Below are 115,343 nucleotides of genomic sequence, written 5' to 3'. Positions count from 1 at the left end.
TTCCGTCTGGCCTCTGGGGACAGAGCGGATGCCTGCCCGGATCACCTCGGCGATAAAGGAAGCCGTATATACGGTGAGACCAACGGTTCCGCAGACAAACCCGTTCAGCGTAACGCCGAGAGACGGCAGTCCATAGAAAAAAACGAAGACAACCAGCAGCAGCGGGATGTTGCGGATAAACTCCACATAAATCGATCCCAGCCATCGCAGCGGTTTTACAGAGGAAATCCGGAAGATTGCGATCACCGTGCCCAGTACAAAGCTTCCGATCAGGGCAATAACGCTGGAATAAATCGTATTGAGGAAGCCCTCCAAATAAATATCGAAGTTATCGGTAAGGATTGAGAAGTCCGGCATATGCATCCTCCTTGCCATGATGATCTGAATGAGAAGAAGGGCGGCATTAAAGCCGCCCTGTCCCAATCGGTTCGTTTGCTTTATTCTGCCGCTGGCGCTTCCCCGATCCATTGTTCATAGATTTTGTCGTATTCACCGTTAGATTTCAGGGTTTTCAGCCCTTCGTTGACCGCATCCACAAGGGCCGTCTCACCCTTCTTGATCGCAATGCCATACGGCTCATCCGTAAAGGGCTCCCCTACCACTTCATAATTGGCGTCCTGGGCAACCATGCCGTACAGGATCGCGTTATCGGTTGTCAGCGTATCGCCTTGTCCCGCCTTGAGCGCGCTGAAGGCATCCTGATAGTTTTCAAACTCCAGCACGGTAGCGTCAGGCGCCTTTTCCTTGATGTTGTCGACAGAAGTCGATCCCTTCACGGCCAGCACCTTCGTATCCTTGGTTACGTCATCCAGGCTCTTGATCGGACTTCCCTTCTTGACCAGAAGCGACTGTCCCGCTTTAAAATAGATGTCCGAGAAGTCGACTTCCTTCTTCCGTTCCTCCGTAATGGTCATCGTCGCGATGATCATATCGATTTCCCCATTGTTGAGCATCGGCATGCGGGTTTTGGAGGTTACTTCCTTGAGCTCAATCTTGGTTTCGTCCCCGAGGATGATTTTGACCAGCGCTTTGGCGATATCCACATCAAAGCCTTCCACCTCGTCGTTCATCGGATTCTTCAGGCCGAACAGCTTCGTATCAAATTTGACGCCCACCACCAGTTTGCCCCTGCTTTTGATTTCATCCAGCATGGCGGAGCCTGCTGCAGGAGCCTCGCTGCCGGCACCGCTCGTATTCGCATTCTCACCGCCGCTGGCCGCATTTTCGCCGCTGGCCGCATTGCCGCCATTATTGCTTCCTTTGTCATTGCCGCAGCCCGACAGAACCAATACGGAAACCAGCATCAGCATCAGGCCAGCCATCATCCATGGTTTTGCTTTCATTTATACCCTCTCCTTTTACTTGTTTTTGTTCTAGTGGCGCAGCACCCGGTTGAGAAACAAGCGGGCTCTCTCCTCGCGGGGCTGGGTGAAGAATTCCTCGGGCTCCGCCACTTCAATGATCTGACCCTTATCCATAAATACGATCCGGTCCGCCACCTCCCGGGCAAAGCCCATCTCATGGGTGACGATCACCATGGTCATCCCCTCGTCCGCCAATGCCTTAATAACATCCAAAACCTCGCCGACCATCTCGGGATCGAGAGCCGATGTCGGCTCGTCAAACAGCATAATACCAGGCTTCATCGCAAGCCCTCTGGCTATCGCCACGCGCTGCTGCTGTCCGCCTGACAGCTGGGAGGGATACTGCTGCGCCTTTTCCTGAATGCCTACTTTCTCCAGGTAATACATGGCCGTTTTCTCGGCCTCCTGTCTGGAGAGCCCAAGCACCTTCATCGGAGCTAATGTAATATTGTCGATCACTTTCTTATGGGGATATAAATTGAAATGCTGAAAAACCATGCCGATATTGCGCCGCAGCTTGTTGATGTCCGTTTTCTTGTCATGTACGGAGAAATCATTTACGGTCAACTCCCCGCTTTTAAGCGTTTCCAGACGATTGATGCATCGAAGCAGCGTGCTTTTGCCTGAACCGGATGGTCCAACCACGACCACCACTTCACCTTGTTCAATCTGAAGATTGATGTGATTCAGCACATGGAAATCGCCGTAGTACTTTTCAACCTCGCGAAATGAAATCACCGGACCCTCTCCTTTCCAACCTGGATGCTTGCCTGAAGAGCGGCCAAACCTTTTCCCTATCCCTAAACCGTTAGTTATGTGTGAGGGAATATGACGTACAGTTCATTTTGAACCCCAACCTACGCAAACCTATACAATCCGACGCGAATATTCGCAAAACACTTACCCCCAATCTTATGCACATCTTATCCACAGGCAGGGGAAATCTTAATTTCCGACGTCTTCTGATGCCGTGAAAAATTATAAAATCATGTCAAAAAAAGTCCGGACAACCGTCCGGACCCTGCGTCAAATTATGCTTTTTATGATCAGTTTGAATGATAATATTCAAGCGGCGAAAAGTGGTGTCAAGTAATTCTTGAAATTATTTAATATCACTAAGTGATACTGAGTGTTACAAAGAAGTGCGAAATTCGTAACCATTTAAAGGATGTTCAATAACCCACTCTGCGAAAATTTGAATTTTTCTGCAAGTTTCTACCGAATTAAGGGGATTTTGTATCGTCAGATAGACCTCTTAAGGTATTACTTAGTGTAACTTAATAATACTTCATGCCATTTTGTATTTCCAAGAACTTCTTTTTCTCGGAAATTGCGCATCTACGTCCACGCCTCTATATCCTCATCGTCGAACTCATCTTCGACAGTATCCGGGGAATCCGGCTGCTCCGGCGCTGCCGCCGCAGCGCTGTCTTCCGGACTCACAGAGCCTGCCGCCAATTCGCGGTTGGCACTCAATGCGCCATTGTTCAGAGTCTGCAGCTGCGCTGATCCGGAAGAATTCAAGGTGCTGCGTTCGGTTGGAATATAGGCCTGAAGATTACGGACACCGCTCTGGTTTATCTCGTTCTCGATTAAATAACGGAGAGAGTCCATCAAATTGGTCTGTGCGTTAATCCACTGCATGACCGCAGGATCCTCCGATTTTTTTGTTTTTAAGCTGATATTGTCGCCGGGCAGTTTCGTTTTTTTCACGGGATGATCCACCTTCTTCGTGTCCTTGGATTATTCTTTAAGCGGGGTGCCCCTCTTAAACCGGCTGCACCGCTTTGTTCTTGAGCGCTTCGTAAATTTTCCCGCGTACAAATGCGTCCAGTCCCAGCGCGTTCATCTGGACCGCATAGTCGGCAGGAATATACAGCAGCTTCATTTCCCGTTCCGTGCACAGCTCTTCCAGCAGCGGATGGAGCATCGAGCGCATCAGAATACTGCCGCCTCCATACACGCAGATCAGATCGATCTCATTCCGCGTCTTGGTCAGCTGCCGTTTGACATTCTGAACAATCTGCTTGACCTGGCTCTCCAGAGGCCTCTTGAGCGTCTTGATGGCGCGCGCATGGAATTTATGCTTCGGATTCTTCAGCACGTCGCTGAAAAACTGCCGGGGGCTGTCGGTCAGATGGATCAGCCGGTTGAACTCGTCAAGCGCCTCTTCAATCGCATAACCCGCTCCGTGATGGCTGCCGTAAACAAATTGACGGAGAAATTTATTGCCTTCGGTGATGGGATATTCCGTCGAGCCGTCGCCGATATCGACATGTAGGATCCGCTTGTCTTTGAAATAACTGCCGTTAAACTTCTTCTCGATATCGTAGGTCTCGATGAACGATTGGAAAATCTCGCCTTCCCGCCAGTTGCCCTCGGCATCCTTCTGCAGGGCGAAGATGACAGGCGTCGCCTCCGGAACGACCTTGGTGAAAGGGAATACGATTTTCACGCCGATCCGCTGCATCCCCAGATGCACCGTGACATTGTGGGAGCCGGTCGTGAAGCGCTTCTCGAATTTCAACGAAGTCTCGTCCGTATGCTGCGTGACCGGAAGCGCGGTTGCCATATCCGCCTCTACCTCAATATTCGCAGGTATCTTCTTCTCATCCTCATACGCCTTCTGCACCGCCAGAGCCGCAATTTGCGCGAGCGTGTTGATGATCGGCAGATCCATGTCGCTTTTGAGGTCGATCCCGATTTGCAGATTATCCAGAATCTCCCCGCTCTCCAGTGCGAATTTGCCGACATAGTACATGCCGGGGCGCGCAGCCGGCGAATCAATGGTGACAACCAGCTGCTCTTGCAGATTTTTGATGAAACTCTCCGGCGTTTGCTCCTCGCTCCATGGAAGCTCGTCCACCGTACAATTCACATTCGGCTGTTGAATCAATTTGCCGTCAATGATCAGATCATGCTCGCTGTTCCCGTTATCGTTACCCACAAAGAAATGGAATTTCATAAGAAACTACCTCCTATTTATAGAACATGGTAAAAAATACTGATAGTATTACTTTGCCATACAAGGTGATGTTCGCACAACCCGCTATGGTCCTAATCGCCAAGTTAAAATTCTCTCACGATGGGGTCGAATCTTGTATGAATGGCGCAAATGCTGGATAATGAAGGCCGTTTCTGGCATGCAGCCTGTCTATGGCCGTCCGTCCCTATACAAGAAAAAACGGCTTTTGCCGTTCTTTGGCGGCGCAGTTAGTTTCAGTTTCTCCACCCGGAAATGTATGAAAAGTATGGGGAAAGACAGACGCTCCTATCAGCGCAAAAAAAAGCAACCGGCGGTAACTGCCCGGTTGCTTTACTTGGAACTGTTCTTCCGTTATTCGGTTTCAGCAGGAGTTGATTGTGTACTCTCAGCCTTCGAGGTTTTGAGCTGCAGTGCTTTCATCTGGGCGATCAATTCCGGCGATAATTTTTTTGAAGAGATCGTCAGCGTTCCTTGAGCTGCCCCTGCAGTCAATGTTTCCACCGCTTTTCCATTCCCTTGCAGCAGCTTCTTGACAGTCGCCGGATCGATAGGAGTGCCCGTCATCTTGACTGCTCCTTCGGGAAATGACAGCGTCCCATTGGTTGTCCCTTTTGCAGCTACAAGATTCTTGACGTCAACGCCTTTAACGACTGTCAATTTACCCTTCTTGGCCGATGCCAGCAATTTCTGAACGGCTTCGGGGTCGAGCGGAACCGCTGTTAAGGTCGCTTCGCCGGAGCTTGCGGGGATGATCGTTTTTCCGTCAACAACGGTGAACGTTCCCTTCTCTGCCGATTTCAGCAGTTCCTTGAAAGCCTCCGGATCGAAATGAGTTGCTGCCGCTGTGACCGTACTTGTGCTTGCAGGGATTTCCTTCCCGGTGGACGGAGATGCGAATGCGGCCTGAGCCGTGACGACAGAGAGAGCCAATCCGACTCCCAGTACAGCAAGTTTCTTTTTCATTTGAACCAAACTCCTTTAAGATAGAATGTGTCTTACATCTATCAGTTTAGCCCGCTTATCTGGAGTCTGGATGGAGCCCGGATGTGCTTTGGATGCGTTTTGCAGGAAAATAAGGGAGAAAACGACGCCTTCATCCGTGTTTCTGACCTGAATATCGATCCCTAACTGTTGTAAGATCCGTTTGGTAATATAGAGGCCCAATCCGCTGCCGCCCGTATTCCGGCTCCGGGACTGCTCAAGCCTGTAGAAGGGCTCGAATATGCGGCCAATCTGCATTTCATCGATATGCGCTCCCGTATTGACAATCTCGATCACGCGGCAGCCGGTTTTCTCCGCCTCGCTTACTACGACCTTGTTTCCGGGATTCGTATAAATGATGGCGTTATGCACAATATTGCTCATTGCTTTTTCCAGCAATCCCCCGTCGGTACGTATCCGGCTGTCTTCATGTACCGACGAATGCAGCGCAACGCCGCGCTGCAGCCCCAGCTCCCTATATTTGGTCATCAGGCCGTCAACCATCCCGCGCAGGGATACATTCTCGTCGCTTTTTGAAAGCGCCCAGTCATCCGATCTCGCAACGCGCAAAATATCGGCGATCAGCGTCTCCATTTCCTCCGCCACCTGCAGCGTTTTATCGAGATAGGCATCCCGATCCGCATAAATGCCGATTTTGTAAAGCATACCCTCCAGCTGTCCCTTCATGATCGTAAGCGGCGATTTCAATTCATGGGAAACAGCGGAGAACAATTCCCTTCTGCGCGCCTCCACCCCCCGCTCGCGTATCATTTCCTGTTGAAGCTGTTCGTTGCTCGTCTTCAGCTCGCTGATCGATTCCTGCAAATTGGCGGCCATGGAATTCAGGCTGGCGGCAAGCCCCCCGATTTCATCGGAAGAATGAACGGGAATCCGCGTATCCAGCTGCAATTGGGCCATCCGGCTGGCGGAAACCGTAATTTTGCGAATGGGCCTTGTGATGATAACCGAATAAAAATAAGAAGTCCCGACAGCGGCGATGAGGATGAACAGCGCAACGTAAGGGGACAGCAGCACCAGCACTTTGGATGCCTCATCGATCGGCTGCGGCGTGAAATAGGCAGTCAAATACGCTTTTTCACCATTATACGTCAAGGTCCTGGCCGTTTGAGGCGCCTTGGCCGAAAGCGTCTTGATCGGGATCGCCCCGGCCGAAAGCGTCTGCGAATTCAGAAACTGGGATGTGACAGGCGTTAAGGTTGACGGTTTGGTTATTTGGGCTACAGCAGTCTGGATGTAGGGATAGAGCATCTGCTGGGATTCGCCCTTAATCATGATAAAGGCGTTTGTCTGCTCCTGCAGTTTCGTCAGCGCTTTAACAGCCTCATCGTTCGAGAGCGTGGCGCTCTTGTCGATGAAGCTGTCGATGCCGCTGTCGATTTGATTCTGCTTGTAAGTGGTGTACGTATGGGGCAGCAGGGTGTAAATAACCAGGTAGGTGCAGACGGAGAAAAGGAGGAGAACGGCCACGGTCAAGCCGAATACTTTGAACATGATCGTATTCCATAAGCGATGCTTCAGCCATTTAGCGCTCAATTTTATATCCCACTCCCTTCACCGTTTTGATATAGGGCATATTTGTTTTTTTGCGTATATTTTTCAAATGGGTATCGATAATCCGGGTATCCCCGTAATAGTCATAGCCCCATAGCTTGTCCAAAAGCTGCTCGCGGGTTACGATCTTACCGGCCTGCTCGACAAGCGCTTGTAAAATCTCAAACTCCTTCGTCGTCAGTCCCACGGAGACGCCGTCGACATAAGCGTTGTACGAGTCGGTATCCAGCCTGAGCTCTTCAAATTCCAACCAGCTGCCCGTTTGGGCGGGCTTTGACCGCCGCAGGATGGCTTCGACCCTTTTGATCAACAGCTTATAGGAGAACGGCTTCGTCATATAATCGTCGGTTCCGCTGTCGAAGCCTTCGATCTGCTGCTCCTCCTCGCTCAGCGCAGTCAGCAAAATAACCGGCACGTTGGACTGCTGGCGAAGGATCCGGACAACATCATAACCGGAGAGGCTTGGCATCATCACATCCGATATAATCAGATCATAAGAGTCTTTGTTCCACAGCTGCAGCCCTTCGATTCCATCAGCTGCCGACGTCACCCTATATCCTTGCGAGGACAGAAACTGCTCAAGCAGCTGCCGGATCGCCTCGTCGTCTTCCATTACCAATATGCGTTCACTCACCAATAATCACCCCGCCTCCATTATACGCCTCCAATCTGAAGTTGATTTGTAGATTGGCCGAAAATATACAGGAATTTACTGGGCATTTACAAGTATACAAAAGGGTAGTAGAACACGAAAAGGGATCTACTTGTTAATAGGGAAGCATTGTTTCATAATTATAGATACGGCTTTTTCCATGAAATGCACATACTGACTGTTTCAATGGGCAAGCTGATCCATATGTCCTTGTGTCCAGGAAGAAACCGCTCGACGAATCCGCAGTAAACCGTTAAAGGAGGATACGAACAAATGAGTGATCAAAAGATAAATATCCGGCTATCCGTACTGGATCTGGCCCCGGTCATTGCAGACAACACACCGGCAGATTCCTTCCGCAATACCCTTGATCTGGCCCGCCATGCCGAGGAATGGGGATACCACCGCTACTGGCTTGCCGAGCATCACAACATGCCGGGCATTGCAAGCTCCGCTACCTCTGTCATTATTGGTCATGTTGCCGGCGGAACAAAGACCATCCGCGTGGGCTCCGGCGGCATCATGCTGCCCAACCATGCCCCTCTGGTCATTGCCGAGCAGTTCGGGACGCTGGAGTCTCTGTATCCGGGCCGTATTGATCTGGGTCTTGGCAGAGCGCCGGGTTCCGACCAGGCGGCAGCCCGCGCGCTGCGGCGTGGTCTGGGCAGCGGCGGACAGGATTTCCCTGAGCTGTTAAGCGAGCTGCAGGCTTATTTGAAGCCTCCAGCCGGGGCCAATATGTCCGTACGGGCCGTTCCCGGTGAAGGTTTGGATATTCCGATCTGGCTTCTGGGCTCCAGCGGCTTCAGCGCGCAGCTGGCCGGCCAGCTTGGTTTGCCATTTGCGTTTGCCAGCCATTTTGCACCGGAATATCTGCTTCCGGCCATTGAGCTGTACCGCAGCAATTTCCGGCCATCGGAAGCGCTGGACAAGCCATACGTCATGATCGGCCTGAATGTCGTTGCCGCGGATACGGTCAAGGAAGCCGACAGGCTTGCGACCTCGCAGCAGCAGCAGTTTCTTAACCTCATCCGCGGGCGCACGGCCCGTTTAAGTCCCCCTGTGGACAGCATGGAGGATCTCTGGCATGAGCATGAGCGGGCTCTCGTGCAGAAGCAGCTGAGCTACGCCATTGTCGGGGATCAGGACACGATACGGAAACGGCTTCCCGCCTATCTGGAGGAAACCGGCGCTGATGAGTGTATCGTAGCCTCCCAAATCTATGATCATGAAGCACGGTTGAAATCCTATCAGCTGCTGGCCGGAGCCGTTAATCTCAAATAACAGCGCTGCGCTGCTGCCTCTGCGTTCGAGCGTCCAATCCGGCGTCTTCACACAAAAACCTGCCTGCAGCATCCAATCCCGGATTGGGTGCTGTAAGCAGGTTTTTTGTGAGGCTGCAGCCTGTTTAAGAGGACCAATCTTCCCGGAGAAGAACAAACAATCCGTCTCTTTCGATAACATCCCCTGTTTCCGCTGATGGATCGGGTAACCGCGCTCCTGCCGATGTGCGCCTTCGGCAGGAGTTTTTATATAGGGTCAGATGGAGTAGGATTCCTTCTTCCTGAGCTCCAGCTCGCTGCGCTCCAGGATCCGGTCCAGGATCAGCTTCTCAAAATGGGCGAAGCCGCTGTCCCGCTCCCGCGGCCGGTCAAGAGTGATAAGAACATCCAGCGCAATGCGTCCATTCTCAATCAGAATGACGCGGTCCGCCATGGCAACCGCTTCGCTGACATCATGGGTGACGAGAACGGCTGTAAACCGCTGCTCCGCCCACAGCTCCTCGATTAATTGCTGCATATCAATCCGCGTAAGAGCATCAAGCGCTCCCAATGGCTCATCCAGAAGCAGCAGCCGGGGCGACCCCACCAGGGCTCTGGCTAACGCCACACGCTGGCGCTGGCCGCCCGACAGCACGCCGGGCCACTCATTGGCGCGGTCCTTCAGCCCCACCTGCTCCAGCGCTTCCAGCGCCTTCTCCTTGTCGCCCGACTTGACGCCGACCCGCACATTGTCAACGGCACGCTTCCACGGCAGCAGGCGGGCATCCTGGAAAAGCATCCTGGTATCTTCGCGGATGCCCGCGATCTCCGTTCCGCCGAAGGAAAGCTCGCCCTGCGTCGCCTGCTCCAGACCCGCGATCAGCCGCAGCAACGTGCTCTTCCCGCAGCCGCTGCGTCCGACAATCGCGATGAACTGCCCGGCCGGGATGTCAAGATCGACTCCCCGCAGCACTTCCTTCTCGCCGAATGTCTTGGAGGCGCCGCGCACGAGGAGCCGGGATTCTGTTTCTTTACCGTTCGTCACAAGCTCCACTCCTTTCCTCAGCGCTTGGCATAGTTCGGATGCCACTTCAATAATTGCTGCTCGAGCAGCCTTGCCGCCGTGTCGGATAATTTCCCCAGGAGGGCGTAGATAATAATCGCCAATACGACAATATCAAGCCGCATGAATTCTCTGGCATTCATCGCCATATAACCGATCCCGGAGTTGGCGGAAATCGTCTCCGCAACAATGAGCGTGAGCCACATGAAGCCCAGCGCATAACGGACTCCCACCAGAATGGAGGAAATGGCGCCGGGCAGAATCACATGCCGGTACAGCGCGAAGCCCCGCAGCCCGTAGACCTTGGCCATCTCAATCAGCCCGGGGTCCACCGAGCGGATGCCATGCAGGGTATTCATATAGATCGGGAAGAATACGCCGAGCACGACCAGGAAGATCTTAGCCGTCTCGCCAATGCCGAACCAAAGAATAACAAGGGGAATGAGCGCCAGATGAGGCACGTTGCGGATCATCTGCATGCTGCTGTCCAGCAGCCGGTTCGCCGCCCAGGACAGCCCGTTGAGCATGCCCAGCACGAAACCGATTCCGCCCCCGATAATAAATCCGATAAAAGCCCGCTGGGTGCTGCTGCCGATATACTGCAGCAGATCACCGGACTTCGCGAGCGTCCAGCCTGCTTCCGCCACCTTCAGCGGAGTCGGCAGCGTCCGGACGGAGATCAGCCCGAATTCGCCAAGAAGCTGCCAAACGATGACAATCAATACAGGAACAATAGCAGGTGTAACGCGGCTGCGGAGTAATTTATTCAACATGATCCTGATACTCCTCCCTCCAGGTTACGACCCGCTGCCGGATTTGGCAGGGCGAACGTTATACGCCACAAGCTCGCCTTGGGCCGGAATCGCAGTCTGGTTGTCTTCGGCGTGCCCGCTGAGCGGCAGCAGCGGAAACAACAGCTCTGCCGTCCGGTAAGCCTCCTCCAGATGCGGATAACCGGACATAATGAAGGTTTCAATGCCGAGCTCCGCGTATTCCTTCATCCGCTTGGCAACAGTAGCCGGATCGCCGACCAGCGCGGTCCCCGCTCCTCCCCGTACAAGTCCGATGCCCGCCCATAGATTCGGCGAAATCACCAGGGAAGATCGGTCTCCCTTATGCAGCTGGGCCATTCTTTGCTGCCCGACCGAATCATAACGCGCCAGCACCTTCTGCGCCTCGGCTATGGTTGCATCATCCACATGGCGAATCAGCTGATCAGCTGCAGCCCATGCTTGCTCCTCAGTCTCCCGCACAATGACATGAAGCCTGATGCCGAATTTGATCTTTCTGCCCTTGGCTTCCGCCAGCTTGCGGACCTGAGCAATCTTGTCGGCTACTTCGGAAGGCGGCTCGCCCCAGGTCAAATAGCAATCGACATGATCGGTGGCGATTTGCTGCGCGGCAGGCGAGGAGCCCCCGAAATATACGGGAGGATACGGCTTCTGAAGCGCCGGGAATAACACTTCCCCCGTCTCCGCGCGCAAATGTTTGCCTTGATAGGTTACCTTATCCCCCTGCATCAGACCTCGCCATATTGTCATAAATTCATCCGTTAGACCGTAACGTTCATCATGGGAAAGGAAAATGCCGTCCCCGGCCAATTCAACGGGATCGCCTCCGGTGACCACGTTGACCAGCAGCCGGCCGCCCGACAGCCGGTCAAAGGTTGAGGCCATTCTTGCCGCGGCCGACGGCTGCATCAGGCCCGGACGGATCGCGACCAGAAATTTCAATCTGCGGGTCACCGGGAACAGCGACGATGCGGCGATCCAGGAATCCTCGCAGGCTTTGCCGGTAGGCAGCAGAACGCCATGGTAGCCAAGGCGGTCCACAGCCTGCGCGATTTGCCGGATATAATCGTAATCAACCGAACGCGCACCCTCCGAGGTTCCCAGGTAACGGCCGTCCCCGTGAAGGGGGATAAACCAGAATACTTCCATATCTTTCTCCTCCATCCGCTTTGCAGGGTATGTGCAGTGCTGTCTTACTTGATTACCGCTTCGCTTACATCAATGGCGCTCGGGATCAATTCCAGCTTGAGGAAAGCATCCGCGATAGCCTGCTGTTCCGCAATGTTCTCATCCGTCATCAGCTCCACCCCGAAGGTACGGTGCGATAAGGCCTGCTCCAGGGAAGGCACATCCACGCCCAGCGCCGGGGATAACAGCTTCGCAACCTCAGGGAGATTGTCGACAGCCCATTTGTCCGTCTCCGTTATTTGATCAAGTATCGTATCGACGGCTTCTTTATTGGATTCCGCGAAGGTGCGGGATGCCAGATAGAACTCATAATTTTTGACCAGGCCTTCGCCATCTGCGAGCACACGTGCTTTGGTCGCAAGCTGCGCCGCTGAATAGAAAGGCTCCCAGATCACCCAGGCGTCTACATTGCCGCTCTCGAATGCCGCCCTCGCATCGGCGGGAGGCAGGAATACCACTTCAACATCATCGTAGGAGAGGCCTTCCTTCTCCAGATATTTGACGAGCAGGTAATGCACATTCGAGCCTTTGTTGAGCGCGATTTTCTTGCCTTTCAGATCAGCGCCCGTCTTGATGGGGGAATTCTCCGGCACCAGTATGCTCTCCGCTTTCGGACTTGCCGGCGAATGAGCCAGATAGACGAGAGGCGTGCCCGCAGCCTGGGCAAACACAGGAGGCGCTTCCCCCGTATGGCCCACATCGATATTGCCGGTATTAATCGCTTCCAGCAGCTGGGGTCCGCCGGGGAATTCCGTCCATTCGACTTTGTAGCCGACAGCTCCCAGCTTCTCGTCCAGAGTGCCCCGCTCCTTCATGATATTGACCGATGCATATTTCTGATAGCCGATGCGGACGACCTTGTCGGCCCCCGCCTTCCCGCCCTCGGAGGTTTCGCTGCTGCCTGCGTTATTGTTGGAGCCGCAAGCGGTCAAGGCCAACAGGAATAAAGATAAGATGAGTGCCCCTATCCATTTCACACCTTGCCTTGTATGGCTGTTCTTCTTGTTCATTTGTCTCATGCCCCTTTATGATCCCGGATAATTTAAAACTAATAATTCCTAGTTAATTACTGAGCTTTATTAACATCGAAGTTATCACCTTGTGCGCCGGACTGTCAATAGCTTGAGGATACATGATGAACAATGAGGAGCAATGAGGAAAATGACCTCCCTCGGGAGCCATTTATCAATTGAAGTTTAAGCTACTATCGATTATTATTATATATAACTTATAATTCCTATAAATAAAGTCGGTTTTATTGGATTGTGAATGGGAAAGGGCGGTCCGGCATGCAAAGTGAACGCTTTAATCTGTTGAGCCTCCGGGAAGCCATGGATATCCTGGGCGTCAGCCGCGCGACAATCGACCGCTGGCGTAAAGACAAACAACTGCCTCATATTAAGATCGGCAAAGAAATATGGATCGATCCCGATAAATTGCAAGCCTGGGTCAAGCTTCATGCCATTGCCGGGAAGCAGCATGTCTCAGAGAGCGTATCTTCCCCTCAAGTCATTACAATTGGTTACCAAAGCGGCGCGGCGCTGCTGTGGAGCCCTTTGGTTATGAAGCAGCTGGGTCTCTTCGAAGAGGAGCTCCGCCGGATCCGCCCGTCGATGGCGTACCAGGTTAGCTGGGTCAACGCACCAAACGGGATGGAGCTTGTGGAAGAACTCATCGCAGGCCGGGTCAATATAGCATCGGTTGGCGACTATCCGATTATCGCCAGCCGTACACTCAGCCAAATCCTGCCCCGCTTCAGGCCCCAGGTGCTGGCCTTCGACGGCAAAACCAGAAGCGGAGGCGGAATTTCCCTTGTCGTTCCGACAGGAAGCAATATCCACCATCCGGATGATCTGTCATCACTGCCCATCGCTACGGTTGGCAGCTCCAGCGCCTCCTATCGGCTGAAGGAGTGGATGAATACGTTCGGACTGCAGGCTGAGCCTGTGATTCATCGCGGGATGGAGGAATGCGTAAGCGGCTTTCTTGGGGGTAAAGTGGGAGCCAGCGTGCTGTGGGAGCCTTATCTGAGCTGGGTCAAGTCGATCGGAGCAGGTACTCCCCTCGTCTCCGAGGGCATAGGCGGCGATTATTTGACCGGGCTCATGGCGGATGGGGGCTGGGTCGCCGGCAATGAGGATATCGTGATTGCTTATCTCAAGGCTCATTTAAGAGCGCATACGTTCATCCGGCGCGAACCGGTGCGCGCCGCTCAGCTCGTCCATGAAGCGAGCGGCTTTCCGCTGGCCGTCGTCGCTGGTGTACTGTCGCAAATCCGCTGGGATGCTTCCTTCTACAGCCGGGATCTGCAGACACTGGGGCGTCTGGACGAGGGACAGCCCGATTCGTTGTCTCTTCCTGCCAGTCATGCCGGCACCTTCGAGTTCCCCAAGCAGTATTTGCAGGAGGCTGTGCAGGCATTGAAGCTCCCCATTCTTCCGGACTCTCCGCTGCCGGGGGAATGGTCGAGCGATGACTTGTATTAAGTGCCACTGCTATTCGCGGAAAACGGGCACCAAGAAAAAAGGCTTCGCCGTCCTTGGGCGGCCCAGCCCGTTTCTTCCCTGGATCTGACAGAAATAGGCGTGAAACTTATACATTCTATAAGCCAAAAAAGAACCCTTATCATATAAGGGTTCTTCCTGAATCCAGGCTTGTCCATGCCGGGACGGTTATTGGGAACATTCATCGCATTATTTTGCTTCCAGCAGCTCTTTAATGTCGCCCTCAATTGCTTCAGGCTCCGTACGCGCTGAATACTGCCGGATCACATTGCCCTCGGCGTCGACCAGAAACTTCACAAAATTCCATTCGATATCCCCTGTGTGATAAGGAGCCGGAGCGTTATCCACCAAATATTTGTACAGCGGAATCGCATTCTCGCCCTTCACGTCAACCTTGGAGAAAACAGGGAATGTTACTTGATAATTCAATTCGCAGAAGCTTTGAATTTCCTCGTCCGTGCCCGGCTCCTGGCCATTGAACTGGTTGCTCGGGAAGCCCAATACGACGACGCCGTCATCCTTGAAGGTTTCATAAATATGCTGAAGGCCTTTATACTGCGGTGTAAGTCCGCAAGCGCTTGCCGTATTCACAATGAGCAGAACCTTTCCCTTATAATCCGATAGCGCTTTCTCTCCTGATGCTGCGGTTTTAACGGTATAGTCATAAACGGACATGATGGTTCCCTCCACAAAGCTTATTTTAAATTGTTCACAATATAATTGTGTATAATATACCTCTCCCTGCCCCTTTTGTCAACCTGTTGGCGTGTTCCCTCCTATATTCTTCCCTGTTCCAAAAAGAAAGGACCGGCTGGACCTTTATACATGACGATGCAGGCTTCTGCCAAACGGAATTAGCAGAACAGAATTATGAAGCTTCTTCATTCCATTATTCAGAAAAAGCCATTTCGAACCGGCCTGAATAGACGGCCTTCTCAAAATGGCTTCCCCTACATTTATTCCAAATCATAGGTTGACGAGGCGAATATCCCAGCTCTATTCTCTACCTGGGGCAGACAGTCCCAGGCGCGCATACTGCTCTTCAGGTGCTTCATTCTCCCGCATCAACTCCGTCAGGAGGCCGACCATTCTGGCCTCAACGGCAGCATCCGCAATTGGTTCCCGCTGCTGCGGGTCCGTCTGCACATCATAAAGCAGCGTTCCATAGGCGTGGAGATTGCCATAGGTCCGTGCAGGAATGCGCAAGGTCTTCACGCCCTTGGTGAAGGAGAACGGCTCCGCAAGCTCCAGATTCTGCAGCTCTGCCGGATGGAAGCGGCTGCGCATATGGGTCGGCATCAGCGTATAGTCGTAGAGCAGCCCGTTCTTCACGGAATCCCCGGCACGCATATAGACATAACGGCCGTCCGTCACATTGACATGCCCCCCGTGAATCCCGAACAATGCCGCTTCGCGGACCGGCTCGTCCGAAGCAATGGCCTGCCGCAGGGGCTTGCCCTGCATGTCGGGAGGAAGCGCTGCGCCGAAGAAATCCAGCAGCGTTGCAGGCAGATCAATCGTCTGTACCAGACTCTGCCTCCGCTCGCCCTGCACCCCGCTGCGCGGGTCCCAGATGAACAGCGGAGTGTGGGCCACTTCATTGTAGAAGGGCTGTACGCACTTCGCCCACTGATCATGCTCTCCGAGCAGGAAGCCATGGTCGGTATTGACGATCAGCAGCGTATCCTTCCACAAGTCCAGCTGATCCATCAAGTCCAGCACCTTGCCCAAATAATGATCGCACATGCTCAGCAGCGACGCATATTCATAACGCATATGCCGGACCTCCTCCGGCGATTCGGTTACAGGACCGTACGGCGGCCAATCGAAGGGACGGCCCTCATACTCATGCGGATAGAGCTTTTTGAATGCTTCCGGGCTGTAAAAGGGTTCATGCGGGTCGAAGGTCTCCAGCTGCAGGAACCACTGGTCTTCCTGATGGTTCCGCTGGATGAATGCAAGTCCCTTCTCGAACGTCCGGGCTTGAGGAAACTCCTCCGGCTCCTGGATATATGTGCGGTTGATCCGGTCATGCCGGACCATTTTGCGGGCATGTGGAGGGATCTTGTCCAGGTTCAGCCCTTCCGGAGCTTTCACTTCGCCTTTCCAGGGATCGCCCTCCTGCCCGCGGATCAGCTCGAAGGATTCATACCTTGTATGATACGTTCCGCCTCCGTCCTCCCAATAATGCTGGTGGTCGGTAACCAAGTGCGTATACACGCCCGCTTCCCCAAGCCTCTCAATAGCAGAGTCGTCGAATGGCTCCAGAGGCCCCCAGCTGCGGTGCAGGAAATTATACCGCCCGGTGTGCAGCTCCCTTCTCGCAGGCATGCAGGGCATGCTCCCGACGTAGCTGTTGTCGAACAAGGCCGTGCGCTCGGCCAACCGCTTGAAATTCGGCGTTTGAATCCATTCCGGGCCCCCGTATGGAGAGAGCATATGCCGGTTCAATGTATCGAACATGACCATAATGGCTTTCATTTCATTATCATCCTTTCACGCTTGATGCCACCATACTGCGGATAAATTGCTTCTGAAAGATGAAAAACATGACGATAATCGGCAGCGAAACGAGCAGTGATGCGGCCATCAGCAGATTATAATGCACCTGATGCTCACCGCGGAATACCTGCAATCCCAGCTGAATCGTCCGCATGGACTCGCTGTTGGTATAGATAAGCGGATGGAAGAAATCATTCCACACTGCCACAAACTTGAAAATCCCCAGCGATGCCAGCAGCGGCCCGCTCTGCGGCAGATAGATGGAGAAGAACAGACGCAGATAACCGGACCCGTCCATATAAGCCGCGTCGTCCAGCGCTCTTGGGAATTGCAGATAATATTGACGGGCCATGAAAATACCGAAGGCACCGGCAAGCTCGGGCACTATCAGCGCATAGTAGCTGTCCAGCCAGCCGTTGCCGCCGCTGCCGAGCCAATCGTTCCCGCCGAAGAACGGGATTGATTTCATAATCAGGAACTGGGGAATGACCGTCACCTGTGCAGGCACCATCATTCCGACCAGCAGCGTCAGGAAGATCAACTGGTTTCCCTTGAATGTTATCCGTGCGAAAGTGAAGCCCGCCAGCAGATTGAAGATCAGACTGCCGATTACGGTGACGGCCGTCACAATCGCCGTATTCTTGAAATAGGTCAGCCAGTCTCCCATATGCATGGCGCGGAAATAGTTGCCCGGATGCCAGACCGCAGGCAGCAGCTTCATGGCCCCAAGCGAGAACTCCTCATCTCCCTTCATGGAAGTGAAGAATGTAATCAGCAGCGGCATTATGGTCATGGCGCAGAAGATCACAAGCACCAGATAGGCCAGGCTTTGTTCGATTCGTGTATGTCTCATGATCCGCTCCTATTCCGCCGCCTGATTCCGGCTGCCGATCCCATATTGAATCAATGTGATCGCAAGCGTCGCCGCCAGCAGGAAAACGGCCATGGCCGATGCGTATCCCATACGGTATTCCTGGAAGCTGGCTCCGACGATTTGGGTCACGATGGTGGTGCTCGAATTGGCCGGTCCCCCGCCGGTCAAAATGTAAACGAGATCGAACACCTGGAAGGAACGAATCGTAGCCGTAATGAACAGAAACAGGGTCATCGGCTTCAATAAGGGCAGCGTGATGAACCAGAATTTCTTGATTCCGGAAGCGCCGTCCAGACCCGCCGCCTCATACAGCGTCTCGGGAATGCCTTGAATGCCGGCCAGAAAAACGATCATCGCATAACCCATTCCTGTCCATATGCCGATCACGATAACAGACCCGAGTGATGTATGCGGGTCCTGCAGCCAATTCTGGCCGCCGATACCGATAACATCCAGCAGCCGGTTCACCGGTCCCTGAAGGGGATCCAGCAGCCACAGCCAGGTCATGGCGACAGCGACGGAAGATATGACGCCAGGCAGATAAATAAGCGCCCGGAACACGGCAAGTCCCCGGAGCTTCATCGTCAGCAGACTGGCCAGCACCATACCGATCGCCATACCCGGAACGACTGTGCCCACCCAGTACCAGGCCGTATTGATCAGCGCACGGTGAAAGATCGAGTCATGCAGTAGACGGCTGTAATTCTTCAGCCCGACCCAATCCGGTGCCTGCAGCATCGTATAGTCGGTCAGGCTCAAATACAATACCCAAATGACCGGCACCAGGATGAAAACAGTAAAGATGAGCACATTCGGCAAAATCAGAAAATAAGGAACGATCCGGTTCCAGCCCTTTTGCATTCTTGGTTCCTCCTCAAACATCAAGGATCCCCCCGCAGACAGCGATTCGCGGGAGAATCCTTGGCTTAGAGCCGCTCTCTATTGGGCGCTGGCAAGCTCTTCTCTGGCTTTGGCCGCATTATCCTTCAGCGCCTCCGCCACCGGTCTCACTCCTGCATAGGACTCCTCAAGCGCAAGCCGCAAATATTTCACATTGATGGCCCAGCTGCCGGATGCCCCGTAACCACGCGCATCATTAAGCGCTTCGAAGGAGATTTCATTCTCGGGAGCCAGCTTCACAAAATCCGCCTTAACCGACTGAAGCGGAGGAATATAACCTGTCTTGGTGGTGAAATCAAGGATATTCGACTTGTCGAACCAGAATTTAATGAATTTCCAGGCTTCTTCGGGATGCTTGGACTTCTGGGAAGCGGTCAGAAAGGTCCCCAGCATCAGAGCGGTCTGTTTGCCGTCTTTGCCTGCCGGAGGGAGCACCCAACCGATTTTGTCAGCGCCGACCGATTGCTTGAGCGCTGCCGCGCCGGAAGTGGAGATGAATGCAAGCGCTGCCTGGCTGTTCTGGAAGGGCGTTCCGGTTACCTGCTGCTGATTTGCCTGAATAATGGCCCCCGACTTGTACAGATCGACCATTCTCTGCACCAGATCGATGGAAGTCTGCGAGTCGAATGTCGGATTGCCCTTCTCGTCATAGAAGTCCTCGCCCAGCAGCAGCAGGAGCGAGAGATACGATTGCTCCCCGTTGCTGGTCTGGATATCAATTCCGCCGCGCACCGTTTTGCCGTTCTCCACCTTTTTCAGCTTTTCGGCATACTCGAAGATTTCATCCAAAGTTTTGGGCGGATTGTTCGGATCTAGCCCAGCCTCGGTGAAGAAGTCCTTGCGGTATGCCAGCGGACGGATCTCCGGCATCAGCAGTCCGTATTGTCCGTTCTCATATTGGCCCGCCTTCAGAATATCCGGGAAGAAGTCCGCTTTTCCCTCCCAGTTATCCGCTTCTATATAGGGGCTCAAATCCAGATATTTGCCTTGATTCACGGTAGAAATCAATTGACCGAAGCCCAGTCCCTGCACGTCCGGCTGCAGGCCGCCTGCATAGGAGACGGTCAGCTTCTGAAAATAGTCGGCCCATGGAATGGACGTAAGCTCGACCGTAATATTGGGATTCTGGTCTTCAAACTTCTGAATAATGTCCTTAACAGCTGTCGTAAGGATATCCTCTGTCCCGGGATACCAGAATTTCAGCGTAACCTTCTCCTCTTGTGGCTCATTTCCCGAACCGGCGTTTGCCTGATTATTGGGTTCATTAGAGGAGCCGCTCGAGCACGCCGTCGCGAGCATGGTGAGCATAAGCAGTAGAGTGAGCGATAACAGTGAAGCTTTTTTCATCTTCGGTTTCCCCCTGATTCTATTGGTCTCATGTTATGCAGCACATCATTCGGTTATCCGGTCTGAAATACAGGTCTACTATTCCTATTAAATTACTTGTATTTGTGCCTGCCAATGTTTAAGATTATAGCACGGAGCCTCTCCGGCGTATTTATCCTAAATGGTCAATAATGTTTCAAAAATGCAGATTCCTGTATAGACATGGGTGGTATAAATGACCAATTTGATGGAATTCAGCAATCAGAGCTCATTGGATCAGTTGAATATCAATGTGAGGTGGATGAAGGAATGGACCGTAACCACGCCTCATACTTACTTGTTTATTTTCCCTTATACCGCGATATGGATCGTCCTCTCGGGAGCTGCGGTCATCGAGCTGGATCAGGTCCGGTATACGCTCAAGCAAGGGGATATCGTCAGTATTCCGCCACAGACCTATCAATCATGGATATCTCTTGAGGGTGAGGAGCCGTTCCATTATCTATCGCTTGCCTGTGAGGGCAAAGTGGGTTATTTTGATTTTATCAGGTTGTACCGCTTTCCCCGTGTGGTCTCAGATATCCGCCAGGAGGATTTCGACCGCTTGGTCACTCTTTGGCGGGAGCTCGCCGCGGATTACGCGGAATTTTTGAAGCCTTTTGACAAAAAGGACTTGAAAGCTACGGAACGCAGGTATGAAGATGGAAGAGGCAGCGACGGGGATTATCCCGTCTTCATGCTGGATACCAGCCAGACCATCCAGCATCTGCGGATCCGGGCCGGCGGAACGCTATGGACGCTCAAGCTGTTCGAGGCTCTGCAGGAGCATCTGCCCGATCGGCCCATCGCTTATGACAACCGCGTATTTGAAGTTTGCACCTATGTGGAGAAGCATCTGAAGGAGCCGCCGACTTTGGACGAGCTGGCGCAGTATGTCTCGCTCAGCAAGGAGCAGCTCCGCACCTTGTTTCAATCGACACTGGGGATTTCGCCAATCAAGTATGTCCGGCAAATCCGCCTGCAGCGGGCACGGGATTTGCTGCTGCTGTCCAACTATCCGATGAAAGAGATCGCCGGGATGGTCGGCTTTGAGAACCAGCATCATTTTTCCCGGGCATTTCATCAAAGTGAAGGCATGTCGCCGATGGAATACCGCCGCAGACAGAAGGGAAACAGCTCCAGACAAACCGGATATTTCACCTCAGCATAACTAAATGGAACGGAAGGGTAAGCGTGATATGAATGAGTGATCGTACGGAAAATCAACCAGCCAGCTCCTGCTGTGCCGCAGGGAGAAGTGAAGGGCCCGCATCATTGAAGCCGGATATCTCCGGCAAGGACAGCCAGAAGCCCAAAGCCCCATCCTCCTGGAAGGAGCAGGAGATGATTCATTTGCCCGGCGGTTCATTCCTGATGGGCACCAACGACAATGAAGGATTTCCCGCCGACGGAGAGGGACCGGTTCGCGAAATTACGCTGGCCCCCTTCTATATTGATCCCTGTACCGTCAGCAATGCCGAGTTCGCCCGATTCGTGGAAGCCACCGGCTACATCACCGAGTCCGAGAAATTCGGCTGGTCTTATGTCTTTCATTTGCTCGTGTCCGAAGCCACCGCCCGCACCGTGACCCGCTCGGTCGAACGCTCGCCCTGGTGGTGGGTGGTGGGCGGCGCGGATTGGGCCCATCCGGAAGGGCCGGATTCAAGCGTGGAGGACCGGATGGATCATCCTGTCGTCCAAGTCACCTACAATGATGCCCTGGCGTACAGCAAATGGGCGGGCAAGCGGCTCCCGACGGAAGCGGAATGGGAGTACGCCGCCCGCGGCGGGCTCAAGCAGAAGCGCTATCCCTGGGGGGACGAGCTGAAGCCCGGCGGGGAGCACCGCTGCAATATATGGCAGGGCAAATTCCCGCTGGTCAACCATGCAAGCGACGGATATGTCGGGACGGCTCCCGTGAATGCCTATCAGCCTAATGCGTACGGCCTCTACAATGTGTCGGGGAACGTCTGGGAATTCTGCTCGGACTGGTTCAGCCCCGATCATCATCTGAAGGCTGGCCGTGTGAACCCCAAGGGTCCATCCAAAGGCCAAAGCAAAGTAATGAGAGGCGGCTCCTATCTCTGCCACCGCTCATACTGCAACCGATACAGGGTCGCCGCCCGAAGCTCCAACACGCCGGACAGCTCCGCCGGCAATATGGGATTCCGCTGTGCGAGAGACGCCTAGGCAGCGGACTGCCTTTAATTTGTGAATCGCCATTGGTGATGACTTCAACCTTACTGCACATAAGTAAAAAAAACCCCGTCCTTCATTTGAACAAGACGGGTTTTTTTGTGTTTTTCATTAACACCGCCGAGTCTGTAGTTAGTAAGTTTGTATACGATCATAATTGATCCTCTCGCACAAAACGCATCCGTTAACACAAAAATGTGCGTACTGTTCAGAACAATCCGAAAGCGCTAATCTGTAAATGAAGAAAGTGAGGTGCAATGAAAATGTCGGAATACCGGCTGGCAATAGATAACAAGAGTATAGTGTGGGGGCAAAACTTTGATATTGAACCCTTCCTGAGGAAGAAATCCTCCATCGATACTGTAAGATGGCTTGAAAGCGGAAGGTTCGATTGGAATCTCCCCAGTGGAGTTTACCGGGCCAAGGATATCGTTCTGGAATTGGATAAGCTTCTGGAAGCCATTCTCGTTCAACTCGGGGAAGCAGCCCGTTCAGATACATTGTTTGACAACCTTCAGGCCAATTTGGCCATTTCCGGAAGAGAGTCTGTTTTACCGTTAGGTCCTCTGGGATTTGAGGATAAGGCCGGGGCCGAGCTTACTGTGCAAGCCAAAAATATAGGTGAACAATTGACCAATTGGGCGCGGGAGATTAATTCGCAGAAACGGGCATTTAAGCAGTATGGGGAGTCGACCTTGAACGGATTGAAGTTCAGAAGCTATTGTGAACACCATTTGGTCACGCCGCAAACAGTTGCCATGATTTTCGGACCCAAGGGCAGTCCGGATGTGATGCTGCTGTTTAATGAATATTTGCACCAATTTGTACTTCTGAGAGATGCCCTTCTCCCGTTTCAAAATTGGGAGGAAGTACCGATCGAGATTAAGGAAATTCAGAACTCCAAGGGTTTAAGATTTTTGGAAAGGGCCCGTACGGAATTTCTCACGGATTTGCTGGCAAGGAGAATGTCGCATAAGGCTATAGTGAAATTCACCCAAGGCGTATTAAGTCCTGATTTGTCCACAGTTGGATATGGGTTTCAATACCGCCTGGGAACCATACTGCCGGCAAGCCTGGGAAAATCAGTGGCTGAAGCTCCCAGATATCTGCTCCACTGGTATCCGGTACAGACCGTTTTATCCGGGACATCCGGCGAAATTGTTCCGGTTGCTTTCGACTACGAATTCCAGGATTATTATGCTGCTCCCCGTACTCAGGCAGGCCCGGATGAAATCGGTAGTAAGCTGGATCCCCTGACTGTAAAGCAAGAGGATGTTCATGAAGTGAAGATTATCACCGCCAGCATTGATTCTGATCGTGTCCTGCTGCAATTCAGCTTGCAGATGGAATCTTCTGTTTATGTTGTTGATCTCGGTCAGGCTTTCAGAGGCCACCGATTTATGTATCGCCCGGAGAAGGACTCCGGAACCGATCCCGGAACGGATCGGGTGAATCCGTCCAGCATCCACGAGCAATATGCCGGGAATTTATTGGATTTGCCAGGGTTGGTGACGAAGGATTCAGGCATTCAGTTCATCAGCAGCGGAGGTAACATTTTAGTCATATGGGCACTGCTGGGTAAACTGTATCCTGAAAATGTGGTACTGCTCGATAGTACCGGAGAGAAGGATTTAGAAACGGCCATCAATTCGGGAATAGGGTACGGTGCAAAATTTATAATAGGCTGAAAAACATCCTTCACGGTGCACGACTAGCTATCTCAGAGGAAGAATGGCACAGGATCGCGGATCGCATAATTTACTTTAGTTAGTTATCCGGACTCTTATAATGAAATTTTTATACTATATTGGAACGAAACAAGCAGCCGCAGGTAAAGCCTGCGGCTGCTTGTTTCGTTCGCGATTTTAATAAACATCCCGTTTTGTAAATGTAATAAAAGCTACCGCCAGCGCCGAAGCGCCCCAGACGAGCAGCACAAGCAGCGAGAAGCCCAGGGACATGCCTTCGACTGGCGGGGCCGCCTCCTCCAGATATCCAATGAGCTGAAGATTGACCATGAACAGATATTTGGCCGATTCCCATGATTCCACCATCGCGCTCAGGATCGTCCCGGCTATGAGGCAGGCGAGCATAACTCCCATAACCGCCGCTGTGCTGCGGAACAGGACCGAGAGCATGAACGTAATGGTCGCCACGATGAGGGATACGAACCAGGCCAGTCCCAGCTCCATAATAATAAACTGCCACTGCGGCAGTGTATGGACACCCGAGGCGTCAAGCAGCCCATTGCTCACGGAGAAGCCGGTCAGAACCGGCGCCGTCCAGCCCTGAAAGCCGAACACCACCCCGGATATAAGCGTGGACAGCAAACCGAACAAGGTGATAATCAGCGACACCGAGAGGGTAAGCGCCAAATATTTGCTGAGCAAAATCCGCCATCGCTTCACTTTGCGCGTCAGCAGAACCTTGATCGTTCCGGCACTGTACTCCGAGGACACAATATCAGCAGCAACGATCATCATCATGAGCGGCAGCAGCAGATTGATCCCGTTCTCCACAAAACCCCGCACAAAGGTCGGCGCGCCCGGCTCCGAGGGGTTAATATTATGGTCGAGGTAATATCGCTGCTGCTCAATCCGGACCTTCAGATTCTCTCCGTCATCCTCGGATGCCCGCCCGCTGGACAGCCGGTTCTCCCAGCCTGCAAGCTGCTGCTCCAGGGCGAGGCGCCAATCCACATCTCCAAACCGCTTGCGGTTCTCCTCGGCCTGGCGAAGCTGAGCGTAGGTGAACAGGGAAATCAGGATGGCGATAATGAAGGCGACAACCAGCAATCTCCTTTTTCCCGTCAATTTCACCATCTCATTGTAGACCAGATTATTCAATGCCTTCACCGCCCGTCAATTCGAGGAACAAATCCTCCAGCGAGGGAAGCCTGCGGCTCATTTCCGTCACCGTTACGCCCGCCTCCACCAGTGCCTGATTCCATCGCCCGATCTCCTGCCCCGGATAGGATGTCTTCACGATATCCCCTTCCGTTTCCACCGGATCCGTGAGACGCTGCAGCACCTGAATGCCCTGCGGCATGGGGGAAAGCCTCCAATGTACCCGCTCCTGATGGGCCAGCAGGTTATGGACGGTATCCACGCGGACGACCCGACCCTTGGATATAATGGCAACCCGGTCGCACATCAGCTGAATTTCGCTCAGCAGGTGGCTGGAGACCAGCACGCTCAGACCTTCCTCCTCCGCCAGATAGCGGATGAATTCCCGCATCTCCCGAATGCCGGAGGGATCGAGGCCATTGGTCGGCTCATCCAGAATGAGCACCTTCGGCCTTCCCAGCAGCGCCTGGGCGATGCCCAGCCGCTGGCGCATGCCCAGCGAATAGGTTTTCACCTTGTCGTGAATTCTCGCGTCCAGCCCGACCAGCCAGATGACTTCATTCATCCTCGCCTCATCGATCCCGTCCATCATCCGGGCAAAATACTCCAGGTTCCGCCAGCCGCTCAAATACGTATACAGCTCCGGATTCTCGACAATGCAGCCCATATTGCTCATCGCTTCGGAATACTGCTTATGCAGATCGTAGCCGCAGATGTGAATAGAGCCTGACGTCGGCTTGATCAGTCCGACCAGCATGCGGATCGTTGTCGTTTTCCCCGCTCCGTTGGGTCCAAGGAAACCGAATACCTCTCCTCGCCGCAGCTCAAAATCAAGATTATGGATAATTTCCCGCTTCCCGATAATTTTCCTGAGACCCTGGACAGCCAATGTGATCTCGCTCAACCCTTCACCCCCTGCCATGTAATCAGCGACGCGACCCGGTCCCCGATCAGACGGTATCCGGCTGCGTTGGGATGGAATAAGTCACGGGCCAAATAATCCTGAACCTTCAATTGAAACAGATCAAAGGTTGGAACAAGCACAGTCTGCGGATAGTCTGCCGCAACCTCGCCAGCTTTGTAGTTCCAGTCCCGGACAATCCTGGTCGTCGCTTCCGCATTCTGTAGGGCGCCAAACGGATTGTAGAGGCCAATGAGAAAAATACGGGCATCGGCGTTATTCTCCCGAATCTGCTTCAGAATGGATTTCAATTGAAGCAGATAAGCATCCTCAATCTTCTGTATGTGGGCAGGCTCCAGATTGCCCAGAGTCTGCCCGCCCTGGAACAAATCGTTCCCGCCTGTACTGACCACAATGACATCAGCAGCCTTGACTTCGTCCTTAATCCTGCTCTGCCCAAGCTGCTCGGACAGCTGGCTGGATACTTGTCCGTTCACGCCATAATTGCTCAGCACAATATCCTGCCCGGACTTCTCCTTCAGATCCTCCAGCAAATAACCGACATACCCCTTGCCCTCAGTGTCGCCGGTTCCCTTCGTTAACGAATCCCCAAGCGCCAGCAGCCGGAACGAACCGTCGTCCACAATAGGCTCAGGCGCCTCTTCCTCTGTGCCGGGAGTTGTCCCTTCTATAGGCGGAGCCGCTGCCGGCGCTCCGCTGAAGGTATCCTGCAGTGTCCAGGCCAAGCCTCCCGCCCATATCAGACAGGATACCGCCGATATGCCAATCAGCCACTTTATGGCTTTTTCCCTCATCATCTTCTTCTTGCCTCCCCTGCTGGGCGCTGCTTCAGACATATATAACATATTAAGCTGAAACCATACTTAAAAACCTGCCCCAAAAAAGCGCTGGAACAGGTTCATGACGAAGTGATTTTGATGTGAATCATGAGCAAGAACAGGGAGCCGCTCCACTCTTGCCTTTCTTCCTTTATCCCGCAGCAATCCTGCCCGGGCCGGCTGGTTTGGATTCCTTGATTTGCTTGCTTCTGAGCTGTCCGCACGCGGCATCGATATCGGTGCCGTGCTCCAGGCGGACGCTGCAGCTGACGCCCTGCTTCTTGAGCGTATCATAGAAAGCCCGTATCGACTCCTGCTCGCTTCTCTGATATTGGCTGTGCTCATCCACGGGATTGTAGGGAATGAGATTCACATTGGCCAGATGCTTGTTGTCCCCGATCAGCTCAGCCAGCTCAAGAGCCTGCTCCCTGTGATCATTGACATCCTTCAGCAAAATGTATTCCAGCGTGATCCGGCGGTTGGTTTTCTCCCAGTAATATTGGATCGCCTCCATCAGCTTCTCGATGGGAATCGCACGGTTGATTTTCATAATCCGCGTGCGAAGCTCATTATTGGGCGCATGCAGGGACACCGCCAGATTCACCTGCATATCTGAATCGGTGAATTCGATGATTTTATCCGCGAGGCCGCTGGTCGAAACCGTGATATGCCTTGCTCCGATAGCAAGCCCCTTATGGTCCTTAATGACCTGCAGGAAATCGGACAGATTCTCAAAATTATCGAACGGCTCGCCGATACCCATCACGACTACGTGGCTGACTTTGCCCTCCTGGCCGGCTTGATCAAGATGAAGCTGAACGTTCATGATTTGTTCCACGATTTCGCCGCTTGTCAAATCCCGGCTCTTGGGCAGCAGTCCGCTTGCGCAGAAGCTGCAGCCGATGTTGCAGCCCACCTGGGTCGTCACGCACACCGATAGTCCGAATTTATGCTTCATGAGCACCGTTTCGATCAGATTGCCGTCCACCAGCTTGAACAGGAACTTGATCGTGCCGTCAGCCGATTCCTGCTTCACATGCTCGGTCAGAGTCTGGATGACAAAATGCTCCTCCAGTACAGCGATGCATTCCGGATGGACATCAATCATGTCCGTGAAGGCCGTTACCCGCTTCCTGTACAGCCAATCCCATACCTGCGCGGCGCGGAACTTCCGATGTCCACGCTCCGACAGCCAGGCCGTCAGCTGATCCAGGGTCATTCCATATATAGATGCTTTATTCATTGGATATCCTCTTTTCAAAAACTTCGAAATGTAGGCGTTTCTTATGACAGAGAAGGGCTATGTTCGCCCATCTATTTATTATTGTCCCAAATTTTTTTTGCTAACACAAGGGGAGATCCATGAAAGGTAAGGCGAATCCCCGCCATGAACCCGTTTTATTTCAAAGCCTTGCGGACCTTCAGCAGCTTGCCCTTGATGTTCGTCGTCTGCATGACCTCAAGCACCAGCGGCCCTTTGCCATTCAAAATATCCACATAGGACACATTATCCTGTATCGTAATAATGCCGATATCCTCTGCGGTTACCCCTTCAATTCTGGCAATCGTGCCGACAAAATCAACGGCTCTGAGCTTCTTTTTCTTGCCGCCGTTGAAATTCAGCTTCATAATTCCCGCATTAATCTGCTCATTCTTGTCTTTCTTGAGCGTGGTCCGGGCATGCGACTTCGCTTCGAAGGCGGGTTCTCTCAGGGCAACCTGCTCTCTTGAAGGAGCCTTCATAACCGGAAGGGCAAACCCGATATACCGTTCAATGTCCGCCAGAAACTTGCCCTCGTGAGGGGTTGCGAACGTTATGGCCTTCCCCTGCTTGCCCGCGCGGCCGGTTCTTCCCGTACGATGGACATAGCTTTCCTTCTCCATGGGGAGATCGTAATTAATGACCAGCGATATATTATCGATATCAATGCCTCTGGCGGCGACATCGGTGGCGATCAGATAGCGGAACTGTCCGCGCCTGAACGCATTCATGACCTCGAACCGGACCTCTTGCTCGAGACCTCCATGAATCTTGTCGCATGAATAATCCAGCGCGGCCATTCGTATGAACAGCTGGTCCACCTGTTCCTTTGTCCGGCAGAAAATCATGCAGCTGTCCGGATTCTCGACGATGGTGACCGCCCGAAGCAAGGGCCATTTGTCGGCATCCTTCACCTCGATCAGAGAATGCTGAATCTGGTCCGTCGTGACCCCGGCTGCCTCAAGCTCGATATGAACAGGATTGTTCATATATTTCTGGCAAAGACTCTCCACATCCCGCGGCAGGGTCGCCGAGAACAGCATCGTCACCCTGCTTCCCGGCAGCGCCTGAATGATCGCCTCCACCTGCTCGATAAAGCCCATACTCAGCATCTCGTCGGCCTCATCTATAACCAGGCAGGCCAGACGGTCCAGCACAAGCGTGCCTCGCTGGATGTGGTCCAGCACACGCCCTGGAGTCCCGACGATCACATGGGTTCTCTGCTTTAATTCCGCTGTTTGAATGGCAAAGGGCTGCTTGCCGTAAAGAGCCGCGACCTTAATTCGTTTGAACCGCCCGATATGGGTCAAATCCTCTTTCACCTGGACCGCAAGCTCCCGTGTAGGAGTCAGAACTAGCGCCTGCGGCTTGTTCTCATTCCAGTCCGCCAGCTCACAGACCGGAATCCCGAATGCCGCGGTTTTTCCGCTTCCGGTTTGCGATTTCACCACCAGATCCTGCCTTGCAAGCGCCGCAGGCAGGACTTCCTGCTGCACCCCCGTTGGCGTTTCGTACCCGAGGCTGTCCAATGCTCTGATGATCTCTTCACTTATCGCATAGTCTTTGAATGACTGCTTACTCATAGGCCTGCCTCTTCCGTTATAGTTTCACTGCCGGTCGTTCATACAAACGGCGCCGCCTCTCTCGTCATGAAAGAAGCGGCGCCAGGTTCGAATATTAGAGAGAAGTCCACAACGCCGCACAGATTGAATATAAGAATGTTGACGCCGCGTATCTCTTCTTACATGGCTTTGATTTCAAGCAGTTCGTATTGGATAACGCCCATCGGGGCATTCACGCTGATGATGCTGCCCACGGATTTTCCCATCAGCGCCTTGCCGAGCGGGCTCTCGTAGGAGATTTTATTATCGGAAGCATCGGCCTCACTGGAGCCGACAAGCATGTATTCTAATTTTTCGGAAAATTCAACATCATTCAGAACCGCAATAAGGCCGATCTGAACAGTGGAGATATCCATGCTGTCATCCGCGACACGTGCTTTATTCAGCATTTTTTCCAGAACCATGATTCTCGTTTCCATGAAGGATTGGTCATTTTTGGCGGAATGATACTCACTGTTTTCCTTCAAATCGCCGTAGCTGATCGCGAGTTTAATACGGCTGGCCAGCTCCTTGCGTTTGACCGTCTTGAGATCATCCAGCTCGAACTCCAGCTTGGCCAGGCCTTCTTTGGTTAATATAATTTCTTCTTCCTTCGACATTCCCACAGCTCCCAATCGATTAAAAGCTCTATTTGTTATACTCTGCTTAATTCTAACCGATATGCAGGAATATAGCGATGGTTATAAAGGATGCCCTCTTTTTCCCTCATGCGAAAGAATCACAATTGCTATTTGTGCTGCCAGCGGCGTTTCGGCAGTAGGGGAAGCGGATGCGTTTCCTTGATCCGGATCTATCCCTTATACAAGCTTCCTGTCCCAGTGGCGGCGAGCCTCTAACGCATCCAAGAAGGCTTGGGCAAAATTCGCTGCAGCTTGTCCAATGATAACGCCTGGACCGCTGCCGATCCGCCCTCTTCCAGCCAACTCTTGCCGTCCTCGGCAGCGCCGATCGGCTTCGTTCCCGGGGGAAAGCGGTTTACAGCTCAGCAGAGCGAAGCTTCAGGGAAAATCCGGCGATGAAAACACCCAAACCGAATTGAAACTCCTCGTCCCAGTTGGAATTTGTCGTATAGGAGGCCAGACGGATCATATAGGGGAACTGATCCTCCGGTAATTGCGAATAAAATTGATTGTACTTCCCGCTCATCTTCTCCTGCGTATCCCCGTCTGCTCCGGCAAATTCCCTCAAGCGGGCCTCTTCCGCGACAAACCCAAGTACATGGTTTTTAAGCATGGAAGCCGCCCAGGGAATTTGATGATCCGGGAACCCCGCCGAGGCAAGGAGCTTATACAGCTTCTCGATTTGCAGCAAACGGTGATAGCCCATAGCAATCGTGGTATTGAAAATATCGACCGCGTCCCGGTAAGCATGGAGCGCCCGCCTGAACTGCTCCCCCCACTGCAGAAGCTGGTCGGTCCAGGGCAGGGCGGCATCCGGCCATACCATTTGTTCGCTTATTTTGTCAGCCAGCAGCTGAAGCAGCTGGTCTTTATCTTTGACATGGTAATACAGGGAGGCGGTTTTGACCTGCAATTTATCCGCTATTTTGCGCATGCTTAATTCCTTCAGGCCGATCTCATTCAATAAAAGCAGAGCCGTCTGCGTGATCCGGGCCTGGTCCAGCGGGATATGGGTTATCTCCTGCCCGTCTGAGTCGGAGGCTAAATTCTGAGGATAAATTCGTCTTCTCGCCATAAAGGATCTCCCCCTTTTATATGAGAAGTATAGCATAGCGCTCCCAGAGATCACCTGACCTGCAGCAATGGGAATTACTCCGGATGTCCGTCTGTATGTGGTCGGAAAGCCGTCATGCTGCGAGCACCTCGCGCTCGGCGCTGCGCGCGGTGCGGGCGCCTGGACGGGAAATCCTCTTTCATTTGAGAAGAATCTTTGCTCAGGAATTATGCCTCTTCACCAGCTGCAGCAAGAGGTCAATCAGCTGCCCCTTATCGTCGCCGATGCTCTCGAAAAATGCACGATCCGCCGCTTCGACGACTTGTACAGCCCGGGTGGCGAGATCATTGCATCGAAAAAGAACCTAACGCAAGCCGATTATACGGTTTGCGTAAGGCCCTTTAATGGTGCAGGAACGTTTAGAAATGCAATAAACCAAATCCTAATTACTTTCAGTTCCGAACCTTTTCGCGTATCCGGCGCGGGCACGCTGAATTACAATTTCGCGGTTGCGCGGCTCAGCATTCGTCACCAGTGACTCCAACAGTTTGCCGGCCACCAGCGTTACCTCCATAATGGCCTGATTGAACGCTTCCTCGTTCGCCTTGGAGGGCTTGGTGAAGCCCGAGATTTTCCTTACAAATTGAAGCGCAGCGGCTTGAATCTCATCTTCGGTAGCAGGTGGGTCAAAGTTGAAAAGCGGCTTAATATTCCGGCACATAGGCTTTCTCCTTTGCACGTAGTTTTTTTATTATCTTACTATACACGGCCGCTTCCGGCAAAATAGAACAGTAATTTAATAGAGATTACAGCACAAACAGCAGTTCGGGAATCGATAATGTCCCCGACTGCTGCTTGTTAAAGTATACTAATCTGTGTGCTTATCTCGTTGCCCTCTGAAAAGTAACAGGATATTGTTTGACGCCAAATACAAACGTACTTTGAATATAGGAAAGCGGAGCACCCGTTTTATAACGAATATCATTTAAACGCTCCGAGATCGCACGTAAAGCAACCTGGCCTTCAAGCCTCGCAAGCGGAGCACCCAGGCAGAAATGAATGCCAAAGCCAAATGAAAGATGGGCATTGGGCCGCCGATCGGCCAAAAAAACATCAGGCTCGGTAAATTTTGATTCGTCACGATTGGCCGATGCAATCCATGAAACCACCTGATCCCCTTTTTTGATCTGATTGCCGGCGATTTCAATATCTTCGGCTGCCACCCGTCCAATAGCCTGTATGGGCGGGTAATACCGAAGCACCTCCTCAATAAAACCGGGTATGGACTCAGGCTTCTCACGCAGCTGCTGCTGGATAGCCGTCTCTTCGGTAAGGACGCGGACCGCGTTCGTGATCAGATTGGTTGTGGTTTCATTCCCGGCAGCCAGGAGCAGGATGGAAAATCCGAGTATTTCCTGTTGACTCAGCTTCTGGCCTTCAATTTCGGCGGATAATAATAATGAGATCAGATCATTTTCAGGCTGGGCCTGGCGCTGAGCCGTAATCTGTGAGAAATAAGAAATCAACTCCTGTATGGCCTGTTCTCTCTCTTTCATGAGCTGCCCGAATGCTTCGTCTGTATTAACATCTGTCCCTTTGACGAGAATATCGGACCATTCTTTAAACAAATTCCGATCCTCCTTAGGAACACCAAGAAGCTCGGCTATGACGATAATGGGCAGCGGAGCAGCAAGATCATGTACGATATCCATTTCATTATTCGCAATAACGGCATCCATCAGCTCGTTGGTGATCGATTCAATGTGAGGCGCCATATCAGCTATAACCCTTGGAGTAAAGGTTTTGTTCACCAGTGCCCGCAGCTGCGTATGCCTCGGCGGATCCATCGTTAATATAGTTTCGGATCCTTTGCCCGATATTCCCCGATTCGAAGAAAAAGCAGACGGGTCCTTGAGGATGCGATGAACATCCTCGTAGCGAAACATATCCCAGCAATTACGGCTTTTATCATAACGAATAGGGGTGGTTTGACGCAGCATGTTGTATACAGGGAACGGATCCAGTCTCTTCTCCGCTGTGTCCAGCTCATTCATGGCGATCATATTCGCATATCGTTCCGTTTTCTTTGATTCCATCGGCCTGGTCTCCTTATCTCGTTTTATAGTAAATTTCCCAAGAATAATAAACCATTCACCTGTTCCTGAAACAATCCCGTTGACGGCAGCTCTATGAATACAAGTATATCTCTGTCAAATGCAGCAAAATGACAAAATTCGGGCAAACGCGATAGAAACCATGCCTCTGCATCCGGCTGCCGCTATCATTTGCGGCAGGTAACATCTTATCATCTATAGCGAAGCTCATGTGACGCGGTGCTTTTACTTACAACAGATGCATCTTCGCCTCCGCCTCATCCCAAGCCACCGTGTATCCATGTCCCTTGGCGCAAAAAATCGAAGAGGAGCTGTACAGCGGATCCGCGTCCTTCCGGTAGCCTTTTCGCTCGATGACCTCTTGTTCGTTATGACAGCGATCGTAGCCCCCGAAGACGAAATGAACGCTCCCTCTGCCATGCGTAAAAGAAGCGAGCTCCGTACTGTAATTCATAAAGGTGGCTACAGGGACTCTGCCCGTAATGACGGCATGGGTGGTCGTGGTTTGCGGTGGATCAAATTGTCCGGAGGCCCGCTGAATATCGGATAACACCCGGCCCATATCGTCCGCTTCCACTTTAATCTTAAAATCATAATAAGGCTCCAGCAGCAGGTTTTCCGCTTTCTCCAGGCCTTGTCTTAGCGCGCGGAAGGCCGCTTCGCGAAAATCCCCGCCATGCGTATGCTCATTGTGCGCGCCGCCCTTCAGCAGCGTAATCCGGATATCGGTAAGCGGCATACCCGTTAATAAACCATGATGCTCCCGCTCATAGAGATGGGTTCGGATCAGATTTTGATTGCCCACGCTCAAATCGCTCACATGACACGCGTTCACGAAAGTAATGCCGCTGCCACGCTCCCCCGGCTCCAGCCGCAGATGCACCTCCGCATAATGCTTGAGCGGCTCGAAGTGGCCGTATCCGTTCACGGTCGACTTAATCGTTTCCTTATACAGAATTTCCGGGCTGCCGAAGGAGACGCCGATTCCGAATCGTTCCGCCACAAGCTGCTCCAGCACTTCAAGCTGAATAAGACCCATAACGTGGATGTGGATTTCCTGCAGGCTTTCCTCCCAGATGACATTCAGGGACGGGTCCTCCGCATCCAGTATCCGGAAGGCTTTCAGCACATCCTTCGCGTTCAGGGAATCGGCGAAAATCACCTTCGACGTAAGCGTCGGCACCAGCTCATAGGCCAGCTTGTCCGAATAGATGCCGAGGCCTTGTCCGGCTTCGGCACTTGAGAGTCCGGTTACCGCGAACAGATCGCCCGCCGAGACCTGGTCGACCGTATGCGACTTGCTTCCGTTGAAGATGAAAAGCCGCGTCACCTTCTCGCAAATTTGCACATCTCCACCCCTATAGCACAGTTCATCGCGAACCTTCAGCGTCCCGCTTAACGCCTTGATGAAGGTCAGCCGCACACCATTGTGGTCATGGCGGATTTTATAGACGCGTCCCCCGAACGGAGCCTGCCTGTCATAATCCACTGTCGTCAGCAGATGCAGCTGATCCAGAAATTCGACAACGCCAATATCCTGCAAAGCAGAGCCGCTTGCGCAAGGAAAGAGCTGATGGCCGCGGATCTTAGCCTGCAGCGTCCGCAGCCAGAATGCCTGGTCCCCCGTTCCCGCGATAAACGTCTCCAATAACTGTTCATCCCGCTCCGCCATGCTTTCCAGCAAAGCCTCCCCGATCTCGCCATCCGCGAAATTCCCGGTCAGCATGCACACATCCTCTGTCAGATGCATGCGGATTTCCTCGACGACTTTGTCTGCATCCGCGCCTACCCGGTCTGTTTTATTGATAAAGAAGAACGTCGGAATGCGATGCTTGTGAAGCAGCTGCCAGACCGTTTCGGTATGACCCTGGACTCCCTCCACCGCACTGATGATGAGAATTGCATAATCCATGACCTGGACAGCCCGTTCCATCTCCGGCGAGAAATCGACATGCCCGGGCGTATCGATCAAATAATAGGTTGATCCCTTATACGACATAACGGCCTGGTCTGCAAATACGGTGATGCCCCTTGCCCGCTCGATGTCGTGGCTGTCGAGGTAAGCGTCCTTATGATCGACCCTGCCCCGCTCCCGAATGCTGTTTGTATGGTAAAGCAGCTGTTCGGCAAAGGTGGTTTTGCCCGCATCCACATGGGCGAACATGCCAATCGTTTTATGATTCATCGTATCCCCTTGATTTCACTATAGTCTGGTTTCATCTAGCCAAGCACAATCCGGTCATCCGACAATTGATGTCCGCTGATCCGTTCGAATTCACCAAGCAGCTGCGAGACGGTCAGGCTGCTTTTCCGCTCCCCGGGAACATCCAGTATGACGCGTCCTTTGTCCATCATGATCAGTCTGTTCCCAAGCCTGATTGCCTGCTCCATATTATGGGTAACCATTAAGGTTGTCAGCTTCATCTCGCGGACAATGCTCTCCGTCAGGCTGGTGATCAGCTCGGCCCTTGCGGGATCCAGAGCCGCCGTATGTTCATCCAGGAGAAGGATTTGCGGCTTTGTGAATGTAGCCATCAACAGGCTCAGCGCCTGGCGCTCTCCTCCCGACAAGAGCCCGACTTTGGCGTTCAGACGATTCTCCAGACCGATGCCAAGGCGCTGCAGCTGTTCACGGAAGATCCCGCGCTTCGTGAAAGTAACGCCCCGGCCGAGCCCCCGTTTCTTCCCCCGCGAGAGAGCCATAGCGAGATTCTCTTCGATCGTCATCCGGGGAGCTGTACCCGCCATCGGATCTTGAAATACCCTTCCAATCCAACGGCTTCTCCTGTATTCCGGAAGCTGCTGAATGGCATTGCCTTCGATTCGCACCTCGCCGAGGTCGGGCTTCATAACACCGGATATCACGTTCATCAAAGTGGACTTGCCTGCTCCGTTGCTTCCGATGACCGTAACGAAATCGCCAGGCTTGAATTGCAAGCTGATATTCATTAATGCGATTTTCTCATCTGAGGTGCCAGGGTTAAACAGCTTGGTAATATCCGTTAGCTGCAGCATTAGGCTCCCCCTCCCTTGCTGGAGGACGTCAACAATTCAGATGCCCGTTTGCGGGCAAGACCTCTTTGCTTCAACGCACGTTGAATGGTAGGCAGCAAGAGCGCGATTATGACGATAAGAGCCGTAATCAGCTTCATATCTGATGTTTCCAGCCACTCGATACGCAAGGCCAAGGCGTATATGATTCGGTACAGGATGGCTCCAAGAACAACGGCAAGCGTCGCCCGAAATACCGTTTTATTGCCGAATATCGCCTCGCCGATGATAACCGAAGCCAGTCCAAGAACAATCATCCCGACCCCCATGTTGATATCCGCAAAGCTTGATTGTTGTGCAATCAGCGCTCCGGAAACAGCAACCAATCCGTTCGACAGGCTCACGCCGACAATCGTCGTATTATCCGTATTCGCACCCAGGCTGCGGATCATTCTGGCGTTGTCGCCAGTCGCTCTAAGCGCAAGTCCGATGTCCGTATGAAGAAAAGCGTCCAGCAGCAGCTTGATAATCAAGGCAGCCAAAATCAGAACGGTCATATAAATGTATTTATCCTCCGAAATCGTTGTGAACATCGTGTCGATTCTGGAGAAGCCAATATTAGGTTTACCCAATATCCGCAGATTAATGGAATATAAGGCGATCATCATGAGAATTCCGGATAAGAGCCCGTTTATTTTCCCTTTCGTGTGGAGGAGACCCGTACACGCTCCGGCGGCCAGTCCAGCAGCGAATGCCGCTATGGTGGCGATCCAGGAATCATAGCCATGTGTAATCATAATCGCCGCTATGGCGCCGCCCGTCGTAAAGCTGCCATCGACAGTCAAATCGGGAAAGTCCAGAATGCGGTATGTAATATAAACCCCGAGTGCCATTACAGCGTACAAAAGACCAAGCTCACTTGCCCCTTGTATGGCCAGAATCATGTTATGCCCTCCTTAATAAAAGAGAAAAGGGGTGACGACAGGAGCCGTCCACCCCGATTGCAATTATTGAATAATATTATTTTCCTTATCCTGTACCTTTTCCTTCATTGCATCCGTCACAGTGATTCCGAATGCTTCCGCTGCTTTAAGATTAAGAATCAGATCCAGCTTGTCCGGTATGGTGATCTTCATATCCCCCGGGTTTTTACCGTTCTTCAGAATGTCGACAGCCATTTGGCCAACCTGGTATCCGTGATCGTAATATTTGAATCCCACCGTTGCAAAAGCTCCAGCTTCTACCGTATCCCGGTCACTGGAGAAGAATGGAAGCTTGTTATCGGCAGCTACCTTAATAATGGCATCCACGGCGCTCACGACTGTATTATCCAGCGTGATGTAAATGGCGTCCGCCCGGCCAACCAGGGATTGCGCCGCCTGCTGGACTTCGGAGGTGTTGGTAACCGGCGCTTTAACTAACTTGATATTATGGGCAGCCAAGGCTGTTTCTGCTTGCTTCGCCATAATCACGGAGTTGGATTCCCCTTCGTTGATGACAACGCCGACCGATTTAACAGTTGAAAAATTCTCGGCAATGAAATCCATTAATTGCGTAATGGCCGCCGGGTTCGAGTCGGAAGCTCCCGTGATGTTGCCGCCCGGTTTATCCAGATCGCTCACAATCTGGGCATCAAGCGGATCGGTAACTGCCGCAAATAAGACAGGCTTATCCTTGACATTATCAGCAAGAGCCAGTGCGGAAGGAGTGGCAATGCCCAGAACCAGATCGAACTTCTCCGAACCAAATTTCTGGGCGATTGACAGGTTGTTGCTTGACTCTCCCTGAGCGTTGTTATCATCGATTTTCAGGTTCTCGCCTTCAACAATGCCCGCATCCTTAAGCGCTGCCAGAAAACCTTCTTTGGTTGCATCCAGGGAAGGATGCGGCGCGTATTGGGAGATACCAATCGAATAGTTTGTTGCCGCAGGGCTCTCTGATGTTGAAGTATTTGTGGGGCTGGATGAACCGGCGTTTTCCTCTTTGGCTCCTCCACAGCCGGCTGCAGTAAGCAATAAGGCAGTAGATAGCGCGATAGTCGCCAACATTTTCCTTTTCATTATCAATACCCTCTTTCTATGTCCTATTTTAGTTTACAAATAATTAATCCTAGTTTAATAGCCGCCTCTTCGATCGTCAATTCATATGAAATTGAAAGCTTCTGCCTCCTCCCCTCCAATCCAGAGTGTCAAGCCCGCTTCCGTATGCGCGAGCACGCCATTGGTTTTATTCATTGTATCACTATGATTTCAATATAGTTGTCTTCCAGCTGGATAAGAGGCTTTGCTCTTGTATACTATTTCATTATTATGAAAGCAAATCCTCTATCCGGTTCGAAAAACTGTCCACTTTAACAATGTTTGTGGAGGATTCTCTTCGAATCCATTCTTCAAAATCACACAGGAGCGTCCCGATTCCGTCTAACCGCTTATCCCACGCTCGCTTCTCTGCATTCGATCCATCCTACCGGACCGCATCCGGTGAACAAACCAAAAACCCGGCCAATCTCCTCTACAGGAGACGACCGGGATGCTATATATGCAGGAATATCCGCAAACGCGTGGACGCTGCTCAACCTTTATTCGCTTAACGCTTCATCGAACTCGAGCCGGATTACCAACACCTCATCGGACAACTCATTGACAGGAACGTTCCGAATCCGCAAATACGGCTTTTCCCTCCAGTACCACGGCGTGAAATCGACGCTGGTCTCAAGCTCCCGGCCGTCGTTGAGCAGAACCGCCCGCTTCGGCACAACATCCCACGGCTTCAGCACAACCGCCGTCGTCTGCATGTCGCGGTACAGATGAATATACAGCGTGTGGCCCCGCTTCGTCGCCAGTACATGATCCCGCTCGATCCGGTGGCCGGCCGAGGTGACGATCTCATCCTTGTACACCAGCGAGGATGCCGGAAAAGTCCCGTCGAACGCCTCCTTGATCCGGTTGTACCAGCCGCCGATTTCCTTCAGCGCCGCGACGCTTTCCGCCGGAAATGTGCCATCGGCCTTCGGCCCGACGTTCAGCATATAGTTGCCGCCCATAGCCAGCACTTTGTCCACGCTCTGCATGACATATTTGTAGCGGTAGTAGTCCTCATTCTCCCGGTAGCCCCAGCTTTCCCGTCCAAGCGACTGAACCGCCTCCGCCGGCTTGTCGAACTCGTTGCCTTCAGGAACGACCCGCTCCGGCGTGTTGTAATCGCCCGGTCCCGGTCCGCGTTCATTGATGAGAATGCCCGGCTGCAGCTCGCGGATCATCTCGTTCAGGCTCGGATCGTGGTGCTCAGCCACGTTGACATCCCAGAAGAATTGATAGATTTTCCCGTACCTCGTGCACAGCTCCTCGACCTGCTTGCGGACGAAATCATAATACTTGCGGATGTCGTGGTCGTCCCCCGCGCGGGCTCCGAACATCTCATGATGCCGGCCCAGGTTGGGGTAATTCGGATGGTGCCAGTCGGGACAAGAGTAATAGAGACTAAGCGGAAAATTCCGCCGCGTGCACGCTTCGGCCAGCATTCCCAATATATCTTTGCCGTACGGGCTGTTCATAATATTGTAGTCCGTATATTTCGTATCCCACAAACAGAAGCCGTCATGATGCTTCGTCGTGATGCACATATACTGCATGCCGGCCGCCTGCGCCATATCGATCCAGGCATCCGGATCAAACTCCGTCGGATTAAACTGATGAATGAGCTGCTCGTATTCCTTGCGCGTCATCATCCCTTTGCCGCGCCATAAAATCTGTTCGTGCCACGCGGGAATCGCGTACAACCCCCAATGAATAAACATCCCGAACCGCCGCTCAAAAAATACATCCCTGTCATCGCCAAACCGCTTCATATCTTAGTCCTCCCTCTCCATCTAAAAAGTCCGGTGAGAAAATCCGGCCGCTCATGCGCAAACGTCTTCCGATACATACTCGCAAGCGCTGCAAGCATGTCTACCGCCGCTTGTCACTTGTCGCGATCGCTGTTGCCTCCGCCGGATAATCGCCAGGCTGGAAACTTGCTGTGCAGGCCAAATGACGGCGGAGCCCTTCCTTCATTGTTCTGTCAGCTCCCTAGCTCCACCAGCACGCTTTCCCAGATAGTCAGCTCGTCCAGTACAACGGTCAATTGGCCGTCCTCCAGCGTGTACGGCGCCGGCTTCTCCGAAATAAGCAGCCGTACGCCTTGCAGCCGTTCGACCTCGGCCGCCTGCAGACGCATGACAAGCTGTACGCCGCGCAGCGGCACATTTACCGCCAAGGGCCTGCGCCCCGTTCCGTTGACCAGATTGACGAGGTACTGCCCCTCTTTGCGGAACGCCGCAACCTGCAGCCCCGGATAGGAGCTGACGCGAATCCATCTGTCCCCGCCAAGCAGCATGTCCATCAGATTAGCCAGAAGAATATAATGATCGGGCAGCTTATATTGGCTGATCAACCCGCTCAAGGAGAAAGGCAGATAGACCGCCTTGCCTTGTCCATAAGCGGAGACGCAGACCAGCGGCAGATCGGTGCGGCCGACCGCTATCGACGCCCTCTCCGGCGGCGAGCCTACGCTCTCCATCGGCGAGAACGGCGGCACCAGCGTCGCCAGCACCTCCGTATCCGGCAAAGGCGTGCAGTAGACGACCCGTCCGCAGTGCGGGATAAGCTCCGTCTCCTCCAGCTGCCGCTGCAGCGGATTGTCCGCACCCTCGAACCGGAGATACGAGGCGGTCAGCGATTCGCCCGAAGCGGCTGAGTCCCGCTCGATCCCGAGCAAATCGGACAGCTCCGGATAAGCTTCGTCGATCGCACCCTCGAAGACGAGCCTGCCTCCGTTGTCGACGTAAGCAAGCAGCTCCCGGACCAATCGCGGCGTCAGCGAGAAGCCGTCCGGTATAAGGAGTACCGAATAGGGTCTCAGCCGGTCCGCCGTCGTTTGTTCCTCCAGCAGCAGATCGAACGGAATTTGCGTATTCAGCAGTCCGTCCGCCCAGTCCTCGCTGGCGCTCTCCGATTCCCACATCAGCGCCACTTGGGAATGCGGCACAGCCTCGTGCAAATTAGCTTCGACTTTCGCGACCATGGCATTCATCTGCGTAACGGCAGACAAAATCCGTTTGTCCGTGATGGTATCCGGAATCCCGGTCAACGAGTGCCAGATTTGGCCGCCGTGCGCGGGAACCTGGCTCATCCAGAACAAATACTCCGCGGCCGGCAGTCCCGTATGCCGCCAATCCATACCCGGACTGGAGTGCACGATCCCGTATGCCGCGGGCTTGTCGGTAAGCGTCCGGCCAATCTTGACGTTGGCCGCCGGAACCCAGAATTCGGGAGCTTCCTTATGGCCACGAGACAGGATGTTTTGCGCCTCCGTGCACATGATATCGCTTGTCGCGGCGCGCGCATGCAGATCATCCTTGTAGAAATAGTACAGAATCATCGGCAGATCGGGTGCTTTCTCTTTGACGAAGCTGTAGATGAGGCTCATGTTGTCCTTCAGGCTTGCGGAAGCCCAGTCGGGATCGAACTGCTCCGAGGACCCGGGCAGGTCGCGGCCATAGCGATCCCGGTACTTGCGGCGGCAGAAATCGCAGTAACATTCCAGATACTGCGGCGCGTTGAAGAAAATGCCGTCGATCTTGTAATTGGAAAGCACCTCATCCAGCACCGGAATGGCGACGCTTTCATTTCGATAAGGCGTATTGATGCAGGTGGACATGAGCAGGGACCACGGTCCCGGCCGCAGGCTGCCCGAGATATGAGGCTCACCGTTGCGGTTTCTCACAAACCACTGGGGTCTGCGCTGATAAATGCCGTCGTCCGCCTTGCTGAAGTCGAAGCGCGCAATGAAGCGGATGCCCTCGCTGTGGCAGGCTTCGATGACTTCCGCCAGCAAATCGCGATCCGGGGGCAAAAATTCGTTCTGATAATGAAAAGGCACCTGCGTACGATACCATGCGTAAATTCCGCCAACGTTAAAGACAAGCGCGGTCGCTCCCAGCTCCTTCATCTGCCTGGCAAGCCTCCGCGGTTCGATCATCGCCGTATCGCGAACCTGCAAATTCGTCTGAATGACGCGAGTCGGCTGTTTCCACCAAAGTTGGGTCATCGCTTTCTCTCCCATTTCATGAATTTAGACTGATTTGATTATATACCAGCCTCACCCCCCGCAGGGTAGGAGACATCTCCTGAGAAAAGGGGAAAATGGGAGCGAAAACCGCATAGTTGGGCGATGCGGAGACGAGTCAGCGGTCAAATGACCACGACGGGGATATTTTATGTCCACTTTATACATAAGGGACAACAACAAACGGAGCCATTAAATTTAAGTCGCGTCCTTATCACTATTTGTGAATGGTTCAGCTTACTTCCTATTCCATCCACTCTTCGGCGCTGTCAAACTCCCCCAACAAACTAAAGAGCTTCTCCAGCTATACGAAGCGGAGAAGCTCTTCTGTAATATTAACATTCAAGAACCTGAGCATCCGTATACGCCGGGTCCTTTGTGTCTTTCCTACCCTCTTCCTACGACTCAACTGCCCTTGATTGTTTCAGTGTGACTCCGGTTTCTTCTTCATCGGCCTGTCCTACACGTTTAATGAAGAAGGAAAGCAGGAGACCGACTATTCCGATTCCAATAATAACAAGGTACGCATCATTAATACCCTGAATAGAGGCTTCCATCACCATATGCTCCTGTGTGCCTGCGCCGCCTGCAGCGGCCATATCCTGAAGATGAGTCTTGGTTCTTGTCGTCATAATCGTGACAAGCAGAGAAGTACCTATCCCGCCCGCCACCTGCTTGATGGTGTTGGAAATGGCCGTACCATGCGCATACAGTCTTTTAGGCAGCTGGTTGAGGCCCGCCGTTGTGATCGGCATCAGGAACATGGCCATCCCGAAGCGCCGTCCTGTGGACATGAGCACCAAATACGTATAACTGGTGGAATCGGTTAGATTAACGAAGCCGATTGTCGTCACAATGGTAATTGCCATTCCGATAATAGACAGCCACTTCGCTCCGAACCGGTCGAACAGCCTGCCTGTTACCGGCATCATAACGCCCATCAGAAGTGCGCCGGGGAGCATCAGCAGCCCGGACTCCAGAGCTGTATATCCACGCGCATTCTGCAAATACAGGGGAAGCAGCATCATATCTGCATACATGACCATCGTAACCGCAATATTAATGATAGTCGTCAAGGAGAACATGCTGTGCTTGAACGCCCTGAGATCAAGAAGCGGGCTCTTGGATACCAGCTGCCGCCAGGTGAACACAATCAAGGAAACAACACCGACAGCCAGAGATACGATCACCTCTGCGCTGGACCAACCCTTGCTTCCAGCACTGCTGAAGCCGTATAGAAGTGCGCCAAACCCGATTGTCGAGAGGATGACACCGCCAATGTCGAGTTTGGGATAGCTTCGTTCAGCAACATTTTTCAGATAAATAAAGGCGACAATAATAACAATAACGGCAAACGGAGTCATTCCATAAAACATCGTGCGCCAGGAATAATTCTCCATGATATAACCGGCAATAGTAGGCCCGATAGCAGGGGCAAAAATAATGGCGAACCCGACCATTCCCATGGCGGCTCCCCGCTTGTCAGCCGGGAAAACGGTCAGGATGACCGTCATCAGCAGCGGCATGATAATACCGGCGCCAGCGGCTTGAATCAGGCGTCCGGCGAGCAAAACGTCGAAATTGGGGGCAACGGCCGAAACAATCGTTCCTCCAAGAAAAATAATCATGGCTGACTGGAACAGCTCACGGGTCGTAAACCGCTGCATCAGAAATGCCGTAATCGGAATAAGCACCCCGTTAACCAGCATATAGCCGGTTGTCAGCCATTGAGCCGTAGACGCCGCAATGTCAAAGTCGACCATCAGCTCCGGCAGCGCGACACTCATAATGGTCTGATTCAAAACGGCGATGAACGCCCCCAGAATCATGACAAACAATAGCGGGCCTTTCTTAATGGAAGAACTGTCAAAGGCTAAATCTTTACTCATCCTGCTCAATCCCTTCAAATTCATCGTGAAACTAATAAACACTTTGTTGTATACTATACGTAATGTAGAAAATTATAATCATCTCTCTTCCATTTCACAAGCAACACATTTTTGAAAAATGTATATTAGTTTACATTCGAACGGGATCTGTCGTCCAGGAGAAAAATAATTTACAAAGTGTGCTGCAATTGTCGTTCAGAGCACTTATGGGAAAGGAACTTGAGAGCGCATGTCAACAAAAACACCGCGTACGGATCCGCGTGTTCTTCGCACACGCCAGTTGATCCAAGATGCATGCATTGATCTGCTTCAGGAGATGGAGCTTGAGAAAATAACCGTGAATCGTATTGCGGAACGGGCTACCATAAATCGTGTCACCTTTTATCTTCATTACCGGGACATTCCGGATATGCTGGAGAAGATGGCGGATGACATGATTAATAAGCTTCATTTTATCTTGAAGGATATTTCGCATCCGAACGATTCCAGAGGCATGGATTGGCCCAATCAAGGGCATCCTATCCTGGTCAAAATGCTTGAGCATATCGCAGAAAATTCAAATTTTTACAAGGTACTGCTCGCTTCAAAACGTATACCGGTATTCACCGAACGACTTTTGGAAGTGATTGTCGATGTGATCACCAACAATATTGAGAAGCGACACGCTTCCTTATCGGATTCAGCAGTGAGCGTTCCAAAAGATATCGCAATCTGGTACGGCTCCTCCGCCTTGATCGGTACAATTGTCTTCTGGCTCCGCAATGATATGCCCTATACGCCGCTGTTTCTCGCCAAGCAGTTTTCTCTCATTCGTATCCTGCAAAATACAGACCAGCCCATCAATCTGGAATGATTGCATAAAGAAAAGAGAGGCGCATGCTTTGTGCATGCGCCTCTCGCAGACGTACGTGGTAAAGTTTGAATTTATTTGGTTCAACTGAAGCTGCATAAGAAATGTTTCGTAATGCCGGGTAAAGGAAAAGTGACTGGCCACGATGCATTAAGAAGTTCGTGCAAGATTGTTTCTGACATCGATTCACCTTAGCCGGGATAGCCTAATCTTAGGGGAATCGATGGGAATAATATTAGGCCGCCGGGTAAATACTTAGCTAAATAAAGGTTTTAATCGGCTCGCCTGCCTGGCGGTAAATCTCCTCCACCAACCCGCTTGCAAGCGCTCCTGATTCTCCATCCACGAAAGGGAGCCGATCCTCCTCAATCGATAACAGGAAATCTGAGACCAGTCGTCTCATCAAAGTCTCGTTATCCGCCTTATCATGGGATGGCATAGGCACATCTGGCTGGCCCTCTTCGAGCTTGAATTGTATAATTCCCTCATAACTTGCGGTAATGGTTCCTTTCGTCCCCGCGATTACGATTCTCTCTTCACTTACCTCCACGCAGGCAGTGGAAGCTTCAATGAGGCCGACAGCACCATTCGTATAGGCGATGACCGCATACCCGTGGTCTTCCGTTTCAATCTCATGAAGGACCTGGAACCGCTTCGCCTGCAGCACTTCCCGGAAGCCGCCGCACAGCCAAAGAGCCAGATCGATAATATGGCTGCCCTGCTGCATAAACGGGCCCCCGCCGTCCATTTCCTTTGTCCCATGCCAGCCCTCATAATATGCCTTTGTCCGATAATGTCGGATCATCACATCAACCACTGTGATGCGGCCAAGAACACCGGAATTCATAAGCTGCTTGACCGCCTGAAAGTGCGTAGAGAATCTCCGCATATAGGAAACCGCTAGCTTCACTCCATTTTCCTTGCATTTGGCAATCATTGCTTGCTGGACTTCCGTTGAGATATGCAAGGGTTTCTCGCACAGACAATGCAGTCCTATTGCAGCTGCATCCGTGACCCCCTCATCATGAAGGGAATTAGGCGTGCAAATAATGGCCGCAGTGGCCTCCGCACGTCTGGCGACTTCCTGAAGCACAGTTCCATAAACGGGAATCCCGTGCTTGTTTGCAAACCGTGATACATTGTCTATGCTGCGCCCGATTACGCCGCAAATAATGGCATTAGGAATAGCTGCAATAACCTTGATATAAGATTCACTGATGGCGCCATGACCGATAAGGACAATACGATGAATCATCGCTTTAGCGTACCCTCAAAATGCTGCTTCACAATTTCATAGGCAAGCTTGGGGCGCCGGTACACATCAACCACACCTTTAAGATTCTGAGTCATGACCCGCCACAGCGGTCCGTTCTTCTCCTCCGTCACGCGACAATCACAGAACTGCCAGATAAACATGCCGGAAATAAATTCTCTTTGCAGATAAGCCTGCAAATTTTCGCTGATAATATCGGCTTGCCGTTCTTCGGTTCCCTTGACACGGGAAGCCATGCGATACCCGTACATCGCATCGCCGCCAAATTCACTCATGATCATTGGTTTCCCCAATCCTCCAGCGCGATCAGCCCAGCCTCTTGCCTTGTCGCACAATTCTCCGGCATCCTCTGGTCCATACCAGCCTGGATACAGATTGAACGATACGATATCCGCCAAATCGAAGCACAACTCCCGTTCCCGGTGGTGGGACGCAAAAGTGAGCGGACGGCTGCTATCCATACGGCGCAGCTGTTCCAGCTGCCGCTTGTAGTGCACCCTTCCCTCTTCGGAATTGCTCGCACACTCATTGAGAATTGCCCAGATAATAATGGATGGATGATTCACATGCTGCTCTACCATTTCTCTGTTCACATCTTCACATTGCTGAATGAAATTCGGGTTGCGCATTTGCTCCAGGTTCAATCCCCGCGCATGGTTCTCCTCCCAAACATAGAAACCGCGCTCATCGCATAAATCCAGAAACAATTCGTCGTTCGGGTAGTGGCTTGTACGGACGCTGTTGCAGCCCATGTCGGCCATCAGGTCCAGATCATGCGACATCAGCGAAAGGGGGAACGAAGCACCGACATTCCCGTGGTCTTCATGACGATTAAAGCCCTTCAGAACAACATCCTCCCCGTTGACCTGTATCTTCCCGTTCAGAGTGGTCACCGTCCGAAAGCCCACTCTTTCAATCAAATCATCAAGAATGTTCTCTCCACCGTGATCGGCAAGCTGCACCTCAAGCTCATACAGAGCTGGCTGCTCATGACTCCAGTGCTGCGCAGCCGGAAACACAAAGGTTCCCGATATTCTCTGCTCTGACTCAGGCGGAATCACTGCAGTGCCAAAAGATATTGCGGTTCCGGCTGCATTCCCGGTAAGAGCAACCGCCTGCTCCTTGTCGGAAAGGTTCCTTGCATAAACGCTGATTTCAGCCTTCCATACACGGTCAACTTTAGCTGGAGTAAAGGCAATTCGTTCGATATATACCTCTCCGATTTCCTCTACGCCCACCGGTCGGATCAGACCTCCATAGGTATAATAATCATTATGCACGTGAAGGGACGAGCCTTCATGAAAGCCATTATCAACTTCCACCTTCAGCTCATGCTCACCGGGTTCAACATCCTTCACAATAGCGGTGAAGGCTGTATAAGCATTATAGTGATGAGCGATCTGCACACCGTCAAAAAAAACATCGGCTGTGTGGCTGACCCCCTTGAATATAAAGCGAAGTGTCGTTCTCTCCGTTGTTCGGACGGTTCTGGTGTATACGCCCTTTCCGCGATAATTGACCAGTTCCGGATTCGTTTCCCAGCAGCCGGGAACAGGCAGCCGGTACTTGCGGCTTACGTCCTCTGTCCCGTCTTCCAACAGGACGGTGAAAGCCCATGTACCCGCCAGCGACTTGGTTTTCCTGATCCGGTTGGTCTCAAATAATCTCATCATGTACTACCCCTCCAGTTATGTGAATATACAGCGACTATCTACTCCTTGATGGCTCCAACCATAACCCCTTTGACAAAGTACTTCTGCAGGAAAGGGTATAAGAACAAAATAGGTACGGTCGCAATAATGATTGTAGCGTATTTGATCGTTTCGCCGACAGCCATCTGGTCGGACGTGCCCACACCCACCGACATTGAGTTCGTATCATTGCTAATCAGTATTTCCCGCAAAATAACCTGCAGCGGGTACAACTCCCTGCTTTGCAGAAAAATAGTGGCGTAGAACCAGGAGTTCCAATGGGACACGCCATAGAACAATATCATCACAGCCACAACCGGCATCGATAATGGAAGCACCACCCGAAGGAGGATTGTCCAATCCCCCGCTCCATCCATTCTTGCGGATTCCTCCAAGCTTTCCGGCACGGCCTGGAATGCGGTTCTCATAATAATCAAGTTAAACGCGCTTACAGCAGACGGCACAATAATAGCGAGCCGTGTATCGAGAAGATGCAGGTTTTGCATCAGCAAGTAGAGAGGAACCAGTCCTCCCTCAAAAAACATCGTAAATACAATCATGAACATCACGGGGTTTTTGAGCATCAGCTTCCTTCTCGACAGCGCATAAGCGCCAAGCGAGGTCATCACGATGTTAAGCAGTGTTCCTCCCACGACATAAAACAGCGTATTGCCGAGTGCTGTCAGCATATTAGGGTTTTTGAAAACCATCTCATAGGCTTCAAAATGCAAACCATGAGGGTACAGCAGCAGGCCCCGATTCTGCACGACAAACTGCGGATCGCTAAGTGAAGAGAACAGCACGTATACAATAGGGTATAAGGTAATAAGGGACATCACGATCATAAGCACCGTGTTGCTCCCATCAAATAGTTTCTCACCAAAGGATCGTTTGATAAGCATAGCTGCCCCTCCTTACCATAACTTCGTTTCTCCCATCCGCTTGGCTGCCATATTGGCCGCTATGAGAAGGATGAAGCTGATGACTGCATTGAACAGTCCCACGGCAGCACTGTAACTGAAGTCGGCCTCAAGAATACCTTTTCGGTAAACATAGGTTTGAATAACATCAGACGTTTCATAGATCACAGGGTTATACATTAGAATGATTTTTTCGAAACCGACCGTCATAAATTTACCGATAAACAGAATGAGCATGATCGTTACTGTCGGCATAATACCGGGCAGCGTGACATGCCACATTTGCTTCAAACGACCAGCCCCGTCTATTCTCGCTGCCTCATACAAAGTGGGGTTCACGCTGCTGATTGCCGCCAAATAAACGATCGAGCTCCAGCCGATGTTCTGCCATATATCCGAAGAAATGTAAATCGTTCTGAACCAGCCGGGCGATCGCATGAACGCTATGGCATCGATGCCCAGATAGGCGGTGATACTATTGACAAGACCATCCCTCGCCAGAAAGTCAAAAAGCATCCCGACGATAACGACCAGTGAAATAAAATGCGGCATGTAGGAAATAGTCTGCACTGTTTTTCGTATTTTGCCGCTACGTAATTCGTTCAACAGGAGTGCAAAAAGAATGCCTGCCGGGAAGAAAAAGAGGAGACTGTATAAGCTCAACAGCAGTGTGTTGCGCAGGATTCTCCAAAAATATACGTTTCCAAAAAAAGATTCGAAGTGCTCAAATCCCACCCACGGGCTGCCTAGAAAGCCTTTGGCTGGCCGGAAATCCTTAAAGGCGATCTGCAGACCGTACATCGGTCCATAATGAAAGATCAGATAATAGACGACAACAGGGAGAAGCATCAAATAAACCGTGCGGTTCGTTGTCAGATCCCTGAACAGCCTGGATAAAAAAGAAGAAGTCATGACGATCCTCCTAACCTTTGTCATTCAAAAGATGGGGGCCGGACACCTTGATCCGGCCCCCATTCAATATTTAACGCTTTACGTATCGGTCAAGCGCAGCTTGTTCGATTTGGATGGCTTTCTCGATCCCGAAGTTTTTTAGATTATCCACATATTGCGGGAAATTGGCGAGCGGTTCTACGCCCATGATAAACTTGACAATCATTTCATCAGAGTAAGTATTGACGTCATTCATGATTGAGGCTAACTGACTGCTCTCATCCGAGGTTAGCGTCATTAGCGGCAGCTGCAGCTTGTTCCCCGCTTTTGACCATATATCCAGCGATTCAAGCTGCTCCGGATACTTCATCTGCTGCAGGAATGACTCTACATCCTGTTCAAAAGGCCCTCCGTAATGTGTTCTCATGAATTGCGCCTGTGCTTGCTTGAACGTCAGTTTCTCGGGATTGTTGGTGATCGTCTCCGTGTAGACGGGTTTGCCATCCACCATGTTATAGCTTTGACCTTCAATTCCGAAATTGAAAAGCATATGTCCTTGTTCACTGTAAGCCAAATCCAGCCATTTCACGATTTGCTCCGGGTTCTTGGCAGCAGATGTAATCGCGGCGGAATGTTCGCCCGGATAGGCGGGACTTATCATCCCTGCTGCCGAGAAATCGCCCTTCTTTAATGCAGGATGCGGAAGCGCGACCATTTTAAAATCGGGTACGCTGTCCTTCATCAGATCCGTGAACTTGCCAATCGTTCCGCTGGAGTAGCCATACAATAAACCCAATTGGTTCCCGGAGGTTTTGGCATCCTTCAGCTTACCGTCCACCGCTGCAAAATCCTTATCGATCAAGCCTTCTTCATACCAACGGCTCATCGTCTTGAGGAATTGCTCGAATTCCGGCTGCATCTCCCCGTAATACACCTTGCCATCCTTTTGGTAGAATTTATCCAGGATCCCCCATGCGCCAATCAAGGAGTTCAACAATTCATTGCGGACCGCCGGGACTTCCAGCAGAAACGGAACCTCATCCTTCTTGCCGTTCCCGTTCGGATCCTTGTCGCGGAATGCAGTCAGTACCTGCTCCCATTCATCAATCGTTGTTGGTGGCTGCATGCCTACCTTGTCCAGCCAGTCCTTGCGAATAACCGGACCATAAAAAACCTTCAATCTGTCATCGTCCCGGATGAATGGAAAAGCATAAATATCCCCTTTATCCGATTTGATCATGCCGGCTATATCCGGATGCATTTCCAGATATGCTTTGAAATTGGGCGCATATTGATCGATCAAATCATTTAACCGTAAAATGGTTCCGTCATCAATCGCATTTTGCGGACCCTTAGGAACGGTCAGCCAGTTGGTCTGGATGACATCCGGAAGATTCCTTGAGGCAATCATCAGGTTGAACTGCTCCTGAATTTGTGTGCCGGCACCGCTTGGATGCTTGAACTCCACCTTGGTTCCCGTCAACTTCTGCAATTCCTTGTAGGCTGCATTCTCATTGAAGTTCGTTATGGATACGGACGAATCTCCATCCAACTCCACCCAATACGAGAAAGAGGGCGGATAGCCGGTGTCGCCAGTTCCTCCTTTGTCTGCTGTCTGCCCGGCAGGCTTATTTGAAGCATCCGCCGCATCTGCTTCATTTTCTTTATTATTGGAGCCTGCTCCCGAGCACCCGGCTGCGAGGCTTACAAGGAGTACCATTGCCAGTACTCCAAGTGTTCCTTTCTTCCATCTTGGCTTTTTCAATGTATTAACCCTCCTCCATATGTGATGTTCAGAAACCATGCAATCCCTGTGTCACGATTCCCTTAAGGCAAATCTACGCGACATTCACCGGAGGGGAAACATCCGGTATTCAAGATTCATTCACTTTCCTTCAGGTTATGGGTTAACCATTTTGAAGATAGATTCATCCATCTTCAGATCTCTTCAATAATTCCCTATATTTCCCCGGGGTCACGCCCTCGACCTTCTTGAATACCTTGGTTAATACAATGTTATTGGCGTAGCCGATTCTGGTGGCTATCTCCTGCACCGTATATTCCTCTGCAAGCAATTTTTTGGCATGATAGATGCGAAGCCTCGTGATATAATCGGTGATATTTTCGCCGCTGTGTTTTTTGAAAAAGGCTGACACATAAACAGGATTGAGGTTGAGATGGTCCGAGATTGTCGTCAGACCCAGGTTGTTGTTGTCATAATGCTCATCAATGAAGCGAATCGTCTTTTGAAGCAGCAAATCGTTGTGATCAGTCCGCTCTTCCTTCATTAATAAACATACCTTCATATACATCGCTTTGACCCGTTTAAACATTTGTTCAGCAGTATCCGCCTCTGTCAGAAACTTCAAAGGGTCGCGGTCACCCGCCATAAACTGCTTATAGTCCATTCGAAGGGTTTCCATCAGTTTAAGCAGTGTGCTTTGCAGATCCAGAAAGAACCACCGCCCCATATCAGGAGACAATCGATTCTGGTTGAAATTGATCTGATACATGCTTTCAAGGAGCCTTTCCATATTGACCGCATCGCCATTCCTCGCATAATTCACAAGCTGCACTTCAAGATCCATAGGAAAACGGAATGATTCGCTCTCCGTGTGTCTGACTTCGTCATAATGAAGGATAGAGCGCGATCCTTGAATCATCTTATAGCTCAGAGCAATCATTGCCTCGTCGAAGCATTCTGTAATTTTATCCATCCCCTCGTGTTTGCCGCTGACGCCTACGGTAATCCAGGTCTTGAACCGGTTCGTCATGACATCCATCAATCGGGTAACAAAAGCATGAATGTCCATATCGGCATGCTCCGAACCATTTGCCACATTCATCAGAATAACAATCCGATTCTTTTCCAGTTCAAAAACATACCCGTTTCCCTCCAGCATTTCATTACTGACATTAATCAAAATAAAACGCAGCAGCACCCATTCCCGTTCCGTATCCTCCTTCATAAATCCCGTACTGTCATCGATGTCAATAAGGACAACAGTAAACCAGTCATGTACGAAATGGATATCGAGGAAACGCATATCCATCTCTGTAACCGCATTCCCATCAACCTGTCCACGCACAAGCCGGGAAAGGAAATCGGAGCGGATGATCGGCATCTGCTGGGAAAGCTTCTTTTGGAGCTCAATCTCCTTGCCGAACAAGGAACGCATCGTATCGCTTATCAGTTTCATCTCATTCTGTTCGCCTGTACCAGTCTCGTTTCCAATTCGGCCGGGGACAATCATACGAACCAATTCCCTGATTGGCGTATAATGCCGGCGGGTCAAATATACACATAAGACCGTACCCAGAATAAGACAGGCAAGAACCGTCACCAGACTCCATTTCTTCACATAGTTTACCTGCATCAGTACCACCTTCTTGGGGAAGACTGACAAGAATGTCCAGCCGTTCTCGGAAGAAGTCGTATAGGAGACGAACATTTCTTCGCCATTCAGCTCGCGCAGAAATTTGCCTGACTTGCCGGTGAGCTGCTGCTTGATATCCGTTACAAATCCGTTGTCCTTATCCGGTCCAACCAGGATTTCTTTTTCTTTGTTCAAGATATAAAGAGTGCCATCGTGAAGGCCTTCGACCTCGTAGAGCAAATCACGAAATTGCGACTCATTGATCAGGACAACAAGGCTGCCGCTGATTTGTTTGGTCTCCCCAAAAGGAAGCGACTGGACGTATGTAATCATGGACTCTTCTTCTTTGACACTGCTTACTGTCATTTTTGTGCGTATATAGGATTTGAAGTGATTGCCAAGCAGAATATTCTTTCGGTAATCGTCGTAGCTCATATCGTTATACCGGTAGATCTGGTTAAAGAAAATAGAGGAATCCGTCTTTAATGTGGGCGTCAAAATCGTATCTGAACGGCCAAAATAGAGGTATACATCATCAAAAAGCGTGTTGTCTGATTTATATCTCACTAATTCCTTCATAAAGTCGATAAATAAATACTGATCCCTGGGGGATGACAGCTCTGCTCCTTTTTGCATCAACAACTGCTGTTTGGGATGATAAGCGATTTGTCTCATCAAATAATCGATTTCCTGTGTTTTACCATTAGCCACATGCTTCGCCTGCTCCAACATGGCGGAATTGGAGCGATAGGCATTATTAATCATGATTTGTTCGATCTTGACATAAACAATGCTGCCAATCAGGACGGGAATCATAAAGACAAAAAGAAATGAGACAAGCAGTGTCACAAACACGCTTCTATCCCGTATAAACTTGCCGGATGATACTCTGGATTCATTCATTGAGGTTATCGTCCTTTCCAATACACGACAGATCATGAAAAATTATAACATAGGTCAAAAAAGTTCTAATTGTCCTTTCTAAAGGTTGGTTGTTCTCTTTCAATAAGCAGGCCTTATCGTACTAAAAAAGCAGTATTTCCAGGCCAATCAGTAGGCAATCGGCATACCCGGCATCTCAAATAGTCTCAAATCCGTAAACACGAAGCTGGTCTCTACATGCAAAAAAATCTCCCGAGCTTCCGCTCGAGAGATCTAAAATGGCTCATTTCTAATGATTTCAATGACTTGTTTTTTCGTATGCATACTACGATTTAAAGTACTTCTTCGGCCTACTCTTCACCAAGGAAGCCTTTCTTGAAAATACCCAGCAGATACTCAAGTGTTATCGGATCACTGTAGGAAGAAGCTTTAGTATCGATCTCAATGACATGATTGTTCTTGACAGCCGGGATACTCTTCCATACTTCTGAATCCATGAACGATTTTTCGCTATCCAGATCTCTGCTAAGAACGATATAATCGCCTGCATATTCCGGCAGAACCTCTTGAGAAAGCGTATAATAGCCGGGTCCGAGCGCATCTTTCTTGACACTGTCAGGCATATGTAACCCCATCGCTTGATACAGGATCTCTGTGCCGCGCGCCCACTTGTCCCCAAATACATAAAAGTTTTTCGTATCCGTCTCAAATACCGACACGGTGACGTTCTCGCCGACCTTGGCTTTGATTTCCTTGCCTGCCGCTTCCGCACGCTGCTTGAAATCGTCGACCCACGCTTGCGCTTCCTTTTCTTTGTTAAGCAGCTTTCCGATCTCCAGCTGCTGGGCCAAATAATCCAGCTTGCCCCATGTATAAGCAACGGTAGGCGCAATTTTACTCAGCTCTTCAATATTTTTCATTTCGGTGCCCACGATGATCAGATCCGGGTCCTGCGCCGCAATTTTCTCCAGATCCGCTTCCGATACAACCTCAACGCCCTCCAGCTTTTCCGTGAATAGAGGATTCGCGTTCGTCCATTGATCCACCCCGACCAGCGCTCCGCCGAGCGCGAGCACATTCGGCGCATTCGTCAAGGCTACAATCCGCTTCGGCTTCGCCGGAACCTCCACAGGACCCCGTTCGGATTGATGGGTTATCTTTCCAGACTCGTTGGAGTCAGCGGCCGGTGCTGGTGCGGCATTCTCTGAAGGTGCGCTCTCATTATTGCTTGCTTGACTGCCGCATGCGCTGGATATGACCAGCAACAGCAGGATCATCGGGATTAACAGCTTGTTTTTCATGTTCAATTCTCCTTGTGTTGGGCTACAGAAAATTTATAACGATAATGATTATCATTATCATATCCTTCTATACTATATATTCTCATCCAATGGTTGTCAAACGATTATTTTCAATCCTTTCATATGTCAATGTGCTCCATCATATGGGGCATATTGATAATGAGAATGACGGAAGTGATCCGCTTTCTATAACCGATTCCGGCGTGTGATTCCGCAAAGTTTATCCTCTAATAGAAAAGCCGAAATCCCCTTCGCGGAAGGATTCCGGCCTTTATATTTCATGGTAAAAAATTTTTTTTGGGCTATGAAGCAACCTTTTTTGCAGAAGGCACGTCTATGATGACACAACAAACAACACACTACTACACGAGGTGAATGAAATGAAGAAACCATTCAAGATAATTACGCTGTCCACCGCCGCTGCCCTGCTTCTCAGCTTTGCCGGACAAGAAATGGCTTCCGCCGCATCCTTCAAGGATATCAATAACGTTCAAGGCAAAGAAAAGATTATTGCCCTGCAGCAAAGCGGCCTGATCAAGGGAATCAGCGCCTACCTGTTTGCTCCTCACAATACTATCTCGGAGGTTGAAGGCGTTCAGATGATCGTCAATGCGCTGGGACTGAATCTGGATCTGGTTCGTTTCGTTAAAGAGCCCAAGGCTTCGGACTATTTCGCAAACGCCAACGATTCCGCCTGGTACTCGAAAGCGCTCATTATCGCTGCAGTCAACGGACTGGACCTTCCTGCCGATCTGAAGCCGAACCATAAGATGACTCGCGAAGAATTCACGTACCAACTCATACATGCGATTGAAGCCAGCGGCAAACTGCCTATGGTGAAGCCCGTTGTTGTGGATTTTAAAGACCAGAATCAAGTCAAATTGAATTATTCCGCTTCGATCCAGCGCGCCCTGAACTACGGTGTTGTGAAGCTGGATGCGCACGGAAAGCTTAACCCCAAGAAAGAAATTACCCGGGCCGAGGCAGCCATAGAGATTAGCAACGCGTTGGCTTACCTGAAGGCTCACCCGGCGCCGCCCGCCAATAGCGAGACGCTCACGGCGGGACAGGCCGTTCAATTGATCAAGGAAGCTGCCGGTCCTGATGCGGACCTGCAGATCAAGATCGATCCGAATGCCAGCATCACCCGCGAGTCATTCACGTACCTGCTGGTTCATACACTCCAAACAAGCGGCCAGCTGCCGATGCTGAATCTGAAACCGGTGGAGATCAAGGATGAGGCTCAGATGGAAATCTTGAATTCAGGCGCCATTCAAACGGCGATTGCCCTTGGCTTCGTTAAATTGGATCAGGCCGGCAACTTTAATCCGAAGGCCAACATTACCCGTACCGATGCCACCGGGATCGTCAACAAAGCCGTGGAATACTTGAAAGCTCACCCGGCGCCTGGCGCTGAGAACGAGACCCTCACGGCGGAACAGGCCGTTCAATTGATCAAAGAAGCCGCCGGTCCTGATGCGGACCTTCAGATCAAGATCGATCCAAATGCCAGCGTGACGCGCGAGTCGTTCACGTACCTGCTGGTTCATACGCTCCAAACAAGCGGCCAGCTGCCGATGCTGAATCTGAAGCCGGTGGAGATCAAGGATGAGGCTCAGATGGACATTTTGAATTCAGGCGCCATCCAAACGGCGATTGCCCTTGGCTTCGTTGAATTGGATCAGGCTGGCAACTTTAATCCGAAGGCCAACATTACCCGTACCGATGCCACCAGGATCGTCAACAAAGCCGTGGAATACTTGAAAGCTCACCCGGCACCTGGCGACGAGAGCACAACCCTCACGGCGGAACAGGCTGTTCAATTGATCAAGGAAGCCGCCGGTCCCGATGCGGACCTGCAGATCAAGATCGATCCGAATGCCAGCGTGACCCGCGAGTCGTTCACGTACCTGCTGGTTCATACGCTCCAAACAAGCGGCCAACTGCCGATGCTCAATCTGATGCCGGTGGAGATCAAGGATAACGACAAGATCGACATCCTGAACGAAGGCGCCATTCAGACGGCGATTGCCTTGAAGATCGTGGAACTGGACTCAGACGGCAAGTTTAACCCCAAGGACGGAATTACCCATGCAGATGCGAAAGCTATTGTCAACCACGTGCTTGAGGTCTTGAAACAGTACTCGAATCAGCAAAAATAAGGGTTACTCTTGAAGGGAGAGGACGCTAGTCGTCCTCTCTTTTTAATTATTTACAGCCCGAGTTTGGATGAAGCAGAGCCACGTCAAAGACGAAGAGTATTATTTTGGCATCATCCTGTGATCCCAAAAAACAAAAAACTCGCAGAAGCTCATTATCAGAGACATCCCTGCTTCATGTTGCCCATCCCAAGGCATGCGCGGCAAAGCCCCTTTCCAAGCCCGCTGCGGGATTTACTGAAGATGAGGTTTATATTGATCTATCCTTAACAAAAAATTTGACAGACCTAAAAACGGGGCAGCGTTCAAGATTCAAACTTTTCTGATCTGTTTTGACTAACATGTATAGTAGTTACTAGCAACTTTTGATACAATATCATCGATCTCTTGTTGGGAGGGAAGCGAGTTCTTGAAAACCTGTCCAATAATACTTAATTGTTTTTTACTAGGATACGGTAAATTCTTTAAATCAGTAACATTTACTTGGGTAAGTCCATTAAATTGCCTAAAATAAATATCAACAATTGTAGAATTTAAAAATATTACTAACCCCTTAGCAATATCTAAGGGTAATCCTTCACCAGAAGAATGAAAATAGTTCAAATGATTTTCAAATCCAACAAAAGCAGAATCGATTTTACTTGAGTCGTAAACAACCGCAATAATTCTCCTCTTCTCTTCTTTCGAGGAGACTCTTCTGATAAGTACATAATGACCCTTCGGAACTAGTAAATTTTTGGTTGCATCACTTAATTTAATATATGTTAACTTGCTTGTTGGACTCTTTGGCCACGTTACAAAACCACCATCAAAATGAAATGGATAAATAAGGGGTACAGAGTCTTTTTCCTGTTCACTCGTAAGTGAGTCCATAGCTCTAAAATCAACAACCTTACCTGTAGAAACATTTAAATCTAGTTCCTGTAATTTAAATTTAAAGCCACTATCTACCGTATTTTTTATTCTTCTGTCAGTTTTTCCGTTAAGAATTCTTATGAACTTTTCTTCGTCATCGGAACTAATAAATTGATTATATTCTAAATAGTCATATTTGATTATATCTGTGAGATTGCTTGAAGTGGATATCAAAACATTATTTGTAAGTCTGTTTTTCCTTGCATGATATATAACGTTTTCTTGCAATACGTTATCATCAAAAAAAGCATCATTACGGCTCTCAAACAAATGAAATTTTGTAAAACTCATATCAGAAAGAAAGTCCCTTCTGAAAGGCCTGAAGTATAATCCATTACAAAAACTTCTTGGTGTTATAGCCACTAATTGGCCTTCATTTATGGACAATAACATTATCGTTTAAACCCCACCTGAGTCAAGCATACTCAATAGTTATTCAAGAGAGTTTCACCCTACAACCTATCTCCTAGGAATCGCCTTTCCGAGCCTAGCAAACGATTAGTGCCAAAACCTGCCCTTACTTATGATAGGGTTCCCCCCGATTTATCTTCACCGCCCGATAAATCTGCTCCACCAGCACCAGCCGCATCAGCTGGTGCGGCAGGGTCATGCGCCCGAAGCTCAGCTTCTGCTGGGCGCGGCGCAGCACGGCGGGAGACAGGCCCGTGCTCCCGCCAATGACAAAAGCCACGTGGCTCCGCCCATACGTGGCTAATCGATCGAGCTGGCCCGCGAGATCCTCGCTGGACCATAGCTCGCCCTCCAGCGCAAGCGCAACGACATGCGCTTCCGGCTTAAGCTGCGCGAGCAGCCGCTCACCCTCGCGCTCGCGGACCATCGCTTCCTCCGCCGCGCTCATCGTCTCCGGCGCGCGCTCATCGGCCACTTCCGTGAGCACCAGCTTCACGTAAGGCCCGAGACGCTTCGCATACTCGGCGATGCCCATCGCCAGGTATTTCTCCTTCAGCTTACCCACCGCCGCAATCTGAATCAGCATCGGCTACACCACCAGATACTCGGCGGCCCGCTCGCACAGATCGCAGGTATCCGGCTTCGTCCACTCCGAGAACGTCGTGGTTTTCAAATCGACAATATCCGGTGCATCCTCATAATCGTCGACAAATTTATCAATCGCCAGTTCAACATGCTCCTTGCATACACAATACATTCGATGCTTGTCCCCCCATGATGGATTCTATCGTTATTTGTCCGTCCGCTTACATGCGAAAGGATCAGCCCACCCTGAGCATCCCTCACGCCGGGACGCCTGCACAGGAACTGATCCGCTTCACGCCTATCCTCTAGTTTTCCGTATTTTCACCCAGTTTAAACGCAGCCGTCTTCTTCTTGCCGTCCCGGTAATACGTGATCTCGATCTCGTCGCCGATGGTCTTCTTCCCGTACAAATATTTGCGCAGGTCCATCGTGCTCCCGATCGCCGTCTTATCCAGCTTCACGATTACATCATTGAATTTCAGGCCCGCCTGCTCAGCCGGTCCCACCGCCTGCAGCACGATAACGCCAGCCGTCACGTCCTTGGGCAGCTTCAGCTCATCAGCCGTGGCTGGCGCCTGCTCATCGGCAGCAGAATCCCCATCGCTCTCCGTGCTAGTGTCTGGATCCGCACTTGAATCCGGGTCTTCCCCGGTATCCCCTGAGCCGTCCGCATTCGGATCCCCCAAACCCAGCGCCTGCTGGGCAAAATACTGATCCAGATCCATCGTGTAGACGCCCAGATAAGGCCGGTCTATCTTGCCATTCTTAAGCAGGCTCTGCACGATCGGCATCGCGATATGCGAAGGAATCGCAAAGCCGACACCCTCCACGCCGAAATCCGCTACCTTCATGCTGTTGATCCCGACCACCTTGCCGTCGAGATTAATCAGCGGCCCGCCGCTGTTGCCCTGATTAATGGAGGCATCGATCTGAATAACCTCCTGCTCCCAATCGTACACGCCATCCTGGCTGAGCGAGACGGGAATGACCCGCTTGGTCTTGCTGACAATTCCGAGGGACAGCGAATCGCTGAGACCCAGCGGATTGCCGATCGCCATGACCCACTGACCGGCCTGCAGATCGTCCGATTCGCCAAACTCCGCCACCGTGTCGATTCCCTTGCCGTCAATTTCCAGCACCGCGAGATCGGTTATCTGATCCTTGCCGACAACTTTCGCGTCAAGCGTTCTCCCGTCGCTCATCACGGCTTTCAAGGCTTCCGCATCCGCCACCACATGATAGTTCGTAATGATATGAGCCTTGCCCTTCACCTTCTCGAAAATAAATCCCGAACCGAGGGCGGCCTGCGCCAACCCGCTGTCACTATCTTCTGTCCCCGAGGATGCATCGCCGCCGTCTTCGTTTCCGAAGGCAGGCAGCGACTGTTCATTAATAATACTCACGACCGCCGGGCGCACCTTCGCCGCGGCCTGGATCGTCTTATCCATCGGATCTGCCGCATTCAGGGAACTGACCGGAGCCGATGCGCCGCTTACCTTATTTCCGGACCGGTCGAATCCGGTAACCATACCGAACACCAGCACGACCGCAATCGCGCTGACCAGCGACGACGTTACGACAATACTGGTATTGGACCACTTCATGCTGCTTCTCCTGCGGGATGAGAAGGGCTTTTCTTCCTTTTTGGCCGAACGGGTGCGGCGGGATACGCGTGTGGAATAGAAATCGTCGTCGAACAAGCTCATCTATAATCGCTCCTCTCGATGCCTCGGACATCAAGATCATTTTTTTACAAATCTAGGAATGATATCGGAAGAATAGACTAGAATAGTAATAGGAACACAATAACGGTTAGGCTGATATTTACCAGCCTCTGTTATTGTATAGACTAACGGTTAGTGTGGTATAGGCCACACTCAGTTGGTGCACAGAAGACAGCAACGGTCCGTAAGATGCATCTGCACGCCTCTACTCCGTTATTACCCTGTATGTACATTTAAAATCTTTTATTTTTAAAGGAGCGAAAAAATGATATGACAGGCAAATCATCCGCCGCGCTGGATCATCTGAATCTGGCCGCCAAGCTCGCCGATCTCAAGAATGACCATTACCGTGTCCTGCTGACGCTCAGCGCCTTATCCGACATTCTGATCGAGAAAGGCCTGTTGACCAGAGAGGAGCTTGAGCAGAAAGCCGCAATGCTCGACGTTCAGCTTGAGTCGCTTATCGACGCTTCACTTCATCCCATGGCGTAGGCTTATTATGATAGGTTTCCCGCAGGGGATACTCGTCCTTGCGGAAGAAGAAACCATTGCTCTCTAATATGTTATTCACTGTGAGCTTGGCCAAATCCATTAAATTATGGTCAAGGCTCAAATGAGCCAAATAAACACGCTTCGTCCGGTCCGTCAGCAGCTGGCACAGGGCCTCGCCGGCCGCTTCATTCGACAGATGGCCGAGATCGCTCAGTATCCGCCTTTTGATATTCCAGGGATACCGCCCCATCCGCAGCATGTCCACATCGTGATTGGACTCCAGCACCAGCACATCGGAATCCTCCAGCACCAGCCGCACCTTATCGCTCACATAACCCAGATCCGTCGCCAGACCCAGCTTCTCGCCTTCATAATCGAAGGTGTAGCCGACCGGCTCCGCGGCGTCATGCGAGATCGCATACGAGGTTGTCTTCATCGACCCGAAGGTGACCGACTCTCCCGTCTCGATGACCACCCGCTTCTCGGCGGCGATCTGTCCCACATGGCGCTCCAGCGCCTCCCATGTCGCCTGATTGGCGTAGATCGGCAAATTGAATTTCCGCGCGAATGCGCCCAAGCCCTTAATATGATCGGAATGCTCATGCGTAACCAGAATCGCGTCCAGGTGATGCCCGGCAACACCGCGCTCGCGCATGAGCTCCTCCATCTTCTTCGTGCTCAGTCCCACATCGACCAGCACGGTCGCACTATCGCATTGCACAATGGTCGCGTTCCCCGTCGACCCGCTGGCAAGCACCGTAAATCGAAGTCCCATAGCTTCTCGAACCTGTCCTTTCCCCTGCTCCCCATCCTTCTCGACGACCCAACCGTACTCCAAGTTGCACCTGATACTTAATTCTAACATTTCTCATCTGATAGTTTCACAGAATTGTTTCCATGATCCAAGAAGAAACGGCTGTGCCGTCCTTTTAGCTGCGCAGTTCGTTTCCTTCCTTAGACCTTATAGAACTGTACAAGAGTAAACTTATGGATTCTATAAAAGGTTCAAAAAATCACGAGACCGTCTCCACCTCGCCGCTGACTGCGTCCACGTAATAATAGGAGCTGTTATCCTCCAGAAGCACACGCCAGGAAGGCGACCAGAACTGCGTCTCCGAGTCAAAAGGCTGACCGTGATAGCCAAGCTTGATCTCCCGGATTACCGCCCCGTTAGGCAGATGAAGCTCAATCAGGCTTCCCAGCGCCTTCGTTGCCGAGATCACAGTCTGCGCCGGCGCTTCCTCGCCTGTAACAAGCTCGATCGCATCCTGGCGGTACGCCGTAATCTTCTGGTTGCTGTAGAACAGCTCAAGCTTCACATCGAACATCGGCCGGTTATCGACCATCCGGTTAAAGACAAATTCAACATCCCGGTCGGAATCGAAGCCATATTGATCCAGATCCGGAATAACCGCGCCCAGATCGCTCTGCAGCTCCTTCTCGTTGAACACGATCTTGCTCTCGACCGGCTTCTCCAGCTCGTGACGCTCGCCGATGCCGAGCTTGTTCGTCACACGGAAGGTCAAATCCCGCAGCTTGGGGGTATCCGACGGAATATGCATGTTCGCGGCAAAAGATATATCCTTCTGCTGCATTATAGCCAGCGTATCAGGCGGCAGGGAATTGGCGCCGGCGTTCGCGCTTTGCCCTTCCCGGATGTTCAGCCAAAGCTGATAGCCGAGTATGACATTCAGCAGCAGGAACGCAAATATGAGCACACTCTTCGCCCTGCCCCAATCCATCGGTTGACCCCCTTTGCATGCTTATTTGGTCTTGCCATTCCCCGGTTCCAAGGCAGAGCCGTCAACCGGCGGCAGCGCCGCTCCGCCCGGCTCGCCGGGCTTCGGCTTCCTGGTCAATGAGGCGATCAGCACCTCCTGCGTACCGTCATCCAGTCGGACGGTCCATACAGGCTCAAGCTTCAGAACATTGTCATCCTCGGTTGTGGCAAGCACAGCCGGATAAAGTGCAGCAACCTCGCCCCGCCGGCTGTAGTGAGCCAGCTCGCTCTTCAAGGATTCACCGCCGGGAAGCCATCTGACCTCCTGGGATTCCGCCTTCTTATCCAGTGTAATGAGCGATCTCGCATACTCGGAGACGACTCCCTGCTGCAGCCTGAGCTTCATCTCCCCGAACATGAACGGATAATTCGGCACAATCGGATAGGCGCCATAGAACTGCGTGCTGTAATACTGCTGGTAGCTGACGCTCAGCGTATTCATCGACTCCGAATGGATCAGCCGGTGAAGGCCGTCCCAGCCGCCATGCTGATTGATGAATTTGATTGATTCATACACGTTCTCGCTCTCGCTGTCGCTCCCGCCCTGGCCGGCGACAGGATCGGTATAGCTGATCCATTTGCCGTTCTGCTCCACCTGCAGGCCGCGCTTGCCGTCCGTGAAGATCTGCGAACCGCTGCGGTCGACAATCGCCCGCGTTACGCCGGGATCGAAGAACAGATTACGCTGCATTTGCTCCGGTGAGTACGTCTGGTATTTGACCATCGCCTGCTGGGATTCAATCGGACCTGCCGGAATGTACAGATCATCCTCAACCGGTGTATAAGCGGTCTGAAACTCGCCGAATCCGACATACATCTGCACATCCTGCGCGGTCAGATCGGCCTTGACCGACTCATAGACAGTCGTCCCGTTCGCGCTGAAGAAATACGTCCGCACCTCTTCCCGTTCGCTGCTCTTGAAGATCCAGATCCGGTCAATCACATCATCCAGAAACTGCAGGTCGCCCTCGAGCTTCAATACCTTGCCAAGCAGCTCTACCGGAACGCCCGTGCCAAAGCGCAGCTCGACCCCCTGGTCATTGTTGCGCACCGCATCCCAATCGAGCACAGAAACGGTATTGCGCTGAAACCCTTTGAATTCGCGGCTTTGAATTTTGGTATAGATCAGATTGAAGAAATTCATCGCCGGATAAAGAACCGTATGTTTTCCTTTACCCATATGAAGCACAATATCCTCGGGAAAAATCAGATTTTCGAGCTTCCCTTCCTGCCCCATCGACTCCGTAGGCACATAATCCTGCGCTGACGATGTCGTAACGCCCAAGCCCGGCATGCTGTAAGCCAGCAAATAGCTTTGCAGCAGACTCATAATAACGAGCGCGGCAAGCAGCCCGGTCTTTGTTTTTTCCATCATGCCCGCTCACCTTCCTCTTGCGGAGCCGGCAGCATGACCGTAACCGTAGTCCCTTCATTCAGCTCGGAATCGAGCGAAATCGAGCCTCCATGCGCCTTTACAATTTCCCGGGCAATAGACAGCCCAAGACCAGTGCCGCCCATATTGCGGGAGCGTGCTTTATCAACCCGGTAGAAACGCTCGAAGATGCGGTTCAAATCCTTCTTGGGAATGCCGATCCCGGTATCCTTGACGCTGATTGCCACCATGGCCGGGTCCAGCCTGCGGGCGGAAATCACGATCCGTCCGCCATCCAGCGTATATTTAATCGCATTGGAAACCAGATTGTCGAGCACCTGATCGATCTGGTCGCGGTCGAGCCAGACGGAATCGATGCCTTCCTCGACATCTACCTCCGCACGAATCGACTTGTTCCGCAGCTGAAATGAAAACCTGTCCGCCACTTCCTCCAGCATCTCGGGAACCCCGGTCTGCTGCCTGCGGAGCGGCGCCTGATTGGAGTCCAGCCGGGATAGATGCAGCAGGTCGGTAACAAGCCGGATCATCCGCTCCGTCTCATTGCGGATAACCCCGACGAACCGCTGACCAAGCTCCCGCTCCTCCATGGCCCCGTCATCCAGCGCCTCGGTGTAGCTCTTGATCGTCGTCAGCGGCGTCCGCAGCTCATGCGATACATTGGCTACGAATTCCCGCCGCGACTGCTCCAGCCGCTCCTGCTCGGTGACATCCTGCAGCACCGCAATGGTGCCGGAGATGCCCTTGTCCCGCCGGTGAATCGGCGTGAACGTCACGCGCATAAGCTCGTCCTCGTCGCCGGCTGACTGGACGTGATGGTGGACTACAGCCACTTCCTCATTGCCGCTGAGCAGCTCGGAGAGCTTCTCCCCATCCAGTCCGAACAGCTCGTTCAGACGCAGGCCCTCGCACTCATCCTCGCGCAGCATTTCCCGTGCCCTGCGATTGGTGATCATGACGATGCCATGCTCATCAGCCGCAACGACGCCGTCGCTCATATTCGCCAGAATGGAGGAAATCTTGTCCTTCTCCTCTTCATTGGCCGAGAGCGCATCGCGCAGCCGCATCGTCATATCGTTGAACACGGCGGATAGCCGTCCGATTTCATCGTCCCCAAGCACCGGAACCTGCTGGTCGAAGCGGCCCTCGGCGACCGCCGCCGCCTGACGGGTCAGCCCCTTGATCGGATTCGTGATCGTATGCGCCAGCAGCACGCCCAGCACGCCGGTTAGCCCCAGCGCAAAGATCATGCCCGACATGAAGATCCGGTTAATGCGGTCGACCGTCTGGTACAGATCCTTCATCGAGGCCACCAGATAGACGGCTCCGACAATTTTCTCCCCGTTCATAACCGGCTTGGCGATAATTTTCTTGCGGACCCGGTCTTCATCAATGACATCTTCTTCATTGTCGCGGATCCCCTGCAGGGCGCGGCTGACTGTAAGCGAAGTATTCTTCTTTCCTATATACGACTGGTGGGCCTGAAGAGAGGTGGCCAGCACCTTCCCCGTGGCATCCAATACCTGGATTTCCGCTTCATTGATGCTGAACAAGCTGCGCACGAGCATATTCAGATCTTCTTCAGTCGTCTGTTGACCGCTTGTTTCTGCCGTATTGCCGGGCTGGCCGGATAACGTCTGGGCCGCAAACTCCGAGAGCAGGTTAGCCTGTTCATTCATGTTCTTCGCAAACGTACTTGTCAGCGATGTCTTCATCGTGCTGATGAAGTAAACGCCGATCAGCTGCATCGCAATAAGAATCAGCAGCACATAAATGATAATCAGCTTCACCTGGATGCTGCGGAAGAAACGAATTCCGTTCATCCGTACCCGAATCCTCCGGACTTCGGATTACGCATCAGATAGCCAAGGCCCCGGCGTGTCAGAATATATTCCGGACGACTCGGATCGTCCTCTATTTTCTCCCGCAGCCTCCGGATCGTGACATCGACTGTCCGTACATCGCCGAAGTATTCAAACCCCCATACCGCCTGCAGCAGATGCTCCCTTGTCATCACTTTCCCGCTGTTGCGGGCTAAATAATACACAAGCTCATATTCGCGATGCGTCAGATCCAGCGGCTCGTTATCCTTGTACACCACATACATATCCGTATCGATGAACAAGTTGAAAATTCCGAGCCCCTGCTTCTCGTCTTCCGCGCTCCCGCCGGAGGTATTACCGGATATGGTAACGTCCGCCTTCTGCCGCCGCAAATGCGCCTTCACGCGGGCAAGCAGCTCCCTTGTGCTGAACGGCTTCGTCACGTAATCATCCGCACCCAGCTCAAGACCCAGCACCTTGTCGAGCTCCGTATCCTTGGCGGTCAGCATAATGATTGGCGTCTGGAGCCTGCTCCGCACCTCGCGGCAGACATCCATGCCATCCTTCACCGGAAGCATCAGATCCAGCAAAATCAAATCCGGCTGCTCTTCAAAAGCCAGCCTGACTGCTTCCCCGCCGTCAAAAGCGCAAATGACCTGGTAGCCTTCCTTCTCCAGGTTGAACTTCAGAATATCCGCAATCGGCTGTTCGTCGTCTACGACCAGAATTTTACCGTGCATCGTCACACCGCCCCATCACTTGTGGCTAGTTTTTATTTATCGTAATATCAGGGTTGCCCTGTTTCATTATTGTAAACTCCCTTCTATTCTATCATAGGAGCGACCCTGTTCCCAAATGAAACTTCCCTCATGCCTCCTGTCCATATACAGGCAGAAAAACCGACAAAAAAAGCACCCTTGCGGCGTTTAAGCCGAGGGTGCCGATAAATGCGAAACCTATAAATATTTGATCGGATTTTGCAGATCGCCGTCTTTATGAATCTCAAAATGCAGATGAGTGCCGAAGGAATGACCGGTATTTCCCATGATGCCGAGGACATCGCCCTTTTCCAGCGTCTGCCCCACCTTGACGGAAATTTTGCTTAAATGTCCGTAGAGTGTTTCATATCCGTTTTTATGGTTAATAATTACACAGTTGCCATATCCGCTTTTCTCTCCGGCAAAGCTCACGACGCCGGTGTCTGCTGCCATGACGTCTTTGTCGCCAACCATGTCTAGACCCTTGTGCATGCTTCCCCAGCGTCCGCCGAAGCTGCTGGTAACCGTATGTCCGCTTACCGGCCAGGAGAAGCTGCCCGTGCCTTCGCCAACGAGCTTAGTGCCCTTCATGACGATTTCAGGGATGGTTTTCTGCAGCACCTGCTCACTGACCAGCACCTCCTTCATGAGGTAGCCGTTCTGCTTGACAAGCTGATAGAGCAATGTTTTCTTGCCGCTTTTACCTTCGCGGATCACTTTGGATTCGCCTATTTTCATATTGCTGTTTTTCTGGACCACAGTGCTTGGTTCAATGATCAAGGTTTCCGTTACATTCTCGACCGTCTCAACGGTCACCTGCGGCTTGAGCACGGTCAGATCGAGCACTTCGCCTTCTTTGATCATATCATCTTCAATCCAGTTGTTGCGTTCATAGATCACCTGGGGCGAAATATTGAATTTGGCTGCGATACAGCCGATGCAGTCGCCTTTTTGGACCGTATACTTGGTGGGGGTAACTGTGCCTTTTACGAGCTTTAAATATAAGGCGTCAGGATCGGCAATGTCTTTGGGCTGCACATCCGACGTTTCCGTTTCGACCTTCTCCAGAATCTTCACGGATTTGAGCGCCGTGGTCGGCTTGTCGGTTGACTCGGTATTGGTGGCGTTGAAGGAAAGCGCCTTAACCTGGGGAGATTTGGCCTTCGCTGCTTCCTGGGGAGCGAATTTGTTCTCCACCTGCTTCAGCAGCGAATCCGCCGTTGCCTGATCCTTCACGATTCCGACGGTCTTCCCGTTAACCTTAAGCTCAACTCCGGTAGCATGGCTGGTTATCAGACTCTCCAGTTTGGCCAGGGTCGCTTCACTTTGCGGCTCTGCTTTGTAAGCGCTTTTATGCTCGTATGTTACCTCACCGGTTTCCACGACCATATTCACATTGGGATTGGCGGCTGTAATTTCCGCCTGCTTGCGGCTGATGAGCGCATTTACCTGATCCTGGGAGCTTAAATCGCCGATAAGCTGGCCGTCCCTGTATACTTGAACAAAATCGACTGTATGTGCTTTTATGTATTGGCTGCCGCTGAATCCTGCAATAACCAGCAGAACAAGGGCGCCGCCAAGAATTGCGAGTGGTTTCTTATGCTTCAAAACGGTCATGATTGGCTCCTTTTCGCGTTCTCGTTCAGTTCAGTCAAATGACCAAATCCGACATTGGAAAATTGTACATGGATGGCTACGAATTACTTTAGCACATGCCATATACGGGGATCAACCAAACCGCTCTTTATCAAAAATTAATATTTTTTCAGAATTTCCATCATCCGGTCGTATTCGGTCCTGTCCAGATTTTGCGCGATCAGCTGCTGAACCTCCGTCATTTCCTCGGCAGTAAGCCCGCCCTCGATTAAAGTGGAGATGCGCTGCCACGAATCCGCTGGCAGTTTTTTCATAATAACGCTAAACATTTCCTGCTTGTCCTCGTCGCTTATGCTGTCCTTTGCGGCATTCAACTGATCCGTCGTCATCGCCATGCCTTCCTCCGACGCTTCGCCTGTCTGGCCTGAGCTGCCGCTGGAAGCGCTGCTGTTGCCTTTGGGTCCCGTTCCACCGCCGATGTCGGTCAGCGTACCGGGCTCATCGCCGAATGCATCTACGGCCAGCGGCGTATCTTCCCCTCCTGGACTCGCAGCATCCTCGTCAGCCGGCGGCGTACCGCTCCCGCCAGACGTTTCACCTGTCGAAGTCACATCGCTATTTCCAGAGGGTTCTTCGCCCGCTCCATCGCTGCTGCTTCCATTGCTGTCGCCCGCTTCGGCCGTAGAGTCTTCTTCAGTCACGGTATTATCCGTATTCGAGCTGGAGTCCCCCAGTCCCGGGATGACGGAATCATCTGTTCCTGCTGTCGAATCCGCTTCGGAACCCGTCTGGCTTGCATTATCCGACTCTTGATTGTCCGATTCCTGATTTCCCGATGCTGTCTCCTGGCTCGCAGACTTCTCCGGTGCCTGATCGGCCCCCCACAGTCCGCCCCATACCCCGCTCATCGCAAAAGGCGTTTGTTCCAAAGGAATGTTATACTGCTTCAGCAGCGTTTCGACATAACTGTTCACCACATATCCCGTCGTCCAAATGGACAGGAAGCTGATAATCAGCCCTGCTGCAACCGCCCTGCCCAGCCATCCGGCCATTTTCCACATTGTAATCATCCTCCGCATGCTCTACCTGCTTTCTTCTTTCGAATCTATGATGGACTCTACCGGAAACCTATACTTTCCAGTATGGGCAGTCCTGATAGGAACCATTCAATCGAAAATGGAAAATGTTTCATTTCATTCCCGCTCCCGGCCCAGGATGAATGGCATCGGACATGCGGCAGGACTTTTTGCAGCTACCGTAACCGAAGAGGAAAAGCAGCGTTTATCATTCTTTCAACCGCGCAGCATGCTTGTTCTCTCTTAATTAAAATGGAATCTATAAGGACGCTTCGCTCAGGGTGGCATGGCCGTATCCGCTCCACATTTAGAAGCAGCGGCAAAAAAGGGATGAAGTCCTCTGTGACCTCACCTCTGGCCCTAAACATCTCACAACGAAAAAACGGTCATTTATCTATTCTGCAAAACAGATCCCATCCTCGTGCATAACAGCAATCAGCGAGTTTCTCTACCCTATAACCCTTAATTTCGAAAAAAAGACAAAGTCTCCCTTGGAAGGAGACTTTGCCTGATTGCTTTCTTATTTTCAGTGCAGCATACGCTGCTATTGGATGTCGTTCACCAGCACAAACTGCGGTCTTTCACTCACGTTAACCGTTACCTTGCCGCTTGTGATCGCAAGTGCCGATGGAACTCCGTCGGTGTCTCCGGAAGCCATCGCAACCTTCGTCGCGCTCGTTGGCGAGCCTGTCAGCGTAAGCTGATAATTATTAACGGTCGTATTATTGCTGGTAGGCGCCCATACCGCATAAGCCCCTCCGCTTCCCGTCGCGCTCTTGAATTTATAGATTCGTACGTTTGTGTTACCCGAGGCGACTTCGCCCGAATACCTCATGCCGCTCAGACGGTTCTTCAACGTGTAGACATAATACCAGGAAATTTTCAGCGCCCAGTTCGTGCCCGGACTGCCGGTCAGTCCGCTGGAAGCGAATCGTCCTCCGTCCGCGCCATCCACATCGCGCAGCATATACATGGCCGCCTTATCGACACCCGCCGCCGCTGCCGCCAGATAGGAACGGACCAGCCACTGGGCCTGCACTTCCTCTCCGGAATTCGGGCCGATAGCAGGCGCACGCTGAATGGAAGCGGCGTTCGTGTCATAGCCAAACTCGGTAATCCACACTTCTTTGCCCTGCATGTACTGGTTGCGGTAATCGACAAACTTCTTCAGCAGACCCTTCAGATCGTCTGCTTCCGGGCTGATGCCGATCGTACCGTAGGTCTGGTTCGTTCCATTGCTGCTGTAGTGGTGAATATTAATCGCGTCGAAAGGAACGCTGCCTGCCCGGTTCCAATCCGCCCAGAACTTCATGGCACGGATATATTCGAGGTTCGGATCAGCCAGACCGCTCATGACCAGCTTGGCGTTGGGATCGGCGTTTTTCACCCCGTAGGTGCTGCCCATCGCCCCTTGATGTCCATCGTAATCCGCGCTTGTCATCGCCGAATATTCATAGGGGTTAAAATAGGGCATGCGTCCTGCCCACCACTTGTAGTTCTCATTGCCGTTCTCGTAATAAGTCAGCAGATTGAGTCCCGTGCTGCGCGGCTGACCGGAAGCCAGCTTCAGCTTGCTGTCCGCAACCGCCGTACCGCCGTATCTGGCCGCATATTGGAACAGATGATCGGCATGCTCCGAATAGGAGGCGGGAGCAAGTGAATCCTCCCCTGCAGAGATTGGCTTGTCGTCTGACTGGGCCGTCAGCCAGCCGACGCTTCCTTGAATGGCGGGGCTTACGGTGATGCCGGCATTCTTCAGTCCCGTGTAATAGGAATCGAAGTTCCAGCCGCCTCCGGCGTAGCTCGGGTTGAATTTGTTCGTGCCGGGCGTGTATCCCGTCTGAATCGAGCCCCAATTCCACAGATCGCCTTCATCCCAGTTCCAGTTATGATATTCACGGACAAATCCCGCCACCTGCATTTTGTCAAGCGGATCGTCGATAAAAGCATTGATCCCGATCAGCTTATCCATCGTTGGCAGCGTTGGCGCAACTGGTGTCGGCGGAGCCGCCGGCGTGTCCTGCGGCGTGCCGTAGAGCACGATTTCACTGGCGTTCAGGCAGCAGCCGTCTATTTTGAACTGCAGATAACGCGTTGTGAAATTCACCGCATGCCCCACCCAGTTATCCGGCGAATTGGACAAATTATCGGTAAAACGGGAGGTCCAGCTGAATGGCGTTCCGCTGGAGACCGTCACGCCCGAGCCGCCCCAATCGTTGTCATACAAATAAAGAAAGACAACAAGGTAAAGATATCAATATATAATAGCGCTTTCAAGGCGTGTTAGAATGAACTTATCTTCAACAAACCCAAGCGAGGGGAGGGACGGCTGAGCTGCTGGCAGGCTTATACCAGAAGGCAGGCAGATGCCAGAATGACCTCTGAACGTAAGGCAGATGTCTTTTACACCCCGCGAAAGTTCTTGCTTAACGCGCATGCCATATGTCCAATTTGACCGGCAATAAAGGAATCGAAAAACCCGGAGTCGAATCTAACCTAGGCTGCCGCTGAAGACATGACGGGATTGGCATTATCCCTTCTGTCTCTTGCGAGGCGTGAAAGTTTAGTCCCACCCTGATAGTAGGAGCGTATACGTGAAATGTAACCTTTCTGAACGTTCAAAACAGGGGGTGCCTCGTGTATCGGTTGTTGATTGTGGATGACGAGCAGATTATTGTCGATGGGCTTCATCTGCTGTTTCAGGAGCTGAATACGATTGATTTGGATATCAACTGCGCTTACGACGCTCACGATGCCCTGAAAGTCGCTTCGGAGATGCGCATTGATATTGTCCTCTCCGACATTGCGATGCCGGGCATGGACGGCTTTGAGCTGCAGCAGGAAATAACCCGCCAATGGCCCAGATGCCGGTTAATTTTCTTATCGGGCTTTAATGATTTTCAATTCATCCAGTCCTCGCTCCGCGGCGGAGCTGTCGATTACGTGCTGAAGACAGAAGGGGATAACGCGATTATCCGGGCTGTCGAGAAGACGGTCCGCCAAATTGAAGCGGAACTGCAGCAGGAGCAGCTGATCAGCAGAGCCCGGCAGCAGCTGCAGCAGACTCTCCCTGTGCTGCGCAGAGAGTATCTGCTGGAGCTTATGGAGGGTGCGGAGTCCACACCTGAATCCCGCTCCCGCCGGTTCAGGGAGCTTGCGGTACCGCTTCAGCCCGCTGACCCGGTTATCCTTACGGTGGGCCGCGTCGATGCATGGCCGGAGAACCTGCATTCAGGCGACAAGGAGCTTTTTCTATTCTCCATCAACAATATATTTGAGGACTATTTTGCCGGGGCGTTCCACTACGTCTACGTCCTGTATGCACATCACCGTTTTGCGTGGATCATGCAGCCGGCTCCCAGCGCCAAGGATCAGCCCGGCGAGCTGATCCGGTTCGTACAGGGGACAATCGAATCGATTCAGGCGGCCATCAAAACGTATTTGAAGCTTCCCTGTTCCTTTATCGCGGCCAGCCAGCCCTGCTCCTGGGAGGAGCTTCCCGAGACGCTTGACCGGTTCTCGGTCCTGTTCGCAAGCGGTCTTGGTACAGGCAGCGAAATGCTGCTGACGGACCGGCCTGCTCTTGGAGCCTCCGGCCGCCAGCAACGGGTGAAGATCAACCGGATTCATCTGCTTGGCTCCTACCTGGACCGCAAGGAGCAGGAACGTTTTTATGCCTTGTTCGATGACATTATGGAATCGGTTCCGGCGCATTTTGGCGTACAGACCGGGATTGCGCTGGAGGTATTCTACTCGCTTACAGCTATTTTCTCCGGGTATTTGAACCGCCGGAATCTCTTCGACGAAATATCGCCGCACATCAATATGAAGCAGCTCTATGCCATTCAGGAGCATGCTTCATGGCCCAAGGCGACAGCCTTCTTCCGCCAGCTGGCGGCGCTTATCTTCGCTTACGGCGATAATGCCAATGAGCGGGAGACGAACGAGGTGATCCGCAAGCTTCACGATTATATGGACAGCCATCTGGATGAGCCGCTATCGCTTAATCAGCTGTCGGAGGTCGTCTATCTGACCAGCTCCTATCTGTCCCGCCTTTACAAGCAGAAGACCGGTCACAGTATTACGGATTCCATCACCACCCGCAAAATAACCGAGGCCAAGCGGCTGCTCACCGAAACCAACCGGAAAATCCAGGAGATTGGCGAGCAAATCGGGTACGGCTCTCCCTCCTACTTCTCACGCTTTTTCAAGAGAGAGACGGAAATGACCCCGCAGGAGTACCGCGACGCTGTCGACGTGATAGAGCGATCGCCCATGGGGCTGCATCTTCATGCAACCGCTTCATCATATGGAGGGGCCAGGAGCCGTGTTGTCTAATTTCAATGAAAAGAGAGGCTGATCTGCGATGAAAATAAGTCTGAACCGCTTTCCCGGCGGCCTGCAAAAAGCGTTCACCATGAGTTATGACGACGGTGTCGACCATGACCGCCGTTTGGTAGCCCTGTTTAACCGGTATGGCATCCGGGGCACCTTTCATTTGGTATCCGGCTCGCTGGACAGCCCCGGATATTTAACCTCAGGCGAGATCGCCGCCCTCTTCGCTGGCCATGAAGTGTCGGGCCACTCTATTCATCACCCCCATCTGACGCTCGTTCCTCCGGAAATCCGGGTAGCCGAGCTGTATAACAGCCGTCAGATGCTGGAGGAGCTTGTCGGCTATCCCGTCAAGGGTATTTCCTATCCCTATGGCACCTACAATGAGGAGCTTGCCGCCGGACTGCCCTACCTCGGCCTCCACTATGCCCGGACTGTTACTTCCCATGGCCAGTTCAGGATGCCGGATGATTTTCTGCGCTGGTCCCCAACCTGCCACCATGATGATAAAGTGATGGAGCATGCGGAGCGGTTTCTGAAGGAAACACCGATGGAACGGATGAGTCTCTTTTACGTTTGGGGACACAGCCATGACCTTGAGCGAAATGGAAACTGGGCGTTGATGGAGGAATTCTGTGCTTTTATGAGCGGACATGCGTCCGTCTGGTATGCTACGAATGCGGAGATTGCAGCGTATATGCGCGTCCTGCGTAATCTGGAATTTTCGGCAAACGGACACATTGTTTATAATCCCTCTGCCGCCTCTGCCTGGATCACGGTGGACGGGAAGAGCGTGGAGCTTCCTGGCGGGTCTACTACACTTGTTTGATCCCTCTGATTCCCCCTAAATCCCCCAGAGGGGGACCCCAAAGGGTCTCCGACCCTCTGGACACCCGGGGTGGAATAACGTTGGAGCCGCAGAGAAGCGCGCTTTAGTTACTTCGTGCCAGGAGCGTTTTCGTCCCTCTCGGGACACACTTTCATTTTGCACTCCCGTGGCGCCCGGTGGACTCCGTCTTTGGGGTAGTCAGAGGATCAGATTTCATAGATTTTCGCTCCTTTTTCGATGCGATTCAGAAACCTTCTTTTGTTCAAGTTACCACGATGTGCCGGACCTAAATCACATTCAGATGAAATCTCTATTAATTCCAGTCCCTGACCGGGAGGATTGAAAAAAGGATATCGATCGGCTCACGCCTTCTTCTAACGGCGGAGCAAGAATCCCTGAAGACTTGGCAGGAATGAGAATTTTGTATACTAAATAGAATACAAAAAGGACAGCGCTCCTGGCGCTGTCCTTGGAATATATGGATCAAGTGCTGCGGCCATAGGGTCAATGCCCCTAATGACAGCAGGTTTTGCTGGTTGCGGCTCACGGCTTTAGGGTCAGATCAACGTACCGCCCAGAGTGTTATCGCCGCTGCAGCAATATGTTATTTAAATGTAGATCGGCTGTACCTGGTTGGTTTGCTCACGATTGCGGCCAACGGAGAAGATCGAGATCGGGATGCCTGTCAGCTCCGAGACGCGCTCCACATAACGGCGCGTATTCTCCGGCAGATCGGCAAGTGTTTTCACGTCGGAAATATCCTCGCTCCAGCCCGGCATTTCCTCATAGACCGCTTCGCATTCGGAAATCAGCTTCAGGCTTGCCGGGTAAGTCTCGATGATTTGGCCGCGCAGCTTGTAGCCGGTACAGATTTTGACCGTTTCCAGGCCGGACAACACGTCCAGCGAGTTAAGCGAGAGTCCTGTGATGCCGCTGACACGGCGCGCATGGCGGACAACTACGCTGTCGAACCAGCCTACACGGCGAGGACGGCCCGTAACGGTACCGTATTCATGGCCGCGTTCACGGATCCAGTCTCCTGTTTCATTGTTCAGCTCAGTCGGGAAAGGACCGTCGCCCACACGTGTTGTATAAGCTTTGGCTACGCCGATAACCTGTTGAATCTTCGACGGGCCAACGCCAGAACCAATGCAGACGCCGCCTGCCGTCGGATTGGATGAAGTAACGAACGGATAAGTGCCTTGGTCAATGTCGAGCATAACGCCCTGCGCGCCTTCGAATAGAATGCGTTTTCCGGCATCAATGGCATCATTCAGTACAACAGACGTATCCGTCACATAATGGCGAAGAATCTCCGCGTATCCCAGATATTCTTGAAGGATAGCCTCGCAATCCAGCGGCTCGCCGCCGTAAACCTGCTCAATCATCTGATTCTTCTCTTTCATAATCACGCGGAGTCTGCTCTCGAACTCCTCAGGGTCCATCAGATCGGCGATCCGAATGCCTGCACGGGCGGCTTTGTCCATGTAGCACGGGCCAATTCCCTTGCGCGTGGTCCCGATCTTGTTGTCGCCCTTGCGCTCTTCTTCCAGACCGTCCAGCACCAGATGATAGGGCATGATGACATGCGCGCGGTCGCTGATTTTCAGGTTCTCTGTACTGAAGCCGTTATCTTGAATATATTTAATTTCGTCGATGAGTGCGGATGGATTGATGACCATGCCGTTACCGATGACGCTCACTTTATTCTCGTTAAAAATACCCGATGGAATCATCGTCAGTTTATATTTTTTATTACCGATAAGAATCGTATGTCCGGCGTTGTTTCCCCCTTGGTAGCGGGCTACGACGTCCGCGCCTTCTGCCAGAAAGTCAGTGATTTTCCCCTTGCCTTCGTCTCCCCACTGCGTTCCGACCACAACTACTGTTGACATAGTTATACCCCCATTCGACGTTAAGCGCACATCGAAAATTACCGCCATTCGCAGGCAGCATGTTCAGTTTAGCAGGCACTCCCAGCAAAGTCAATAAAAAACGAACAATTGTATGGCTGCCCATATAATTGTTCGGAATTGTCTTGTCTTATTTCCACAAGCCTCCTATTACGATGCTTGTCCAGGTTCCTGATGCGAACGGTCCAGCCCCACAAACTTATTATAATTTTTTAGAAAAGCCAGCTCGACCGTGCCGACAGGCCCGTTCCGCTGCTTGGCGATAATAATTTCAATGATATTCTTCTTCTCCGATTCCTTATCGTAATAATCATCCCGATAGAGGAAAGCCACAATATCCGCATCCTGCTCAATAGAGCCGGATTCCCGCAGGTCAGACATCATCGGCCGCTTGTCCTGCCGTTGTTCAACACCCCGGCTTAGTTGAGAGAGCGCAATAACCGGCACTTCCAATTCACGGGCAATCTGCTTCAGTGTCCGTGAGATTTCAGAGACTTCCTGCTGGCGGTTCTCTCCGGCCTTGCCCCGGCCTTGAATCAGCTGCAAATAGTCAATCAGAATCATGCCGAGGCCCCGCTCCTTCTTCAGACGGCGGCACTTGGCGCGGATATCGGCTACGGTAATCCCGGGTGTATCATCGATATAAATTTGAGCCTCGGAGAGCGAGCCGATCGCCATGGTCAGCTTCTCCCAGTCATCGCCCTCCAGATATCCGGTACGCATTCTTCCGGCATCGACGTTGGCTTCCGCGCAGATCATCCGCTGTACCAGCTGCGCCGCCGACATCTCCAGACTGAAGATCGCAACGGTCTCACGCGCCCGCACGCCCACATTCTGAGCGATGTTAAGCGCAAAAGCCGTCTTCCCGACGGAAGGCCGGGCAGCCACGATGATCAGATCATTCCGCTGAAAGCCTGACGTCATCTTGTCCAGATCGCTGAAGCCCGAGGGTATCCCGCTCGGTCCGCCTTTGTTGGTATAGAGATGCTCGACACGCTCGAATACTTCCATCAGCACATCGCGAATGGAGATAAACCCCGTGCTGGACCGGCGGTTGGACAGCTCCATAATCCGCTGCTCCGCTTCATTGAGCAGCATACCAACATCGTCCGCGGCCGCATATCCGTTGGAAACAATCTGCGTTGCCGTCCGGATCAGGCGGCGCAGCATGGATTTCTCCTCCACAATCTGCGCGTAATAATCGACGTTCGCCGCCGTTGGAACCGAATTGGCTACTTTAGACAAGTAACTGACTCCGCCCATTTCCTCCAGCTGCTGCCGATCCTGCAAATATGCCGTCAGCGTCACCAGATCAATCGGCTGGTTGGCCTCGCCGATTTCAACCATCGCCTCATAAATCAGCTGATGAGCCGGGGAGTAGAAGTCTTCGCTGCGCAGCCGTTCCATGGACGTGATCAGCGCTTCCGCATTTAGCAGAATAGCGCCGATTACGGCCTGCTCCGCTTCGATATTTTGCGGCGGAACACGGTCAAACATCAGCTCATTGCTCATCTGCTTGTTGAACCCCTTTACCCGTTATTATTCCTCTGCCGCCTGAACCTTCAGCTTCGCCTTCACTTCCGGATGCAGCTTGATCAGCACCTGGGTAACGCCAAGCGTCCGAATCGGCTCATCCAGCTCAATTTTCCGCTTATCGACCTTAACCGCATGTCCCGCTTCCAGCGCTTCAGCGATTTGCTTGCTTGTAATGGCACCGAATAACCGGCCGCCCTCACCCGCTTTTGTCTTGACGACGACAGTCAGCGCTTCCAGCTTCGCCGAAAGCGTCTTGGCGTCTTCCTTTTCCTTGTCCTTGCGTTTTTGTTCCGATGCGGTCTGCAGTTCAAGCGTCTTCAAATTGCCGTCCGAAGCCAGTTTGGCCAGCCCTTGCGGAAGCAGAAAATTGCGCACATACCCTTCAGATAAATCCTTGACATCGCCCTTCTTGCCCTGCCCCTTAACGTCCTTCAATAAAATAATTTTCATTCGAATAACCCCTCTTCCTTCTCGATTTCTTGCAGAACCTGTTTAAGCCGCGCTGCCACTTCCGCAACGGTGCCTTCCTGCTGCACCGCGGCATTGGTGAGATGTCCGCCGCCGCCCATCCGCTCCATGACGAGCTGAACATTCATACTGCCAAGCGATCTCGCGCTTACTGCGATCAAGCCGTCCTGCCGCTGGCCGATCACGAACGAAGCCAATATGTCTGTCATGTTCAGCAACGTGTCTGCCGCCTGGGCAATAAGCAGCTGTGAATACTGCCGGTCCTGCTCGGTTATCGCAATTGCAATATGCTCATAGACGATCTCCGCATGCTTGATAATCTCCGCTTTCTTGATGTACTCGGTCAAATCCTCCTTCAGCATCCGCTGAATGAGCATCGAATCGGCTCCGTTGCGGCGCAGAAATGACGCAGCCTCGAACGTCCGGGATCCGGTGCGCATGGAGAAGCCTTTGGTATCAACTGTAATGCCTGCCAGCAGTGCGGTTGATTCGCGGACATCCAGCATGACCCGGTCATGAATGTACTGCAGCAGCTCCGTTACCAGCTCGCAGGTGGAAGACGCATAAGGCTCCATATAGACCAGAATAGCGTTATTAATAAACTCTTCGCCTCTGCGGTGATGGTCGACGACAACGATCTTGCTTGTCAGCGTCAGCAGCTTGGGCTCCTTGACCATGGAGGATTTATGCGTATCGACCACAACGGCCAGCGTTCCGGAATCAATTAGTCCCATTGCCTGCTCGGGGGATATGAACCGTTTATAGATCCGCTCTTCTTCCCTCAGCATTTCCATCATTTTCTGAACCGCGGGATTGAAGCCCTCAATGACAATAAAAGCTTCCTTGTTGAACATTTGAGCCGCTTTCAGAACACCGACAGCCGCACCGACGGAATCCATATCCGGCATCTTGTGGCCCATAATCACCACATTCTCGCTCTCCTTGATCAAGTCCCGAAGCGCATGGGCGACTACCCTTGCGCGGACCCGCGTCCGCTTCTCCACCGCGTTGGACTTGCCGCCGTAGAAGGATTGGCGCTGCCCGACCTTAACCGCCGCCTGATCGCCGCCGCGTCCAAGCGCAAAATCCAGACTCGTCTGGGCCCACTGCCCAAGCTCGACAATACTTTCCGCACCTGCGGCGAACCCGATGCTGAGCGTCATGGGAATCTTGATCTCGGCAGACATCTCCCGTACTTCGTCAAGCAGGACAAAACGCGATAGCTCGAGCTGCTTCAGGGTCTTCTGATTGGTTATAATCAGAAAACGGTCGGAGGTGAGGCGCTTCAAATACAGATGGAACTTGCTCGCCCAATCTGTAATTTCCGCGGTTGCCCTGGAGAGAAGCGCGCTGCGCTGCTGGTCATCCATGCCCTGGGTCACCTCTTCAAGGTTATCCATCATGACAATACCGAGCGCAATTTTCTCTTCCTCATAACGCTTTGCCAGCTGCCAGCGCTGGGTGATATCGCGAATATAGAGCAAACGCTCATCGAAGCGGAACATCAGCTCATAGACCGAGCCGCCAATTGCCGTCTCCAGCGTGCCCTCCCGCTCCTTCGCCTGCGACAACGTAGGAAAAAGTTCATCCATCGACTCTCCGATGACCGATTCCTTCTCCAGCATCCGGCTGACAAAGCTGTTATGCCACTCCACCTTGTTGTCCTCGTTGTATAGGATGATGCCAAACGGCAGTTCGCTTGTCACCTCGCTCCCGGCTTTTTTGACCCGGTACGACAATGTTCCCAGATAGGTCTTCAAGTCGCGGCGAAAAGCGCGCTCGGCCAGAACCGAATAGACGCCAACCGCAGCCGCAAGTACAAGGCTGATCAAACCATACAACCAATCATACCAAGCCAGCGCTATTGTAAGCACAATAATCAGCACGAATGCCCATAGCTGGTGCATTCCATGCCATCGTTTAATTAGAAACTTCGGCATTCATCATTCGCCCCTGTTGTCAAGGTTTCTTAAACGCTTTGCGGATCGGAAAACCGGCATCAATTACACCGATCAAGCTAAGCGGCGGGAAAAAAGCAACAAGCGCCGACAGCAGCAGCGGCACCGCCTTGTTCCATTTGCGTTCATGGGCGATAAAGAAGAAGAAGCCCATCGCCTGAATGGAAAAGGCGAGACGCATAAGCGGAACCAGATTAAGCAGTGTAACCGTCAGAAAAGAATCTCCTCTGTCCGGTGTCGCCATATCGACCAGGAGTACGATGAGATAATAAAAAACAAAAATTCGTGGAAGCATCCAGTCTTTGGCGGGCTGCAGCTTAGGTACCGATACGCCCATGGACCGCAGCACAGGCCTTGCAATGGCATGCGCAATGACCGCCAGCACGAACGAAACGGTAATAAACGCCATAGGAATGGAGTGGATCAGCATTTGAATGTACGACTCCGTCAGTTCCGCATTCCATCCCGCCGGAAGCAGACCATTCGCACTAAGCTCGTTTACCGTATCCATAATTAATTGACGGATTTCACGAAGCAGCGAGAAGTCAAGCAGCACATCAAACAGAATTAGCTCCAAGAGGAATAACCCCAGCAGGGTTAACAAGGTCGATGTCAGCACCTTGCGGGCCGAGGCCCTTTTGAGATACATATGTCCCATCATGATTGCCGGTACAAGGAAGAAGAGACCTACGATTAGTGCCGCATAACCGATTACCGCGACTGCGACAGCATATACAACCAGCATATGCAGCGCGAACGCCCGCCTGGACAATGTGGTGTACAAAATAACGGTCGGCACCATCATCACGGCAACAATTAAAGCATTGAACAGCGGAACTGCGATCGCTAGTAATAAGAGAAGCGCCGCTGCGCTCCATAAAATAGATTTTATGCCGGTTTTCAAACCGTTCACCTCTTGCTTGGTTACTTGTACACAGCTTTAGCTTTACTCCACATTATAACATAAAACCCCAGACAACACAGAGTGCGTTGTCTGGGCGTTCTCATTTCCTCGCGCGCGAATGGTCCAAACTCGCTCAGGAGCTGATCCTTACGCTTCAATAGACCAGGTATCACCGTCGTTTTCAGGCTTCAAGCCTATGGACTCAAGGAATGATAAGGGTACGAACGCACGTGCTCCGATGGACAAGAGCTTAAACGTGGCCGCTTCTGATTTCGCCAGATGGCCGCGATCCAGCATAAGCTCGCCCTTGGCGGGCGGCTTTGTCGGATCGGCTGAAGTGTCCCCGCCTGCGCCTTTGGCGATGGTGAAGGTGTGAGCCAGCTCGTCCCATGTGATGCTGTATTGGTGTTCGCCGAGTGCGGCCAAATCCACATAGGTCGCATCATTATAGCGGATAAGCGGGTAGCTGCGCTCTTCCCATTGCAGCGCGCCTGCCGTTTCCCCAACACGGTCAAAATGGCTGCGTATCGGCTCGCCGACGCGGATTTTTTTGTTCAGCTTCCCATTCTCGAGGGCAATCTGCCCACCAACCAGCACATAGTTGATGCCGGCGGACATGATATCGGGATGCTCCACCGTGGATTTGTCATTAATCGTGTTGTAATCGAAAATGACCAGATCCGCATCCATGCCTTTGGCGATCCGGCCTTTCTTGCGCAGTGCCGGAGCCTGTTTCTCCAGCCGCTGCGCAGGCAGAAGGCTCAGCTTGGCAATGCCGTCCTTCAAGGACATCACATTCTGATCGCGCACATACATGCCGATGGTCCGGGCGAAGGCGCCCGATGCCCGCGGATGATTATTGAAGCCCGGCTCCAGAATCGCGTCGCTGCCAATCATCACATAGGGCGACTGGAAGGCATCGACAATGGCTTCAGGCGGAATCGCATACGCGACCGCGAGCTTGCCCTGTTTTTGATACATGCTGAAGGTTTTATCCGTCAGTCGCTCCGTCGTGCCGGCAATTTGCAAATCTTTGTACGTGATGCGAAAGCGCTCCTGCCAGCCTTTGTCAAAACGGGCCGAGTTCAGATAAGTGCCCCAGTAATTATAGGGATAGGTACAGGCCGTTATATCGAAGCCCTGCTCCCTTGCCTTGTCGATAATAGCCAGTGCCTGAGGCATCGTAAAAGTGCCGCCGGTGCTGTTGATATGATCAATATGTACGGCAGCTCCCGTTTTCATGGCATAATCCACAAGCTCCTGCGTGCCTTCCAGCTCCGTTCCCGGCTGCTCCATGTCGGAATAACGGCCATGAAAATAGACGGGAACGTTATATTCACGGGCAAGCTCCATCAGCGGAACCACTTCCTCCGCAGAGATCCCCGGCACATATTCGAGACTGAAGGAGATGCCCAGCGCCCCTTCGTTAAGTGCCTGCTCCGCCTGCTTGCGGATTTCCTGCACCTGTTCGGGCTTCGCCGCGTCATAGCGGCCCAGCTTGAACTGATTGCGCGCCTGCGTATAGAAGAAGGAGGCTCCAAAATGGACCGGTGTCTCATTGCGTTCGTAGTAGCTGTACCACTGCTTGGGCGTCAGCGTTCCCCCATGCATCGCGATATTCGCCGTCACGCCGTCTCCGATCTTCTGCCATACCCCAAGCGGATTCGGGTCATACGAGAGATTGTCAATGAAGCCGGGAGAGACCACAAGACCCTTGGCATCAATCTCACGCGTCCCCTGCAGCGGCCTGGATGTGACAATACCGATCTTCCCATCCTTGATTCCCACGTTCAGCCCTTCCTGATCCAGCTTCGTCTCCGGATTGATGACTCTGCCTCCTGCAATGACCGTGTCGTACAGGAGACCGGTCTCCGCATCGGTTACTTCCCGTTCAAGGGCTTCGGCCGGACTTGGCGGTTCAGCAGCCGCATTTTCTTTCACGCTTCCCGTGCCGCCGGTATTGGGAGATGAGTTGTCCTCTCCTGCCTGACCGCCCCCTTGGCTTGTCCCGTCTGCGACATTCCCTGGTGACCTTTCATCAGGTTGTGTATTGGAGTAGACGAGATAGCCGGCCACTCCTATAATCAAAATGGCCGCAATGACCATGGATGCGCGGAACGGCCCCCTGCCGCCCCGCCTATGTTGGTCGTTTCTGTTCATTTTACGCGTGCCCCCGCTCTATCTATATAATAAAAAACACCGTCCCCCACAGGAGGACGGTGCCCGTTTACCAACTGTTTCCTATATGGTACTATGCTTCAGGTTCGAACGCAATTCGCTCTACGCTCACCCTGCAGCCATTTCCTCTTCATTCACCGATTTGCCGCTTACGATTATTTTCTCGCAATAGTCAATAATGTCGCTGCGTCTGACGATTCCGATAAACCGGTTCATATCGTCAATAACGGGCACGAAATTCTGTACTTTTGCCAGGGAAACCAGGTCTTCCATATTGGCATCGATGCTGACTGCCTTATTGGCGAGGCGCATATCGATATCCGCAAGCTTCACTTTATGGGTCTGATCAAACGATACATTCGGATTATTTTTCATAAACCATAACAGATCACCCTCGGTCAATGTACCAGCGTATCCGCCGTGATCATCAAGGATTGGAACTGCCGTGTACCGGTGATGCTCCATTCTCTCCAGCGTTTGGCGCAGCGTTGCGTCTAATGTCATACAGACAACTTCTTGTTTTGGAAGTAAGAAAAATGCAATATTCATTCCATCATTCGCCCACTTTCGTACTAGTCGGTCTAAACTGCGGATCGATCGCTCTTGGGCACTAAACTTACTGTTCTCCAGCCGCGGGGGAAGCATCAGTGGACGCCGAGGAAGTCGATGCGGACAATGATTTCACCGGCTTCTCCGTCTTGTTCTGATATTCTTCAGGAAGCGGCAGCTGGTCCTTCTGCGTTGCAGGGTTCAGCCAAGCCTCGATCAATCCTTTACTGCTTGCAAGATCATCTTCATCGGCAAAAAAGTACCAGATTCCATGGTCGGTCAGCCGGCGCCCTTCCCCTTTGAGTGTATGGCTGTAAATCGTACGGTTATCCGATTGAAGCATATTTTTGGCCAAATCAATCATATGCTCCGGCGTCAGGTCTGTGCTGAAATTCTTGCCCATAATATCAATAAGTTCAGGTATCTGGCTCCACTGCCCCACTTGAGCCGCTTTGTCCATAATAGCATTCAGGAACACCTGATGCCGTCCGGAACGGCTTGTATCACCACCGGCGTCTTCCCGGTAGCGCACATAATTAAGCGCGTCCTTGCCGTTGTACAAATCCTGCCCGGCTTTAACCACAAACTTCTCGTGATCAGCTTCCTTATTGATCAGATCCTCCGTAATAGGCAGGGCAATACCGCCCATCGCATCAATGACATCACGGAAGCCTGTGAAGTTAATTGTAGCATAATGGTCCACCTTGGCGCCAAACAACTTCTCAACCGTTTCCACTGACATTTTGGCTCCGCCAAATGCGTAAGCGTGCGTTATTTTATCTTCATAGATATCGCCCGACTTTGTTTCCTTACCCACAATTTCCGTATACGTATCACGGGGAATCGATATCATCAGAATGGCTCCGTCCGCCGGCCTGATCACGGTGTAGATCATGGTATCGGAGCGGCCGATTTCCTTATCCCGCTGATCCACCCCCAGCAAAAGCAGGGAAAATGGATCCTCTTTCTTATACACGACAGGCTGCGGTACCGGCCGGCCTTCGAGCGGCTTATAGGAATTCTCCAGCTTCTTTTCCACCTTCTTGGAAAGAAAGGCATCAAATCCCCACAGAGCCAGAGCGGTCCGGTTATAGTACCCGGCAATCCCGGCAACTATTACAAAAGTAAGGATGGCGATCAACCATTTTCCTTTTCGAGATAATCGACCTGTTGGTTGTGTCATGTGCTTCAAGCACTCCTATTCATTAAACTTGATCGTCAATTCCTGAATGAGACGCATAATACGCCCTTATCCTTAAAGATAAACTGTTTCTTCACTAGTTTAAACGATTATTTTCGACCGAAAGTTACAATTCATTAACGATTTGTGAATGCTGCCGGATAACCATTCTCCAATGCCTGTTTCTGCCGCTGAATAGCATAGATTTGGTAGTAGTAGAATACATTACATAGAGACTTTTAGTTGGGAAGGGTGATTATTCATGGCGCCGGATCCATCTTCAACCGGACTTGACCCCAAAGTAGCCGGACTGCTTTGTTACCTTGGCTGCTTCGTTACCGGGATATTATTTCTCATTCTCGAGAAAAAAAGCCGCTTCGTTAAATTTCATGCCCTGCAGTCCATCTTTGCCACTGTTGCTCTTATTGTTATTAATATTGTACTTGGTTTTATTCCCGTACTTGGCTGGCTTATCGGACTTCTTCTTACACCAGCCACCTTCGTGCTATGGATCGCGCTCATGCTGTTTGCTTTGCAGGGCCGTTGGTTTAAGTTACCCCTAATTGGCGACTATGCACAGGATCAAGCCGGAAAATTTTAAAGATGCACGAAGTTCCTTCAGCGATGCCATGGGCAGTGAGCCTATGTGTCAAATGTTCATTTACTCCGGGAGCTTGTCAGGCAAATTCAGCAGCTCGGGAACAGTAACGAACGTGTAACCCTGATTGGTCAGGTCGGGTATTAATTGTTTGAGTGCTGCGATCGTGTTGGATAAATGGTCCTTGCCGCCCGAACAGTGCTGCAAAATAATACCGCCGGGATACAGCTCTTTATGAATTAATGTCATGATTTCATCTGTCGGAGCGCCCGACCAATCCGTAGTATCAACGGACCAATCAATGATATCCATCCCCTTCCCGTGAATAGCTTTTTCCTCTTCCTTGGAAAGCGCCCCATAGGGAGGGCGGACTATGCCGGGATAGTAACCTACGATGGATTTCAATTCCTCCTGCGCATCGTCTATCTGCTTCAGCGCTTCCTCTGTTGGAATCTTGTCAAAATGCGGATGTGACCATGAATGATTGCCGATCACATGACCTTCCTTCTCAATACGGCGCACCATATCCGGATGTGCCTTCGCCTGGGTTCCAATAATAAAGAAAGTAGCCTTGATGTTGTTTTTCTTCAGGATGTCCAGAATTTTCGGAGTGGCTATCGAATCGGGGCCGTCGTCGAAGGTCAACGCCACTTTCTTTCCTTCAGATGGCCCGTCATAAAATATTTTATTGGGGCTTGGTTGAATGATAACCGGTTTATTGACGATAGGCTCCTCCTGTCGGGGCTTCTCCGGCTGAGCTGCGGCAATTGGGGTCATCTTTTCCTCCTTACCGGAAAAGTTATCACCAAACGCGACTATAGTTCCACTGATAACAAAAATGAGGAATAAAAAGGGGACGATTCTGACCATTCTGAGCTGCCTTCTGTTCATTCGATTCATTCGGTTCATTCTCATTCGAGTGACTCCTTTTAAGCTAACGCCAGTTGGAATAGAAGCTACTCTTAAGTTATAAACCTCAGATATCTCCGCAACGTCTATAATTTGCAACTAATTTGTATCTATTTAATGATCGGAATTATATTGAACCGTATTGTACTATCTATGATTGATGTGAAGAGTAATCCTCTTCGCATGAATAAGAAAGACAAACAAAAAAGACAGCCGCCATAAGCGACTGTCTTCATTGTTTTGAAAATGCTGTTTCCAATCTATTCCGTTGTGTATGGCAGCAAAGCTACTTGACGCGAACGTTTGATGGAAATGGTCAGCAGACGTTGGTACTTCGCACTTGTTCCGGTTACACGACGCGGAAGGATCTTCCCGCGTTCGCTGATAAATTTACGAAGCAAGTCCGTATCTTTATAGTCAATGTGTGTAATTTTGTTAGCAGTGAAGTAACATACTTTACGGCGCTTGTTACGGCCTTTACGGCCGCCGAATTTGCGTTCTGGACGCTCATCGCCACCACTATCTCTTTGTTTGAAACTCATTGTTCATCCGTCCTTTCATTTAGAATGGCAAATCATCTTCCGATATATCGATCGGGCGTCCGTCATCTGAGAACGGATCGCGATTGTCGTTCCTCGGTGATCCTCCGGAACGGCCTCCACCGCCTTGCGAACCTCCGCCGCCGTAGCCGCCGCCTTGATTGCCGCCACCTTGCGAGCTTCCTCCGCCTTGGCCGCCATAGCCGCCGCCTCCTCCACTGCTGCCTTCCTCACGCGAATTTCCGCCATCGCGGTTAGGAGACTCCAGAAAACGCACGTTATCAGCAATAACTTCCGTCACATAGACGCGCTTGCCTTCGTTGTTCTCATAGTTCCTGACCTGGATACGGCCCTCGACCGCGGTTAAACGGCCTTTGCGCAAGTAATTGGCGCATGTTTCAGCCAGCTGACGCCATGTGACAATCGGGATAAAATCCGCTTCCCTCTCGCCTTGACCACCACTGGTAAAAGGACGATCCACAGCAAGCGTAAATTGCGTTACCGCAACGCCCGCGGGTGTATAGCGCATTTCGGGGTCCTTTGTTAATCTGCCAATGAGAATAACCCGGTTCAACATCGTTTATCGCCTCCAATCGAACAATCCTTGCGTTAACGTATCGCTTGATTAAGCAACGTCTTTGACGATCAAATAACGGATAACTTCATCCGTAATTTTCATGACGCGGTCAATTTCAGCAATAACTTCAGAAGTTGCGTTGAAATGGACCAGTACATAAATACCGTCACGAATCTTATTGATCTCATACGCAAGTCGGCGTTTGCCCATCACGTCATGCTTTGTGACTTCTCCGCCGTTTCCGATGATGCCTTGGAACCTGTCGGTGATTGCTTGAACCGCCTCTTGTTCCGCATCTGGACGAATGATATACATCACTTCATATTTGCGCATTTGTTTCACCTCCTCTTGGACTAGCGGCCCCCGAAATGGGAGCAAGGAGCGAGTTTTAACTCGCATACCTAACTACTATATCAATTTACAGGGCTCCTGGCAAGCAAGCATTTGGGCTGCATCCTCTTCCGTATTCTTCCGTTCATGTTCTGCTGGCCGCATTCACACACTAATGTGCCGGGCTTATACAGCCTGCCAAATCTTATGTAGGTGGTGCCAAAGACAATGGGTGAATGGACCGAGTTCAGACCGGGTGACCGCGCTCCTAATGAAGGAACTTATATTGAGGTAGGAGAAGCTTCCTTCCATATGGGAATCAACAACCCCAAGAAGGTACATCTGGACAAAGGCGAGAAATTTCCAAGCACGTCCAACAGCGACCGCAAGTGGAAAAAGATGACTCATTAATCGAAGCTGGAAGAACCGGCTAATGCCGTCCTTAGGCGAGAGAGGCAGGCTTTTACCCTTAGAAATATAAGCAAAGTATAGATCGAAATTGTACTTTCTTATATTTTTAAAAAATTTCTTGCATAAGAAATCGTCCGGTGGAGCATCATAGGTTTGACGGTGTAAAGAGAGGTGTGGTTCCGTTGGACCTTATGGAGCAAGGACCGCAAGGTAATGTTGTTCACTCAGCTTAGAAGCAAAGGGTTGTGCCAAAGACATTGTCTGCAACACACATGCGCCGGATAAAAACGGCGTACCGAAGTTTCTAACCAAAAGCATGAAGTGTAATACGTGTGCCTATTCAATGAACCACCGTCAGGAAGAGCTCGCAAGAGCTCTTCTTTTATATTTATGCTGCAGGATGAAAATAAAAAAGACGATTCATGGATGAACCGTCATCTTAGGTAAGTTATGGCGGAGAGGGTGGGATTCGAACCCACGCACGCTGTGACACGCCTAACTGATTTCGAGTCAGCCCCCTTGGGCCTCTTGGGTACCTCTCCATTTGCGTCAGCGAGAATTATCATATCATGATGCCCGTCCGATTGCAAGCCAAATATTAGTGACTTTGCTCCCCGACCGGCCCATCCGGAGCTGCGGCTGATCGCAGCACTTTTTTCATGTTTTTCTCGAATTTTGCCCGGGGGATCAGTACACTGTGCTTGCAGCCCACGCACTTGATTCGAATGTCCATTCCCATCCGGATGATCTCCATCTCGTTGGTTCCACAAGGATGCGGTTTCTTCATTTGTACAACATCGCCGAGCTCAAATTGTTTACGCTCCATCCGCATTCTCTCCACTCTTTTTTCTGTTTCAACCGCTTTTTTTTTCAAACTCTCCTCTGCAGCTGCAAATCTTCAAATATGAACCTGATTATAACCGCCCTCCACCTGCTCAAACAATCCTCTTATTTCCACATGCTCATTCACAAGGATCTGGTTCACCTGGATCAGTTCTTCATCTGGAAAATGAATCGTCAGCGCACATCCGGCTGTAATTTCCTTCGGAGTGGGAAACAGGTCTATCTCAATATCGGCATATTCTAGCAGCATCTCCGCCCGCAGCGCCTGTTGTGTAGAATCAAAAGCAATCAGCATGCCTTGCGCCTCCGCTCATTTTTATCCTTATTAGTGGTACGGTGAACCGGCTGTGGACTCCTCTGCAGGCAGTGCAAGCGCCCTCCATCCCGTACAACGGAACTATGCTATGCAATGCGCACCTTTCTGATGTTTCAAGTATAAAATAGTTGTCCCATCCATATACTAGTAACACAGATAGACGGGAGGAGATTCTATGAAATTAGCAGGAACGAAAGATACCCCTTTGAAAGTGCCTTATACCGAGCCGAACGTCTCCGTCATGCTCGTCAATCGACTGATGTATCTGCTTGATCATGTGCCTTCAGACCGCAGGCTGGTTGTTGTCTGCGTGGGCACTGACCGCTCCACAGGCGACGCCCTGGGCCCTCTGGTAGGCGCCTCGCTCAGCAAGTACCGCAGTCCGTACTTCGACCTTTACGGCACGCTTGAAGAGCCTGTACACGCGATGAATCTGGATGAGACTCTCCAGGACATCAACCGTTTCGTCCACAAACCTTTTGTCATTGGAATTGATGCTTGCCTGGGCCAATCTACCAGCGTCGGATGCATCCAGGTGGGCAGCGGACCCGTTCGCCCCGGAGCCGGCGTAAATAAAGAACTGCCGCCTGTTGGTGACATCCATATTACGGGTATCGTCAACGTCGGCGGCTTCATGGAATATTTCGTCCTGCAAAATACCCGTCTTCATCTGGTTGTGCGTATGGCAGATATTATCGCGCAATGCCTTTTCTCGGCTATTGTCAAATCCGTTCGATCCGCTTCTATTCCGGCTGCGACGCCAGAGTAATCGCCTGCTGCTCCTCCGGAGTCAATGGATAGGGAGACTCTCCCCGCTTCAGCGGTTTGACGTACATAAACGTCTGATCGCGGCTATGAAGACCGGTCATGACCATACCGTCATTCTGTTCGTTCACAATGGCAAGTGAAAAGCTAAGATCATTGCCTCTCTCCGCAAAGGCGTTATAGCGCTGCAAGCCTATATTGCCCTTTTTCATTTTGAGCGCGTGCTCGAATGTTTGAAGAGCAGCACGCACAGCCGTGCTATTTTGCTCCTGCAGGTCGAGTCTTTCCTTAATGCTTATAATAACCTGTTCCAGATCATTTACACCGGTCTCACCCATAAACCGGGCATAGCTGGCTGAAAGCTTCTTCAATCTGCTGCCTAAACGTAACGTTCTAATGAAAAGAAACAGGACGGCAAGGACCAATGCGACCGTTACCCCATCCATCGGCCGTTGTATGACTACTTCCATCTTAAACTTCGCTCCCCCACTTGTCTGCCCATAAGAGCTGTCCTGTCAATTGTAATGCTGCTTGATTTCCTTGATCGCCTGAATGAATGCCTCAACCTCTTGCTCCGTTGTAAAGCAGCCTACACTTGCTCGGACTGCGCCCGTCTCCATCGTGCCGGCAGCCTGATGCGCGAGAGGCGTGCAATGAAAACCGGAGCGAACCGCTATTTTATAATGCTGATCCAGAATAAACGCTGTCTCGGAAGGATCGGCACCCTCAAGGACAAATGAGACAATTCCCGTTCTGGGCTTGCCTGCATCCGGCCCCAGCACCCTCACGCCATTCACGGCAATCAGCCCTTCCATCATCAACTGGGCCAACTGCCATTCCTTTTGATAAATCCTGGCTGCAGTTTCCTGCTGAACATACTGCACACCCGCTTTAAGTCCTGCCAGTCCAGGCGTGTTTTGCGTCCCTGCCTCATACCGGTCCGGCCGCACGGTTGGCTGTTCAGGCGACTCCGATTGACTGCCCGTACCGCCGTGCAGGAGCGGTTCCAGATCCACGGAGGGGTGAATATACAACCCGCCCGTTCCTTGAGGCCCCAGCAGCCCTTTATGGCCCGGAAACGCGAGCATATCCACTCCCATCGCCTCAACATCAATTTCAACCGCCCCTGCCGTTTGCGCAGCATCCACAAGCAATTTAACACCGCGTTTCCTGGTGATTTCCCCAAACTCTGCAACCGGCAAAATCGCCCCTGTCAGGTTGGAGCTGTGATTGGCAATAACAAGCCTTGTATGAGGCACGATAGCCTGCTCCACCTGTTTGGCAGCTACTCCACCCTGCTCGTCAGCTTCCACATAGGTGACGGCTATGCCCAGTGTCTTCTTTAACAGCTCCAAGGGACGGCGCACTGAATTATGTTCAACGCCGGTAGCAATGACATGATCGCCTGGTTTCACGAAACCTTTGATAGCGGTATTTAATGCCATGGTTGTATTCATCGCAAATGCTATATCGTTGGGATTGGATATATGAAACAATTTAGCAATCGTCTTTCTGGTATCGAACAAGATTCTACTGGCCCGTACAGCCATCTGATGACTGCCTCTGCCCGGATTGGCCGCATCATGCTCCATTGCCTTGACAACCGCATCGATAACGCTTGGCGGCTTTGGCCATGAGGTGGCGGCATGATCCAAATAGATGACGGGATCTTGATCATCTGCACGCATCGGCAGTACCACTCCTTTTATTAAGTATCGTAGATTATATTCTTCTATTATATAGGAACATCAAAGAAGGAACTGTTAGGAACATGCTTCTCAGGCACAGCAGGCTTCTTCACGCTCGACAATATACAAAGTATAACCTGATAATATACTTTCATAGGTTTCAAGAAGAACCTGTTCTGTCACACCTTTGACAGCAGCGTTAATCCCCCCTCAATCCTCATAAAAAATGACAGGAATGAAACCAAAAAGCACTTGCTGTCGCTATCCTGGCGACTGGGTCGTTTTATTCACTAACCATCAGAATACTGAGGTCTGGCCTGGTTTCGCCTGTTATTCAAGAATTCCAAGCCGCTCCTCTTAATAATAGCATACTTAAGCATCAACCTTAAATCTCAAGGCTCCGCTCAAGTATGCTATAAAGGCCGCGCTATTTTTGTCCGATTGCTGACCTCAGGGTGAACAACAAAACGTCAACCCCGCTAAAACCATGTACCATGTAAAATCGATAATCAATGCATTCTGTTGCATTGGCTTTCCCTGTATTTCATTGTCCATAGCATCATCGTATGGCAGCAATTACTTTCCCCATTATATCTATTCATCTAGCCGCTTTATTCAAAGTCAGAAGTGTTTAGATCAGTTACCCATTAAATCCGATAATTTATTGCAGTAGTTCAAGAAGACGTTCCAAATCCTGCTTATTGTAATACATCAATTCAATTTTTCCCTTGTCCTTCTGCTGTTTGATTTTTACAGTTGTCTTAAACTGCTCTCTCAATGTCTCTTCCAGCTGTTCGATATAAGGATCACGCTTGCTGGCTGTTGTCTTGGCTGGTTTAGCCTGATTACGATCATCCAGAGATTGAATGGCTGCTTCCAGATCACGGACACTCCACTCGTTGGCAATAGATAATTCGGCCAACTCTTTCTTCCTTTGATCCTCTTTCACCCCAACCAGTGCTCTTGCGTGTCCCATTGACAATGTTCCACGTGAAACATTTTCTTTAATTGAGTCGGGCAAGGTGAGCAGGCGCAGAAAATTAGCGATATGCGACCTGGATTTCCCTACCTTCATGGAAAGCTCTTCCTGTGTTAAATTAAATTTGTCCATTAATGCCTGGTAAGCCAATGAAAGCTCAATAGCATTCAGATCTTCACGCTGCAGGTTCTCAATCAAAGCGATTTCCATTACCTGTTGATCGGAGAAGCTTCGAACAACCGCAGGTATGGTCGTATTCCCGCAAAGCTGGGAAGCGCGAAAACGTCGTTCACCAGCTATAATTTCATAGCCTTTTAGCACAGTCCTTACGATAATAGGTTGAATAATGCCATGCTGCCTTATTGATTCAGCAAGCTCCTTAATCGCTTCTTCATCGAATGTTTTCCTTGGCTGATAGGGATTGGGACGCAGCTGAGACAAGGGAATTTCAATGACTTTATCATCTTCATTTACAGAAAGCGATGGGATAAGAGCATCAAGTCCTCTACCTAGTCGCTTGCTCATACATGATCACTTCCTTCGCAAGTTCAAGATAAACTTCGGCTCCTTTGGATCTTGGATCATACGTAATAATGGATTGACCATGAGAAGGAGCTTCACTCAATCTGACATTCCGCGGAATAATGGTTTGATAAACCTTTTGTTGAAAATATTTTTTGACTTCCTCAATAACCTGAATGCCCAGATTGGTCCTTGCATCAAACATCGTAAGCAGCACCCCTTCAATCTGAAGAGAGGTGTTCAGATGCTTTTGGACAAGCCTCACTGTGTTTAATAGCTGGCTCAATCCTTCAAGCGCATAATATTCACATTGAATAGGAATAATCACCGAATCAGAAGCGGTCAAAGAGTTGATGGTAAGGATCCCGAGTGAAGGCGGACAATCAATCAATATATAATCATACTGATTTTTCACTAGAGCAAGAGATTTCTTCAATCGCAGCTCACGCGAAATAGTAGGCACCAACTCAATTTCCGCACCTGCGAGCTGAATCGTAGCAGGAATAATATTTAAACCCTCTATATTAGTAGGCACGGTTGCATCATTCGGATGAACGTCATTAATAAGCACATCATAAATACAATATGCCACATCGGCCTTATTGATTCCAATTCCACTGGTTGTATTGCCCTGCGGATCTATATCCACCAACAGAACCTTCTTGCCAAGCGATGCCAGACAAGCACCCAGGTTGACTGACGTTGTCGTTTTCCCGACACCGCCCTTCTGGTTCGTTATCGCAATCGTTTTAGACAAACCTTTCACCTCTATAGTTAGCTTGATATTCTTCTCAAACCCATTTCTTTGAAAATGAGTTTTCATTCTGTATGAATAGGGTAAATGTTTTTCAATTAGACAAAATGGCGATGCCGCCCGATAAACACGGACGGCCATGGTTGCCATTATGAAATGAATCAAAAAGAAACGGCTGAGCCGTTCTGGCGGCTTAGTTAGTTTTTCCCCTCAGAAATATAAAAAATAGTATGAACTATAATTTATACTTTCTGATATTTCAAGAAACGGCTGCGTGACATTTCAGTGGAATCCAACCCAGCGAATATCAATAAGGCCAACCTAATAAATGTATGCCTTAGAATATTTGAAGTAATGGTTGGTCTATTTGTGTTGCCCTTAAAATTTATCAGCGTTTTGGAATTTTTATGACAATCTCGTAATGATCTTCATAGTCTTTTTCATTGGTCTTGATCTGCAGCCCCGAGCCCGAAACCATATCAATGGACTGCCTGATTGTATTAAGAGCTAAACGAACATCTTTCGTAAAGGAAACTCGTTTCGATTTTCCGGCTTTTGTTACTTCCTTGTAGAAAGCGACACGGGCTTCGGTCTGCTTGACGTTCAGTTCCTTGGAAAGGACATCATTTAATACCTTCGCCTGGAGTTCTTCCGTATCCAGCCCGAGCATTGCTCTGGCATGTCTTTCCGTAATTTTCCGTTCCATCAGAGCCGTCTTCACTATTTCGCCAAGACCTAACAATCGAATCTTGTTGGCAATCGTAGATTGGCTCTTTCCTAACCTCTGAGCCAGACTCTCCTGAGTAAGGTTATGTAGATCAATCAATTTCTGATAGGCGATTGCTTCTTCAATAGCCGAGAGCCCTTCACGCTGAAGATTCTCAATTAATGCAATCGATGCTGCTTGAGAATCATTAAATTCGCGAATAATTGCAGGAATCGTTTCAAGACCAAGTTTTTTAACAGCTCGATATCGACGCTCGCCTGCTATGATTTCATAACGCTTATTGCGAATTCTCACAACGATCGGCTGAATGACGCCATGGGTCTTAATGGTTTGACTCAGTTCATCAATCCGATCATCGTCAAATACAGTTCGCGGTTGATAAGGACTGGCATCAATTTCACCTATGGCGATATGCTTCACTTCATCCTGATTACTGCTCTTTGGATCGGCTAGGCCGAATAACCTGGAAAATTGTTCTTTCATCGCTTCAACTACCACCCGAATTCAAAGTGCCGAGTATTGTCGTTATTACTAATTCGTCGGCTGAAAGTTGATTTCCTGCTTGACATAGGGATAATGTAATAAAAAAGCCGACGTTAATGTTTCACGTGGAACATTTCAATTCAAACCAAAGGCTGCTTAAGCGGCAACCCCGCTTTGCGAGGATATTGTAATGGAGTTGCGCCTTTTTTATCAATGACAATGATACTTCGATCAGCCTGTTCGAAAGGAAGCTTGAACAGATGAGTTTCACGCAACTGGCCTTTGAGCAAAGCCATGCTCTTCCTTGCTTCCAGCAGTTCTTCTTCTGAGTTGGCACCCTTCATGGCGGCAAAAACACCGGCGATCCTGGCAAAGGGCAGGCAAAGCTCATTAAGCGCACTTAACCTCGCTACCGCACGAGCTGTTACCAAATCATAAGCATCACGCTGGCCGGGAAGCCTTGCAACATCCTCTGCTCTTCCATGAATGCATGTAAAGTCAGCAAGCTTCAATTCCGCAGCCACATGCTGCAAAAATTGAATCCGTTTATTTAAAGAATCGACAATTGTTACTTTCAGGTGAGGAAAACAAATTTTTAGCGGAATGCTTGGAAACCCTGCCCCGGAGCCGATATCTGCCAATGAACTTACCGCTCCCATATCCAGAAAGAAAGAAAGAGAAAGCGAGTCGTAGAAGTGCTTCTCGTACACCGCTTCTCTTTCTGTAATACCGGTTAAATTCATTTTTTCATTCCATTCGATAAGCAGGTGGTAATACTGATCGAATTGCTTCACCTGGTAGTCGGAAATCATTATATTATTATCGTGCAGCAGCTGCACAAACCATTGTTCTGTTTGATCCATTATTACCCCCGCGCAGCTGTCACCCTATTGTAATGTTCAAGATGGACAAGAAGAATAGAAAGATCGGCTGGTGTAACACCCGATATTCTTGACGCTTGCCCAATGGAAAGCGGACGAATCAAGGCAAGCTTCTGCTTTGCTTCTATCGCAATCCCATGCACGAGCGAATAATCGATATCCTCCGGTATCCGTTTCTTTTCCATTTTTCCGAGACGTTCAACCTGGACCAGCTGTTTTTCGATATAACCAGCGTATTTAATCTGGATCTCGACCTGCTCCTTCATCTCTTCTGTAAGCTCGAACGGAGAAGGAATAAAAGGTTCAATATGGGCGTAAGTCAATTCCGGACGGCGAAGCAGCGTTAAGGCATCCGTTGTAAATTGCAGCGGCGTCGAATTAAGCTCCGTAAGAACAGGTTCAATGTCTTCCGGTTTGATTTTCGCTGTTTTCAATCGTTCAATCTCTTGTTCAACCAACGCTTTTTTGCGCAAAAACCGTTCGTGACGCGCTCCAGGAATCAGCCCGATTTCGTAACCAAGCGGCGTCAATCGCAGATCCGCATTGTCATGTCTAAGCAGCAGCCGGTATTCGGCACGCGATGTAAGTAGGCGGTAAGGCTCATTGGTTCCTTTCGTCACCAAATCATCGATGAGGACGCCAATATATCCTTGCGCACGGCCGATTATGACAGGCTCAAGCTTCTGCACTTTACGTGCTGCATTAATGCCTGCCATAATGCCTTGGCCTGCTGCCTCCTCATAACCGGAGGTGCCATTAATTTGTCCGGCTGTAAATAAACCCGGTACAATCTTCGTTTCGAGCGAAGGCCAGAGCTGCGTAGGAACCACGGCATCGTATTCGATGGCATATCCGGTCCGCATCATCTCCACTTTTTCCAGACCAGGGATCGAACGCAGAATGCTTAATTGGACATCTTCCGGCATACTTGTCGATAATCCCTGCACATAATACTCCGATGTGTTCTTTCCTTCCGGCTCGAGGAAGATCTGATGCTTCGGTTTGTCGGCGAAACGAACAATCTTGTCTTCAATCGACGGACAATACCGTGGACCGGTTCCTTCAATCTGACCCGAAAACAAGGGAGAACGATGGAGATTATCATTGATGATCCGATGCGTCTCTTCGGAGGTGTAGGTCAACCAGCACGGCAATTGTTCATTGTCGGAAGATACCGTGTCGTAGGAGAAGAATTTAGGCTTCTCGTCGCCGGGCTGAATTTCCGTTTTGCTAAAATCAATCGTGTCTCCATGTACCCTTGGCGGCGTACCTGTTTTGAATCGTACCAGTTCAAGGCCGAGTTCCTTCAAACTGGCCGACAGCTTGACAGAAGGCTGTTGATTATTGGGGCCGCTCTCGTACATCAGCTCACCCATAATAACTTTACCGCGAAGGTAGGTTCCTGTTGTCACTACAACAGCTTTCGCCCGGTAGACAGCTCCGGTCTTCGTGACTACCCCTACACATGCCCCGTCCTCAATTACCAGCTCCTCCACCATCCCTTGACGAAGTGTCAGATGGTCGGTCTCCTCGATTGTCTTCTTCATAAAATGCTGGTACATAAATTTGTCAGCTTGTGCACGCAGTGCATGAACAGCAGGCCCTTTACCTGTATTCAGCATCCTCATTTGAATAAACGTTTTATCGATGTTGCGTCCCATTTCTCCGCCAAGCGCATCAATTTCGCGAACGACATGCCCTTTAGCCGGTCCGCCAATCGATGGATTACATGGCATAAAGGCAACCATATCCAAATTGATTGTCAGCAGCAGCGTTTCGCTTCCCATCCGGGCGGCTGCAAGTGCCGCTTCACAGCCGGCATGACCTGCTCCTACAACAATGACATCGTATTGTCCTGCTTCATAACCCATTTTTCATAAACCCTCCTTGCTTCATAAAATTATTTACCTAAACAGAACTGAGAGAAGATTTGATCAATTAGAGACTCAGATACCGAATCGCCTAGCAATTCTCCAAGCTGCTCCCATGCCAGACGAACATCTATTTGCACAATATCAATGGGAATGCCAATTTCCGTAGCATCCATTGCATCAATAAGAGATTGCTTTGCATGTCCAAGCAGCGTTATATGCCTGACATTGCTCACGTAGGTCAGATCCGCTGATTCCAGCTGTCCATTAAAGAACATCCGGCTGATCGCCTGCTCAAGGTGATCCAATCCGGTTTCCTGCAGTACAGATAATCGAAGGATCGATTCCGGAGAAAACAACTCTTCAATCTCTGATGTATCCATTGCCTGGGGCAAATCAGTCTTGTTCAAGAGAACGATAACCTGCCGCCCGCGAAGCTGCTCCATCAACAGCCGGTCGTCCTCATGCAGCGGCTCCCCGGCATTGAGCATAAACAAAATTAAATCGGCATCGGCAAGTGCGGATCTTGAACGTTCCACACCAATCTTCTCGACAACATCGGTAGTCTCCCGGATGCCTGCCGTATCAAGCAGTCTCAGCGGAATGCCGCCGATTGTGACAAATTCCTCGATCACATCCCGGGTAGTACCGGCGATTTCTGTCACGATAGCCTTATTCTCCTGCACCAACGCATTCAGCAGTGAGGACTTGCCGACATTGGGCCGCCCTACAATGGCCGTCACAATGCCTTCTCTTAATATTTTGCCTTCAGCAGCGGTTTTTAGCAACAGGTTGATTTCGTCAATTGCCTCCCTGCTGCGTTGGCAAATATATGCATTAGTCATTTCCGTTACATCATGCTCCGGATAATCGATATTGACTTCAATATGCGCGAGAAGCTCGACAAGTGAATGGCGCAAGGCTTTGACCTTTTTCGACAGCGCGCCTTCTGCCTGCTTCATGGCAACAGTGAACGCCCGGTCCGATTTGGAGCGTATCAGATCGATAACGGCTTCAGCCTGCGTCAAATCGATTCTCCCATTCAAGAAGGCCCGCTTTGTAAACTCGCCTGGCTCTGCGATCCGCACAGACCCTTCCTTTAGCAAAAGCTCCAGAACGCGCTTGACCGCAACCACGCCTCCGTGTGTGCTCAGCTCCACAACATCCTCGGCCGTGAAGGAACGCGGCCCCCTCAGGACGGTCAACAACAGCTCCTCCACGACTTCGCCGCTGGCCGGATTCACAATATGACCGTAATGAACAGTATGCGAGGGCGCTTCCTCTATATTCGACTTTGACCGGAACAGCTTTGCCGTTTCACGGACGGCTTCATTTCCGCTTACCCGTATAACGGCAATGCCGCCCTCTCCGACAGCTGTCGAAATGGCGGCAATCGTATCTTCATTCATCATGACGTTATAAAGCCTCCAACCCTTTCTTTCTAAAGAAAAGTACTCCGTTCATTCAAAACAAAACGAGCAATGACCGTTAAAGAGCCATTGCTGGGAAGAAGTTGTGTTATCCAAGTGTTTATTTAAGTGTAATCACAACACGCCGATTGGGTTCGTCGCCTTTGCTGAACGTTTTTATCTTGGCGTGATTCTGGAGCTGCGAATGAATAATCTTCCGCTCATGAGGCGACATCGGTTCAAGAACCACTTCTTTTCTTGAACGAATGACCTGCCCTGCCAGTCGATCGGATAAATCCTCCAGCGTCTTGCGTCTGCGTTCCCGAAAATCCTCAGCATCGAGCACGATGCGAAGATGGCTGTCGGCATAACGGTTAGCTACGATGTTAACCAAATATTGCAAAGCATCAAGTGTTTGACCCCGCCGGCCAATGAGCATACCAAGATCTCCACTCCCAGACAGCGAGAGAACCAGCCCGTCCCTCGAATTATGACGGTCAATCGTGATCGTAAGTCCCATCGTACCCGCCACTTCGGTGACAAATCGCTCAGCTTCCGCAATAGGATCGATTGTTTCCTGCCGAGATTCCGGCAGTTCCACCGGCACCGGCTCTGGCTCGGGCAGCAGCGTAAGCTCTACCCTGGCCGCCCGCACACCAATCAACCCGAACAACCCTCTGGAGGGCTGTTCAAGCACGGACACGTTTACACGGTCCGCCGTAACTTGTAACTCCGTTAATCCGTTTCGTACAGCATCTTCGATCGTTTTGCCCGATGCTACGGTTTTCTTCATTTCGCAGGTACACTCTCCTTACCCTTGGTTGAGGTGCGTACGTACAGAAAATAGTTTTGAACAATGGTATAAATGTTGCTGAAAATCCAGTACAGAGGCAGCGCAGCCGGGAATGACAGCGCCATAACGAAGATCAGGACCGGGAATATCATCATGATCCCCTGCATGGCCGGCATTGCTTTTTGCTGAGACTGCATCATCTTGGACTGGACGAAAGTCGTTATCGCTGCAAGAACCGGCAGGACGTAATACGGATCCTTCTCTCCCAGCTGCAGCCACAAAAAAGTATGTTCCCGTATGTTTTCATTCATATAAATCGAGTTGTAAAGCGCGATAAAGATAGGCATCTGCACAAGAAGCGGCAAACAGCCAGCCAGCGGATTAACCTTATGCTGCTGGAAAAGCTTCATGGTTTCTTCCTGCTGCTTCTGCGGATTATCCTTGTTTTTTTCTTTTATCTTGGCAAGCTCAGGCTGCAGGGCCTGCATCGCCTTGGAACTGCGGTACTGCTTCAGTGTCAGAGGCAGAATGATCGTCCGGACAATGACAACCATCAATAGAATGGCGATGCCGTATTCGCCGCCAAACCATTTGGCGAAATTCTCAAGAGTCAATGAAAAGTAATAAACGACATTCCTCTGCCAGAAATTCCCGTTTGCCAGCTGATCCATGGATACCGGATGTGTGGTGGACGAGCAGCCGCTCAGCAGCAGCATCACTGCAGCTAACGCGAAAAAAGTAAACCAGGTACGTTTCGAAATACGGGACAACATGTAAAACTCCTCTCTCTGGCACCATCAAGCATGATGACCGGGCGGGTCAACCTTGCTAATTCTTTATCGTAAACTATATCACATTTTATGGCACAAAGAAACAAGCCCGGACATCCTTGATAAAGCGATTACAACCCTATCGCGTCATCTTGAGAAGACCGGCCTTTTTAAGAATATGCAGCATGCTTTTTTCCAGCTCAGCAATCTTCATGCCGACAGCAGGTTTGCGGACAATAATAATGAAATCAAGCTGTACGATTATTCGTTCCGCATTTTGCCTGACGATTTCCTTCACAAGCCTGCGCATCCGGTTACGAACGACGGCATTGCCTATTTTTTTGCTGGCCGAAACACCAAGCCGGAATGGATCCGATTTGTATTGGCGCGACCAGTAAACGACAAACTGGCTGTTGGCGAACGATTTACCGTGTCGGTAAATCCGGCTGAAATCTTCGCGGTTTCGTAAACGCAGCTTTCTTTGCACGGCTCTTCTTCACCGGACCTTTATGTTCAATTATTCCCGATTAAATTAAAAAAAGACCACGGTAGTGGTCTTATGCTTAAGCACTCAGTACTTTTCTGCCTCTTTGACGGCGGGCGCTCAGCACTTTACGTCCATTTTTGGAAGCCATCCGTTTACGGAATCCGTGAACTTTCTTGCGTTTGCTAACATTCGGTCTAAATGTCGGTCTCATTTCTTGCACCTCCTGTTTTACGTACTCCCTCAACCAGCGAAAATCTATTCCTCGCCGTTTACACGAGCGTTGATTATCACATTCACCAAGCATGAACGGCATTTCAGTCATTGCGAGCAGAACCACGTTCATCTTTAAAAAACGCCTTTTTCAATTAAACCATGATGCCCGCATAATGTCAATCATTCCATATTTCGAAGGAGTCTCTATATAGAAGAGAAAATTATTTGCCGCTGCCGCATATTGTGGATAATTGGCAAAACCGCACGGCTGCGGGCAAAAGTTAATAACATGTGGATGGATTTTCCGGCTATTCCTCGGCAATTGTCGAATTCTTAACATGATATTAACAATATCTTGTGTTGTCCATAACTTTTATACACAACCTATAGAATTTGTGGATAAATTCCGCCAACTCGTTGAAAAACAAGGGTTCTTTTGCTATGATAGACTTGTTTTCTGTGTGGATGACTCCATATCCCCCTCAGCTTTATCAACAGCCTGTGGATAACAATGTGAACAACATTCATCCCCTTTTGATAAAATTCTAGTGTCCATCCTACATAATGTGGACGATTGGTTCCCAATACCCGAAATTTCGACATCTTTATGCACAGCCATGCCGACTTTCGGCGAATTGGATAAGGAGTGACAATCTGTGGATAGCCATACGCACGAAATGTGGCAACAGGTGCTGTCGATCATACAAACAAAGCTGAGCAAGCCAAGTTTCGACACTTGGTTCAAAGCGACAAAAGCCTCGTTCAGCGGCGATTCTATGGTCATTGTGACAGCACCTACGACTTTTGCGGCCGAATGGCTCGAAAGCCGTTATACGAAGCTTGTGCGGACAACGCTGCAAGAATTTCTGGGCCGCCAATACGATATCAAATTTGTGATTGAAGAGAATAAACCGCCGGAGCCTGCCATTGAACAGCCGCAGATCATCCCTACCGTTCATGTCGGACCCGAAGAAACGTTCTCCTATATGCTCAATCCCAAATACACATTTGATACCTTTGTCATTGGGGCCAACAACCGTTTTGCCCATGCAGCATCCCTGGCTGTCGCCGAGGCGCCGGCCAAAGCTTATAACCCGCTTTTTCTCTATGGCGGAGTTGGACTCGGCAAAACACATCTGATGCATGCGATCGGCCATTATATCTTGGAGCATGTTCCCAGCACACGGGTACTTTATTTGTCTTCAGAGAAGTTTACCAACGAATTTATCAATGCAATCAGAGACAACCGCGGGGAGAGCTTCCGCACGAAATACCGCAACATTGATGTGCTGCTTATCGATGATATTCAGTTTCTGGCCGGCAAGGAACAGACGCAGGAGGAGTTTTTCCATACCTTCAACGCTCTGCATGAAGAACGCAAACAGATTGTGATCTCCAGTGACCGGCCGCCCAAAGAGATTCCGACTCTCGAAGAACGGCTTCGTTCCCGTTTTGAATGGGGACTTATAACAGATATTCAACCGCCTGACCTGGAGACGCGGATTGCTATATTAAGAAAGAAAGCAAGAGCGGAGAACCTGGATATTCCCAATGAAGCGATGGTTTACATAGCCAGTCAAATAGATACGAACATCCGGGAGCTCGAAGGGGCTCTAATCCGTGTGGTGGCCTATTCTTCCCTTATCAACGAAGATATATCCTCCCATTTGGCAGCGGAAGCACTGAAGGATATTATTCCATCCAGCCGTCCGAGAATGATCACGATGCAGGATATACAGCAGAAGGTCGGCGAGCTGTATGGACTTAAGCTGGAGGAGTTCAAAGCACGCAAACGGACCAAGGCGGTCGCTTTTCCGCGTCAGGTTGCCATGTACTTGTCCCGTGAGCTGACGGATTTCTCGCTTCCCAAAATAGGCGAGGCTTTCGGGGGCCGGGATCATACAACCGTTATCCATGCCCACGAGAAAATTACACAGCAGCTCAAGATTGATCAGGACTTATATAAAATCGTCCAGACGCTTACCGATAAGATCAAAAATCACACCTGATTTTATACACAAGTGGATACAAAAATTCTCCAAGCCTATGCACAGCCTGTACACATGTGGATAGGCTTGATTTATCAGCATTTTATTCACTTATCCACATATTCCGGCCCCCTACTACGACTACGGCTAATAAATAATTAAATAAACATCATCAATTTAGAGTGAAAAAGGATTCACAAACAAAGCCCAAAACCGTGCTCAATTGACTCTATTTTTCAGGAAGCTATTTTAGGAGTGAAACCAAGATGAAACTAATGATCAGAAAAGACCAGCTCAATGATGCCATCCAGCAAGTTTCCAAAGCCTCTTCATCGAGGCCTGCTATTCCTATCCTTGGGGGAATCAAGTTTGATGTCACCCATCAAGGCGTCACCCTGACAGCAAGCGACACCGATATTTCGATCCAAAGCTTCATTCCTGTGGAAAATGGAGAATTTGTCGTCGCCCGAATCGACAAGCCGGGAAGCGTTGTGCTTCCAGCCAAATTCTTCGTCGAGATTGTCAAAAAACTGCCGTCGGATGAGCTCGAAATCGAAGTGAAGGACAATCACCAGACGATGATCCGCTCCGGCTCCACTGATATTCAAATGATTGGCCTTGATCCGGAGGAATTTCCCATCCTCCCGACCATAGAAGAGAAAGACACGATTTCCGTTCCCGGCGATATGCTCAAAATGATGATCCGGCAAACGGTATTCGCCACCTCCACCAGTGAACAAACGCCTATTTTGACCGGTACCTTATGGAATCTGGCTGAAGGACAGTTGAAATTTGTCGCAACGGACCGCCACCGCCTGGCCAGCCGTACCGCTAACGTTCAAACAGAAGCCGACTACCGGTTCTCCAATGTCGTTATTTCCGGAAAAACGCTCAATGAACTGTCCCGGCTCATCCCCGACGACAACAGCCATGTGAATATTTTCGTCGCTGACAACCAGGTTTTGTTCAAAATTGGACATGTCCTGTTTTATTCGCGTATATTGGATGGGACCTACCCCGATACTTCTAAAATTATTCCGCAGCAGTTCAAAACAGAACTGGTGCTCAACACAAAAAAATTAACGGATTCGATAGACCGGGCCTATTTGATGTCCCGGGAAGAGAAAACGAATATTGTCCGCCTGATGACGCAGGAGGACGGCACCATCGAAATTTCCTCCAGCTCTGCTGAGCTTGGGCGGGTTACGGAGCAGCTGGAAGTCAAGGAAATGAACGGCGAGCCGCTGCGTATTGCCTTTAATTCCAAATATGTGCTCGATGCCCTTAAAGTCATCGACAGCGAATATTTGTTCATCGGATTTACCGGAGCGATGAGCCCTATTATCATTAAGCCGACGGACCATTCACACAGCCTGCATCTCATACTGCCGTACCGGACTACAGGCTAAAGGGAGCAATCAGAACATGACGGAAGTTGAAATTACGACGGAATATATCGCGCTTGGGCAGTTTCTAAAGCTGTCAGGGTGCATCGATACGGGCGGGGCTGCGAAGTTTTTTTTGCAGGAAGCCGAGGTCAAGATCAATGGAGAAGCGGATAATCGGAGGGGCCGTAAGCTTTACAGCGGTGACCGGGTCGAAATAAAGGGACATGGCCTCTTTACGGTCGTAAAGCGTTAATGCGTCAATGCAATTAAGCATAGGCAGCAAACGGGAGGCAGCACGGTGTATCTGAATTCCATACAATTGCAGCATTACCGCAACTATGAACAGCTGGAAGTGAAAACAGACAGTCAGGTCAATCTGTTTGTCGGCCCCAATGCCCAGGGAAAAACGAATCTGCTGGAAGCGATATTTGTGCTGGCGTTAACCAAATCCCATCGTACCAGCAAAGACAAGGAACTGATCGGCTGGCAGTCCAGCGACGCAAGAATTCTTGGGGAAGTGGAGAAAAAATACGGCACGCTCAAGCTGGATCTGACCTTGTCCACTCAAGGGAAGAAGGCCAGGATCAATGGCCTGGAGCAGCGGAAGCTGAGTGATTTTGTCGGATCGCTTAATGTTGTCATGTTTGCACCCGAGGATCTGGAAATTGTAAAAGGAACACCTGGCATCCGCAGGCGGTTCCTGGATATGGAAATCGGCCAGGTGCAGCCTGGTTATTTGCATTCGCTGGGACAGTATCACAAAGTGCTTTTGCAGCGTAACAATTATTTAAAAGCCTCCTCCCCGTCAAGCTCCCAGCAGGCCATGCTCGACGTGTGGAATATGCAGCTTATTGAGTATGGTGTTAAAATTATGAAAAAAAGGCAAAGCTTTATTCATAAGCTGCAAAAGTGGGCTCAGCATATCCATTCCGGCATAACGGCGGGGGCGGAGGAATTGACAATTGTCTACCGTCCCTCCTTCGATACGGACGCTGCGGAAGAAGAATCTGTTTTATTTGAGCAATTTATGATAAAGTTAACACAGGTAAAAGATCAGGAACTGCGCCGTGGGATGACGCTTGTCGGCCCCCACCGCGATGATCTGGCCTTTTTTATAAATGGCAAGGAAGCTGCCGTCTACGGTTCACAAGGGCAGCAGCGTACAACCGCGTTATCGCTCAAGCTGGCTGAGATTGAACTCATTCATGAGGAAATCGGAGAATATCCGCTGCTGCTGCTGGATGATGTTTTATCGGAGCTTGACCAGAATCGGCAGACACAGCTGATTGAAACCTTTCAGAGCAAGGTACAGACCTTTATTACCACAACAGGTCTGGAGAGCGTCGATGTGAGCAAGCTGCAGGGCTCTCGAATCTATCATGTCCGCAATGGCGAAGTCATTCTTTAATGCGGCACGAACGAAGGGTGGAAGCTATGTATATACATTTGGGCGGAGAAAAAATAATTCGCGCCGCGGAGCTCGTGGCGATCTTTGATATTTCCATCGAACAGTCCTCCAAGCTTTCCAAGCAATTCGTAGCTCAAGCCCGCAAACGCAAGGACGTTGAAGTGATCGGTGAGGAAGAGGCAAAATCAATCGTGGTCACCCAGCAAAAAATCTATTATTCCCCGATATCTTCCTCCACATTGAAGAAGCGATCGCATCATTTCGCGACCAATTAACTGTATTCGGTAGACCCGTAAGCTTAGCTTATGCACGTATAGAGATTTAGGATCAAGGGTGCGTCTTTTTCTATCTGCCGCCAGGGCATTTGAGGTACAATTTCTCACGAAAGCGCCGAAGATTATGGTTACGAAGTTGCGTTTTCCCACGAGAACGCTCAGGTATCAAGCATTGAGAGGAGCAGTGAATTCCAGCATGTCGTTGAACCAGAATACGTATAATGAAAGTCAAATACAAGTCCTGGAAGGTTTGGAAGCTGTTCGTAAGCGTCCCGGGATGTATATCGGCTCCACCAGCTCCAAAGGTCTTCACCATCTCGTATGGGAGGTTGTCGACAACAGTATCGATGAAGCGCTGGCTGGTTACTGTGACCGGATCCTGGTTACTGTGCATGAGGATAACAGTGTAACCGTCGTCGATAACGGCCGGGGGATTCCCGTCGGGGAGAATGCCAAGCTGAAAAGACCAACTGTTGAGGTCGTATTGACCGTTCTACATGCCGGCGGTAAATTCGGCGGCGATGATTCCGGTTATAAAGTGTCCGGGGGACTTCATGGCGTCGGAATATCCGTTGTTAACGCTCTGTCCGAACAGGTCATTGTGACCGTCAGCCGCGAAGGGAAAATTCATCAGCAGGAGTACCGCCGGGGAGTTCCCCAGTATGACTTGAAGATAATCGGGGAAACCGAAGAAACCGGAACCACCGTTCATTTTAAGCCCGATGAGGAAATTTTCAAAGAAACAACAGTCTTTGAATATGAGGTTCTGCAATCGCGTATACGAGAGATTGCTTTTTTGAATAAAGGCATTGAAATTGTACTGCTTGACGAGCGCACAGGCGCGACCAATACGTACCGGTATGACGGCGGTATTATCGAGTTTGTCGAGTATTTGAACCGTAATCGCGAAGCTCTGCATCAGCAGCCGATTTATGTGGAAGGCTCCAAGGATAATATCCAGATTGAGGTCGCCTTGCAGTACAATGACAGCTACAGCGAGAATATTTATTCCTTTGCCAACAATATCAATACCCACGAGGGCGGGACGCATGAATCCGGCTTTAAAAGCGCATTGACGCGGATCATCAACGATTACGCCCGCAAAATGAATGCCATCAAGGATAACGATTCCAACTTGTCCGGTGATGATGTGCGTGAAGGGCTGACAGCGATCATATCCGTCAAGATTCCCGAGCCGCAGTTTGAAGGGCAGACCAAGACAAAGCTCGGCAATAGTGAAGTCCGCGGTATCGTGGAGTCCTGCTTTGCGGAGAAGCTCCAGGAATTTCTGGAAGAGAATCCGGCCGTCGCTAAGAAAATCATTGAAAAAGGGCTTCAGGCCTCCCGGGCCCGCGAGGCAGCCCGTAAGGCGCGTGAGCTGACCAGACGCAAAAGCGCCCTGGAAGTCAGTTCGCTTCCGGGCAAGCTGGCAGATTGCTCCTCCAAGGATGCCTCTATAAGCGAGTTGTACATCGTTGAGGGTGACTCGGCAGGCGGTTCCGCCAAGCAGGGACGGGATCGTCATTTTCAGGCCATCCTGCCCTTGCGGGGGAAAATTCTAAACGTCGAACGCGCGCGGCTGGACCGGATATTGGGAAATACCGAAATCCGTGCGATCATTACTGCACTGGGCACAGGCATCAGCGACGACTTTGACCTTGCCAAGGCGCGTTACCATAAGGTCATCCTAATGACGGATGCCGACGTCGACGGCGCCCATATACGGACCCTGCTGCTCACCTTCCTTTATCGTTACATGCGCAAAATCCTGGAGGCCGGCTTTATCTACATTGCCCAGCCACCGCTGTTCAAGATTGAACGCAATAAGGTCATCCGGTACGCGCAAAGCGAGAAAGAACGCGACGATATTATCGCAGGATTTGGTGAAGGCGCTAAGGTAGGTGTACAGCGGTACAAAGGTCTTGGAGAAATGAATGCTGTGCAGCTATGGGAGACAACCATGGACCCCGAAAGCCGTACTATGCTCCAGGTTTCAATTGAGGATGCCATGGAAGCCGATCAGATGTTTGAGACCCTTATGGGCGATAATGTCGAACCACGCCGCGAATTTATTCAGCAGTATGCCAAACTTGTCAAAAACCTGGATATCTAACCAAAAACAAAAAACCGCGCTCGCTTGAAACGAGGGCGGTTTTTTTCTGCCAACAACGAATGGGAAGGACAGGTTCACGAACGTTTTTTTGTGGATTTGAAGCGTCCGTAGAGGAGGCCGTAACGATATATTTTTCGAAATACCCGTTTATCCGGAAGTTTACGAAACAGGAACGGGTCGGGCAGCGTATTTACTTCCAGAATCCACGGCTTGAATGAGGTATCTACAGCGACATCGACGCCTATTTCTTTAAGTCGTGGATAATCGTTTTGCAGCTGTCTGGCTACGGAGACGCCCAGCTTCCGCAGCCGGCTTTTAAGATTTCTAATTTGAACCTTGGTGAGATGGCTTTGCATTAATCGTTCGATGGTCATAGGGGTGCCCCCGCTGTGATAATTCGTAACGATTTTGGAAGGATGGCTGAGCCTGCCGATAATGCCCGTTGATTCCCACTCATGCCTGTCATTTTTTTGAACCATGACGCGAATATCGAATCTTCTCCCTTTGTGCTTAAGGAGATGGATTCCCCTCTGTACCAGATAAGTACGGGATTTTATGACCGTCTGCAGACTTGCTGCCATGGCCTCGAATCCTGAAAAGGTCCTGATCCGGGTACCGAGCTGGTAGGTGTAGCCGTTCTCTAGCTTTTCGACCCGAATAACGCCGCTGCCGAAGGTGCCTTGATCGGGTTTCACATATACCATTTTATATTCGTTTAGCATTGATCGGAGTGTTTCGCTGCTCCATTTTTTCGTAGTGGGGATGGAATCACGCATTTCTTCTGACTTTACCAGGGAATTTGTTTTCGCCCATTTGCTTTTTACACGTTGGATCGCCAAAGCGGCTCCGCCTTTCGGAATCTATTCTTGACCAGTGGTGAAATACAGCGCATGCAGGAGACAGAGGTGAAAAACGATGGTATAATAGGGATTATGCCTATTTTTGCTTTCTCCCTGTTTGAACCGGAATATGCCTGTCAAAATCCATTCCCCATCAGTTTATGCGATAGCGTTAAAGTGGAAAGTGCATTCACCCATAATTTGGAGTTTATTGGGCCTTTCTGCAGATTTATAACAGCAGCAAGGTTTAACCTCGGCAGTATTGTGAAATGACTATAAGGTTCTTTCTATGTATCCCTCGTACAAGCATTCAACGAAGAAACCTGCAAGATTTCTCTGCTGAATCATTTATGATAATCAATCAAGAAGTATTTTAGGAGGACCACAATGGCTGAAGAACATCGTTCGCAAGTAGTAAATCGCGATATCGGCGTCGAGATGCGGGATTCGTTCATGGATTATGCGATGAGCATTATCGTGAGCCGTGCGCTCCCCGATGTCAGGGATGGCCTAAAGCCGGTTCATCGACGCATTCTGTTCGCGATGTCGGAGTTGGGCATGTCCCCGGACAAGCCATATAAGAAATCCGCCAGAATCGTCGGCGAAGTTATCGGTAAGTATCATCCTCATGGAGACTCGGCTGTTTATGAAACGATGGTACGGATGGCGCAGGACTTTTCGCTGCGTTATATGCTGATTGACGGTCATGGAAACTTTGGATCCATTGACGGCGACATGGCAGCGGCTATGCGTTACACGGAAGCTCGCTTGTCGAAGATTGCTATGGAGATGCTCCGCGATATAAACAAAGAGACGATCGATTTCGCACCCAACTATGATGGGGAAGAAAATGAACCTGTCGTTTTGCCGGCGCGCTTTCCAAACCTGTTAGTCAACGGGGTTACGGGTATCGCGGTTGGGATGGCCACCAATATTCCCCCGCATAATCTGGGTGAGGTTATTGACGGTGTTCAGGCGCTCATCCGAAATCCGGAGATCACGCCGCTGGAACTGATGGATTATATCAAAGGCCCGGATTTCCCTACAGCCGGTTTCCTGATGGGGAGGGAAGGGCTGCGTCAGGCCTATACTACGGGACGCGGATCGGTGACGATGCGCGCACGAGCAACTATAGAAGATAACAATGGCAAAGGACGAATCATCGTCCATGAACTGCCTTATCAGGTCAACAAGGCACGTCTCGTAGAGAAAATTGCCGAGCTCGTTCGGGAGAAAAATATTGACGGAATTACCGATCTCCGCGACGAATCCGACCGCAACGGGATGCGGGTGGTCGTGGAACTGCGCCGTGATGTGAATCCCAGCGTTGTTTTGAACAATTTGTACAAGCAGACCCAGATGCAAATGAATTTCGGCTTTAATATGCTGGCATTGGTTAATCACGAGCCTCGTGTATTAAATCTCAGAGATATTTTGTATTACTATTTGCAGCATCAAATTGAGGTTATCCGCCGCCGTACCGAGTTCGATCTCAGGAAAGCGGAAGCCCGCGCTCATATTCTCGAGGGCTTGCGTATCGCGCTCGATAATCTGGATGAGGTCATTTCTCTTATCAGAGCATCACAAACTACCGATATTGCCCGCGAAGGGCTGATTTCCAGATTCTCTCTCAGCTATGATCAAGCCCAGGCGATATTAGAGATGCGACTGCAGCGTCTCACAGGGTTGGAACGGGAGAAAATCGAAGCGGAATATGAAGAGCTGCAGAGGAAGATCGCGGAGTATCGTGCCATTTTGGCCGATGAGCAGCTTGTTTTGCAAATCATCAGCGAGGAACTGGAAGAAATCAAAGCCAAATTCGGTGATGAGCGCCGTACGGAGCTTATGGCAGGTGAGAATGAAATCCTCGACGAGGATCTCATTCCGCGGGAAGATGTGATCATTTCGGTAACCCATTCCGGATATGTGAAACGTCTGCCGGTTTCCACGTACCGCAGCCAGAAGCGCGGCGGCCGGGGAGTCATCGGTATGGATACGAAGGATAACGACTTTGTTGAGCATCTATTTGTATCCAACACCCATCATTTCCTGTTATTCTTCACGGACAAAGGTAAAGTTTACCGGTTGAAGGCCTATGAGATTCCGGATTTGAGCCGCACAGCACGGGGAACGCCGATTATTAATCTGATCCAGATTGAAGCGGGCGAAACCGTCAATGCGGTCATTCCGGTTGAAGAGTTCGATCCGGACCTTTATCTGTTCTTTGCCACCAAACAGGGCGTTGTGAAAAAAACACCACTTGATGACTATTCCAACATCCGTAAAATCGGATTAATCGCCATCAATCTGCGGGACGATGACGATTTAATTGGAGTCAAGCTGACCGATGGCAACCAGGAGATTATTATGGGGACTAGCCAAGGAATGTCTATTCGCTTCCCTGAGCAGGATGTGCGCCCAATGGGTCGTTCGGCAACAGGTGTCAAAGGGATCAATGCGGACGATGGTGATTATGTCATTGGCATGGATGTTGTCGTGCCGGAGAATGAGGTTCTGATCGTAACAGCCAAAGGCTACGGGAAGCGGACGCCGATTAATGATTACCGGATCCAAAGCAGGGGAGGAAAAGGAATCAAAACCCTCAATGTGACCGAAAAGAATGGCCCGATCGCCAGTCTCAAAATGGTGCATGATGATGAGGATCTAATGATTATGACCTCGCTTGGAACGATGATCCGTACAAGCATGGGCGGAATTTCCACCATGGGCCGGAATACGCAGGGGGTCAAACTGATCCATATTAGAGACGACGATTCTGTCGCTACTGTGACGCGTGTAGCCAAGAGCGATGAATCGGACATCATCGACGCGATCGGCGAGGACCAGGAATCCCCGGGACAATCTGAAGCCATGCAATCGATTGAAACAGTAGATACACCTTCTGATGAATCGGATGAATCCTGACCTGATGTGCATGAGGACATAATATGGAGATGAGAGCTATGGCAACAGTAGCAGTTTCGCAAATCAAGCCTGGAGACAAAATTGCTCAAGACGTTCTTACCCCTCTAGGAAGTGTCCTCTTTCACAAAGGTAAAATTGTAACCGCGCGGGAACTGGAAATACTTCAGGCATTTCTGGTTCCGAGCGTTGTAATCAACTCTACTGATGATAAGAATACGGATGAAGATTCCAGTGCCGATAAAACGTCGGACTCCAATAAGCAATCAGTGAAGGCTGCATCTCCATTAATGGAGCAGTATGACCTCACGGTAGCTCTGCTCAAAAGAGTGTTCGCCCAAGTGAACAGCGGCGTGAATATTCCTGTACTGGATATCCGGAATCAGCTCGAAGCCTTATTGCAGCATATCGGTGATTACAAAATATTAAATTTTTCTCCGGCTTCCGTTAATAACAACGATTATTTATTTCACAAAAGCGTGATGTCGGCCATGAGCTGTTATATGCTGGCTCAGTGGAATAGTTTTCCCAGAAATGAGTGGATGCAGGCGGCACTTGCCGGCTTGCTTCACGATATTGGCAATGCCAAAGTGGATTCTGCTATCCTGAATAAGCCGTCGAACCTGACGTCCGAGGAAGTCGAAGAAATGAAACGCCACACGGTTAATGGCTATCAGCTTCTCAAGAACGTGACCGCTCTTACAGAGGGGGCGAAGCTGGCAGCGCTCCAGCATCATGAGCGTGTTGATGGAAGCGGCTACCCCCTTGGTCTGGAGGCTCAGAAGATTCATCCATTCGCGAAGTTGGTTGCGATCTCTGATATCTTTAATGCGATGACGATGAAACGGACTTACCGCAAGGCGACCTCTCCCTATGTGGTGCTTGAGCAGATCCAGAAGGACTCCTTCGGGAAGCTCGAGCCGGTCTATGTGCAAACCTTTATTGAAAAGGTTACACAGTTTCATAACGGCACCCTTGTCCGTTTAAGTGATAACCGGATTGGCGAGATCGTATTCTCCGACCGCAATGCTCCTACCCGTCCGTGGGTGAGTGTGAATGGAACGATTATTAACTTAACAGTAGAGCGGCAGCTCTTTATAGAGGAGATTATACCTAAAACAGATTCCTCCAAATAAATGTTGACGTTCAAACTCAGGCTGTGTTATATTACTTCTTGCCGCATTTTTGGCAGGATAATATAGCACAGTTTTTTATTTGGAAAGAAAAGAAGTAAACTTACTTTTTTTCAAAAAAGTACTTGCAATGAGCTAGGCGGATGTGATATATTAATCAAGTCGCCGCTGAAGCGAACGACGAGAGCTTACGAAGCAGGAAAGCCTTGCGGCGCCTGCAAGAATG

General features: G+C 50.9%; 102 protein-coding genes and 1 tRNA gene (1 of these 103 running past the window's edge). 22 read left to right on the top strand and 81 right to left on the bottom strand.

Going from position 1 to position 115,343, the window contains the following annotated elements; all coding sequences use genetic code 11:
- From AC0YNV_RS19110 to AC0YNV_RS19075, 8 genes are all read right to left on the bottom strand, one after another.
- Nucleotides 1-357 carry the 5' portion of an amino acid ABC transporter permease gene (locus tag AC0YNV_RS19110; protein WP_475769451.1) on the bottom strand. The gene continues 297 nt to the left of window position 1, outside the view, so the window shows 357 of its 654 coding nt (coding positions 1-357); it begins with the start codon at nucleotides 355-357; its stop codon lies beyond the left edge, outside the window.
- Between the two features lie 80 nt (nucleotides 358-437).
- Complete coding sequence (locus tag AC0YNV_RS19105) at nucleotides 438-1,343, bottom strand: transporter substrate-binding domain-containing protein (RefSeq protein WP_475769450.1); 906 nt, start codon at nucleotides 1,341-1,343, stop codon at nucleotides 438-440.
- A gap of 30 nt (nucleotides 1,344-1,373) precedes the next feature.
- Nucleotides 1,374-2,102, bottom strand: coding sequence for an amino acid ABC transporter ATP-binding protein (locus AC0YNV_RS19100; RefSeq protein WP_475769449.1), 729 nt, complete (start codon nucleotides 2,100-2,102; stop codon nucleotides 1,374-1,376).
- A 600-nt stretch (nucleotides 2,103-2,702) separates the two neighbouring features.
- Nucleotides 2,703-3,077: a hypothetical protein gene (locus AC0YNV_RS19095; protein ID WP_475769448.1), complete on the bottom strand. Its 375-nt coding sequence runs from the start codon at nucleotides 3,075-3,077 to the stop codon at nucleotides 2,703-2,705.
- A gap of 55 nt (nucleotides 3,078-3,132) precedes the next feature.
- Nucleotides 3,133-4,329 carry a ParM/StbA family protein gene (locus AC0YNV_RS19090; protein WP_210039220.1) on the bottom strand — a complete coding sequence of 399 codons (1,197 nt, stop codon included), beginning with the start codon at nucleotides 4,327-4,329 and terminating at the stop codon, nucleotides 3,133-3,135.
- 372 nt (nucleotides 4,330-4,701) lie between these two features.
- Nucleotides 4,702-5,313, bottom strand: coding sequence for a hypothetical protein (locus AC0YNV_RS19085; RefSeq protein WP_475769447.1), 612 nt, complete (start codon nucleotides 5,311-5,313; stop codon nucleotides 4,702-4,704).
- 15 nt (nucleotides 5,314-5,328) lie between these two features.
- The gene (locus tag AC0YNV_RS19080; protein ID WP_475769446.1) at nucleotides 5,329-6,885 is read right to left on the bottom strand and encodes a sensor histidine kinase; all 1,557 of its coding nucleotides are present in this window, start codon (nucleotides 6,883-6,885) and stop codon (nucleotides 5,329-5,331) included.
- Nucleotides 6,875-7,540: a response regulator transcription factor gene (locus AC0YNV_RS19075; protein WP_475769445.1), complete on the bottom strand. Its 666-nt coding sequence runs from the start codon at nucleotides 7,538-7,540 to the stop codon at nucleotides 6,875-6,877. The genes AC0YNV_RS19080 and AC0YNV_RS19075 overlap by 11 nt, the downstream gene beginning before the upstream one ends.
- Before the next feature lie 288 nt (nucleotides 7,541-7,828).
- Here AC0YNV_RS19075 and AC0YNV_RS19070 point away from each other — a divergent pair, with 288 nt between their 5' ends.
- The gene (locus AC0YNV_RS19070; RefSeq protein ID WP_475769444.1) at nucleotides 7,829-8,839 is read left to right on the top strand and encodes an LLM class flavin-dependent oxidoreductase; all 1,011 of its coding nucleotides are present in this window, start codon (nucleotides 7,829-7,831) and stop codon (nucleotides 8,837-8,839) included.
- A 255-nt stretch (nucleotides 8,840-9,094) separates the two neighbouring features.
- On the opposite strand, the gene AC0YNV_RS19065 is transcribed toward AC0YNV_RS19070, so the two are convergent.
- The 4 genes from AC0YNV_RS19065 to AC0YNV_RS19050 are packed head-to-tail and all read right to left on the bottom strand — an operon-like array spanning nucleotide 9,095 to nucleotide 12,869.
- A complete protein-coding gene (locus tag AC0YNV_RS19065) occupies nucleotides 9,095-9,862 on the bottom strand; it encodes an ATP-binding cassette domain-containing protein (RefSeq protein WP_475769443.1) in 768 nt (255 codons plus the stop codon).
- 17 nt (nucleotides 9,863-9,879) lie between these two features.
- Nucleotides 9,880-10,653 carry an aliphatic sulfonate ABC transporter permease SsuC gene (gene ssuC / locus AC0YNV_RS19060; protein ID WP_475769442.1) on the bottom strand — a complete coding sequence of 258 codons (774 nt, stop codon included), beginning with the start codon at nucleotides 10,651-10,653 and terminating at the stop codon, nucleotides 9,880-9,882.
- Nucleotides 10,654-10,677: 24 nt separating this feature from the next.
- Nucleotides 10,678-11,820 (bottom strand): FMNH2-dependent alkanesulfonate monooxygenase, encoded by a 1,143-nt coding sequence (ssuD, locus tag AC0YNV_RS19055; RefSeq protein WP_475769441.1) that lies wholly within the window; start codon nucleotides 11,818-11,820, stop codon nucleotides 10,678-10,680.
- A gap of 44 nt (nucleotides 11,821-11,864) precedes the next feature.
- Nucleotides 11,865-12,869: a sulfonate ABC transporter substrate-binding protein gene (locus AC0YNV_RS19050; protein ID WP_210039228.1), complete on the bottom strand. Its 1,005-nt coding sequence runs from the start codon at nucleotides 12,867-12,869 to the stop codon at nucleotides 11,865-11,867.
- A gap of 279 nt (nucleotides 12,870-13,148) precedes the next feature.
- On the opposite strand from AC0YNV_RS19050, the gene AC0YNV_RS19045 reads away from it, so the two are divergent.
- Nucleotides 13,149-14,345 (top strand): helix-turn-helix domain-containing protein, encoded by a 1,197-nt coding sequence (locus AC0YNV_RS19045; RefSeq protein WP_475769440.1) that lies wholly within the window; start codon nucleotides 13,149-13,151, stop codon nucleotides 14,343-14,345.
- A 207-nt stretch (nucleotides 14,346-14,552) separates the two neighbouring features.
- Here the strand turns inward: AC0YNV_RS19045 and AC0YNV_RS19040 are convergent, their stop codons facing one another.
- The 5 genes from AC0YNV_RS19040 to AC0YNV_RS19020 form a co-directional block, all read right to left on the bottom strand.
- Nucleotides 14,553-15,038, bottom strand: a complete 486-nt coding sequence (locus AC0YNV_RS19040) for a glutathione peroxidase (RefSeq protein WP_475769439.1) — start codon at nucleotides 15,036-15,038, stop codon at nucleotides 14,553-14,555.
- A gap of 321 nt (nucleotides 15,039-15,359) precedes the next feature.
- The gene (locus tag AC0YNV_RS19035; RefSeq protein ID WP_475769438.1) at nucleotides 15,360-16,844 is read right to left on the bottom strand and encodes a sulfatase; all 1,485 of its coding nucleotides are present in this window, start codon (nucleotides 16,842-16,844) and stop codon (nucleotides 15,360-15,362) included.
- Between the two features lie 7 nt (nucleotides 16,845-16,851).
- The gene (locus AC0YNV_RS19030) at nucleotides 16,852-17,718 is read right to left on the bottom strand and encodes a carbohydrate ABC transporter permease (RefSeq protein ID WP_475769437.1); all 867 of its coding nucleotides are present in this window, start codon (nucleotides 17,716-17,718) and stop codon (nucleotides 16,852-16,854) included.
- A 9-nt stretch (nucleotides 17,719-17,727) separates the two neighbouring features.
- Entirely contained in the window at nucleotides 17,728-18,600 is an 873-nt protein-coding gene (locus AC0YNV_RS19025) for a carbohydrate ABC transporter permease (RefSeq protein WP_475769436.1), read from the bottom strand.
- Nucleotides 18,601-18,678: 78 nt separating this feature from the next.
- Entirely contained in the window at nucleotides 18,679-19,986 is a 1,308-nt protein-coding gene (locus AC0YNV_RS19020; RefSeq protein WP_475769435.1) for an ABC transporter substrate-binding protein, read from the bottom strand.
- Between the two features lie 214 nt (nucleotides 19,987-20,200).
- Here AC0YNV_RS19020 and AC0YNV_RS19015 point away from each other — a divergent pair, with 214 nt between their 5' ends.
- From AC0YNV_RS19015 to AC0YNV_RS19005, 3 genes are all read left to right on the top strand, one after another.
- Nucleotides 20,201-21,175: a helix-turn-helix domain-containing protein gene (locus AC0YNV_RS19015; protein ID WP_475769434.1), complete on the top strand. Its 975-nt coding sequence runs from the start codon at nucleotides 20,201-20,203 to the stop codon at nucleotides 21,173-21,175.
- 32 nt (nucleotides 21,176-21,207) lie between these two features.
- On the top strand, nucleotides 21,208-22,194 hold the full coding sequence (locus AC0YNV_RS19010; protein ID WP_210039236.1) for a formylglycine-generating enzyme family protein: 987 nt from the start codon (nucleotides 21,208-21,210) through the stop codon (nucleotides 22,192-22,194).
- 263 nt (nucleotides 22,195-22,457) lie between these two features.
- A complete protein-coding gene (locus AC0YNV_RS19005; protein WP_475769433.1) occupies nucleotides 22,458-23,888 on the top strand; it encodes a hypothetical protein in 1,431 nt (476 codons plus the stop codon).
- A gap of 177 nt (nucleotides 23,889-24,065) precedes the next feature.
- On the opposite strand, the gene AC0YNV_RS19000 is transcribed toward AC0YNV_RS19005, so the two are convergent.
- The 17 genes from AC0YNV_RS19000 to AC0YNV_RS18920 all read right to left on the bottom strand — a co-directional run bounded on the left by AC0YNV_RS19000 (nucleotide 24,066) and on the right by AC0YNV_RS18920 (nucleotide 44,442).
- A complete protein-coding gene (locus tag AC0YNV_RS19000; protein ID WP_475769432.1) occupies nucleotides 24,066-25,046 on the bottom strand; it encodes an ABC transporter permease in 981 nt (326 codons plus the stop codon).
- Nucleotides 25,039-25,968 carry an ABC transporter ATP-binding protein gene (locus AC0YNV_RS18995; protein ID WP_475769431.1) on the bottom strand — a complete coding sequence of 310 codons (930 nt, stop codon included), beginning with the start codon at nucleotides 25,966-25,968 and terminating at the stop codon, nucleotides 25,039-25,041. The genes AC0YNV_RS19000 and AC0YNV_RS18995 overlap by 8 nt, the downstream gene beginning before the upstream one ends.
- A complete protein-coding gene (locus tag AC0YNV_RS18990; RefSeq protein WP_475769430.1) occupies nucleotides 25,947-26,765 on the bottom strand; it encodes a GDSL-type esterase/lipase family protein in 819 nt (272 codons plus the stop codon). The genes AC0YNV_RS18995 and AC0YNV_RS18990 overlap by 22 nt, the downstream gene beginning before the upstream one ends.
- Nucleotides 26,766-26,937: 172 nt before the next feature.
- Nucleotides 26,938-28,029, bottom strand: a complete 1,092-nt coding sequence (rlmN, locus tag AC0YNV_RS18985; protein WP_475769429.1) for a dual-specificity RNA methyltransferase RlmN — start codon at nucleotides 28,027-28,029, stop codon at nucleotides 26,938-26,940.
- 155 nt (nucleotides 28,030-28,184) lie between these two features.
- Nucleotides 28,185-29,630 (bottom strand): DEAD/DEAH box helicase, encoded by a 1,446-nt coding sequence (locus AC0YNV_RS18980; RefSeq protein ID WP_475769428.1) that lies wholly within the window; start codon nucleotides 29,628-29,630, stop codon nucleotides 28,185-28,187.
- A 158-nt stretch (nucleotides 29,631-29,788) separates the two neighbouring features.
- On the bottom strand, nucleotides 29,789-30,268 hold the full coding sequence (gene greA / locus AC0YNV_RS18975; RefSeq protein WP_210039243.1) for a transcription elongation factor GreA: 480 nt from the start codon (nucleotides 30,266-30,268) through the stop codon (nucleotides 29,789-29,791).
- Between the two features lie 198 nt (nucleotides 30,269-30,466).
- A complete protein-coding gene (locus AC0YNV_RS18970) occupies nucleotides 30,467-30,592 on the bottom strand; it encodes a hypothetical protein (RefSeq protein WP_475769427.1) in 126 nt (41 codons plus the stop codon).
- Nucleotides 30,593-30,644: 52 nt separating this feature from the next.
- Nucleotides 30,645-31,364 carry a TetR/AcrR family transcriptional regulator C-terminal domain-containing protein gene (locus AC0YNV_RS18965; RefSeq protein WP_475769426.1) on the bottom strand — a complete coding sequence of 240 codons (720 nt, stop codon included), beginning with the start codon at nucleotides 31,362-31,364 and terminating at the stop codon, nucleotides 30,645-30,647.
- Between the two features lie 421 nt (nucleotides 31,365-31,785).
- Nucleotides 31,786-32,064: a DUF2277 domain-containing protein gene (locus AC0YNV_RS18960; RefSeq protein ID WP_210039247.1), complete on the bottom strand. Its 279-nt coding sequence runs from the start codon at nucleotides 32,062-32,064 to the stop codon at nucleotides 31,786-31,788.
- Nucleotides 32,065-32,224: 160 nt separating this feature from the next.
- Nucleotides 32,225-33,439, bottom strand: coding sequence for a cytochrome P450 (locus AC0YNV_RS18955; RefSeq protein WP_475769425.1), 1,215 nt, complete (start codon nucleotides 33,437-33,439; stop codon nucleotides 32,225-32,227).
- Nucleotides 33,440-33,686: 247 nt separating this feature from the next.
- Nucleotides 33,687-35,642 (bottom strand): GTP-binding protein, encoded by a 1,956-nt coding sequence (locus AC0YNV_RS18950; protein WP_475769424.1) that lies wholly within the window; start codon nucleotides 35,640-35,642, stop codon nucleotides 33,687-33,689.
- Nucleotides 35,643-35,677: 35 nt separating this feature from the next.
- Nucleotides 35,678-36,472 carry an ABC transporter ATP-binding protein gene (locus AC0YNV_RS18945; RefSeq protein ID WP_475769423.1) on the bottom strand — a complete coding sequence of 265 codons (795 nt, stop codon included), beginning with the start codon at nucleotides 36,470-36,472 and terminating at the stop codon, nucleotides 35,678-35,680.
- On the bottom strand, nucleotides 36,472-37,392 hold the full coding sequence (locus tag AC0YNV_RS18940; RefSeq protein ID WP_475769422.1) for an ABC transporter permease: 921 nt from the start codon (nucleotides 37,390-37,392) through the stop codon (nucleotides 36,472-36,474). The genes AC0YNV_RS18945 and AC0YNV_RS18940 overlap by 1 nt, the downstream gene beginning before the upstream one ends.
- A 63-nt stretch (nucleotides 37,393-37,455) precedes the next feature.
- Nucleotides 37,456-38,508, bottom strand: a complete 1,053-nt coding sequence (locus AC0YNV_RS18935) for an ABC transporter substrate-binding protein (RefSeq protein WP_475769421.1) — start codon at nucleotides 38,506-38,508, stop codon at nucleotides 37,456-37,458.
- A gap of 518 nt (nucleotides 38,509-39,026) precedes the next feature.
- A complete protein-coding gene (locus tag AC0YNV_RS18930) occupies nucleotides 39,027-40,295 on the bottom strand; it encodes an alpha-L-fucosidase (protein ID WP_475769420.1) in 1,269 nt (422 codons plus the stop codon).
- A 212-nt stretch (nucleotides 40,296-40,507) separates the two neighbouring features.
- On the bottom strand, nucleotides 40,508-42,535 hold the full coding sequence (locus AC0YNV_RS18925) for a hypothetical protein (RefSeq protein WP_475769419.1): 2,028 nt from the start codon (nucleotides 42,533-42,535) through the stop codon (nucleotides 40,508-40,510).
- 416 nt (nucleotides 42,536-42,951) lie between these two features.
- Nucleotides 42,952-44,442, bottom strand: coding sequence for a DHA2 family efflux MFS transporter permease subunit (locus AC0YNV_RS18920; RefSeq protein ID WP_475769418.1), 1,491 nt, complete (start codon nucleotides 44,440-44,442; stop codon nucleotides 42,952-42,954).
- 229 nt (nucleotides 44,443-44,671) lie between these two features.
- On the opposite strand from AC0YNV_RS18920, the gene AC0YNV_RS18915 reads away from it, so the two are divergent.
- Entirely contained in the window at nucleotides 44,672-45,295 is a 624-nt protein-coding gene (locus tag AC0YNV_RS18915; RefSeq protein WP_475769417.1) for a TetR/AcrR family transcriptional regulator, read from the top strand.
- Nucleotides 45,296-45,551: 256 nt separating this feature from the next.
- Here the strand turns inward: AC0YNV_RS18915 and AC0YNV_RS18910 are convergent, their stop codons facing one another.
- From AC0YNV_RS18910 to AC0YNV_RS18880, 7 genes are all read right to left on the bottom strand, one after another.
- On the bottom strand, nucleotides 45,552-46,547 hold the full coding sequence (locus AC0YNV_RS18910) for a Gfo/Idh/MocA family protein (RefSeq protein WP_475769416.1): 996 nt from the start codon (nucleotides 46,545-46,547) through the stop codon (nucleotides 45,552-45,554).
- Nucleotides 46,544-48,238: a glycoside hydrolase family 2 protein gene (locus AC0YNV_RS18905; RefSeq protein ID WP_475769415.1), complete on the bottom strand. Its 1,695-nt coding sequence runs from the start codon at nucleotides 48,236-48,238 to the stop codon at nucleotides 46,544-46,546. Before AC0YNV_RS18905 ends, AC0YNV_RS18910 begins: the two co-directional genes overlap by 4 nt.
- Nucleotides 48,239-48,276: 38 nt before the next feature.
- Nucleotides 48,277-49,158 (bottom strand): carbohydrate ABC transporter permease, encoded by an 882-nt coding sequence (locus AC0YNV_RS18900; RefSeq protein ID WP_475769414.1) that lies wholly within the window; start codon nucleotides 49,156-49,158, stop codon nucleotides 48,277-48,279.
- 12 nt (nucleotides 49,159-49,170) lie between these two features.
- Nucleotides 49,171-50,088, bottom strand: a complete 918-nt coding sequence (locus AC0YNV_RS18895; RefSeq protein ID WP_475769413.1) for an ABC transporter permease — start codon at nucleotides 50,086-50,088, stop codon at nucleotides 49,171-49,173.
- 70 nt (nucleotides 50,089-50,158) lie between these two features.
- Nucleotides 50,159-51,832 (bottom strand): extracellular solute-binding protein, encoded by a 1,674-nt coding sequence (locus tag AC0YNV_RS18890; protein ID WP_475769412.1) that lies wholly within the window; start codon nucleotides 51,830-51,832, stop codon nucleotides 50,159-50,161.
- Nucleotides 51,833-51,995: 163 nt separating this feature from the next.
- Entirely contained in the window at nucleotides 51,996-54,347 is a 2,352-nt protein-coding gene (locus tag AC0YNV_RS18885; RefSeq protein WP_475769411.1) for a helix-turn-helix domain-containing protein, read from the bottom strand.
- 329 nt (nucleotides 54,348-54,676) lie between these two features.
- Entirely contained in the window at nucleotides 54,677-55,627 is a 951-nt protein-coding gene (locus AC0YNV_RS18880) for an iron-hydroxamate ABC transporter substrate-binding protein (protein WP_475769410.1), read from the bottom strand.
- Nucleotides 55,628-56,007: 380 nt separating this feature from the next.
- Here AC0YNV_RS18880 and AC0YNV_RS18875 point away from each other — a divergent pair, with 380 nt between their 5' ends.
- Nucleotides 56,008-57,789, top strand: a complete 1,782-nt coding sequence (locus AC0YNV_RS18875) for an S-layer homology domain-containing protein (RefSeq protein ID WP_475769409.1) — start codon at nucleotides 56,008-56,010, stop codon at nucleotides 57,787-57,789.
- A 333-nt stretch (nucleotides 57,790-58,122) separates the two neighbouring features.
- Here AC0YNV_RS18875 and AC0YNV_RS18870 read toward each other — a convergent pair whose 3' ends face one another.
- The 4 genes from AC0YNV_RS18870 to AC0YNV_RS18855 all read right to left on the bottom strand — a co-directional run bounded on the left by AC0YNV_RS18870 (nucleotide 58,123) and on the right by AC0YNV_RS18855 (nucleotide 61,403).
- Nucleotides 58,123-59,094 carry a hypothetical protein gene (locus AC0YNV_RS18870; protein ID WP_475769408.1) on the bottom strand — a complete coding sequence of 324 codons (972 nt, stop codon included), beginning with the start codon at nucleotides 59,092-59,094 and terminating at the stop codon, nucleotides 58,123-58,125.
- 124 nt (nucleotides 59,095-59,218) lie between these two features.
- Nucleotides 59,219-59,698: a 23S rRNA (pseudouridine(1915)-N(3))-methyltransferase RlmH gene (gene rlmH, locus AC0YNV_RS18865; RefSeq protein ID WP_210046637.1), complete on the bottom strand. Its 480-nt coding sequence runs from the start codon at nucleotides 59,696-59,698 to the stop codon at nucleotides 59,219-59,221.
- A gap of 3 nt (nucleotides 59,699-59,701) precedes the next feature.
- On the bottom strand, nucleotides 59,702-59,869 hold the full coding sequence (locus AC0YNV_RS18860; protein ID WP_210046636.1) for a CxxH/CxxC protein: 168 nt from the start codon (nucleotides 59,867-59,869) through the stop codon (nucleotides 59,702-59,704).
- A 133-nt stretch (nucleotides 59,870-60,002) separates the two neighbouring features.
- Complete coding sequence (locus tag AC0YNV_RS18855) at nucleotides 60,003-61,403, bottom strand: S1C family serine protease (RefSeq protein ID WP_475769407.1); 1,401 nt, start codon at nucleotides 61,401-61,403, stop codon at nucleotides 60,003-60,005.
- Between the two features lie 288 nt (nucleotides 61,404-61,691).
- Here AC0YNV_RS18855 and AC0YNV_RS18850 point away from each other — a divergent pair, with 288 nt between their 5' ends.
- Nucleotides 61,692-61,913 carry a hypothetical protein gene (locus AC0YNV_RS18850; protein WP_475769406.1) on the top strand — a complete coding sequence of 74 codons (222 nt, stop codon included), beginning with the start codon at nucleotides 61,692-61,694 and terminating at the stop codon, nucleotides 61,911-61,913.
- Here AC0YNV_RS18850 and AC0YNV_RS18845 read toward each other — a convergent pair.
- The 8 genes from AC0YNV_RS18845 to AC0YNV_RS18810 form a co-directional block, all read right to left on the bottom strand.
- Complete coding sequence (locus AC0YNV_RS18845) at nucleotides 61,882-62,688, bottom strand: MBL fold metallo-hydrolase (RefSeq protein WP_210046641.1); 807 nt, start codon at nucleotides 62,686-62,688, stop codon at nucleotides 61,882-61,884. The two genes, AC0YNV_RS18850 and AC0YNV_RS18845, sit on opposite strands and share 32 nt — an antisense overlap.
- Before the next feature lie 238 nt (nucleotides 62,689-62,926).
- Entirely contained in the window at nucleotides 62,927-63,655 is a 729-nt protein-coding gene (gene yycI, locus AC0YNV_RS18840; RefSeq protein WP_210046633.1) for a two-component system regulatory protein YycI, read from the bottom strand.
- Nucleotides 63,656-63,676: 21 nt separating this feature from the next.
- Nucleotides 63,677-65,068 carry a YycH family regulatory protein gene (locus AC0YNV_RS18835; RefSeq protein WP_475769405.1) on the bottom strand — a complete coding sequence of 464 codons (1,392 nt, stop codon included), beginning with the start codon at nucleotides 65,066-65,068 and terminating at the stop codon, nucleotides 63,677-63,679.
- The gene (walK, locus tag AC0YNV_RS18830; protein WP_210046631.1) at nucleotides 65,065-66,906 is read right to left on the bottom strand and encodes a cell wall metabolism sensor histidine kinase WalK; all 1,842 of its coding nucleotides are present in this window, start codon (nucleotides 66,904-66,906) and stop codon (nucleotides 65,065-65,067) included. Before walK ends, AC0YNV_RS18835 begins: the two co-directional genes overlap by 4 nt.
- The gene (gene yycF / locus AC0YNV_RS18825; RefSeq protein ID WP_475769404.1) at nucleotides 66,903-67,646 is read right to left on the bottom strand and encodes a response regulator YycF; all 744 of its coding nucleotides are present in this window, start codon (nucleotides 67,644-67,646) and stop codon (nucleotides 66,903-66,905) included. The genes walK and yycF overlap by 4 nt, the downstream gene beginning before the upstream one ends.
- A 216-nt stretch (nucleotides 67,647-67,862) precedes the next feature.
- Complete coding sequence (locus tag AC0YNV_RS18820) at nucleotides 67,863-69,281, bottom strand: peptidoglycan DD-metalloendopeptidase family protein (RefSeq protein WP_475769403.1); 1,419 nt, start codon at nucleotides 69,279-69,281, stop codon at nucleotides 67,863-67,865.
- 137 nt (nucleotides 69,282-69,418) lie between these two features.
- Complete coding sequence (locus AC0YNV_RS18815; protein WP_475769402.1) at nucleotides 69,419-70,321, bottom strand: hypothetical protein; 903 nt, start codon at nucleotides 70,319-70,321, stop codon at nucleotides 69,419-69,421.
- 559 nt (nucleotides 70,322-70,880) lie between these two features.
- A complete protein-coding gene (locus tag AC0YNV_RS18810) occupies nucleotides 70,881-72,533 on the bottom strand; it encodes a hypothetical protein (RefSeq protein WP_475769401.1) in 1,653 nt (550 codons plus the stop codon).
- A gap of 440 nt (nucleotides 72,534-72,973) precedes the next feature.
- Here AC0YNV_RS18810 and AC0YNV_RS18805 point away from each other — a divergent pair, with 440 nt between their 5' ends.
- Nucleotides 72,974-74,674: a response regulator gene (locus AC0YNV_RS18805; protein WP_475769400.1), complete on the top strand. Its 1,701-nt coding sequence runs from the start codon at nucleotides 72,974-72,976 to the stop codon at nucleotides 74,672-74,674.
- 28 nt (nucleotides 74,675-74,702) lie between these two features.
- Nucleotides 74,703-75,500 carry a polysaccharide deacetylase family protein gene (locus AC0YNV_RS18800; RefSeq protein ID WP_475769399.1) on the top strand — a complete coding sequence of 266 codons (798 nt, stop codon included), beginning with the start codon at nucleotides 74,703-74,705 and terminating at the stop codon, nucleotides 75,498-75,500.
- Nucleotides 75,501-76,108: 608 nt separating this feature from the next.
- On the opposite strand, the gene AC0YNV_RS18795 is transcribed toward AC0YNV_RS18800, so the two are convergent.
- The 8 genes from AC0YNV_RS18795 to AC0YNV_RS18760 all read right to left on the bottom strand — a co-directional run bounded on the left by AC0YNV_RS18795 (nucleotide 76,109) and on the right by AC0YNV_RS18760 (nucleotide 86,189).
- The gene (locus AC0YNV_RS18795) at nucleotides 76,109-77,395 is read right to left on the bottom strand and encodes an adenylosuccinate synthase (protein WP_210046624.1); all 1,287 of its coding nucleotides are present in this window, start codon (nucleotides 77,393-77,395) and stop codon (nucleotides 76,109-76,111) included.
- Nucleotides 77,396-77,563: 168 nt separating this feature from the next.
- Entirely contained in the window at nucleotides 77,564-78,925 is a 1,362-nt protein-coding gene (dnaB, locus tag AC0YNV_RS18790; protein ID WP_210046623.1) for a replicative DNA helicase, read from the bottom strand.
- 27 nt (nucleotides 78,926-78,952) lie between these two features.
- Complete coding sequence (gene rplI, locus AC0YNV_RS18785) at nucleotides 78,953-79,399, bottom strand: 50S ribosomal protein L9 (RefSeq protein WP_475769398.1); 447 nt, start codon at nucleotides 79,397-79,399, stop codon at nucleotides 78,953-78,955.
- A complete protein-coding gene (locus tag AC0YNV_RS18780) occupies nucleotides 79,396-81,357 on the bottom strand; it encodes a DHH family phosphoesterase (RefSeq protein ID WP_475769397.1) in 1,962 nt (653 codons plus the stop codon). The genes rplI and AC0YNV_RS18780 overlap by 4 nt, the downstream gene beginning before the upstream one ends.
- 19 nt (nucleotides 81,358-81,376) lie before the next feature.
- Nucleotides 81,377-82,279, bottom strand: coding sequence for a DUF2232 domain-containing protein (locus tag AC0YNV_RS18775; protein ID WP_475769396.1), 903 nt, complete (start codon nucleotides 82,277-82,279; stop codon nucleotides 81,377-81,379).
- Between the two features lie 147 nt (nucleotides 82,280-82,426).
- Nucleotides 82,427-84,439: an amidohydrolase family protein gene (locus tag AC0YNV_RS18770; protein ID WP_475769395.1), complete on the bottom strand. Its 2,013-nt coding sequence runs from the start codon at nucleotides 84,437-84,439 to the stop codon at nucleotides 82,427-82,429.
- Between the two features lie 126 nt (nucleotides 84,440-84,565).
- On the bottom strand, nucleotides 84,566-85,006 hold the full coding sequence (locus AC0YNV_RS18765; RefSeq protein WP_475769394.1) for a CBS domain-containing protein: 441 nt from the start codon (nucleotides 85,004-85,006) through the stop codon (nucleotides 84,566-84,568).
- A 67-nt stretch (nucleotides 85,007-85,073) separates the two neighbouring features.
- Nucleotides 85,074-86,189, bottom strand: a complete 1,116-nt coding sequence (locus AC0YNV_RS18760; RefSeq protein ID WP_475769393.1) for an LCP family protein — start codon at nucleotides 86,187-86,189, stop codon at nucleotides 85,074-85,076.
- A 259-nt stretch (nucleotides 86,190-86,448) separates the two neighbouring features.
- On the opposite strand from AC0YNV_RS18760, the gene AC0YNV_RS18755 reads away from it, so the two are divergent.
- Nucleotides 86,449-86,787: a DUF4870 domain-containing protein gene (locus AC0YNV_RS18755; RefSeq protein WP_210046616.1), complete on the top strand. Its 339-nt coding sequence runs from the start codon at nucleotides 86,449-86,451 to the stop codon at nucleotides 86,785-86,787.
- A 60-nt stretch (nucleotides 86,788-86,847) separates the two neighbouring features.
- Here AC0YNV_RS18755 and AC0YNV_RS18750 read toward each other — a convergent pair whose 3' ends face one another.
- From AC0YNV_RS18750 to rpsF, 4 genes are all read right to left on the bottom strand, one after another.
- Complete coding sequence (locus AC0YNV_RS18750; RefSeq protein WP_475769392.1) at nucleotides 86,848-87,561, bottom strand: polysaccharide deacetylase family protein; 714 nt, start codon at nucleotides 87,559-87,561, stop codon at nucleotides 86,848-86,850.
- 392 nt (nucleotides 87,562-87,953) lie between these two features.
- Nucleotides 87,954-88,235 (bottom strand): 30S ribosomal protein S18, encoded by a 282-nt coding sequence (gene rpsR / locus AC0YNV_RS18745; protein WP_189000309.1) that lies wholly within the window; start codon nucleotides 88,233-88,235, stop codon nucleotides 87,954-87,956.
- 19 nt (nucleotides 88,236-88,254) lie between these two features.
- Entirely contained in the window at nucleotides 88,255-88,809 is a 555-nt protein-coding gene (gene ssb / locus AC0YNV_RS18740) for a single-stranded DNA-binding protein (RefSeq protein WP_210046614.1), read from the bottom strand.
- A 48-nt stretch (nucleotides 88,810-88,857) separates the two neighbouring features.
- Nucleotides 88,858-89,142 (bottom strand): 30S ribosomal protein S6, encoded by a 285-nt coding sequence (rpsF, locus tag AC0YNV_RS18735; protein WP_475769391.1) that lies wholly within the window; start codon nucleotides 89,140-89,142, stop codon nucleotides 88,858-88,860.
- A gap of 225 nt (nucleotides 89,143-89,367) precedes the next feature.
- Here rpsF and AC0YNV_RS18730 point away from each other — a divergent pair, with 225 nt between their 5' ends.
- Nucleotides 89,368-89,550 (top strand): YjzC family protein, encoded by a 183-nt coding sequence (locus tag AC0YNV_RS18730; protein WP_475769390.1) that lies wholly within the window; start codon nucleotides 89,368-89,370, stop codon nucleotides 89,548-89,550.
- Nucleotides 89,551-90,001: 451 nt separating this feature from the next.
- Here AC0YNV_RS18730 and AC0YNV_RS18725 read toward each other — a convergent pair.
- The 3 genes from AC0YNV_RS18725 to AC0YNV_RS18715 form a co-directional block, all read right to left on the bottom strand.
- Nucleotides 90,002-90,092 (bottom strand) — tRNA-Ser (locus AC0YNV_RS18725).
- A 56-nt stretch (nucleotides 90,093-90,148) separates the two neighbouring features.
- Complete coding sequence (locus AC0YNV_RS18720) at nucleotides 90,149-90,376, bottom strand: DUF951 domain-containing protein (protein WP_210046611.1); 228 nt, start codon at nucleotides 90,374-90,376, stop codon at nucleotides 90,149-90,151.
- 72 nt (nucleotides 90,377-90,448) lie between these two features.
- A complete protein-coding gene (locus AC0YNV_RS18715) occupies nucleotides 90,449-90,688 on the bottom strand; it encodes a putative Se/S carrier protein (protein ID WP_210046610.1) in 240 nt (79 codons plus the stop codon).
- Nucleotides 90,689-90,884: 196 nt separating this feature from the next.
- Between AC0YNV_RS18715 and yyaC the strand changes: the two genes are divergently transcribed.
- The gene (gene yyaC / locus AC0YNV_RS18710; RefSeq protein ID WP_210046609.1) at nucleotides 90,885-91,478 is read left to right on the top strand and encodes a spore protease YyaC; all 594 of its coding nucleotides are present in this window, start codon (nucleotides 90,885-90,887) and stop codon (nucleotides 91,476-91,478) included.
- Here yyaC and AC0YNV_RS18705 read toward each other — a convergent pair.
- From AC0YNV_RS18705 to rpmH, 12 genes are all read right to left on the bottom strand, one after another.
- Nucleotides 91,453-91,944, bottom strand: coding sequence for a DUF4446 family protein (locus tag AC0YNV_RS18705; RefSeq protein WP_475769389.1), 492 nt, complete (start codon nucleotides 91,942-91,944; stop codon nucleotides 91,453-91,455). The genes yyaC and AC0YNV_RS18705 overlap by 26 nt on opposite strands.
- A 45-nt stretch (nucleotides 91,945-91,989) precedes the next feature.
- Entirely contained in the window at nucleotides 91,990-93,162 is a 1,173-nt protein-coding gene (locus AC0YNV_RS18700; protein WP_475769388.1) for an aminotransferase class V-fold PLP-dependent enzyme, read from the bottom strand.
- Between the two features lie 661 nt (nucleotides 93,163-93,823).
- A complete protein-coding gene (locus tag AC0YNV_RS18695) occupies nucleotides 93,824-94,666 on the bottom strand; it encodes a ParB/RepB/Spo0J family partition protein (RefSeq protein ID WP_475769387.1) in 843 nt (280 codons plus the stop codon).
- Nucleotides 94,647-95,420 carry a ParA family protein gene (locus AC0YNV_RS18690; RefSeq protein ID WP_210046640.1) on the bottom strand — a complete coding sequence of 258 codons (774 nt, stop codon included), beginning with the start codon at nucleotides 95,418-95,420 and terminating at the stop codon, nucleotides 94,647-94,649. Before AC0YNV_RS18690 ends, AC0YNV_RS18695 begins: the two co-directional genes overlap by 20 nt.
- Before the next feature lie 385 nt (nucleotides 95,421-95,805).
- Nucleotides 95,806-96,627 (bottom strand): nucleoid occlusion protein, encoded by an 822-nt coding sequence (gene noc / locus AC0YNV_RS18685; protein WP_210046605.1) that lies wholly within the window; start codon nucleotides 96,625-96,627, stop codon nucleotides 95,806-95,808.
- A gap of 140 nt (nucleotides 96,628-96,767) precedes the next feature.
- Nucleotides 96,768-97,490 (bottom strand): 16S rRNA (guanine(527)-N(7))-methyltransferase RsmG, encoded by a 723-nt coding sequence (gene rsmG, locus AC0YNV_RS18680; RefSeq protein ID WP_475769386.1) that lies wholly within the window; start codon nucleotides 97,488-97,490, stop codon nucleotides 96,768-96,770.
- A 2-nt stretch (nucleotides 97,491-97,492) separates the two neighbouring features.
- Nucleotides 97,493-99,379, bottom strand: coding sequence for a tRNA uridine-5-carboxymethylaminomethyl(34) synthesis enzyme MnmG (gene mnmG, locus AC0YNV_RS18675; RefSeq protein ID WP_475769385.1), 1,887 nt, complete (start codon nucleotides 99,377-99,379; stop codon nucleotides 97,493-97,495).
- Between the two features lie 29 nt (nucleotides 99,380-99,408).
- Nucleotides 99,409-100,788, bottom strand: a complete 1,380-nt coding sequence (gene mnmE / locus AC0YNV_RS18670; RefSeq protein ID WP_475769695.1) for a tRNA uridine-5-carboxymethylaminomethyl(34) synthesis GTPase MnmE — start codon at nucleotides 100,786-100,788, stop codon at nucleotides 99,409-99,411.
- Between the two features lie 121 nt (nucleotides 100,789-100,909).
- Nucleotides 100,910-101,581, bottom strand: coding sequence for an RNA-binding cell elongation regulator Jag/EloR (jag, locus tag AC0YNV_RS18665; protein ID WP_475769384.1), 672 nt, complete (start codon nucleotides 101,579-101,581; stop codon nucleotides 100,910-100,912).
- Nucleotides 101,578-102,354, bottom strand: coding sequence for a YidC/Oxa1 family membrane protein insertase (locus AC0YNV_RS18660; protein ID WP_210046601.1), 777 nt, complete (start codon nucleotides 102,352-102,354; stop codon nucleotides 101,578-101,580). The genes jag and AC0YNV_RS18660 overlap by 4 nt, the downstream gene beginning before the upstream one ends.
- A gap of 136 nt (nucleotides 102,355-102,490) precedes the next feature.
- Nucleotides 102,491-102,838 (bottom strand): ribonuclease P protein component, encoded by a 348-nt coding sequence (rnpA, locus tag AC0YNV_RS18655; protein ID WP_475769383.1) that lies wholly within the window; start codon nucleotides 102,836-102,838, stop codon nucleotides 102,491-102,493.
- 76 nt (nucleotides 102,839-102,914) lie between these two features.
- On the bottom strand, nucleotides 102,915-103,049 hold the full coding sequence (gene rpmH / locus AC0YNV_RS18650) for a 50S ribosomal protein L34 (protein WP_189000351.1): 135 nt from the start codon (nucleotides 103,047-103,049) through the stop codon (nucleotides 102,915-102,917).
- Between the two features lie 658 nt (nucleotides 103,050-103,707).
- On the opposite strand from rpmH, the gene dnaA reads away from it, so the two are divergent.
- The 6 genes from dnaA to gyrB all read left to right on the top strand — a co-directional run bounded on the left by dnaA (nucleotide 103,708) and on the right by gyrB (nucleotide 110,223).
- Complete coding sequence (gene dnaA, locus AC0YNV_RS18645) at nucleotides 103,708-105,060, top strand: chromosomal replication initiator protein DnaA (RefSeq protein WP_210046599.1); 1,353 nt, start codon at nucleotides 103,708-103,710, stop codon at nucleotides 105,058-105,060.
- A gap of 245 nt (nucleotides 105,061-105,305) precedes the next feature.
- Nucleotides 105,306-106,448 carry a DNA polymerase III subunit beta gene (gene dnaN / locus AC0YNV_RS18640; RefSeq protein WP_210046598.1) on the top strand — a complete coding sequence of 381 codons (1,143 nt, stop codon included), beginning with the start codon at nucleotides 105,306-105,308 and terminating at the stop codon, nucleotides 106,446-106,448.
- 16 nt (nucleotides 106,449-106,464) lie between these two features.
- Entirely contained in the window at nucleotides 106,465-106,680 is a 216-nt protein-coding gene (gene yaaA / locus AC0YNV_RS18635; RefSeq protein ID WP_210046597.1) for a S4 domain-containing protein YaaA, read from the top strand.
- Nucleotides 106,681-106,725: 45 nt separating this feature from the next.
- The gene (gene recF / locus AC0YNV_RS18630) at nucleotides 106,726-107,835 is read left to right on the top strand and encodes a DNA replication/repair protein RecF (protein WP_210046596.1); all 1,110 of its coding nucleotides are present in this window, start codon (nucleotides 106,726-106,728) and stop codon (nucleotides 107,833-107,835) included.
- 26 nt (nucleotides 107,836-107,861) lie between these two features.
- Complete coding sequence (gene remB / locus AC0YNV_RS18625) at nucleotides 107,862-108,110, top strand: extracellular matrix regulator RemB (RefSeq protein ID WP_189000361.1); 249 nt, start codon at nucleotides 107,862-107,864, stop codon at nucleotides 108,108-108,110.
- A 196-nt stretch (nucleotides 108,111-108,306) separates the two neighbouring features.
- Nucleotides 108,307-110,223, top strand: coding sequence for a DNA topoisomerase (ATP-hydrolyzing) subunit B (gene gyrB / locus AC0YNV_RS18620; protein WP_475769382.1), 1,917 nt, complete (start codon nucleotides 108,307-108,309; stop codon nucleotides 110,221-110,223).
- 74 nt (nucleotides 110,224-110,297) lie between these two features.
- On the opposite strand, the gene AC0YNV_RS18615 is transcribed toward gyrB, so the two are convergent.
- Nucleotides 110,298-111,062 (bottom strand): YheC/YheD family protein, encoded by a 765-nt coding sequence (locus AC0YNV_RS18615; protein WP_475769381.1) that lies wholly within the window; start codon nucleotides 111,060-111,062, stop codon nucleotides 110,298-110,300.
- Between the two features lie 66 nt (nucleotides 111,063-111,128).
- Here AC0YNV_RS18615 and AC0YNV_RS18610 point away from each other — a divergent pair, with 66 nt between their 5' ends.
- From AC0YNV_RS18610 to AC0YNV_RS18600, 3 genes are all read left to right on the top strand, one after another.
- Nucleotides 111,129-111,335 (top strand): hypothetical protein, encoded by a 207-nt coding sequence (locus tag AC0YNV_RS18610; RefSeq protein ID WP_475769380.1) that lies wholly within the window; start codon nucleotides 111,129-111,131, stop codon nucleotides 111,333-111,335.
- Between the two features lie 114 nt (nucleotides 111,336-111,449).
- The gene (gyrA, locus tag AC0YNV_RS18605) at nucleotides 111,450-113,987 is read left to right on the top strand and encodes a DNA gyrase subunit A (protein WP_475769379.1); all 2,538 of its coding nucleotides are present in this window, start codon (nucleotides 111,450-111,452) and stop codon (nucleotides 113,985-113,987) included.
- 38 nt (nucleotides 113,988-114,025) lie between these two features.
- Nucleotides 114,026-115,120 carry an HD-GYP domain-containing protein gene (locus AC0YNV_RS18600; RefSeq protein ID WP_475769378.1) on the top strand — a complete coding sequence of 365 codons (1,095 nt, stop codon included), beginning with the start codon at nucleotides 114,026-114,028 and terminating at the stop codon, nucleotides 115,118-115,120.
- The last annotated feature ends 223 nt before the right edge of the window (nucleotides 115,121-115,343 follow it).

The organism is Paenibacillus sp. JT31N11 (assembly GCF_056269285.1).
The sequence above is the reverse complement of the archived record's forward strand: the minus strand, read 5'-3'. Positions and strand labels throughout refer to the sequence as shown.

What these genes read in the sequence shown, in the direction of transcription:
- AC0YNV_RS18835 (WP_475769405.1), bottom strand. Translation starts at nt 65,068, where the DNA reads ATGATGGAAAAAACAAAGACCGGGCTGCTTGCCGCGCTCGTTATTATG.
- AC0YNV_RS18955 (WP_475769425.1), bottom strand. Translation starts at nt 33,439, where the DNA reads ATGGAATCAAAGAAAACGGAACGATATGCGAATATGATCGCCATGAAT.
- AC0YNV_RS19030 (WP_475769437.1), bottom strand. Translation starts at nt 17,718, where the DNA reads ATGAGACATACACGAATCGAACAAAGCCTGGCCTATCTGGTGCTTGTG.
- AC0YNV_RS18855 (WP_475769407.1), bottom strand. Translation starts at nt 61,403, where the DNA reads ATGAGCTTGTTCGACGACGATTTCTATTCCACACGCGTATCCCGCCGC.
- AC0YNV_RS19045 (WP_475769440.1), top strand. Translation starts at nt 13,149, where the DNA reads ATGCAAAGTGAACGCTTTAATCTGTTGAGCCTCCGGGAAGCCATGGAT.
- AC0YNV_RS18990 (WP_475769430.1), bottom strand. Translation starts at nt 26,765, where the DNA reads ATGATGAGGGAAAAAGCCATAAAGTGGCTGATTGGCATATCGGCGGTA.
- AC0YNV_RS18965 (WP_475769426.1), bottom strand. Translation starts at nt 31,364, where the DNA reads ATGGCGAGAAGACGAATTTATCCTCAGAATTTAGCCTCCGACTCAGAC.
- yyaC (WP_210046609.1), top strand. Translation starts at nt 90,885, where the DNA reads ATGAAATTAGCAGGAACGAAAGATACCCCTTTGAAAGTGCCTTATACC.
- AC0YNV_RS18900 (WP_475769414.1), bottom strand. Translation starts at nt 49,158, where the DNA reads ATGCTTATCAAACGATCCTTTGGTGAGAAACTATTTGATGGGAGCAAC.
- AC0YNV_RS18870 (WP_475769408.1), bottom strand. Translation starts at nt 59,094, where the DNA reads ATGTTATTGTCCATAAATGAAGGCCAATTAGTGGCTATAACACCAAGA.
- AC0YNV_RS19040 (WP_475769439.1), bottom strand. Translation starts at nt 15,038, where the DNA reads ATGTCCGTTTATGACTATACCGTTAAAACCGCAGCATCAGGAGAGAAA.
- AC0YNV_RS19025 (WP_475769436.1), bottom strand. Translation starts at nt 18,600, where the DNA reads ATGCAAAAGGGCTGGAACCGGATCGTTCCTTATTTTCTGATTTTGCCG.
- AC0YNV_RS18925 (WP_475769419.1), bottom strand. Translation starts at nt 42,535, where the DNA reads ATGACCCAACTTTGGTGGAAACAGCCGACTCGCGTCATTCAGACGAAT.
- AC0YNV_RS18860 (WP_210046636.1), bottom strand. Translation starts at nt 59,869, where the DNA reads ATGTATTGTGTATGCAAGGAGCATGTTGAACTGGCGATTGATAAATTT.
- rplI (WP_475769398.1), bottom strand. Translation starts at nt 79,399, where the DNA reads ATGAAAATTATTTTATTGAAGGACGTTAAGGGGCAGGGCAAGAAGGGC.
- gyrA (WP_475769379.1), top strand. Translation starts at nt 111,450, where the DNA reads ATGGCTGAAGAACATCGTTCGCAAGTAGTAAATCGCGATATCGGCGTC.
- AC0YNV_RS18885 (WP_475769411.1), bottom strand. Translation starts at nt 54,347, where the DNA reads ATGAATGAATCCAGAGTATCATCCGGCAAGTTTATACGGGATAGAAGC.
- AC0YNV_RS18880 (WP_475769410.1), bottom strand. Translation starts at nt 55,627, where the DNA reads ATGAAAAACAAGCTGTTAATCCCGATGATCCTGCTGTTGCTGGTCATA.
- AC0YNV_RS18700 (WP_475769388.1), bottom strand. Translation starts at nt 93,162, where the DNA reads ATGCGTGCAGATGATCAAGATCCCGTCATCTATTTGGATCATGCCGCC.
- AC0YNV_RS18950 (WP_475769424.1), bottom strand. Translation starts at nt 35,642, where the DNA reads ATGAATCATAAAACGATTGGCATGTTCGCCCATGTGGATGCGGGCAAA.
- AC0YNV_RS18715 (WP_210046610.1), bottom strand. Translation starts at nt 90,688, where the DNA reads ATGCTGATTGCTTTTGATTCTACACAACAGGCGCTGCGGGCGGAGATG.
- AC0YNV_RS18980 (WP_475769428.1), bottom strand. Translation starts at nt 29,630, where the DNA reads ATGAGTAAGCAGTCATTCAAAGACTATGCGATAAGTGAAGAGATCATC.
- AC0YNV_RS18755 (WP_210046616.1), top strand. Translation starts at nt 86,449, where the DNA reads ATGGCGCCGGATCCATCTTCAACCGGACTTGACCCCAAAGTAGCCGGA.
- ssuC (WP_475769442.1), bottom strand. Translation starts at nt 10,653, where the DNA reads ATGTTGAATAAATTACTCCGCAGCCGCGTTACACCTGCTATTGTTCCT.
- ssuD (WP_475769441.1), bottom strand. Translation starts at nt 11,820, where the DNA reads ATGGAAGTATTCTGGTTTATCCCCCTTCACGGGGACGGCCGTTACCTG.
- rpsF (WP_475769391.1), bottom strand. Translation starts at nt 89,142, where the DNA reads ATGCGCAAATATGAAGTGATGTATATCATTCGTCCAGATGCGGAACAA.
- gyrB (WP_475769382.1), top strand. Translation starts at nt 108,307, where the DNA reads ATGTCGTTGAACCAGAATACGTATAATGAAAGTCAAATACAAGTCCTG.
- AC0YNV_RS18730 (WP_475769390.1), top strand. Translation starts at nt 89,368, where the DNA reads ATGGGTGAATGGACCGAGTTCAGACCGGGTGACCGCGCTCCTAATGAA.
- AC0YNV_RS18750 (WP_475769392.1), bottom strand. Translation starts at nt 87,561, where the DNA reads ATGACCCCAATTGCCGCAGCTCAGCCGGAGAAGCCCCGACAGGAGGAG.
- AC0YNV_RS18850 (WP_475769406.1), top strand. Translation starts at nt 61,692, where the DNA reads ATGACAGGCAAATCATCCGCCGCGCTGGATCATCTGAATCTGGCCGCC.
- yycF (WP_475769404.1), bottom strand. Translation starts at nt 67,646, where the DNA reads ATGCACGGTAAAATTCTGGTCGTAGACGACGAACAGCCGATTGCGGAT.
- AC0YNV_RS18945 (WP_475769423.1), bottom strand. Translation starts at nt 36,472, where the DNA reads ATGCTGCAGCTAACGGATATTACCAAGCTGTTTAACCCTGGCACCTCA.
- AC0YNV_RS18660 (WP_210046601.1), bottom strand. Translation starts at nt 102,354, where the DNA reads ATGTTGTCCCGTATTTCGAAACGTACCTGGTTTACTTTTTTCGCGTTA.
- AC0YNV_RS18765 (WP_475769394.1), bottom strand. Translation starts at nt 85,006, where the DNA reads ATGAATATTGCATTTTTCTTACTTCCAAAACAAGAAGTTGTCTGTATG.
- AC0YNV_RS19070 (WP_475769444.1), top strand. Translation starts at nt 7,829, where the DNA reads ATGAGTGATCAAAAGATAAATATCCGGCTATCCGTACTGGATCTGGCC.
- AC0YNV_RS19005 (WP_475769433.1), top strand. Translation starts at nt 22,458, where the DNA reads ATGAAAATGTCGGAATACCGGCTGGCAATAGATAACAAGAGTATAGTG.
- AC0YNV_RS19090 (WP_210039220.1), bottom strand. Translation starts at nt 4,329, where the DNA reads ATGAAATTCCATTTCTTTGTGGGTAACGATAACGGGAACAGCGAGCAT.
- AC0YNV_RS18795 (WP_210046624.1), bottom strand. Translation starts at nt 77,395, where the DNA reads ATGTCAACAGTAGTTGTGGTCGGAACGCAGTGGGGAGACGAAGGCAAG.
- noc (WP_210046605.1), bottom strand. Translation starts at nt 96,627, where the DNA reads ATGAAAGAACAATTTTCCAGGTTATTCGGCCTAGCCGATCCAAAGAGC.
- walK (WP_210046631.1), bottom strand. Translation starts at nt 66,906, where the DNA reads ATGAACGGAATTCGTTTCTTCCGCAGCATCCAGGTGAAGCTGATTATC.
- rlmH (WP_210046637.1), bottom strand. Translation starts at nt 59,698, where the DNA reads ATGCTGATTCAGATTGCGGCGGTGGGTAAGCTGAAGGAGAAATACCTG.
- yycI (WP_210046633.1), bottom strand. Translation starts at nt 63,655, where the DNA reads ATGGATTGGGGCAGGGCGAAGAGTGTGCTCATATTTGCGTTCCTGCTG.
- AC0YNV_RS18770 (WP_475769395.1), bottom strand. Translation starts at nt 84,439, where the DNA reads ATGAACAGAAACGACCAACATAGGCGGGGCGGCAGGGGGCCGTTCCGC.
- AC0YNV_RS18800 (WP_475769399.1), top strand. Translation starts at nt 74,703, where the DNA reads ATGAAAATAAGTCTGAACCGCTTTCCCGGCGGCCTGCAAAAAGCGTTC.
- AC0YNV_RS19105 (WP_475769450.1), bottom strand. Translation starts at nt 1,343, where the DNA reads ATGAAAGCAAAACCATGGATGATGGCTGGCCTGATGCTGATGCTGGTT.
- AC0YNV_RS18905 (WP_475769415.1), bottom strand. Translation starts at nt 48,238, where the DNA reads ATGATGAGATTATTTGAGACCAACCGGATCAGGAAAACCAAGTCGCTG.
- AC0YNV_RS19010 (WP_210039236.1), top strand. Translation starts at nt 21,208, where the DNA reads ATGAGTGATCGTACGGAAAATCAACCAGCCAGCTCCTGCTGTGCCGCA.
- mnmE (WP_475769695.1), bottom strand. Translation starts at nt 100,788, where the DNA reads ATGAATGAAGATACGATTGCCGCCATTTCGACAGCTGTCGGAGAGGGC.
- rpsR (WP_189000309.1), bottom strand. Translation starts at nt 88,235, where the DNA reads ATGAGTTTCAAACAAAGAGATAGTGGTGGCGATGAGCGTCCAGAACGC.
- yaaA (WP_210046597.1), top strand. Translation starts at nt 106,465, where the DNA reads ATGACGGAAGTTGAAATTACGACGGAATATATCGCGCTTGGGCAGTTT.
- AC0YNV_RS18935 (WP_475769421.1), bottom strand. Translation starts at nt 38,508, where the DNA reads ATGAAAAGGAAAATGTTGGCGACTATCGCGCTATCTACTGCCTTATTG.
- dnaN (WP_210046598.1), top strand. Translation starts at nt 105,306, where the DNA reads ATGAAACTAATGATCAGAAAAGACCAGCTCAATGATGCCATCCAGCAA.
- AC0YNV_RS18705 (WP_475769389.1), bottom strand. Translation starts at nt 91,944, where the DNA reads ATGGAAGTAGTCATACAACGGCCGATGGATGGGGTAACGGTCGCATTG.
- AC0YNV_RS18780 (WP_475769397.1), bottom strand. Translation starts at nt 81,357, where the DNA reads ATGCCGAAGTTTCTAATTAAACGATGGCATGGAATGCACCAGCTATGG.
- ssb (WP_210046614.1), bottom strand. Translation starts at nt 88,809, where the DNA reads ATGTTGAACCGGGTTATTCTCATTGGCAGATTAACAAAGGACCCCGAA.
- AC0YNV_RS18695 (WP_475769387.1), bottom strand. Translation starts at nt 94,666, where the DNA reads ATGAGCAAGCGACTAGGTAGAGGACTTGATGCTCTTATCCCATCGCTT.
- remB (WP_189000361.1), top strand. Translation starts at nt 107,862, where the DNA reads ATGTATATACATTTGGGCGGAGAAAAAATAATTCGCGCCGCGGAGCTC.
- AC0YNV_RS19015 (WP_475769434.1), top strand. Translation starts at nt 20,201, where the DNA reads ATGACCAATTTGATGGAATTCAGCAATCAGAGCTCATTGGATCAGTTG.
- rsmG (WP_475769386.1), bottom strand. Translation starts at nt 97,490, where the DNA reads ATGGATCAAACAGAACAATGGTTTGTGCAGCTGCTGCACGATAATAAT.
- rpmH (WP_189000351.1), bottom strand. Translation starts at nt 103,049, where the DNA reads ATGAGACCGACATTTAGACCGAATGTTAGCAAACGCAAGAAAGTTCAC.
- AC0YNV_RS18815 (WP_475769402.1), bottom strand. Translation starts at nt 70,321, where the DNA reads ATGTGGAAAATGGCCGGATGGCTGGGCAGGGCGGTTGCAGCAGGGCTG.
- AC0YNV_RS18930 (WP_475769420.1), bottom strand. Translation starts at nt 40,295, where the DNA reads ATGAAGCGGTTTGGCGATGACAGGGATGTATTTTTTGAGCGGCGGTTC.
- greA (WP_210039243.1), bottom strand. Translation starts at nt 30,268, where the DNA reads ATGTCGAAGGAAGAAGAAATTATATTAACCAAAGAAGGCCTGGCCAAG.
- AC0YNV_RS18910 (WP_475769416.1), bottom strand. Translation starts at nt 46,547, where the DNA reads ATGATTCATCGTATTGTCCTTATCGGTCATGGCGCCATCAGTGAATCT.
- AC0YNV_RS19035 (WP_475769438.1), bottom strand. Translation starts at nt 16,844, where the DNA reads ATGAAAGCCATTATGGTCATGTTCGATACATTGAACCGGCATATGCTC.
- AC0YNV_RS18600 (WP_475769378.1), top strand. Translation starts at nt 114,026, where the DNA reads ATGGCAACAGTAGCAGTTTCGCAAATCAAGCCTGGAGACAAAATTGCT.
- AC0YNV_RS18995 (WP_475769431.1), bottom strand. Translation starts at nt 25,968, where the DNA reads ATGGCAGGGGGTGAAGGGTTGAGCGAGATCACATTGGCTGTCCAGGGT.
- AC0YNV_RS18845 (WP_210046641.1), bottom strand. Translation starts at nt 62,688, where the DNA reads ATGGGACTTCGATTTACGGTGCTTGCCAGCGGGTCGACGGGGAACGCG.
- mnmG (WP_475769385.1), bottom strand. Translation starts at nt 99,379, where the DNA reads ATGGGTTATGAAGCAGGACAATACGATGTCATTGTTGTAGGAGCAGGT.
- AC0YNV_RS18760 (WP_475769393.1), bottom strand. Translation starts at nt 86,189, where the DNA reads ATGACACAACCAACAGGTCGATTATCTCGAAAAGGAAAATGGTTGATC.
- AC0YNV_RS18875 (WP_475769409.1), top strand. Translation starts at nt 56,008, where the DNA reads ATGAAGAAACCATTCAAGATAATTACGCTGTCCACCGCCGCTGCCCTG.
- AC0YNV_RS18820 (WP_475769403.1), bottom strand. Translation starts at nt 69,281, where the DNA reads ATGACCGTTTTGAAGCATAAGAAACCACTCGCAATTCTTGGCGGCGCC.
- AC0YNV_RS19020 (WP_475769435.1), bottom strand. Translation starts at nt 19,986, where the DNA reads ATGAAAAAAGCTTCACTGTTATCGCTCACTCTACTGCTTATGCTCACC.
- AC0YNV_RS19085 (WP_475769447.1), bottom strand. Translation starts at nt 5,313, where the DNA reads ATGAAAAAGAAACTTGCTGTACTGGGAGTCGGATTGGCTCTCTCTGTC.
- AC0YNV_RS18720 (WP_210046611.1), bottom strand. Translation starts at nt 90,376, where the DNA reads ATGGAGCGTAAACAATTTGAGCTCGGCGATGTTGTACAAATGAAGAAA.
- AC0YNV_RS18940 (WP_475769422.1), bottom strand. Translation starts at nt 37,392, where the DNA reads ATGATTCTGGCCATACAAGGGGCAAGTGAGCTTGGTCTTTTGTACGCT.
- AC0YNV_RS18895 (WP_475769413.1), bottom strand. Translation starts at nt 50,088, where the DNA reads ATGACTTCTTCTTTTTTATCCAGGCTGTTCAGGGATCTGACAACGAAC.
- rlmN (WP_475769429.1), bottom strand. Translation starts at nt 28,029, where the DNA reads ATGAATAAAGCATCTATATATGGAATGACCCTGGATCAGCTGACGGCC.
- jag (WP_475769384.1), bottom strand. Translation starts at nt 101,581, where the DNA reads ATGAAGAAAACCGTAGCATCGGGCAAAACGATCGAAGATGCTGTACGA.
- AC0YNV_RS19050 (WP_210039228.1), bottom strand. Translation starts at nt 12,869, where the DNA reads ATGAACAAGAAGAACAGCCATACAAGGCAAGGTGTGAAATGGATAGGG.
- dnaB (WP_210046623.1), bottom strand. Translation starts at nt 78,925, where the DNA reads ATGAGCAATGAGCTGATGTTTGACCGTGTTCCGCCGCAAAATATCGAA.
- AC0YNV_RS18915 (WP_475769417.1), top strand. Translation starts at nt 44,672, where the DNA reads ATGTCAACAAAAACACCGCGTACGGATCCGCGTGTTCTTCGCACACGC.
- AC0YNV_RS18920 (WP_475769418.1), bottom strand. Translation starts at nt 44,442, where the DNA reads ATGAGTAAAGATTTAGCCTTTGACAGTTCTTCCATTAAGAAAGGCCCG.
- AC0YNV_RS18960 (WP_210039247.1), bottom strand. Translation starts at nt 32,064, where the DNA reads ATGTGCCGGAATATTAAGCCGCTTTTCAACTTTGACCCACCTGCTACC.